A 112,734-nucleotide genomic window follows, 5' to 3' on the forward strand; every position below is an offset into this window, starting at 1 on the left:
GGGTTCTCGACATGAGCGCCGTCACCCGCATCGACCTCGCGTCCGCCTACGCCCTTCTCCGTGCGGCGACGCAACGGCCGAACATCGTGAAGGTCACCATCCGGGGGGCGCCGCGGACCGTGCAGCGGACGCTGCGCCAGGCCGGGCTGGATGCGGTCGCCTCGATCCAGGAGTGACATCCCGGCCGCGCCGGAAGGCGCTCGGTCCAGGTGCATCCGCCGGCACAGCTCAGGTCCTCTCACGCTCACCGGTGCGGTCCCCGGATGCCGGGGGGGCGGCCAGGAAGTGATGGTGACGGGCCGTCACTGCCGTGTGGCGGTCCGGCAGTCCGGCGTACCTGCTGCCCGGGGCGTCCTGTGGGTCCGGTGCCGGGCTGCTGAGCGGAGTCGCCCGGCCGGTGCGGGGCATGCACTATGGAAAGAGACCCGCATGCCACTCCTCGCGGAGGTGAACCGCGATGAACCAGCCTGTACGACACCGGCCAGGCAGCCTATTGGAGAGGGCGTTCCCCGCCGCCGGCCGGGGTGAACCGCTCGCGGCCGAGTTCGACCAGTTGCTGGAGCGCATGAACCGGCTGCTGGAAAGCGCTGCCACCGCTCCGGCCGCACTGGCCTGGTCACCGGCGGCCGACCTGCGGGAGACCGATGACGCCTACGTCGTCGAGGCGGAACTGCCCGGAGTCGAGCGAGACGACGTCGACGTCGAGATCAGCGGGCGGGAAGTGCGCATCACGGGGGACTACAAGGAACGTGAGCGTGCAGGCGTACTGCGCCGCAGCACTCGTCGCACGGGGCACTTCGAGTACCACGCCCTCCTTCCCGCCGATCTCAAGGCCGAGAAGGTCAACGCGACCCTCAGCGAGGGTGTACTGACCGTCACGGTACCCAAGGCACAGGCCGCCAAGCCGCGCCACATCGAGATCACCGGCTCCTGACGTGCGGCGGTGGTGCCGCCCCCGCACGGCAGCGGGGGAGCGACCGTGGGCACCGCTCTCCCGCCGGCCGCCGTTCGACGGCCGCCGCGTGGCAGGCCCTCGGAAGTGACCATGAGACTCTCCTTTCTCGAACCTCTGTACAAGCAGTCCGGTCCCTTCGCGTCGGTGTACCTGGACACCTCCCGCGACAGTGCCGTCGAGGATCCCGACGCCGCCATAGAACTGCGGTGGCGGCATCTGCGGGACGCCCTCAGGTCCGAGGGAGCGGATCAGGGCTCCATCACCGCCGCGGCCGGGATGGTGGGCGGCGACGCGGACGTCCCGGGCGCGCACGGGCAGGCGGTGTTCACCGCCCATGGCCGGCCGGCGCTGCTCGACGAGCTGCCCGCTCCGCCCGCGCGGGACACCGCGCATTTCGGAACGCTGCCGGACACCATGCCGCTGATCGTCCAGCGCGCCCCGGGTATTCCGTACCTGGCCGTGCACGTCCGGTACGGCGGCCGCCACTCCACGGACGCCGTCGGAACCGTCCGCATCGACGCCGAGGCCGGCACATGGCCCCTGACCAGGGTCGCACCGGGGCTCCGTCTGCACGAGGAGGTCCCGGTGGCCGACTGGCCGCACGCCGCCGAAGTGATCGGCCGGGAGCTGGAGGGCTACGCCCGGCGCGTCAGCGGCGAAGCGGTGGTCGTCGCGGGTGACACCTGGGCACGCGGCATCCTGGTCAACCGGCTTCCCGCCGCGCTGCGCGGACAGGTCACCACGGTGGAGGGCGCGGACCAGCCCGTGGCGGGGCGGGCGCTGCTGGAGCGACGGCTCGAAAGCCACTTCAGCGGACGTATGGCCGCGCACGACCGGCAGCTGCTGGATGCCTTCCTGGCGCAGCGGGCACGCGAGGGAGCGTCTGCCGAGGGGCTTGCCGCCGGTGTGTCTGAGCTGCAGCGCGGCCGGGTCAAGGCCCTGTTCCTCAACGACCACCCCGAGTCGGGGCTGCGCCTGTGGGTCGGGCCGGAACCGGGCCAACTCGCCCTCACCGAAGAGGAACTGCGCTCCTACGGCGTACAGGACGTGCGCGAGGAGCGCGCCGACGCGGCGCTGACCCGCGCTCTGGTGGGCACGAGGGCCGAACTGGTCGTGGTGCCCGAGGAGCGGCTGCGGCTGCGCGAGGGGATGGGCGTACTGCTGCGCTACGCCGACCGCGAATCCGGGGCGTGACTCGCTCGCCGAGCCGGCGGGCGGCGGTGTACCAGGACCGGGTCAGCGCTCCGCGGGCCAGGGCCGGGGCCAGGTCCTGCGTCCGATCGCCGTCGAGGAGCAGTGGTGCACCGACGTGCGCGTACAGCCTCGGGCGGCGCAGTGGGGCGGTGAGCAGCCTGGCCACCCGTACCCCCGGGCTGCCCGATGCCAGTACCCGGGCACCTGCCTGCCCGACAGGTACGGCTTCGGCGGCCGGCCGAACACGGGCACCACGACGCCTGCGAGGCGGCTGAGCACGACCTCACTCCCCGTGTGGTGACAACACGACGTCACTCCCCGTGTGGTGACAACCGGTGGTGACCCTTGCCGCCGCGGCCGGGTGATTCCCCGGGGCGACGGGATGTTCACATCGCCGCCTCGTCCGACGTGGCGCAGTGGCCCGCGTCGGGTCGCGCCTTGCGGTGGAGTACCTCCTGGACCACGGAGCCGTCGACGGTCTCGCGGACGCCGAGCAGTTCGGCGAGGGCGTCCAGTTCCTCCCGGTGCTCGCGCAGCAGAGCCACCGCGCGTTCCTCCGCCTGCCGCACCAGGCGGGCCGTCTCCTCGTCGACGATGCGCTGCGTCTGCTCCGAGTAGGGCCGCCGCCCCATGTCTTCGGAGCTCTCGCCGCCGAAGTACTGGAGGGCTCCGGAACCGTATCCGACGGGGCCCAGAGCCGGTGACAGGCCGAATTCACGGACCATGCGGCCGGCGATCTGGGTCGCGCCGGCCAGATCGTCGGCGGCACCGGTCGAGCCCTCGCCGAAGACGACCAGCTCGGCGGCCCGGCCGCCGAGCCGCACGGTGAGCAGGTCGGTCAGGTAGTTCTCGCGGTACAGGTGCCTTTCGGCCTCCGGGAGTTGCTCGGTGGCGCCCAGCGTGGGCCCGGAGGGGAGGATGGTGACCTTGGCGACCGGGTCGGCGTGCTCGCACAGAGCCGCCGTGAGCGCGTGTCCGGATTCGTGCACGGCGACGGAGTGCCGTTCCTCGGGAAGCAGGGCATTGCTGGACTCCCGCCGCCCGAGCAGGAGCCGGTCGCGGGCATCGTCGAGGTCCTCGGCGTCGATGACGGCGCCGCCGCCCCGGACGGCGTTGATGGCCGCCTCGTTGACCAGGTTGGCCAGGTCCGCGCCGGAGAAACCCGGCGTGGCCCGTGCGACGGTGTTCCAGTCGACGTCCGGTGCCAGGGTCTTGCCGCGGGCGTGGACGGCCAGGATCGCCGCCCGCTCGGTCTGGGTGGGCAGCGGCACGGTCACATGCCGGTCGAAGCGGCCCGGGCGCAGCAGGGCCGGGTCGAGGGTCTCGGGCCGGTTGGTCGCGGCCAGCACCACGATGCCGCTGGCCTGATCAAAACCGTCCATTTCGGCAAGGAGCTGGTTGAGGGTCTGCTCGCGCTCGTCGTTGCCGCCCATCCGGGCGGTCCCGCCGCGACGGCTGCCCACGGCGTCGATCTCATCGATGAAGATGATCGAGGGAGCCCGCTTGCGTGCCTCGGCGAACAGGTCGCGTACCCGGGAGGCGCCCACTCCGACGAACATCTCCACGAACGCCGAGCCGGTCACCGACAGGAAGGGCACCTCCGCCTCCCCGGCCACCGCGCGGGCGATGAGGGTCTTGCCGGTGCCCGGCGGCCCCACCATGATCACGCCACGTGGTCCCTTGGCCCCCGCGACCGCGTAGCGCTGCGGGTTGCGCAGGAAATCGACGATCTCGCTGATCTCCTGCTTGACCCCCTCGTAGCCCGCGACGTCCTCGAAGCGAGTGGTCGGGCGCTCGGCCTCGATGATCTTGGCCCGGGACCGCCCGATCGCGCTGAGCCCCCCGGTCAGTGTCCGTGCTGCCTGGCGGCGGGCCCACACGAACAGGGCGACGATGATCAGCAGCGGCAGGAACAGCACCAGCAGTGTCCCGAGCGGGCTGCCGCTGCTGCTCCGGGAGGCGGTGATCTCCACGTTCTTGGCGAGGAGCTGCCGCTCCAGGCCGCTGTTCCCCAGGGCTGTGGGTATCCGCGTGGTGAACTTCGTACCGTTGCTGAGGGTCCCCTTGACGGTGCCCTTGTCGTCGATGTCGACCATCTTGACCTGACCGCCGCCGACTTTGCCGACGAAGTCGCTGTACGACAGCGATGTGCCCTGGTGGGACGGCGTTCGGGTGAGTACCACGAGGAGCAGGGCCAACGTGGCGACGGGCAGCAGCCAGCGCCCCCAGGAGGGCGGCGGTGACGGTTCCGGCGGTTTGGCGGGCTCACGGGGCGGCCCTGACCTGACCGAGCGTGACATGTGCAGAGACGAGCCGCCGTCGCCGGCCCGGCCTCCGCACACCGACATCATCGGCTTCCCTCCGTATTCGCCACCGGCCCGCCTCCGCCCTTCCAGTAGACATCCCGGTCACCGGCTCTGCGCGCCGGCCGGTGCACCACGAAAGGCGGAGCGCGGGAGGGCACGCCTGCGTGCCCGGTCCCGACGGGAGCCGCGATGTCGCGACGCCCGGCTTTCGACGTTGTACTGGAGGCAGGAGCGCTGCCGAGCGATGGGAGCAGCCGTGTCGCCGTCCGACGTTTCCCGCCTGTCCAAGCCCGAGACGGTCTTCGACCGCGACGCCGAGTGGGAAGCGCTCGGCGCGTTCGCGCGTGACACCCGCCCCGGAGCCGGACTCGGTGTCGTGACCGGACGGCTGCGGCAGGGCAAGACGTTCCTCCTCAAGGCCCTCACCGCGGCCCTGGGAGGCTTCTACTTCGGGGCGCAGCAGGCGGCGCAGGCCGAGTCCCTGCGCAGGCTCGCCGACGAGCTCGCCCAGTACACGGGGACAGCGCCGGCGGCTCCCTGGCGGGGTTGGGAGGACGCCGTCGACGCCCTGCTCGCGCTGGGCGACCGGGAGCCCGTGCTGGTCGTCGTCGACGACTTCCCCGACCTCGTACGGCAGAGCCCCGCGTTGCCCTCCCTCATCCACAGCGCCTGCCGGCGCCTGCGCGAGACGGGGCGGGACAACCATCTGCGCCTGCTGCTGAGCGGCAGCTCGCTGCCGGTGATGCACCGGCTGTTCAGCGCCGCCTCACCACTGCACGAACTGGCCGGCCTGGAACTCGATCTCCGCCCCCTGGACTTCCGGCAGGCGGCACGGTTCTGGGGCATCGACGACCCGCACCTCGCCCTGTCGGTGCACGCCGTCGTGGGCGGCACCCCCGCCTACCGGCGCTATGCCGGAGACCACGCCCCGAGCGGGCCGGACGACTTCGACGCCTGGGTGTGCAGGACCGTCCTCAACCCCGGGACCCCGCTGTTCCTGGAGGCACATCAGCTGTTGCAGGAGGAAACCGACCACTGGGACCGCGCCCTGTGCCACTCCGCGCTCGCCGCCATCGCCTCGGGCTGCCCGACACCCGGTGCGATCGCCCAGCGCCTCGGCGCTCCGCTCACCGAAGCCTCGCACTGCCTCGCCCTCCTCCAGGAGAACGGTCTGCTGCACGGTGAGCCCGACGCCTTCCGGCCGAGCGTGACGCGGCTGCGTATCGCCGAGCCGTTGCTGGCCTTCGAACACGCCGCTGTCTGGCCCAGCCGCTCGGCGCTGGAGCAGCAGAACACCTGCGAAGTCTGGCGGCGCGTACGGCCGGTCTTCGACTCCGCCGTGGCAGGCCCTCATTTCGCCCAGGTCTGCCGGGACTGGGTCACGGACTTCGCCGACCCGGACGTCTTCGGTGCACCCCCTGCGACGGCGGCCCATGGCTCGCTTCCCGACCCGGAACACCGTGCCGGTCCGGACACGGAAGCGGAGGTCGTCGTCCGCGGCCGGGCCCGCGCCGGTCCCGGGCCCGTGCTGTCGGTGGGCCTGGCGCGCTGGGAGGAGGTCATGGACCTGCACCACCTGCAACAGCTGCGTCATCTCCTCGCCCTGCTCGCCGCGCGCGGCGAGGACGTCACGGGGGCCCGGCCCGCCTGCTACAGCGGCGGCGGCTTCACGCCCGCGCTCCACGCGGCCGAGGCGGACGGAGACGTGCTGCTCGTCGGCCTCGACCGGCTGTACCGGGGCCGGTAGTCCGCCCGCGCGGCGGCTCGGGGGCGGTGGTGAAAGGGGACGAGGACCGCGGCGTCGTACGGCCCACCCGGCGCGCCCGCGCCGTGGACGGTGCGGGTGCCGGTCGGAGGGCGGACAGTGGAGAGGGGACCTGTGCCGGGGGCGCCCGAGCAAGGAGCGGTGACATGCTGCATCGGATGGTCGGCGACCTCATGACCTCGGCCGTCGTGAGTGTGCGGCGGGACACGGGCTTCAAGGACATCGCCCAGCACCTCACCGAACACGGCATCTCGGCGGTACCGGTCGTCGACGGCCAAGGCCGCCCCGTCGGCGTGGTCTCGGAGGCGGACCTGCTGCGCACCCAGGAGACCCAGTCGGATCCGGGCAGCCACCTCACCGCCACACACCTGCTTCCCGCGGAACGCGCCAAGGCCGGTGCGCCGGCCGCCGAGGGGCTGATGACCAGCCCGGCGGTCACGGCACGGCCGCAGTGGTCGATCGTGGAGGCGGCCCGTGCCATGGCGCACCACCACGTCAAACGGCTCCCCGTGGTGGACGATGCCGGCCGGCTGGTGGGCATCGTCAGTCGTGGCGACCTGCTCGGCGTCTTCCTGCGCCGGGACCCGGAGATCCGTGCGGAGATCACCACGGACGTCCTGAGCCGGACGCTCGGCCTGAGTCCGGGCGCGGTCACCGTCCAGGTCGCCGACGGACGGGTGACCCTCAGCGGCACCGTGCCTCGCGGCAGCCTCATCCCCCTCGCGGTACGCCTGAGCGAGAGCGTCGACGGCGTCGTCGGCGTGACGAATCGCCTGCGTGCCGAGAACGACGCCCCGAACGACGCCCCGAGCGGCGCTCCGCGGCGGTGACGCGCGTCCGTGCCGCGGACGAGGGCACTGCCGCGATTCCCTGATGGAGCCCGCTCCTGATGGGGCCTGGCCGGGGCGCCGCCCTTCCGCGGTGCCCCGACGGGGCGGAAGGCCGGGCGGCGTGCGCGGGAATGGCTTCCGGCCGGGCTACGCGAGGCGCTCCTTGCCCAGGGGGTGCCGGCAGCGGACGGCGAGGGCCGCGATGTCGTCTTCGAGCCTTCCGCCGCTGTAGTGGAGCAGGTCCCGGTGCAGCCGGTCCAGCAGCTCACGGGGCGGCGTCGGGCCGAGTTGCCGCAGCCAGTCCGGCAGTGGGAAGAACTCGCCGGTGCGGTCCCGGGTCTCCGTCACACCGTCGGTGTAGAGCAGCAACTGGTCGCCCGAGGCGAAGTCGATCGTGTCGACGCTGTAGCGGTCTCCGAGGAGCGTCGCGAGGTTGAGGGGCGGCGAGGGGGTGGTGGGCTCCAGGACACGGATCTCCCCGCGCCGGACAAGCAGCGGCGGTGGGTGCCCGCAGTTGAGAATTCTGGCCTGCCCACCGCCGTACGGGATCTCGACGATCAGAGCGGTGGCGAAGTGCTCCGGTTGGTCCGGGGCGGGGGTCGCCAGGCTGTAACGCGCCATGCTCGTCTCCAGGCGCTGAATGATGCCCCTCAGGTCCGGCTGGTCGTACGCGTTCTCCCTGAAGCAGTTGATCACCGCCGAGGCCGCCCCCACCGCCGACAGCCCCTTGCCGCGCACGTCCCCGATGAGCAGCCGAACCCCGTACGGTGTCTCGGCCGCCTCGTAGAAGTCGCCTCCGATCCTGGCCTGCTCCTGGGCCGCCAGGTACATCGACTCGATGTCGACGTCGTGGATGCGGCACGGCAGCGGGCGCAGCAGCACCTTCTGCGCGGCGTCGGCCACGAGCCGGACCTGGTAGAGCATCTCCTCCCGCTCCAGTCGCAGATGGCTCGTATATGCGGCCGCCAGAGTGACGGCGATGATCGCAGCAGCTGTGTACGGCGTCCCCAGATCGGCGTAGACGAGGCTGAGGCCGATCATGACCAGCAGGCAGAACGTCCCGAGCAGGATCGTCGGGACCACGGGCCACATCGCGGCGGCGAGCGCTGGTGCGGCGGGCAGGAGACGGCTGAAGGCGATCTCCCTCGGGGTGGCGAATGCCAGGCTGGTGATGAGGACGGTGAGGATCACCGGGGACAGCAGTACGGTTTCGTGTCGGCCACCGTAGCGGGAGCGGTGGCGCCGAAGCCGTCCTGACCTGATCACGAAAATTATCTTATCGGGGCAAGCCGGACAGCGTACTGGTGATCACTCCCGCTCCGGGGCCGTCCGCGACGATTCCGAGGGCTCACCGCGGTGCTGCCGGCCGGCCTTTTCGACAACCGCGAAGCCGCCGCGCCAGCGGCGCCACAGCACCCCCACGCAGCGGCGCCCCGCCCCGGACCTCTTGCCCGGCGACGGGAAGGCACCGTACTCTCACGATCACGTACCGACTGGACGGTATGTCACTCCGGGCGCGGCAGGCGGCGAGGAGCGGCCAGCCGGCCCGGGCCACCGCGAAAAGGAAGATCGAGTGAAGGCACTGACCTACCACGGCCGTCACGACATCCGCTACGAGGATGTCCCCGACCCGGCCGTCACCAGCCCCACCGACGCGGTCGTCCAGGTCACCACGGCCGGAATCTGCGGCAGCGACCTGCATATCTACCGCGGCAACCCGTTCAGCCCGGAGCTGGGCTACACACCGGGGCACGAGTGCGTCGGTGTGGTCGTCGACACCGGCGACCGGGTCACCCGCTTCAAGCCCGGCGACCGGGTCCTGGTGCCCGCCTCGGTCGGCTGCACCCGGTGCCGGGCCTGCGCGGCGGGGTTCACCGCCCGCTGCGAGAGCGCGAAGGCCATGACGGACCTCTGCTACGGCGTGAGCCCGCGGCTCCCGGGCAGTCAGGCCCAGGCCCTGGCAGTGCCCTGCGCCGACGTGAACCTGGTCCACCTGCCGGAGGGCATCTCCGACGAGGCCGCCGTCGTCCTCACGGACAACGCCCCCACGGCCTGGTACGGCTGCCGCCGTGCCCGCATCCAAGCCGGTGAGACCGTCCTGGTCGTCGGCCTCGGCCCGGTCGGTCTCATGGCCGCCCAGTCCGCCTTCGCGATGGGCGCCGCCCGGGTGCTGGGCACGGACCCGGTCGCGGACCGCCGCGACTTCGCCGCCACCTTGGGTGTCGAGCCGGTCGGTGGCGAGGACGCGCGTACGGCCGTACGCGAGATGACCGGCGGACGCGGACCGGACGCCGTGGTGGAGGCCGTGGGGTCGGACGCGGCCATCGAGCTCGCCCTCAAGGCCGTTCGGCAGGCCGGCCGGGTCAGCGTCATCGGGGTGAGCCAGAGCAAGGCGTTCCCCTTCCACATGGGACTGGCACAGGTCAAGGAGCTCGAGTTCGCCATCGGGCTCTGCTCGGTCCACTACGAACTCCCTCCCCTGATCGCCCTCGCCCAGGCGGGCCGCATCAAACCGGAGGCCGTGGTCTCACACCGCTTCCCCCTCTCCGAGGGCCCCGCGGCCTACACCCTGTTCGCCGGCCGCGCCGACGGCGTCCGCAAGATCCTCCTCGACCCCACCCGCTGACGAACACGGCGCCGCCGTCGGGCCCCTGTCAGCGCAGGACCGGCTCGCTGCCGAACACCACACCGGTGAGGGTCTGGTTCATATGACCCAGCCAGCTCTCACCGTAGGTGTGGAAGCCGGCGGAGGGCATGCCGCCCAGCGCTGCGACGAATGCCGCCGAGGCGTTCCCGGCATCGGTCTCCAGCCGGCGCAGGACACAGTTGAAGAGCACCGCACCGCTACTTCGGCCGCCGAGTTCGGCGCGCGCCCTCCGCAACGCGGTTGCGGTCTCCCCGACGAGATCTCCCGACCGCATGACCTCGACCTCCATGCCCGGCAGGATCTGGGCGTAGAAGCGCAGACCGCCCGCCGGGACCACCTCCAAGGGGCTGCGGATCCACGGTTCCCCGTCGATCATCAGCCCGACCGGATGCCCCACCCATGTCCCCGTTCCCAGCTCTTCGACGGGTACGCCGATGGCCTCGGCGTACGCCTCGGTGGCCGGCCGTCCGTTGAACTCGAGCACGGTCCGTGACGGTACGTCTGCCCTGGTGATCCGCAGGGCCTTGCCGGTCGAGGTGAACGAGCACGTCTTGACCACCCGGAACGGGACAGCGCTCTGGCAGACCATGAGAGCGACACCGTGGTGGCTCACCTTGTCGCCCACGGCCACCCAGGTGCGCTCGAAGGCCAGGTCGTCGCCCGCTGAGCCGCCGACGAAGTCCAGCAGGGGCGCCGCGTTGCCCAGCATCTCGTTGACCTGTTCCTCGGACCCATGCAGGCCGTCGACGAGCATGATCCCCAGGTGACGGTCCGGGTCGAGGTGGCGAAGCTGAACCTGGATGCGCTCCTCCAGCGACTGGACCGCGTCCGCAGTGCCCTCGCCGGCTCCCTTTCCCAGCTCTCCAAGCGCCGCCGCCGCGTTGCTGAGCAAGCCGTCCGGCAGGGCCACGGCCGCAATACCACCGGTTCCGTTGTGCAGGTGGGTGAACTCTCCGGCGGTGGAGCAGCCCACGGTCACGGTTAGGGGGAAGTGCGAGCTGATGACGGGTACGACGTCAGCCGGGTCGTACGCACTGGAGGCGAAGTACAGCAACGCGGCGGCGCGGCGCCCCGCCAGCCCGTCCCGGAGATCGCCGACGAGTTGGGCGACCGCCTCTCCGGCGGTTCCCGTGGCGTATGCCGGAACCGCCCTCGGAACCGTGCGAGCCTGGGACGTCATCTGCCCACCCTGCCGAAGAGCCGGAACACGCCTCGTCGACGGCTTCCGTCCCCGGCGGACGCTCCGGCGGCCTGCGTGGGCCGGTCGCCCGCCGCAGCGTGGGGGAAGGACCAGAGCGAGTACCCCAGGACGAGCAGAGCCCTCAGCACGGCAGAGATCGCTTCCGGATCGGCTTTCTGGTCCTCACGGGGGACGCGCAGGTTCACGCCGGTACGCAGAGCGACCCGGGCGCAGATCGCCGCGAGCCCACGCTCGTCGTCCGGGAAGTACCGGATGCGCAGGGCGATGAAGATCTCGTCGAGCCCCTTGGCCGGCGCTCCTTCGGCCTCACCTCCCCACTCCGCCGGGGCCGGGTCCGACTCCGGTGACGGATCGTACTGCGGCCGCGACCAGGCGGCCGCGGAGCCCCGGCTGAGGTTCTCGCGCAGCCACGTGTAATAGGCCACCCAGTTGGAACTGAGCCGGGAGTCCCAGCCGCCTCGGTGCGTCTGGCGCGCCGCCTGCAGCAGCGCCTGCCCGAAGGACCGGTACCAATCGTCGCGGAAACCCTGATGCCGGTATCCGGCCCCGATCCGATGGAAGGTCGCCTCCACGACCTCCGGGGCATCCTGTGTCAGCGCGGCCCACAGCACCGAGCGCACCAGCGCGTCGCACAGGGGCCTTCCCTCCGGTGGCGTCAACTCCCGGACCTTCTGCACGTGTTCGACCATGCACTGGTAGAAGCACTCGAAGAACTCGTCCTCGTTGCGGGAGAGCAGCTGGCAGGAGAACTGGATGCTGCGGGCCGTATCGGCCGTCGGCCTGGCCGCCACCTGCTGTCCGGCCTCCGCCAGGCGCGCACTCTGCGGACCGTCCATCTCTCTTGTCCCACCGCTCGTCCCACCACCGCTGAGTTTCCGGCCGATGTCCCTCACGCGAGGTCGCTCCGCTCCGGCGCGCAGAACAGGAGGCCGACCGCCGGACACCGCGTCTTGGCCTGCGTAGACGACAGACATCCTCAGCCCTCGGCCACCGGACCACTACTGTCCGAACGGAGGGGGACCGCTCTCCGGACGGAGGGGATTCGCGGGGGACGTGTGTGGAGAAGAACTCCTCGTTTACGACGTGGCGTCGCCGAACGCATCGGTCGCCCAGGCGCTGTTCCCGGTGGCCACGGCGTCCGACGCGCATCGCCGGGGCGCCGATCCGGACGTGTGTGGCCCCGACGCGCGGGCCGCTTCACCGGGCGGGCAGAGGACCGGGCGTCCCCGGACCGTTGTCGTCTGCCCGGTCTTGCCCAGGAGACCGACCGCCTGAGCCGCCGGGAAGGCTGCCGCGTCGACACGGTGGGGTGCGGCAGCGCGTTCACGCCGAGTGCGGACGTGGCCCGTCACCGCCGGCCGCGGTGACGGCCGCGGCGGCACGGGTCTCCGCAGCGGGCTTGTCCCAGGCGCGGCCCTCCATCTCGTGCCGGAACTGCCGCAGTTCCGAGACGTGCGTCCTGCGCTGCCAGGCGCCCTTGCGGCGGAAGCGCAGGTAGCGCCAGTCATGGGTGCGCCACCCTCTCTCCCGCGGCCTGTCCCTACTCCAGCACCGCCGCTCCGAGAGGGTCACGGTCACCCTCGCGCCAGCCGCTTGAAGACGCCTCCGCGGGCCCGGGTATCCCCCCGGAGCACTCATGCCCGAATCCCCGCCCGCCTGTGGATCCCCAAGGGTTACGCCAACAACCCCGGGGCGAGGATCCGCGCGGCCTGCCACTGACACCGCACCAGGTGGGCCCGCTCACCGCATCACATGGTTCGCTCACGGGGCCACACGCCCACACCGTGCCACATGGCCGGATCAGCGCCAGGTTTTTTTCCGTGATGCACGAAAATACCCCCAACGAGTTGCACATGTCTCGACGGAGAGCAGCCAACTCCCGCCGCAAGTAGGCCTCCAGGCGAACCGGGCCCGAGTCACGGTTGCGCAAAGCCCGCTATTTTCATGCTTGACGCATAAAAAAACGCCGAACACACTCCCGTCATCCGCAGGCAACCGGTCGAGCCGCACCGGCCCTGCCCCCACCACGGATGGAGCCACCCCCCATGGCGCTTTCCAGAAGAGTCTTCGTCTCCGGCGCCGCTGCCGGTGCGGGCCTGGCGGCCCTGGCCCCCGCTTCCCCGGGCTTCGCCGACGAACCGGCCGCCTGCGCCCTCCCCACCGACCGCATCGACGGCACCCGCGCCCTGCCGATCGCCAGCCGCAACAGCGTCTTCACCCGCTCTGGCGCTGGTCCACTGAACTGGACCACCTACGGCTACTCGTTCCCGCAACAGGCGCCCATCCCCGAGGACGAATGGAAGGACAACGTCAATTGGCTGGCCCGCGATTTCGCCCCGCACGGTTACCGCATGGCCTGCACCGACGGCTGGATCGAAGGCTCGTCCAAGACCACCGAGCACGGCTACATCACCAGCTACAACGACTCCTGGACTCACGACTGGTCGTACTGGGTGCGCTACCTCCGTGACAACGGCATGCAACTGGGCGTCTACTACAACCCCTTGTGGGTGCACAAAGCCGCCGTCGCCGACACCACCAAGACCGTCGTCGGCCGCCCGGATGTCAAGATCGCCGATCTGGTCGTCGAGGACGACTTCTTCGCCTCCGGTAACCACGGCAACACGCTGTACTGGATCGACGTCACCAAGGACGGCGCCAAGGAGTACGTCCAGGGGTACGTGAAGTACTTCAAGGAGCTCGGCGTCCGCTACCTCCGCATCGACTTCCTGTCTTGGTACGAGGACGGACGCGACGCCGGCATAGGCCGAGCCAACCGTGCCCATGGGCACGACAACTACATCACCGCGCTGGAGTGGATGAGCGAGTCCGCGGGCGAGGACATGGAGCTCTCGCTCGTCATGCCGCACCTGTATCTGCACGCCCAAGCCGAGGTCCTCTCCGGCGACATGATCCGCATCAACGCCGACGCCGACAAGGGCGGCTGGGACCGGCTCAGCGGCGGCCGCCAGGACTGGCAGTACTTGTGGCCGAACTGGTTCAACCCCTTCGCCGGGTTCACCGGTTACGCCGACCGCTCCGGGCGCGGCCAGCTGATCCTGGACGGTGACTTCCTGCGGATCAGCACATTCGCCAACGACGATGAGCGCCGTACTGCCGTCTCGCTGATGACCATCGCCGGATCCCCGATCACGATCGCCGACACCCACGCCGACATCGCCGACCACGGCTGGGCATACACCAACCCCGAGGTCCTCGACCTGCACCGTCAAGGCCTGGTCGGCAAGCCCTACTTCAGCAACGGCACCTCCTACGCCGACGATCCCTCCAGCCGTGACACGGAACGCTGGGCCGGTCAGCTTCCTGACGGCAGCTGGGCCATCGCCCTCTTCAACCGCTCGGACGGCCCCGAGGTCCGCTCCCTGGACCTGTCCGCGCTGGGCATCAAGGGCACCGCGAAAGTGCGGGACGTCTGGAAACACGAAGACCTCGGCGAACTGAGCACCGTGACTGCCGAACTTCCAGCCCACGGCTGTCTCTTGGGCACCGTCATCCCCGCCGACCGTTCCCGCTACCAGGCGGCGTTCGCGGCCTGGGGCGGCGGCGCCGGATTCGCCAACTCGCTGGCCGGGCACGAGGCGATGGGCTACGCCCGGATCAGCAGGAAGAACCAGTCGGTCACCTTCACCGTCAAGGCACCGCGCACGGACTCATACCGTCTCGACCTGTGCTACCAGGCCCCGCAGGCGGCCCGGCTCACCCTCGCTGCCGAGAAGCCCGACCATACCGTGGTCAGCGCGTCCCAGCAGATCGACTTCCCAGCCACGGCCAGGAATTGGGCCACCTACAGCGGCCGTATCAGGCTCGCCGAGGGCGAGAACCTCGTCACCCTCATGTGCACCGACCGCGACACCGATTCGATTGCGCTGAACTACATCGACGTCACAGCCGGCTGACACCACGACACTCACGCTTGGAGGCACCGGGGATGATCCCCTTCTCGGATCTCGTCAGCGAGCAGACCCGCGCGGAGATCTTCGCCACGGTCCTCACCGCAGGTCCACTCTCGCGCACCCAGCTCGCACAGCGGCTGGGCCTGGTGCCCTCCAGCGTCACCCGCATGCTGCCCCCACTCCTCGAACACGACTACCTGCGCGAGACCGACGCCATCCCGAAAGGTCGGGGCCGCCCGCAGAAGCTGCTGCACGTCAACCCGGACAAGCACGTCGTCGTCGGCATGAAGATCGGTCCTGCGCAGGTGTCCGGTGTGCTCACCGACATGGCGGCCAACGTGCTGGCCCGCTCCGAGCAGCCGCTCGCCGACTGCCGCCCCGAGACCGCCCTGTCCGCCGCCGCGGCCCTGACCTCGTGCCTGCTGGACCAGGCCCCGGAGGCAGCGGACAGGATCCTGGGCGTCGGGGTGGGGGTCAGCGGCCACGTCGACTCCAAGTCCGGTGCCTGCCGCTACTCCGCTCTGCTGGACTGGACGCAGGTCGACGTCGCAGGTCCCCTGTCGGAGGCGACGGGTCTGATGGTCACCGTCAACAATGACGTCAACACCCTGGTCATCGCCGAGCGATGGTTCGGCGAGGGTCGGGACGTCGACTCCTTCGCCGTCGTCACGGTCGGGCCCGGTATCGGCTGCGGTCTGCTGCTCGGCGGCACCCTCTACGCGGGCGCCAGCGGCATGGCGGGCGAACTCGGCCACCTGCCGCTCGACCCGGCCGGCCCGATGTGCAGCTGCGGGCGCCGGGGTTGTCTGGAAGCGCTGGCGGGCGACCGCGCCGTACTGCGGCACATCCAGGACGGCGGCATCACCGACTGCACCACCATCGCCGACGCCATCGCACTGGCCCGCGGCGAGCACTCCGCCGCCCGGACCGTGGCCCGCGCCGCCTTCGCCGAGGCCGGCACCGCGCTGGGACGGGGCCTGGCGGGCCTGTGCAACCTGCTCAACCTGCAGAAGATCACCATCGCCGGGGAAGGGGCCGTGGCCCACGACCTGTTCGGGCCGGCCATGCAGCAGGCGCTCGAAGCGCACGCGTTCTCCGACGCCGCGCGCGACTGCCAGATCCACATCGATCCCGTCACCCACGACCTGTGGGCGCGCGGCGCGGCCTGCCTGGTCATCCGCGAGACCGTCTGCGCCGCCATCTCCTGACCGCCCCATCCCCCTACACGCTCGCGAGGTTCTGTCGTGCCCCGGTGGAAGAACACGGTGGTCCACCAGATCCACCCGCGCTCATCCGCCGACTCCAACGCGGACGGCACCGGCGACCTGCACGGGATCACCGGGCGTCTGGACCACCTCAGCGTTGCCGCGACTGCGGAAGTGCCGACCGGCCAGGACGCTCGCCGGCAGGACGAGGCGTCCTGGCGCATGGTGGCCTCCAGGACGCGCCGGTCTGCTGCTCCCGGTGTCCGAGTTCTGTGGGCGGGAAGAGTCCTCACGCCGCTCCGGAGAGGTCCGCGAGAGCCTCCAGTGCCCTGCCCGCGACCTCCTCGACAGTCCCGACGGCCCGCACGGTCAGCACGATGTCCGCGTAATGGGCGAGGAGGGGGGCCGTCTGTCGCCGGTAGACCTGCTGGCGATGCCGGATGAGCTCCTCGGTGTCGTCGGACCGGCCGCGGCCGCGCAGACGTTCCAGCACGACGTGTTCGGGGACGTCGAACTCGAGGACGGCGTCCAGGGCCGTTGCGGTGCGCGCCAGGATGGTGGCGAGAGCGTGCGCCTGCTCGATCGTCCGGGGAAACCCGTCGAGGAGGAAGCCACGACGGGCGTCCACTTGCTCAAGGCGCCGGCCGGCCATGGCGGCGGTGACGCGATCGGGCACGAGCTCGCCCGCGTCCAGGTACCGCCGGGCCTCCTGCCCGAGTGGCGTCCCGCGGGTCACGTTCTCCCGGAACAGGTCCCCGGTGGAGATGTGCGGGATGCCGAGCCGGCGACCGAGAAGGGCGGCCTGGGTGCCCTTGCCCGCTCCGGGAGGGCCGATGAGGACGAGACGCATGAGGGGGTGTGCCTTCCAGTCGTTGCGGTGTGCGGTGAACGGGGCGGGCGATGAGTACGCCGAGGACGGGTGCCGTGTCGGTCGGCATCGCCTGTGGATCAGACGGCACGGCGCGGCCGTCCGGACTGATCGTTCAGTACGAGGACCGGCCCGTGCACGAGGTCCGGGCGTGCCCCCGTTTCGCCGGAGCTCGGGGGCAGGCCAGGAGGTCGGTCAGCGCATCGGTCATAGCCGCGCCGTACGTGCTCGCGCCGAGCGACGGACCGGGTACGACGGTACGGACATCGATGCGGAGCGCCGGTTCGCCGGCAGCCGCCACTCGGTGAGTGCGGCCGGTACGGCACTCTGCGGACTTTCCCGGACCGCATCGACCATCACGTTGACTACCGTTCCGCCGTGCTCGGCCATCCAGCGCCGGCAGCTTCGCTGGATCCGGGGCGGAGGCATGACCAGTGCGACGGTCCTGTGTGCGATGGTCAGAGGTCAGCCGGTCTGCGGAGAACTGCCGGTGAGCCCGGCATTGATGAGGTCCATCACAGAGGCGTCGGCAAGCGTCGTGACATCGCCGATCTCCCGGTTCTCCGCGACATCGCGCAGTAGCCGACGCATGATCTTCCCGGACCGGGTCTTGGGCAGCTCGGGGACCACCGTGACCTGGCGGGGCTTGGCGATGGGGCCGATCTCCTGGGCCACGTGCTCGCGCAGGGCCGCGGTGATGTCACCCGCAGACCAGAGCCCGTCGCCGCGCAGGATCACGAAGGCGACGATCGCCTGCCCGGTCGTCGCGTCCGAGGCCCCCACCACCGCGGCCTCGGCGACCGCTGGGTGGGACACGAGTGCCGACTCGACCTCGGCGGTGGAGATGCGGTGCCCGGAGACGTTCATTACGTCGTCCACGCGCCCCAGCAGCCAGATGTCGCCGTCCTCGTCGTAGCGGGCACCGTCGCCGGCGAAGTAGTAGCCGCGGTGGGCGAAGCGGGCCCAGTAGGTCTCGCGGTACCGCTCGTCGTCGCCCCAGATACCGCGCAGCATGGACGGCCAGGGCTGGTCGAGCACCAGGTAACCGCTCTCGCCCCTGCCGACCTCCTCACCCTGGTCGTCGACCACCTTGGCCGAGATGCCCGGCACCGGCTGCTGCGCCGAGCCCGGCTTGGCGGGGGCCGCTCCGGGCAGGGGCGCGATCATGACCGCGCCGGTCTCGGTCTGCCACCACGTGTCCACGACGGGGGCGCGATCGGCGCCGAGGTGCGTGCGGTACCAGCGCCACGCCTCGGGGTTGATCGGCTCGCCGACGCTGCCCAGCACGCGGATCGACGACAGGTCGTAGCGGGCCGGGAGTTGCTCGCCCCACTTCATGAACGTGCGGACGAGGGTGGGGGCGGTGTAGTAGACCGACACCCCGTACCGCTCGATGATCTCGAAGTGTCGCCCCTCGTGCGGGGTGTTGGGCGTGCCCTCGTACATCACCGACGTGGCGCGGTTGGCGAGCGGCCCGTAGACGATGTAGGAGTGGCCGGTGACCCAGCCGATGTCGGCGGTGCACCAGTAGACGTCGGTGTCCGGGTCGAGGTCGAAGGCGGTGCGGTGGGTGTACGCGGCCTGGGTGAGGTAGCCGCCGGAGGTGTGCAGGATGCCCTTCGGCTTTCCGGTCGTCCCCGAGGTGTAGAGGATGAACAGCGGGTGCTCCGCATCGAAGGACTCCGGCCGGTGCTCGTCCGGCTGGGCGCCGACCAGGTCGTGCCACCACAGGTCGTGGCCCTCGGTCCAGGGCACGTCGGTGCCTGTGCGGCGGACCACCAGGACATGTTCGACGCTCGGGGTGTGCCGGGTCGCCTCATCGGTGTTCGCCTTCATGGGCTCGGCCCGGCCCCGTCGGTACTGGCCGTCCGACGTGATCAGGAGGCGGGCCCCGGCGTCCTCGATACGTGACTGCAGGGCGGCCGGGGAGAACCCGCCGAAAACCACGCTGTGCGGCAGCCCGAGCCGGGCACACGCCAGCATGGCGAACACGGCCTCGGGGATCATCGGCAGCTGGATGGCGACCCGGTCACCGGCCGAAAGCCCCAGCGAGAGCAAGGCGTTGGCAGTCCGGCACACCTCGCGCTTCAGGTCCGCGTAGGTGATGGTCCGGGTGTCCCCCGGCTCGCCCTCCCAGTGGAAGGCGACCTGGTCGCCGTGGCCGCCCTCGACGTGGCGGTCGACGCAGTTGTACGCGACGTTCAGGCGGCCGCCCGTGAACCAGCGGGCGAACGGCGCGCCCGTCCAGTCCAGCACCTCGGACCACTTGGTCTCCCAGTCCAGCCGTTCGGCCTCCTGTGCCCAGAAGGCCAGACGGTCGGCCGCCGTCGACTCGTGTGGACGGGGCGGCGCCCCTCCCACTCCTGCGAGCGGGCTGCCGGGCGCGGGGCGGGGATCGGAGCACGGGCTCATGCTGGTTCCTCCAGGGGTGTGGGTGATGGGTGACGGGGTCTCGGCGAGCGGGGCGACACGCCCGTCACCAGGTCTCCACGGTGGCCGTGGCTGGTTGGTGCGAGGTTGGCGCGAGGGGGCGGGGCTCCCAGGGGCGCTTCGCGGCCCTGCCTCGTGCGGGCAGGGCGAGGCGGGGCAGCAGCGGCGCCGCGGTGCGGCGGCGGAGCGCGCCCTGCCACACGCCCCAGCCGTAGGCCAGGTCGTCCAGGCGGCGGATCGCCGTGTACGTAAGCGGGTCGAGCGAGGTGCGGGAGCGGTAGTGGTCGGCGAGCCCCTCGGCGAGGGCGGCCGCCACAAGGGTGTAGCGGGCCCGGCGGCTGACGGCGGCGGCTGCCACGGCGACCGGCCAGTGGTGCCGGGTGGCACAGCGCAGCAGTTGCTCGGCGGTGCCGCGCAGCGCGGCCAGCGACAGCAGGGTCCCCGCCCGCGCGGGGTGGTCGGCGTCCGGCATGCGCCGGGCCACCTTCACGGCGGTCATGGCCGTCAGGGCCAGCGCCGTGGCCGCTGGTGCCGGCCTGCCGCGCAGGAGCAGGGCGCAGGCGGCGAGCGACCAGGGCGCGGCGTACAGCGGCGGCACCCGGCTTGGGTGGCGCAGGGCCAGGTCGGCCGCGCCGGTGCCGTATGCGGTCCGCTGGGCGAGCCAGCCGCGCAGCTCGGTGCGGTGCCGGTGGCCCACGCGCACGTCGGGGACGTAGCGCAGTCGCCAGCCCGCCTCGTGCAGCCGCATGCACAGGTCCACGTCCTCCCCCACCCGCATGCCGGGTGCGAAGCCGGCGCCGATAGCGGACCGGCGGACCACGATGGTCGCGCTGGGCACGTAGGAGAGCATCGACACCGGTACGACCGGCCCCTCCCGCGGCCCCATGTCCAGCGGCGAGCGGACCTGCTCGTAGCGGTCGAGCAGCCGTGGGACGGCGGGCGGCAGGGCGACGATCCGGGGTGCCACGAGGGCCACCGCGGGGTCACTGAAGTGCGCCAGCATCGGTGCGAGCCACCCCGATCCGGGCACGACGTCGGAGTCGCAGAACGCCATATACGCCGTCTCGGCCGCGCGCAGCGCGGTGTTGCGGGCGGCGGCTGGGCCGAGGTTGCGCGGGTGCACCAGCAGCCGGGCGCCGTGCTGCCGGGCCACGCGGGCGAGGGCTTCCGGGTCCCGGGAGCCGTCGTCCACCACCAGGACCGGCAGGGTGGAGGTGGGCGGGTCGGCACGCAGAGCGGTCAGCAGTGCGTCGAGCTGGTCGGCCCGATCGCGGACCGGAATGGCGACCGTCGTGTCGCGGACCGGGGACAGTGGAGGGCGGGGGTGGGCCACGCCCGCGTCCAGGAGCCGGCGGGCGAGCGCGGCGCTTGCCGCGTCCCGCACCACGAACCCGCCGTCCTCCAGCAGCCGGACGGCGCCGGCCCCGAGGCGAAGCAGCCGCGGAGGGGAACCCCCGAGCATCAGGCGGCCGTCGAGGGAACGGTGGGTGCCGGAGGCGAGTTCGACCGCGAACCCGTCGGGAAGCCGGTCCTGCGGCGGGGACGGCAGCGTGTCGGGCTGCGGTGGCGGCCCCGCGTGCCCGGGGTACCGGAACGTGCGCGCGTGCCCGCCGAACAGGCTTGTGCCCGCATGCGTGACGAGCCGGGAGGTCCTCATGCGCCGTCCGGAACCGGACGTGTCCGCCTCCCGCAGGAACCATGTCATGCCGTGAACCCCCCGTCCGCGTGGAGTACGGAGCCGGTGACGGCGAAGGAGTCGGCCGAGCAGGCCCAGGCCACCACTGCGGCCACCTCCTCGGGCTCCAGAGGGCGCCCGGAGAGTTGCTGCTCGGCGAGTTTGTCGACCTCGGGCAGTTCGTAGAGGTCGGCCGTGGCCCGCAGCATGTCCGTGCGCGTGGAACCGGGCGACACGGCGACCGCGTTCACACCGGTGTCCCGCAGATCACAGGCGAGGCCGCGGACCAGACCGACCACGGCGTGCTTGGCGGCGCAGTAGGCGCCCAGCCCCCACAGCCCGCGGTGCGCGGCGGCCGAGGCGAGGGCGACGAACCGGCCGCTGCGGGGCTGTGGCCTGCGCAACAGGGCGGGTACCGCGGCACGGGCGAGGTTGGCCACGCCCATCACGTCCACGTCGAGCAGCGTCCGCCACTGCGCGTCGGTCTGGTGCCACACCGGGCCGCCGCCGAGCATGACCGCCGCCGCGGCCACGGCGGCGTCGAGCCCCCCGAACTCGTCCTCGGCCAGTTCCACGGCGCTCCCCAGCGCGGCCGTGTCGCGGACGTCCGACCGGACGGTACGCACCAGGGGGAACCGCCGTGCCAGGGCGTCCAGTTGGCCCGGTTCGGCCAGGGGGTAGGGGACGTCGGGGTCGTCGGCGCAGCGGTCCACGGCGACCACCGCCCAACCGGTGCGGGCCAGGCGCTGTACGGTCGCGGCTCCGATGCCCCGGGCGGCGCCGGTGACCACTGCGACCCGGCGGCCGGTCATCGCCCGGCTCCCGCATGGGCGCTGGGTGGCCGCCGCTCGGGCAGGCCCAGCCGGCCCTGCCCGGAGACCCGCCAGGCGCGGATGTCGGCGGCGAGGCTGTCCGCCATGCGGTCGAGGAGCTGCTCGCCCTCGCTCGCGCGGGCTCCGGCGGGGTCGCCGAGGACGCCGGACGGGCTGACCCCGCGGACGGACTCGGCGACCAGGCGGTCCATCAGCAGGTTGACGGGGTCGGTGGGTCCGGCGACGGCCTGCTCGCTGCGGACGGCCCCGCGCCGCAGCCGCAGCATCATGGCGGTCTCGGTGCGGCCGGCGTGGGCGTCGGAGTCCTTCGGGACGCACGGCCACCAGGCCACGTCCCGGCTCTCCCCGCGCAGGCCGGTGACTGCCTCGGAGAGGCTGGTCAGGTTGCCGCCGTGCCCGTTGACCACCAGCAGGCGTCCGGCCCAGCGGAGCATCGAGCGTCCGATCTCCGTGACGAGCAGGCGCAGCGCGGTGTGGCCGACGGACACGGTACCGGGAAACCCCTCGTGCTCGCCGCTGGCCGCGTACGGCTGTGGGGGCGCGACCAGCACGTCCAGGGTGCCGCACAGCCGGGCGGCGACTCGCTCGGTGACGGCGGAGGCCACCGCCGTGTCGGTGTCCAGCGGGAGATGCGGGCCGTGCTGCTCGCAGGAGCCGAGCGGCAGCAGCACCAGAGGGCGACGGTCGTTCAGGTCCTGCCACGTCAGGTCCGCGATCCGGGTCGTCGTCGGGTGCCGCGACCATGCCCTCGCGGCCGGGGCGGGCTGGCTCGCCATGTCAGACCGCGCCCAGGGTGCGGGTGAACCCGGGCGGCACCACCAGGTCGTCCGGGGTCAGTTCGTGGACGGACGAGCGTCCGAGGCCGAGCAGTGCGGAATCGATACCGCTGCTGAGGATGTCCAGGACGTTCTCCACGCCGGCCTGGCCGCCCGCCGCCAGGCCCCACAGGTAGGCACGGCCGATCATCACGGCCCGGGCGCCCAGCGCCAGGGCCTTGACGACATCGCTGCCGCGCCGGACGCCGCCGTCCAGCAGCAGTTCGACCTGGTCGCCCACCGCGTCCGCGATGGCGGGCAGGGCACGGATCGGCGCCGGGGTGGCGTCGAGGTTGTTGCCGCCGTGGTTGGACACCGAGATCGCGGTGACTCCGGCGTCGACCGCGCGCCGGGCGTCGTCCACCCGGCAGATGCCCTTGAGCAGGAACGGACCGTCCCACTGCTCGCGCAGCCAGCGCACGTCGTCCCAGGAGGGCGGCGGAGTCTGCATCCAGGCGCCGTACGCCCCGAAGAACGTGGGCGCGTCGTGGCCGGACTCGGCGAGGTTCGGGGTCGTCAGGTCCGGAAGGCTCCGGGACTTGACGAAGTCCCACAGCCAGCGCGGGCGGCTGAGCGCCTCCGGTGCGAATTGCGCCATGGCCTTCAGGTTCAGCCGCTCGGGGATCTTCGGACTGCCCCAGTCGCGGCCGTAGGAGAAGGACCAGTCGAGGGTGACGACGAGCCCCTTGGCGCCGGCCTCGCGGGCGTACTCGACCCTCCGCCGCATCGCGTCCTTTGAGTCCATCCAGTACATCTGGAAGAACGTTCGCGGATTCGCGGCCACCACCTCGGGCAGCGGCTTGCTGGCGAAGGAGCTGAGCCCGATCGCGGTGCCGCGCGCCGCCGCGGCACGGGCGACGGCCACCTCTCCGTCGGGGTGCACGGCCTGTACGCCCGTCGGGGAGATGATCACCGGCAGGGCGATCTGCTGTCCCATGACGGTCGTCGCCAGGTCGCGCTTGGCCGACAGCCCGGCCACGTGCGGGGCGAAGCCCAGCTCGGCGAAGGCGGCGGTGTTGTCGTCGTAGGAGACGCCCTGCTCGGAGCCGGCGAGCAGCGCGCTGTAGACGGACTTCGGCAGCCTTTTCCTCGCCAGCCGCCGGGCCTCCGCGACCGTCTCGATCCACTTGCTCATGACGTTCCTCTCTCGTCGTGCGGGGCGTGGACACCGCTCAGGTCGGCGCCGGCCAGCGGGCTCTCGTCGCAGAAGCGGTCGGGTCGGAGAGTCCGGACGGCGGGCATGCCCAGGGGCACGGTGCGGTGCGAGTGGTCGTTGCCCTGAGTCGGAAGTGCGGTGCGGTCGACAGCCGCGAGGGCGGTGGCGCCGTGGCCCTTGACGCACTCGGGGTCCGGGCCGTCCAGCGGCAGGCCCGTGAAGAACTTCGCGGCCATGCAGCCGCCCTGGCAGGCGTCGTACGCCGAACAGCCCGAGCAGGCGCCGCCGGAGGCGGGCCGGCGCAGATCGGCGAAGAGCTCGGAGTCGCGCCACACCCGCTCGAAACCACCCGGCGTACGTACGTTGCCCGCCTTGAAGGCGTCGTGGATGGCGAACGGGCAGGCGTACACGTCGCCCACCGGATCGATCAGGCAGACCACGCGCCCGGCTCCGCACAGGTTCAGCCCGGGCAGGGGCTCCGAGCCGAGTGCGTTGAGGTGGAAGAAGGAGTCGCCGGTGAGTACCTTCTCGCCGTGGTCGACGAGCCAGGCGTACAGCTCGCGCTGCTGCCGGGCGGTGGGGTGCAGTTCGTCCCAGACGTCGGCGCCGCGGCCGGAGGGCCGAAGCCGGGTGATGCGCAACTGTGCGCCGTAGCGGTCGGCCAGGGCAGCGAAGTCATCGAGCTGCGAGATGTTCTGACGGGTCATCACGACGGAGATCTTGAAGTCGGTGAAACCCGCGGCGGCGAGATTCTGCATCGCCCGCACCGCCATGTCGTACGATCCCCGGCCGCGCACCGCGTCGTTCACCTCGCGAGTGGCGCCGTCCAGGGAGATCTGGACGTCGACGTAGTCGGTGGCGGCCAGCCGTCGCGCCCGCTCCTCGGTCAGCCGCAGCCCGTTGGTGGAGAACTTCACCCCGACCTGGTGGGCGATCGCGTAGTCCAGCAACTGCCAGAAGTCGGGGCGGACCGTGGGCTCGCCTCCGCCGACGTTGACGTAGAAGACCCGCATGCGCTGCAGTTCGTCGATCACGGACTTGATCTCACCCGTCGACAGCTCCGCCGGGTCGCGCCGCCCGGAGGAGGACAGACAGTGCACACAGGAGAGGTTGCACGCGTACGTCCACTCCCAGGTCAGGCAGATCGGAGCGGACAACCCGCCCTTGAACTGCTCGACGAGGGCGGGTACGGGAGCGGTGGTCGGGGTCTGCCCTGCTCGAACGGAGTTCAGAGCTTGGGGAAGGGTGACGGTCACGGCTGCGGCTCCGCTTCGCTGAAGTCACTGGGGGATGATCACGTCGGCTGCGGCCAGCGCGGCCAGCGCGTGCCGGAAGGCGTTTCGGCGCCGCTCGGGCACGCCGGCCAACGCCTCCCGGACACTGGCGTGCTGGTTCAATCCGCTCACCAGCTCGACCAGTTCGGGCACCTTGAGAAACGACAGCCGGCGGTTGCCGAAGTGGTAGGCCAGTGCCCCGAACGGCTCGGGGCGCAAAGCGACACAGGGGCTCAGCCGGTAGGGCCGGGCCACGTCGAACGGGGTGGGCATGGCGGCCGGCCGGCTCAGTAGACGCCGCACATGCCGTCGATGGAGACCTCCTCGACGAGGACGTCCTCGGTCACGTCGTCCACGGCGCCCTCGGCGGCGGCTTCTTTCTGGTCGGTACGGGTCTCGTCCTGCACTGCGTGCATGGCACTCCTCCTGGAGCAAAGGGCGGGAAGGGTGTGGGGGGGATCCGTGCCACGGCCCCTGGGCCGGACACCACTCGACGCTAGGCCGGGCGGCCCCGCGTCTCGCCCTGCTTTCGGCCGTCCTCGCCCTGCCCGGTCGGACAGGTACGCCGCGTCCAGCGCTGGTCAGCGGCCCTCGCCCCGTCCGATCGGACAGGACACATCCCCTCCGTCCGTGCCCGGCCGCCGTCCGAGCGGCCGGTGTCGCACCGGTGCACGTTCCCGGAGGGTGATGCACGCCGCAATCGTTCGGCGCGTTCGTGCTCCACCCGGACATCTGCGCTGCCGGCAACGGAGCAGTCGACGCAGCAAGCGCGGCCCACCGCGCGGAGAGGAAAGTCACGATCATGCAGGTCGAAGAACTTCTCAAGCCGTTTCCGATCAAGGAATTCCACCCCTTCCCGCGGGCGCTGATGGGCCCGGGAGCCCACGAGCTGATCGGTCCGGAGGCCCAGAAGCTCGGGTTCCGGCGCACGCTGGTGATGACCACGGGTCTGCGGGGCAGTGACACCGTGCACAAGATCGTCGAGTCGATGAGGTACCACGGCCTGGAGGTCGTGGTGTACGACAAGGTCGAGTCGAACCCGAAGGACTACAACGTCATGGACGCCGTGGCCCTGTACCAGGAGAACAAGTGCGACTCCTTCGTCTCCATCGGCGGCGGCTCCTCGCACGACGCGTGCAAGGGCGCCCGCATCTCGGTGGCCCACGACGGCCGCAACGTCAATGACTTCGAGGGCTTCAACAAGTCCGAGAACCCGAAGAACCCGCCGCACATCGCGGTGTCGACGACGGCGGGCACGGGCTCGGAGACATCGTGGGCGTATGTCATCACCGACACCACCACCGACCCCGACAACCCGCACAAGTACGTCGCTTTCGACGACGCCGCGGTGGCCACCCTCGCCATCGACGACCCGACCCTGTACTACGACTGCCCGCTCGACTACACCGCGCAGTGCGGCTTCGACGTGCTGGCGCACGCCTCCGAGCCGTATGTCTCCCGGCTCGACTTCCAACCATCGCTGGGCAACGCGCTGCACGCCATCAGGCTGACGGCCCGCCACCTGCGGCAGGCGGTGTGGAACGGCCAGGACCTGGCCGGGCGGGAGGGCATGATGTACGCGCAGTACATCGCGGCGCAGGCGTTCAACTCCGGTGGCCTGGGCATCATCCATTCCGTCTCGCACGCGATCAGCGCTTTCTACGACACTCACCACGGGCTCAACAACGCCATCGCACTGCCCCGGGTGTGGGCCTTCAACATGCCGGCGCAGTACGAGCGCTTCGCGGACATCGCCGAGGCGATGGGCGTGGACACGCACGGCATGACGAAGGTCCAGGCGGCGGAGGCCGCGCTCGCCGCGGGCATCCGGCTGCTGCGCGACGTCGGCATCCCGGAGAAGTTCACCGACGTCCACCAGGACACGTACTCGAAGAACCGGCTCGGCCAGGGCCCGACCAAGTTCTACGAGCAGGCCAAGGTCATCAAGGGCGACACCGCCGACATCGCCCGCATCACGAACCACGTCCTCGGTGACGCCTGCACTCCGGGCAATGCCAAGGAGTGCACGTTCGACACCGTCCGGCCCGTCGTGGAGCACTGCATGAACGGCGACCTGGACGACCTGCTCGGCTGAGCCGCTTGCGCCGAGCGCTTCCCGACCGGGGCGGGGGAACGGACGACCCTCACCGTCTCCCGCCCCGCCGCCCCTTCCCGTCACGCCATGCCTCTCCTCGCCCCGACGGAGGACCCGTGCCCGCCACACCCGCCCATCCCGCCGAGTTCGCCTCGGTCGAGCACGTCACCGAACGCTTCGCCGCCCACGGCTACATCGCCGACCGCCGGCTCGCCACGACCGTGTTCCTGCTGACCAGACTCGACAAGCCGGTACTCCTGGAGGGCCCGGCCGGTGTCGGCAAGACCGAGCTGGCCAAGACGCTCGCCGCCGCCACCGGGCGCAGGCTGCTGCGCCTGCAGTGCTACGAGGGCCAGGACGAAAGCCGCGCCCTGTACGAGTGGGACTACGGCAAACAGCTGCTGTACACGCAGATGCTGCGGGACAAGATCGGCGAACTGACCGCCGACGCCCCCGACCTGGCCTCGGCCGTCCAGAGCATCGAGGAGCAGGACAGCGTGTTCTTCTCCGACCGGTTCCTCGCCCCGCGCCCTCTGCTGGAGGCGGTCCGCGGCGAGCAGCCCGCGGTGCTGCTGATCGACGAGGTCGACCGGGCCGACGAGGCGCTGGAGGCCGTACTCCTGGAGTGCCTGGCCGAGTTCCAGGTGTCGGTCCCCGAGGTCGGCACGTACACCGCGAAGACTCCGCCGTACGTCGTCCTGACCTCCAACAACACCCGCGACCTGTCGGCCGCGCTCAAGCGCCGGTGCCTGCACCTCTTCCTCGACTACCCCGATGCCGAGCGCGAGCTAGAGATCCTGCGCTCCAAGGACACCGGGCTGTCCGAAGCCACCGCACGCCACCTGGTCGAGGTGGTACGGGGCCTGCGCGAGCTGCAGCTGCGCAAGAACCCGAGCATCTCCGAGACCGTCGACTGGGCCCGCACCCTCGCCGTCCTCGGCGTCGAGGAGCTCGATGCCGAGGTGCTCGCGGACACCGCCAACGTCGCCCTCAAGTACGAGCGTGACCTGGGCCGCGCGCGGGACGTCCTGCCTCGTCTCGTCGATCCCAACCGCACCCTGCCCGAGCCGGGCCACCACCACGACGGGCACGGCCGTCATCACCACCACGACGGGCACCACCACGACCACGACCACCGTCACGAGGTGGACGGCCGGGCGCTCAGGGCGGACATGGACCAGCAGGGCCGTCACGACGAGGGCTACTACGGCGCACCGGGCCCCGGCCCCACGCGCCGGACCGCACCCGGCGCCGGTCAGGGTGCCCGCGCCTTCGCCGCCATCACCCGCCGTCGTGCGGTCTGACACGGGACGGAGGAGGCTGATATGGAAGCCGGTGTGCACCGATTCGTCCGTGTGCTGAGGCTGTTCGGGCTGCGGGTGGGCGTGTCGGAGGCCATGGACGCCATGCGCGCGGCCGCCCAGCCGGGCGTACTCGGCGGGCGCGAGACGCTGCGTGAGGCTCTGCGCATGACGCTGGTGAAGGACCGCCGCGACGACGAGCTGTTCGACGAGCTGTTCGCCGCTTTCTTCTCACTGCGCCCGGTGGCCGGCGAACCCGGCGGACACGGTCACAGCCACGAGCACGACGACCTGACCGACACCGGCGAACTGGAGTCGTACACCGTCTCCGACGAGCCGTCCGAGACCCCACGGCAGGGCCACAGCCACGGCAGGCCGGACGACATCCGCGACTTCTTCGACCAGCAGGACCTGGCCCAGCAGTACAACCTGCACCAGGAGGCCAACAAGCTCGACCTGGCCTCGATGACCGACGAGATCGTGCTGTCCAAGGACGGCGGCACCGACGCAGCCGGCGCCCCGTCCGTACAACTGGAGACGGAGCGGCTGCACGGCGCCGGCGTCCCCGGACAGCTCGCGGCTGCGGCCGGGCACCCGATCGACACGACACTGACCATCGCCCAGCAGGACGCCCTGCTCGGCTGGCTCGCCGAGGATCCCGACGACCCCGACGAACTCGGAAGCGCGTTTCGCCGGCAGTTGGCAGGTGTCATCGACAGTCTGCCCGAGCTGCTGAAGCGCCACCTGGACCGCCTCGCCGAACTCCAGTCCGCGGCCGTGGAGTCCACGCAGATCGCCGAACGCGCCCGCGCGGAACCCGTCGACGAGGACGAACGCGCCCAACTGGAGGAGGCCCTGCGGCGCATCGGCCGTTCCCTGCACGGCGCGCTGACCAGCCGCAGGCGCGACACGCCGCGCGGGCGGGTCCACCCGGGCCGCACCATGCGCCGCAACATGCGCTACGACGGCGTGCCGTTCCGGCCGGTCACCGTCACCCGCGCCGAGGACCGGCCCCGCCTGGTGATCCTGACCGACGTCTCGCTGTCGGTGCGGGCCACCGCCCGCTTCACCCTGCACCTGGTGCACGGACTGCAGTCGCTCTTCGGGCAGGTCCGCTCCTTCGCCTTCGTCGACGAGCCGAACGAGATCACCGAACTGTTCACCGAGCACCCCCTGGAACGGGCACTCGGCCTGGTCTTCGACGGCCTCCCGTCCGGCGGCCTGCTCGACGTGGACGCGAACTCCGACTACGGCCGGACCTTCGAGCTGCTGCTCGCCGGACACGCCACCGCCCTGGGCCGCCGTACCACCCTGCTGGTGCTGGGCGACGGACGCGGCAACGGCAACCCCCCTGGGCTGGCCGCCTTCGAGGAGATCACCCGCAGGGTGCGGGAGACGATTTGGCTGACCCCTGAGCCCCGGTTCTCCTGGGGCCTGGGCGCCTGCGACCTGCCTCTCTACGCCGAATACTGCGACCGCGTCCAGGTGGTCGCCGACCTCGCCGGTCTTGAGCACACCGCTCACCGGATGGCCATGGAGGTGACCGGACGATGAACATGGGTCTGCGCAAGCACCGGGGGCCGTCGTCATGAGCGTCCCCAGCCTCCGGAGCGCGATCGCCGCGCACCGCATCGACCCCCTGGCACCGTGCCCGAGCGGCGCGTACGCCGACCAACTGGTCCGGGTGATACGCGACAGCCCCTTGGCCGGCGCCGCGACACCGCAGCCGATCGTCCGCACCGAGCACTTCACCCTGCGGCGCCGCGGCCGCCGTGTCGAGCTGAGCCACTCGCTGCGTCCCGAGCAGCTGGACAACGACCTGGCCGGTCTGCTCGCCGAGGAGCTGTTCGCTCCCGGCTGGCTGTCGGGCAGCGGCATCTTCGAGCGCGCCTTCACCGGGGTCGTGCGCTCCTGCGTGGACGGAGCGCTCCCCGCCTGGACCACGTTCTACGACAACACGCTGGCCCGCATCCGGGAGTACTGGCAGACACCGACGCCGGCCGGTCACTCGTCGATCGCCGGGTTCGCTCCCGTCTACCGCCGGACGCTGGACCTCATCGCCCCGGGCACGGTGCTGGACATGGGCTCCTGTTTCGGCTTCCTGCCCCTGCTGCTCGCCGAGCGAAGCGAGGAGGGGGCCGCTCCGGACGGAGTCCGGGAACGGCACATGCCCCCGGTGATCGCCTCGGACCTGGCGCAGGGCACCATGCGGTTGCTGGACGCCGTGGCCCGCCCACGGGGTCTGCGGGTGGCCACGCTGGCCTGCGACGCGGCGCGGGTGCCCCTGCCGGACGGCTCGGTGGACACCGTCACCGTCATCCACGTCCTGGAGCACCTCGATCCCGGGCACGGCGACGCCGTCGTGGAGGAGGCGCTGCGTCTGGCCCGGCAGCGGGTCGTGGTGGCCGTGCCGTACGAGAACGAGCCCACGGCGGCGTACGGGCACGTGCGGTGTTTCGACCCCGACCAGCTCGCGGAACTGGGCCGCCGCACCGGCCACCGGTTCTCCGTCGCTGAGTACCACGGCGGCTGGCTGGTCCTCGACGCGGGCTGACCCCGGCCCTGCCCTGCCCGGCCCGAGCCTCGCCCGGCCCGAGCCCCTCTCGTCCCGGTCCGTTCCGCTGTCCGTGACCCATGAGCTGCGCCGCCCGAAAAAGCACAGCAACGCAAAGGAGCGTTTCATGTCCCTTCCGGAAACGAACGAGGCGGGCGCGGCCGCCGCTGCCGCCGCCGCGCACGCCAGCCCCCGGCCGCAGGCCGCGCCGGGACCGCTGGACGGGGATCCGGCGCTGATCGGCGTGCCCACCTTCGTCGTGGGCTCGATCGCGCTCGGGCTGACCCTGGTCGGCTACCTTCCGGCCGGCGCCGCCGGAGCACCGGTCGCGATCATCCTCGCGGCCACGGCGCTCGGCCAGCTGATCGCCGCGGTCTGGGCTGCCGCACTCGGGCAGAGTGCCGTCGCGGCCATCTTCGGTGTCTTCACCGGGTTCTGGCTCAGCTACGCGGTTCTCGTGCTCGGGCTCATCCACGGCTGGTTCGGCGTCACGGCGGCCACCGCGACCAGGACCCAGGCCCTGTTCCTGATCTCCTGGCTGGCCACCATCGTGCTGCTGACCGTGAGCACGCTGCGTCTGCCCAGCGCCTTCACCGTGCTGTTCGTCCTGATCGACGCGGCACTCGCACTGGTCCTGTCCGCCACCCTGAACGGTTCCAGCGCACTGCAGACGGCGGGCGGGTACACCGTCTTCGCCTTCGTCGCGGTCGGGTTCTACCTCTTCGTCCACGTGACGTCGCTGGCCACGGGAGGACGCGGGCTGCCGCTCGGCCGTCCGGCCCTGGGCGGTTGACCTGAGGGAGCGGGCCGGGACGGGTCTCCGCCGGTCCCGGCCCTCTCCTCCTCCGGTCTCAGATCACGCCCATCTTGCTCGCTTCGTACACGACTTCGGCACGGCTGCCCGCCTCCGTCTTACGCATGATGTTGCGGACGTGGAACTTCACCGTGGTCTCCGAGATGTACAGCTTGGCCCCGATCTCCCGGTTGCTCAGCCCGTGGGCGAGCAACCGGACGACCTTGAGCTCCCGTTCGGTGAACTTCGGCCGGTCCGGCTGCACACGCATCGACCGCACCATCGCCGCCGCCGCGTGCGAGTCGAAGGCGCTCTCGTTACGGGCGACCGCGCGGATGGAGCACAGCAGCTCGGTGGTGTCGACGTCCTTGACGACGTATCCGCGTGCGCCGTGCTGGATCGCCTCGACCACCAGGGAGTCGTCGAGGAACGTGGTGAGCACCAGCACCGCCAGGTCCGGGTGCCGCTGGGTCAGCAGGGCGCACAGATCCAGGCCCTCGGTGTCGGCCGCTGTGGACAGCTTCAGGTCGAGCAGCACGACCGACGGGTTGGTCCGCTCGACGACGGCGGCCGCCTCGGTGGCCGAACTCGCCTCCCCGACCACCTCCAAGTCGCTCTCGCGCTCCAGAATCGACCTGAGACCATGCCGGACGATCGCGTGGTCGTCGACCAGGACGATCCGCTGGACCTGCGTCTGCGCCATGGCTCGCTGTTCAGTGGTCATCCAGTGCCTCCTGAGGATTGCTTCACCGGCAGCGGGATGTCGACCCGCAGCAGGACGCCTCCCATGCCCGACCGGCGGATGGACAGTCGGCCGCCGAGCTCCTCCGCCCGGGCGACCATGTTCGCCAGTCCGCGGTGCCGGCCGGCCAGATCGGTGGCCCTGGACAGCCGCAGCGCCCGGCGCAGTTGGGCCGGATCGCCGCAACCGTCGTCGGACACGGTCAGCACGACGGCCTCGGGCAGATACCGCAGCCGCACCTGAGCCCGGCCGGCCTTGCCGTGCGTGGCGGAGTTGAACAGGGCCTCGCCGGTCAGCCGCAGGACCGACTGATCGGTCTCCGGCGGCAAGGGCACCGGGCTGCCCGTCACCTGTACGCGTACGTCGAGGCCGGCCGTGGTCAGGTGCACCGTGGACAGCCGCTCCAGCATCACCGGGAGCGGCCCCGCAGGGTCCTGCGTCGTGTGCTGGAGGGCGTAGATCGCGGCGCGCAACCGCTCCACGGCCTGCCGGTTGAGGTCCTTGGCGCCGGCCAGCCGCTCGGCGATGTCCGCGGCCGATCCGCCCAGCGCCTCCAGCTCCGCCCGGCACACCTCGACGGTCATCCCCGCGCTGAGCACGTACTGGGAGACGCTGTCGTGCAGTTCGCGCGCGATGCGGCGCCGCTCGTCGTCGAGCGCCTGCCGTTGCAGCGCGTCCAGCAGCCGTGCTTGCGTCTCGGCCAGTTCGGCGCTGCGCGCGGCCAGGTCCCGGGCCTGCCTCTCGGCCGCCTCGGCCAGTTCCTCGGTCCGCCCCCGCAGGGTGGTCGCCGCGTGGAACAGGAACGTGTGGTGCAGTGCCACCGCGGCCTGGTTGGCCAGGACCCGCAGGATCGCAAGATCGGTGTCCGCCACCTCGACACCGGGACCCGGCGCCGCCGCGATCCCGCCGACCGGCTCGTCGTCGAGGGTCATCGGCGCACGCACCCAGTCGCGGCCCCGGCCCGGTGTGCCGGCCTCCCAGGGGCGGCTGCGCAGCACAGCCAGATGCTCCCGGACCTCGGCGGGCACCCGGGTCTCGTTGTCGATCAGCACGTCGTCGGCGTACAGCAGGAATCGCGGTCGGGCCGCGCGCAGCGCCCCGTCCGCGACGGCGAGCAGCAGCCAGCGGGCCTGCAGATGCTCGGCCGCCGTCCGTACGACGGCCTCGACCAAGGCACGCGGGCCCTCCGCGGTGCGCACCAGAGCCCGGGAGATCCCGTCGAGCGCCTCCACCGTCCGCTCCAGCCGCTCGGCCGAGCGGACGTACGCCGGGTAGAACGACCGCTTGCCGGACCTCAGCCCGGTGAGCACACCCAGGTCGGCGGCCTGGGAGGACCGTTCGGGGACGCTCACTCGGATCGCCTCACAGGGCTTCGCGGAACAGCTTCTCGACGTCCCGCAGGCCGACGTCGCGGGGGTTGGTGGCCATGCAGGCGTCCTTCAGCGCGGTGCGGGCCAGCACGGGCACGTCACGTTCGGCGACCCCCAGGCTCGCCAGGCTCTTCGGGGCGCCGAGGTCGTCCGCGAGCGCGCGCACCAGGTCCGCGAGCCGGTCGGCCACCTCGTGCGGCGTAACCCCGTCGGTCGGCAGGCCGGCCGCCGCGCCCAGCGCGACGAACCGCTCCGGCCATGTCTCGGCGTTGAACCGGATGACGTGCGGCAGGAGGACCCCGTTGACCACGCCGTGCGGGGCGTCCAGCAGCCCGCCGACCTGGTGGCTCATGGCGTGGGTCGCGCCCAGGATCGCGTTGGTGAAGGCCATCCCGGCCTCCAGGGCGGCCTGGGCCATGGCGAGCCGGGCACCGAAGTTCTTCGGCTGCACCTGGGTCCGTACCAGGTTGCTGGTGATCAGCTCTACCGCGTGGAGCGCATGATTGTCCGTCAGGGGGTTGTGTGCCCGGGACACGAACGCCTCGATGGCGTGGGTCAGAGCGTCCAGACCGGTCGCGGCGTTCAGCCAGTCCGGCATGGTGGTCAGAAGGCGTGGATCGATGACCGAGATGTCCGGAACCAGCGTGCGGCTGACGATACTGATCTTGATGCGCTGCGTGGTGTCGGTGATGATGGCGAACTGCGACACGTCCGCCCCGGTGCCGGATGTGGACGGCACCATCACGGTGGGCGGGATGGGCTGGACGACCTGGTCCACACCCTCGTAGTCGAGAATGCGCCCGCCGTTGCCGGACAGGATCGCCACGCCCTTGGCCGCGTCGATGACCGAGCCGCCGCCCACTCCGACGATCATGTCGCAGCCGCTCTCCGCGTACCTCTCGAAGGCGGTCTGCACCTCGTGATCCTTGGGATTCGGAGTGACGTCGGACCAGACGACGGGCCGCAGGCCCACCCGCCGCAGATGTCCGACCGCCTCGTCCGTCCAGCCCGTCTCCATCAGCCCGGGGTCGGTGACCAGGAACGGGCGGCGGCCGCCGAGGCGCAGCGCACAGTGCCCGAGCTCGGTCAGTGAACCGGGCCCGAAGACGATCTCGGGCACATGGAATTTGGCCAACCGAGCCGTCCGGCGGACAGCATCCACGCCCGTCCCTTGAGGCCCCAGCAGCTCACACTGGCACTCGTCCCGGCCCCAGTCGGCGCTAGGATCGCTGGTACCGGTCATCACGGCACCCGACACGAGCGACATCCGACCTCCAAAGGGCGCAACCCGCAATGCGGCTGCAACCTTGATTTTACCGCCTGATTGGCCGATAACACTGTCGTTGGTCCGAGAGTCCAGGCTAGGCGCGCCTGTCCGGGCAGGTCACCTGTCCGTTCGGGCAGGTGACCTGCCCGAACGAAGAGGGAAACCGGCCCGGCCGGTCAGCTGCGCCGGGCAAGTCCTCGCGGACAATATCCGATAGCCCCCGTTCGACGGCAGGGGAAAGTAGATGTCACAACGCAGTGACCTCCGGCGGCGCAGGGCCACGCTGGAAACCGAGTGGTCCCGCCTGGTGCCGCGGCTGGGGACAGCCGTGCCGACACCGGGCGGCGCCGAGGCGTTGCGCCACGAGGTGACCGAGTCCTGGGCGCGCTCGCTGAGCAGCGTGGACCCGGGCCGGGACAGCGCGCCGGTCGCCGACGACGGCACGGTGCACCACCGCTGGGCGGGCTCGCCGCTGCGCCGGCCGGTCGACGACCTCGCCGACGAGTTGCGCAGCATCGCGGACGACGCCGGGTTCGTCACCGCGATCACCGACGAGTCCGGGACCATCCTGTGGACGTGCGGTGGTCAGACGATGCGACGCCGAGCCGAGAAGGTCAACTTCGCACCGGGCGGACGGTGGGACGAGCAGGCCATGGGCACCAACGCCCTCTCCCTCGCCCTGCGCACCGGCCGTCCCAGCTCCATCTTTTCCGCCGAGCACCTGGTGACGGCGCTGCACGGGTGGGTCTGCTACTGCGCTCCCGTCCACGGCCCGGACGGACGCGTCCTGGGCGTCCTGGACATGTCCACCACCTGGGACCGCTCGAACCCTCTGGCCATGTCCACCGTTCGTTCGCTGGTGTCCGCCGTCGAGGCCCGGCTCCGCACCGAGCAGCCCCGCCGGACCCCCGGCACCCCGGGTCAGGTGCGCCTGACCTGCCTGGGCGCCGACCGGGCCGTACGCGAGGAGCGGCCGCTTGCCCTCCGCCCCCGGCAGCTGGAGATCCTGACTCTGCTCGCCCTCGAACCGGACGGCTTCTCACCGGAGCGACTCCGCGAGGCCCTGTACGGCGACCGGCCCGTCACCGCCTCCACGTTCAAGGCGGAGATCTCCCACCTGCGCCGGGCCCTCGGTGGTGGCATCGCCACCCGCCGCTACGCCCTGACCACACCCGTGTCCTGCGACGCCGTCGACGTGCTGCGCGCCCTGGAGAACGGTGACGCGGAGACCGCCCTGCGTCTCTACCGCGGCCCGCTTCTGCCCCGCTCCGCGGCGCCGGGCATCGAGGAGTGGCGTACGCACCTGGAGGTGGCCGTCCGCGAGGCGGTGCTGGCCAGCACCCGCCCGGAGCACGCCCTGCGTTACGGCGAGCGCGCCCCGTACGACGCGGAGGTGCACGAACACGCGCTGCGCCTGCTCGGTCAGGGCGACACCCGCCGCGCGATCGCGACCGGCCGGCTGAGCACGGCGCTGCGCGACTGACGCCACGGCTGTTCCGGCGCCTCGCGGCCGGCCCGGTCACCGAGATCGCGTGCGGCACATGGGGGCGCGGTCGCCGCGGAGAGCCGCGAAACGAGCGTGGTCGAGGACGGCGCGCACCCGTGCCGTACCAACCTCGCGCCAACCTCGGGGGCCCACAGTGAGCGGCATCGCGGCGGCCCAGGGCCGTCCGTACCACCGCACTCGCCACACCTCCGAGGAGAGCCGCCATGGTGTATGCGCAGCCAGGAACAGAAGGCAGCATCGTCGACTTCGCCCGCCGCTACGACAACTTCATCGGGGGCAACTGGGTGGCCCCGGTACAGGGCCGCTACTTCGACAACCCGTCGCCGGTGGACGGCAAGGTGTTCTGCGAGGTCGCCCGCTCCTCCGCCCCCGACGTCGAGCTCGCGCTGGACGCCGCCCACGCCGCGGCCGACCGCTGGGGCCGCACCTCCGTCACCGAGCGGGCGAACATCCTCAACAAGATCGCGGACCGCATCGAGGAGAACCTCGAGAAGATCGCTGTCGCCGAGACCTGGGAGAACGGCAAGCCCATCCGGGAGACTCTGAACGTCGACATCCCACTCGCCGTCGACCACTTCCGCTACTTCGCGGGCGTGGTGCGCGGCCAGGAGGGCACCGTCGGCGAGATCGACGAGGACACCGTCGCCTACCACTTCCACGAGCCCCTCGGCGTGGTGGGCCAGATCATCCCGTGGAACTTCCCGATCCTGATGGCGACTTGGAAGCTCGCCCCCGCTCTCGCGGCCGGCAACTGCGTGGTCATCAAGCCGGCCGAGCAGACACCGGTCAGCCTGCTGAAGGTCATCGAACTGATCGCCGACCTGCTCCCGCCGGGTGTGGTCAACGTGGTCAACGGTTTCGGTGTCGAGGCCGGCAAGCCGCTCGCCTCCAGCCGGCGCATCGCCAAGATCGCCTTCACCGGTGAGACCACCACCGGCCGGCTGATCATGCAGTACGCGTCCGAGAACATCATCCCGGTCACCCTGGAGCTGGGCGGCAAGAGCCCGAACATCTTCCTGCCCGACGTGCTGGCCGCCGACGACGCCTACCTGGACAAGGCCGTCGAGGGCTTCGTGATGTTCGCGGTGAACCAGGGCGAGGTGTGCACCTGCCCCTCCCGAGCCCTGATCGCCTCCTCCATCTACGACGAGTTCATGTCCCGCGTCCTGGAGCGCACCCGGGCCATCAAGGGCGGGAGCCCGCTCGACCCACAGACCATGATCGGCGCCCAGGCCAGCAACGACCAGTTCGAGAAGATCCTGTCCTACATCGACATCGGCAAGAAGGAAGGCGCCGAACTCCTCACCGGCGGCAACCAGCGCAGAGTGCCCGGTCTGGAGGGCGGCTTCTACATCGAGCCGACCGTCTTCAAGGGCACCAACGACATGCGGATCTTCCAGGAGGAGATCTTCGGCCCGGTCGTCTCGGTCACCACCTTCGACTCCCCCGACGAGGCCATCAAGATCGCCAACGACACCCTCTACGGCCTCGGCGCGGGCGTCTGGTCCCGCAACGGCAACCTCGCCTATCGCCTCGGCCGCGAGATCAAGGCCGGCCGCGTGTGGACCAACTGCTACCACGCCTACCCGGCCCACGCGGCCTTCGGCGGCTACAAGGGCTCCGGCATCGGCCGCGAAACCCACAAAATGATGCTCGACCACTACCAGCAGACCAAGAACCTCCTGGTCAGCTACTCGGAGCAGAAGCTCGGTTTCTTCTGATGGGTACCCGGGTGACGCGAGTCGAACTGACAGATGCCGCGGAGGAGTTGGTACATCGACTCACGGCCCGCCATGGTCCGTTGATGTTCCACCAGTCCGGCGGCTGCTGCGACGGCAGCGCACCCATGTGCTACCCGCGCGGCGAGTTCCGGGTCGGCGGCGCGGACGTCCTGCTGGGCGAGGTCGCCGGGGACACACCGTTCTGGATGAGCGCCGACCAGTACGCGTACTGGCGGCACACCCACCTCACCGTCGACGTGGTGCCCGGCCGGGGCAGCGGCTTCTCCCTCGAAGCGCCCGAGGGCGTGCGCTTCCTGCTCCGGTCCCGGGTCCTCACCGACGAGGAGTGGCAGCGTGTCGCCGCGGAGCCGCCCCTGCCGACCGGGACTGACATGACGGAGTGACCCGGCGGATCGGCGCACCGGGACACACGACGGCCACCGCATCGGCGCAGGCGGTGGTGTCAGCGGGGCCGGGCACCTGGTTTCCGGCCCCGCGCCCGTACTCCGGCAGCACGTGCATCCCCCTCCGAAAGGAGGGGCGGCCATGTCCCGACGCCCAGCTACGAAGCGCCACGGATCCGCTTAGTGTCAGCGGGGTCGCAGTGACCAGGACCGCTAAAGCTATGCCCCTTCCCATCAGCCCCAGAGCCGACCATGCGCATACCCATCCCCCCCATGAGCACTGCCGGTCTCCGCAAGGAGAGACACTGGTCCACCGGGCCTCGCACGGCCGCGTCCCACCGGACGGCCCGGCCCGCTTCCTCACCGGCCGGCTTCCGGGAACAGACACAGCCGCCCTTCGTTCCCCGTGGCTTCCGGCCCACCGCCTCCGGTGGCCGGGCCGTCCTGGCGCTGCCTGCCGAGATCCCCTCGGTGCCGGTGGCGCGCCGCTGCGTCGGGGCAATCCTGGCCCAGTGGCGGTTCCCCTCCGGCGACCGGGAATCCGCCGAACTCATCGTGACCGAACTCGCCGCGAACGCCGCTCAGCACGGCCGCCGCGAGATGACCGTTCACCTGTCGCTGCGCACCGGAGTCCTGCGGATCTCCGTGACGGACTCCGGCTCCCCGGCCCGGTCGCCACGTTCCCAGGACAGCGACCTGGACGAGCACGGCCGCGGGCTGTCCATTGTCGAGTTCCTGGCCCACGAGGTCCGCGTTCACCAATGTCCTCTCGGCCGGCGCGTCGACGTGGTCCTGCGCACGACGACCGCGGAACCGGTTTGCGCCGGCGCTTGATGTGACGCGCCGCCCCGGTCCTGTCCTGGGCAGCGTGCGGCCGTCACGCTGTGCGGGTGGCAGAACGCGTACACGTCCGTGAGATCGACGACGACGAGGGCGATCGGCTGCGGATCACCGCAGGGCACGACCGTGACCATGCCCAGCGGGCCGGCGGACCGCCGCCGCGCGCCCAGGCGGGCCGACAGCCGCCACAGCAACATCATTGCTGGCAGACGAGAAGGAAACCAGTCCAGCCGACTGCGGGCCTGACGGCGGGCGCAGGAGCTCGTCACTCAACGTAGCGCGCCCAGCGGCACAGGGCCTCTCCGACGGGTCACCCGGAGACGCCACCACGACTGGTCACAACGCGCGCCGACGGGCTTCCAGCACCATCGAACCTCCGCCGGCACCCATCCGGTACCCGCTCCCGGAAACAGGCACGCCCCCGCCCCTCTCACACCCGCAGCATCAACTCACCTGCAGTGCAAGTGACTTGATCAGATCACTCGGTCGAGTGAAGCAGCCCGCCGTGAAGAACCTCCAGCCGGAGCCGGTGCGTGACGGTGTAAAGGGTGACCGACCCCGCGATTCACCAGCACGCGGACCCAGCGAGGAGCCGATTTGTCGCCGCAGAGGCCCGAGCAGACCCCCGAGTCCCTGTTCCTGGGCAGGGAGAGGGAACTGAGCAGCCTGAAGGACCGGCTGGACACGGCGGCCCGTGGCGCGCCCCAAGTCGTCCTGGTCGACGGGCCTGCCGGGATCGGAAAGACCACACTTGCCCGGTGCTTCCTGTCCAGCGTCGCCTCGGACTGCTGCGTGGTGAAGGCCAGCGGCGAAGAACTCGAGACGGAGCTGAGCTATGGACTCCTCGCGCAACTGGCACCACAACTGCCCGACGCACCGGCAGCGCTGCGGCAGCCGGCCCTCAGCATGCCGGGCAGCGTCGCGCCCCAGGTCCCGATCGCGGTCGGCGCCCTGTTCCTCGACGCCCTGGGGCAGCTTCAGAACCAGGCCTCGGTGGTGCTACTGATCGACGACGTCCACTGGGCGGACACGCCCTCACTGCACGCACTCACTTTTGTGCTGCGGCGACTGCGCAGGGACCGGGTTCTGGCCGTGCTGATGACACGGGACGTCAATGATCCCCGGTTGCCGCAAGGGCTGCACCGCATCCTCCACGACGACACCACGCTGGCGTTGACACTGGAGGGCCTCAGCCTCGCGGACGTTGTCGCGCTCAACAACGCTCTGGACCATCGGTCCTCCCCCGCTGGGCCATTGCCCGGCTGCGGGAACACACGCGCGGAAACCCGCTGCACACCAAGGCGCTTCTGAGGCAGCATCCCGCGGACGTCCTCGGTGGCGACGCCCTCCTGCCGGCTCCCCGCCGATACGAACAGCTTGTCACCACGCGGCTCGCTCGGTGCAGCGACGCCGCACGCCACCTGGTCGAAGCCGCCAGCGTCCTCGGCATGTCCAGCCCCCTTCACCACGCGGTACAAGTAGGTGCGGTAGCGGACCCGCTGGGCGCGCTGGCGGAGGCGATGGCCCACGAACTCCTGGAAGAGGATCCCTCCGGTGCCATGCCCGGCGTCGCCTTTCCGCATCCGTTGCTGCGGGCGGCTGTCTATCGCGGGCTGGACCCGGCCGAACGCTCGCGCCTGCACCACCTGGCGGCCGCCCGCTCCGACGATCAGCATGTCGCGCTGCAGCATCGAGTACATGCTGCCGTCGCACCGGACGAGGATCTCGCGGAGGCACTCATCGGCTTCGCCGCACAGCAGGCGGAGAAAGGCGCCTGGGCGGCAGCCGCATCCGCTTCCGCGGCCGCCGCGCGGCTGTCCACCCAAGGAAAGGTTCGAGAGCGGTGGTTGATGCGGACCGCCGAATACCGACTGCCGATGCGCTGTGCAACACCGCGCCGTCGAGCCCCTCGTCGCACGGCCCGCGGCCCCAGCCACCCGGGAGGCGGCTTTCCAGGAGCGCGCCCTGACAAGGCGAGGACCGCCGGGTGCTGACTGCGCGCCAAGGAGTCTGCTGGACCCGAATCCCGCCCGCTCGGAATGCCTGTGGACCTTGCCCGTCAGCATCCCCATGAGATCATCGGGGGCTTGCCGATGGGGAGGACGACGAGACGATCACGGATGACGACGTCTTCTACTTCTACCGGAGCCGTCGACGTGCTGATCCGCCCACGCACCCTTGGCGAGGTCGGGGCGAATCTCGGCGACCTCGCCCGCTCCGAGAGGATGCTCCTGCAACGCCACCGGCCTCGTCGACACGCTCGAACGCGAAGGGCTCTTGCGGCGCAACCCCGCCCCAGGCCGATCGCCGATCCGTCCTCACCCGCCTCGCCGCCGCCGGCCTGGCGTGGCTGGACGAGTTCCGGGCGCCGACGCAGCGGGCGATGGCGGCGCTGTTCCGCGGATTCACCAACACCGAACTCCACCAGCTCCGCCACCGAAGACGAGCTGCGCATCGCAGCCGGCGCGCCGGGTGATGCTCCAACCCTGCGGCCATCTCCGGCCCCGACTGGCCCGAGGTCACCGCTCCCCGGCTGGTAATGACGGTGAGAACGAAGCGCCTGACCATCGGCCCGGCCGACCTGGGTAACCCGGCGCTCCGTTGCTGGTGGCGGCGGGGCCGAAAGTCGCCGCGGTGGTGACTCTCAAGGACAGACGTAGGTGAAGCTCGCCTTCGCCTCCATCGGAGCCGACTGATGCGAGATCCTCAGGCGGGCGGTCCCCCGGAAGCGCCCCGAACCGCGCACCGTCCAGCGCAGGTGCACCCTGACCCGGCGCTCACCGCGGTGGGCGGTGCGTACCAGCTCGCCCGAGTCCTGGCCGTCCGCGCGCAGCCACCGGTATGTGACAGGGCCGCCGTGCCCGTCGGTGGTGAGGACACCAATCAGGTCGGCCGTCTGATCGCAGTGCAACGGCCCGGCGGGGGCCTGGACCCGCACGGCGACGACCGCGGGAGCGGGAGCCGGGCGCAGCAGCAGCCAGAGCAGGACGGCGGCGATCGCGACGACGGCGGTGGTGACGATCCAGCCCCGGCGTCTGCGGCGCGAGCGTGGGGAGGCGGCTGCCGATGCCTCGGTCCGCAATCGTGCACGCAGGGCGTCCTGATCCTCCGGGGGAACCCCGGGCCCGAACCGGAGCAGGATCTCGCCGCAGTCCTCCCCTGCCGCCACCGGAGGCAAGGTGGCACGGTTGCGCTTGCCCAGGACGGTCGCCTGGGTGTCCGGGGCGGTGGGACGGCGAGCGCGGCCGACCGTGGTGAGCTGGTCGGCGACGGCTGGTGGGTGAAGTCCGGGGGCGGGTAGGGGAACTCGCGGGTCCGGACCCGCGGCACTGTGGGCGCGGGCCGCCCTGGTGAGCTGGTCGGCGACGGTTGAAGGGTGGGACGCGCGGTCGGGCGCGGTAGCAAGGTGTTCGGGGGCGGCGGGGCGGGGAGCGGGGTCAGCTGTGGTCGGCGCCGGGTGGCGGTCCGTCGGTGGAGTCGGACGATCGGGAGCCACTGCAACGGACGGTACCGGTCCCTTCGGCGGCGCGAACTCCGGGGTCGACGCGGCGGTCGCCGCGCGGAGCGCCGTGCGGCGCAGGAAGTCCGCCGGGAGCGCCGCGCGCCCGGCCACCAGGGCGGCCCGGGCCGACGCCAGCCCCTCCGACTCGGCGGTGGCAGAGCAGCGGGCGACCAGGTCCGCCGCGGGGGTTCCGTGCTGCGTCCAGGCGGCGCCGAGGGTACGCGCCAGGGCGGCCCAGGCAGCGGTGCCGACTGCCTGGCGGCCAGCGGGCGGCGTGTCGCCCGACCCCCGTACTGCCGCCACGTCGCCCAGCACCGTGCCCAGCTCCGCCTCGGCCAGCAGGGCGACCCCGTCCGGGGCCATCACGATGGTGTCGGGGCCGAGTGAGTCGTGGGTCAAGCCTGCTGTGTGCAGGGCGAGCAGGGTCTGGGCGGTCTCGTTGAGGATGCTGGCCACACTGCCCACGTCCGGGCGGGGGCCGTTGGCCGACGACAGAACGTCGGCCAGCGTGGGGGCCGGTGGCCGGGCCGTCAGCAGCCACACCTCACCGGCCTCCTCCACGAGGTCGACCGTACCGAGCAGGCCGGGCAGCCTGAGCTTCGCCGTGGTGAGCACCGCCGCCGCCAGGCGCTCGCGCGTGCCTTCGGGCGCCAGCAGGGCGCGGTCGATGCGCAGCGCGCCGAGGGTGGGCTCACCGGACCGGGCGGGGAGCATGGCATGCCAGGTGCCGTGGCGCGCGTGCCGTGACCAGCCGGACAGGGGGCGGCCGGCCACTGTGGTGGCTGTCGTCATGTCGATCCGTTCGCGTTGCGGCAGCGGGTGGCTCTCGGGCCCCTCGGGAGCATGGTCAGCACGGCGGTGCGTCCAGGGAGGCCGTCTGGGGACCGTTCGCTGCCGCCGGGTCGCTGCTGAGCGTGACGTCCCAGGTGCCCCGGCACGGGTGGTTGGAGAAATCGGCACCGAAGGTCAGGTCGTACCGCGTACTCCCGGACAAGGTCTGGGATTGGGAGCCGTACGGGTCGGCCGATGTGTCGACGTAGTAATTCGCGGTGACGGTCAGCGGACCGGTGCCCGTCGTCTCGACCGACACCGCCGCGATGAGCGTGCCCGGTTTCTGTCCGCGCTGCCAGGAGGCGATCGTGAGGGTGACCGTGCCGGGGGTGGCCACGCTCGGGGACGCGGTGGCCGGTGGCTCGGCTGGTGCGGTCGTCTCCGTGGACAGGGTCGGCGAGGGCGACGGGCTGTCCGAGGGCGTGACGGAGGGCGGTGCGTCGGCCGTGGGCGGGGCGACGGACGGCGAGGTGGATGTGGAAGGTGAAGCGCCCGGCCTGGTAGGCGAGTCGACCGGTGACGCGGATGACGGGGTCGAACTCGCCACCGTCGTCGACGTATCGTGCGGGCGCCCCGTCGCGTACGTCGCTCCGCCCGTGACGACCACCAGCGCGGCCACCCCACCGGTAGCCGCCTTCCATCCCCCTCGTTTCAGTCGGCCCAGCAGGGTCAGCGCACTGGCCGAGCCGTCGAGCGCGGCGGTGGTGGTGAACGGGAACAACAGGGCGAGCAGCGCGGCGAGTTCGGCCAGTCTGCGACGGCCGCGCTCCTCCCAGCCGGCGCCATAGCCTTCGGTGGCGGACCGTTCCAGGTCGGTGAGGAACGTCTCGACGTCGGGCCGGTCCGCCGGGTCCTTCGCCAGGCCCGCGCGCAGCAGCACACGCACCGGCGCGGGCACGTCGTCCAGCGGGACCGGCGCGCGCAGGTGCTGCAGGCGCAGCGCGGTCACGTCGTCGCCGGGGAACGGACGTCGGCCGGTCAGGCACTCGAAGAACACCACGGACGCCGCGTAGACGTCGGCCCCCGGGCCGGCTCGCTCGCCGTTCCACTGTTCCGGCGCCATATAAGCGGGCGTGCCCGCGGCCTCGGTCTCCCGGCCGCTGCGCACCGCGATGCCGAAGTCGGCGAGCGCGCTGGTGCCGTCGGCGCGGACCAGGACATTCTCCGGCTTGTAGTCACGGTGCACCACCCCGGCCATGTGGGCCGCGCCCAGCCCGAGCAGGGAGCCCTTGAGCAGGACGAGCGCGGCCTCGGGGCCGGTCGCCCCGTGCCGGCGCAGCAGGTGGCGCAGGCTGACTCCGTCCACCGCCTCCATCACGATCGCGGCACCGGCGCGTGCCTCGACGTACTCGTACAGCCGCACCACGCACGGGTGCCGCAGCTCGCCGAGCAGCCGGGCCTCGCCCCGGAAACGGGCCAGGAACTCCCGGTCCGCGCACAGGCGCTCGCTCAGGTACTTGATGGCGACGGGCACGCCGGTCGCGGTGTGCCGGGCGAGGACGACCCGGCCGCCTGCTCCCTCGCCGAGCGTGCGAACGGCCTCGTAGTCGGGTACGGCCCAGCCGCCGTCGGCTTGCGTGTCCTGGGTCATGCCGTCCCCTCCACCAACTCGGAGAGCCCGGCGCCCTGCAGTACGCCCTTCGCGTCCCGCCGGCGCCGTACCCGGCGCAGCAGCCAGCGCACGGGCGCGGCCCACACCGGGAAGGCGACCAGGGCGACCACGGCCGCCTCGATCACCGTGGTCCACGGCTCGGCCAGCCGGCCCTCGAGCAGGTCGCCGATCCGGGAGCGCCAGGCCAGCAGGGCGAGGGCGAGGAAGCCGTAGGTGCCCACGACGACCGCGAGGCCGTAGGCGGCCATGCCGGCCTGGCGCGGGCCGGGCCGGTTGCCCGCGCGCAGGTCTCGCCACAGGCCCGTGCGGAAGTAGGCGCTCGCCTCCTCGCGCAGCCGGGGTACCCGTAGGGCGTCGGTCAGCGCCTGGTAGCCGTCCAGCGGCATCAGCGGGTTGAAGTTGTAGAGGGTGTTCAGGTAAAGGCCGAAGGCCAGGTGGTAGAGGATGGCCGAGACGGGTCCCGCGGGCAGCAGGGCCGCGCCCGTGGCACACCAGCCGGCCAGCGCCGCTGTGGACAGCGGCCCGGACAGGGCCACCACGACCCGTGACCAGCGCGAGCCGAACCACATGTCGCTGGTGTCCACGAACGCGAACGGCATGCCCATCATCAGCAGGAACCCGCCGCGCCTGACCTTGCGGCCGTACGACTTCACGGCCAGCGCGTGCGTCAGCTCGTGGATGAGCAGCGCGGTCACGTATCCGGCGGCCAGCAGGACCGGGCCCCACACGCCTGCTCCGCCGAAGTCCATCAGGTGGTGCCGGCCCTGGGCAGCGAAGAACGCGACGAGGCCGCCGGTGACCGACAGCCAGGCGAGCAGCACCCCGGTCCGGGTGAACAGCCGCCAGCCGAAGGCCCGGTAGAGCCGGGTCACCAGTCGGTCGAGGCCTGGGACGGATACCTCCAGCTTGAGCAGCGCCCGGTACACGGCACTCGCCGCGCGCCGCCAGCCCTTCGGCCGCTCCTCCTCCGGCCGGCCGGGCAAGCCACGCAGCAACCCGGCTTCCGCGAACGCGGCCAGCACGGACTCGATGCGGGGCAGAGCGAGTTCGCCGTAGCGGTCGGCGTAGGCGAACAGCAGGTCCCGTACGGTGTTGTCACCGTCGACGGCGTGCCAGAGGAAAACCTGGCGCTCGTCCAGTTCCAGATAGCGGCCGGTGCGGGTGCTGCTGAGCACCCAGCGGGGAGCGCCGCGTTCGGTGGGGACCTGCTTGAGGGCCCAGCCGGAACGCCGTCGGGGGCGCGCGGTGAGTGGGCCGTTCGCCTCCGGGGCCTCCTCCTGTCCGGCGGTGGGCAGATGGGTCAGCTGGGTGCCGACGACCATCGTGCGGGAGCCGATCCGGGCGTCGCGGGGCTGCTCGAACACCAGGCGTACGTCACCGACGGACAGCTCGGTGCCGTCGGCGAGACCGGCCGCGCCGCCGTGCAGCTCGACACCGCCGACCGCGATGCCGTTGAAGGAGTCCAGGTCCTCGATCCGGAAGCCCTCGGCGGTGCGGACGATGCGGGCGTGGCGGCGCGAGACGCTGCCGTCGGACAGGACGACGTCGTTGTCCTCGCCCCGACCCAGCGTGGTGACACGTCCGGTCAACGCGACGAGCAGCGTGGGGTCGTCGAGGCCGCGCAGCTGGGGCGCGGCGTACGACGTCGGTGCGGCACCCCGACGCGGGGTGCCGCAGTGCAGGCAGTACGGGAAGTCGCGCCGCACGTGGACGCGGCAGACATGGCAGAGCATGCGGTGGCTCAGCCTGCGCCGGAACCGCTGGCGAACGTTCCTCCGTCGAAGCCTGCGTCGGCTTCCGCGGCGGGGCCGGAGTCCGGCAGGTGCGTCGCGGCGTTTCCGAAGCTGGAGGCGGGCAGGCCGCCCTGGACGATGATGTGATCACCGCTGCCACCCTCGCCCGAGGTGGGCAGGCCGCCCTGGACGATGATGCGGTTACCACCGCCGGGCTCACCGATACCGCCGGGACGCCGACCGATGTTCTCCTGACTGCCTCCGCCGTTTCCGTCGCCCCCACTGTCACCACCACCATGGCCACCACCACTGGGACGGTTGGTGTTCTCCGGATCACCACCACCCTCACCACCACCGCCACCCTCACCACCACCATGGCCACCACCACTGGGACGGTTGGTGTTCTCCGGATCACCACCACCCTCACCACCACCGCCACCGCCACCACCGCTGTCACCGCCACCATCGCCGCCGTCGCGGTCGTAGATGCCCCCGTGACCGAAGTGACCGGCGTCACCGCCGCCTTCACCGCCTACACCGCCGAACCCGCCGTCGCCCCCGGCACCGCCGAAGCCTCCATGGCCGCCGTCACCGAACCCACCGTCGGCACCGCCGCCGAACCCGCCGAAGCCTCCCTCGGCTCCGCCGAACCCGCCGTTGCCCCCCGCGCCGAAGTCACCGAATCCCCCTTCGGCACCCCCGCCGACCTGCCCACCGAGCCCGCCGAGGTCCGCGCCCGTACCCGCGTTCCCGTGCTCGTCAAAACCGCCGAAGCCGCCGAAGCCGCCGAAGCCGCCGAAATCTCCGAACTGTCCCTGACCACCGGCCGATTCGACGGGCGACCGGTCCAGCAGCGGGCCGCCGAGCAGGCTGTGAGCGCCGGTCGACGCCACGTCGACACCGCCGACGCCCTCCTGACCCGCGGCGGGATCCGGCAGCTCCGACGAGTGGCCGGCGGAGGCCGGGCCCCCGGCGTCGTGGTGGCCGGAGACCTGGTCCGCCGGAACGGCGTGTGTCGTGGAGACGTCATGCGTAGCTGCGGAGACGTGGTCCGCCGGTACGGCGTGGTCGGTCGATACGGCATGGTCGGTCGATACGGCATGGTCGGCCGGGACGTCGTGATGCGCCAGCGCATGCGCCGCGCTTCCGAAGAACAGGGACGACTTGGACAGCCGTGGGTCGAGAGCGGCCGGTCCCCCGTCGGTGCCGGACTCGACGCGGAGGGAGCGGAGTTCGGCGACCTGCGCGGGCGACAGGCTGAGTCTTCGCGCCACCTCGTCGGTGTCGCCGTCGAGTTCGGCACGGAAGGCCGGGTCGACGGCCAGGCGGGTCTGGGCAGCACGATATGCGTCGTCGGTCATGGTTCGGTCTCCGTCGGTCTGCGGGCACTGATGCCGATCGCGGCGGAGCCGAGGATCCCCCCTGGTCGGCGGCAACTGCCATTTCCGGCCATCCCCGCCGATACCTGCAGGACACGTTATAGAGGCTTGGCATGGGCAACGCAAGAGCAGCGAGCAGGGCGGTTGACGGGTGCCGGGCGCCCAGCCGCGCCGCGTACTCACCGATCAGATACGGCCATCGACCCACCAATATGTCGACGAAATATCGAACAGCCGGAGCCTGCCCCCCTGTCAGCCCTTCCTGTCCCGTGACAGCGAATCTCGTTCGATTGCCACTGAACTTTGACCACCGGTACGTTCCTGCCACCGAACTTTGACCGTTGCGGTTGGAGGCGTGGTGGGGGCACTGGCTCATGCGTACGGGGATCCGGCGTTATCTGCCTTTGAACTGGACTTTCTTGAGTCTGGTGAGCGTTGTCGCGGGCCGTTGGGGCAGTTGTGGAGTACGCGGTTTGAGGGCGTTCAGCCGGTACGTGAGTTCCGGTGGGCGAAGGGTGGGGAGAGCTTCCCGGGCTGGTACTTCGCGGCGACGACCGCCGGGCATGTGGGCTACGAGTCGTGGCTGGAGCGGGACTGCCTGATCTTGCTGGACCGTGATCCGGAGGTGGTCGGGATCGCCTCGCAGCCGTTCTGGTTGCACTGGCAGGGCGGTCCGGAACAGCGTCGCCATGCGCCTGACTACTTCGTACGCCTTGCTGACGGGCGGGCGAGGGTGGTCGATGTCCGGTCCGCGGACCGGCTGGACGAGCGGACCGGGGAGGCGTTCGCGGCGACGCGTCGGGCCTGTGAGGCGGTGGGCTGGGAGTTTGCGTGGATGGGCACGCCGGAGCCGGTGTTCATGGCGAACATGCGCTGGCTGGCCCGCGACCGGCGGAGCCGCTCGGGACGCCCGGAGGGGTTGGCGGCCTCGCTGGTGGAGGTCTTCGAGGAGCCGCTGCCGTTGTGGTCGGGAGCCGGGCGGGTGGGCGATCGGCTGCAGGTCCTGCCGGTGCTGTTTCATCTGCTGTGGTCCGGGCGGCTGGGCACGGACCTGGAGTCAGCGGTGCTGGGGGCGGACAGTCTCGTCTGGGCCGAGGGGCGGGCGGCATGGGCAGGATGAGGCGGCCGGGGCGGGTCGCGGTCGGTGACCGGGTGCGGTTCGAGGGTCGGATCCGCGGGGTGCTCGCCGTTGCCGCCCAGGGGGTGACGCTGACGGATGGCGAAGAGCCGTATCGGGTCGTGCCGTTGCTCGAGTTGTTCGCGGCGGCCGATTTCGAGGTCATGACCAGCCCGGTTCGGACGCCGTTGCCGGCGGCCTCGCTGTTGGAGGCGTTTCCCGCCCGGGAGGTGGAGAGGGCTCTGTGGTGGGAGGGCCACATCCTGGAGGTCCTGCACGGGTTGCCGCCCGATGCCGGGCCCGGCACGGCGGTCCGGCCTGAGTACGGGCCGGAGCGGTCCTTGACCGCCCGGCAGCGGGCGAAGGCCGCTGAGCTGGCTGTCGCTGGTCACAAGGTCTCTGCCAGTACGGTCGCCCACCGGCGGCGTCGCTACCAGGAACGCGGGGTGCTGGGTCTGGCCGATCACCGGTCGGTCCGCAGGACGGCCGAGTTCGGGGAGGTCGACGATGCGGTGGTGGCCGCGATGCGGCAGGCGATCAAGGAAGCGGTGGACGCCTCGACCCGCACGGGGACGTTCATTTCGTGGCGGACCGGCGAGATCCTCAAAGAGGCACCTGGCGGGCAGGGGGTTGGACTTCCCTCGCAGCGGACGCTCTACCGGCTGCTGGCGAAGCTGACTTCGGGCACTCACACGTCCGGCTCGGCGGTGACCCGCCGGTCCAGGGCCCACGGGGCCACGACTCCGCACGGGGAACTGGCGGTGTTCGCACCGGGCGAGGTCATGCAGATCGACTCCACCCCGCTGGACGTGCTGGTCCTCCTCGACAACGGCGTCACCGGCAGAGTCGAGCTCACCGCCATGATCGATGTCGCGACCAGGACGCTGACCGCGGCGGTGCTGCGGCCGACCACGAAAGCCGTGGACGCCAGCGTGCTGCTGGCCCGCACCGTCACTCCCGAGCTGATGCGGCCTGGCTGGTCGGACGCGCTCAGGATGTCCCGCTCGGTGCTGCCGCACCGCAGGCTGCTGGCCCTGGACGAGCGGCTGGCCCATGCGGCGGCCCGGCCGGTGATCGTCCCGGAGATCATCGTCTGCGATCACGGCAAGGCATTCCTCTCCCGCAACTTCATCTCCTCCTGCCGGTTCCTGGAGATCGAAGTGCAGCCGGCCCACCAGGGCTCGCCCTTCGAGAAGGGGCACATCGAGAAGATGCTGGGCTCGGTGGCCACGCTGTTCGCACAGTTCCTGCCCACCTACCCCGGCCGCAGCAGCGACCACCGCGGCCGGCACCTGGAACGCGAACGAGTGTGGTCCCTGCTGGAGTTGCAGGAGCTTCTGGATGAGTGGATCGTCGCGAAGTGGCAGAACCGCAAGCACGACGGTCTGCGCGATCCGGTCCACCCAGGCCGGCTGTTCACGCCGAACGAGAAGTACGCCGCGTTGGTGGAGGCCTGCGGCTACGTCCCGGTCGCACTCAGCGGCGACGACTACGTCGAACTCCTGCCCGCGGAATGGCGGGTGGTCAACGACTACGGCATCCGGATCAAGAACCGCACCTACGACAGCCGGGCGTTGGGGCCGATGCGCCGCCAGAACTCCGGCGTCCGGGCGAAAACGCGGCCTCTGGGAGGTCCACCGCGACCCCTACGACGTCTCCCGGATCTGGGTACGCAACCACCGCGGTGACAACGAGTGGGTCCCGGCCACCTGGAAGCACCTGAACCGGGCGCCGGTCCCCTTCGGTGACCTGGCCTGGGACCACGTCAGCCACCAGCTGCCCCGCGCCACCGAGGCGGAGATCGCCGACGCGGTCGCCGCCTGCTCACCCGAGCCCACGGCGGCCCGCAGACCGAGCCCGGTCCGGGGCCCGGCAAGCGCGACCGGCGGGTGGTGGCCCGCACGAAAGCCGCAGGTCCGCTCACTCCGGCGTCCGTTGCCGGTGCTCAGACGGAGCCAGACGACGAAGCGGACGAAGGCGAGGAGTCTGTGGCCGAGGTGATCCCGCTCGGACTGTTCGACCCGCTGGAAGACCCCTGGAAGCGCTCATGACGGCATCGTCCGCTCTGCCCCAGGACTCCCAGCGGCACCTGACCACGATCGACGGCTGGCGCCGCTTCGTCGAAGGGCCACCGGGTCCGCCGCCCCGGCTGACCGACGCTCAGTACGACGCGCTGGGCGAGGCCGGCCAGGCGGCCTTCGACGAAGCGCGTCTTGACCATCACGGCCGTCTGCTGGTGGTCGCCACCTCCGTCGTCCGGCACACCGTCGCCACCGGACGCCGCCTGGTCGTGCTGAACCGGCACGCGATCAGTGCACGCCGGGGCCTGATCGTCTCCGGCCCCGCCGGCACCGGGAAGACCATCGCGATCACCCAGCTCGGGCTGTCCCACGAACTACTGGACCGGGCCCGGCACCCCACCGCCACCGACCGCAAACCGGTCATCTACATCACCGTCCCGCCCGCCGCGACACCCCGCATGATCGCGGCCGAGTTCGCCCGTTTCCTCGGGCTGCCGGTGATGGCCCGCATGAACATCACCGACCTCATCGAGTCCGTCGTCGGTGTCTGCACCGACGCCCGCACCGGCATGATCCTGGTCGACGAACTCCACAACATCTCGCTCACCACCCAGCACGGCGCCGAAGTCTCGGACACCCTCAAGTACTTCTCCGAGCGGATCCCCGCGACGTTCATCTACGCGGGCATCGACATCGAGCACGGCAGTCTGCTGACGGGCACCCGCGGGCCCAGATCGCCGGCCGTTTCACGCTGATCCCCACCCACCCCTTCCCTTACAACAGTGAGTGGCGGGGCCTGGTCGCCACCATGGAGAAGGCCCTCGCCCTGCGGCAGCACCGGCCCGGCACCCTGGCGAGACTGGACCGCTACCTGCACGACCGCACCGGCGGCATGATCGGCGCCCTCTCCCACCAGATCCGCGGAGCCGCGATCGACGCGATCTTCAACGGCACCGAGAAGATCACCAAAGCCGGGCTGAAGGCCGTCCCGCTGGACGTCGCCGCCGAATCGCCTCACTTCCGCGGGCCCAGGTCCTCCCGATGACCCACGAGAACGTCCGCGTCCTGCCCTTCCAGGTCCGGCCCCGGTCCGGCGAAGGCATCCGGTCCTTCATCGTCCGCCTGGCCCACGCCAACCATCTTCCGCCCCGCTACCTGCGGACCTACCTCTGCGAACCGCCCGAACATCTCGGTCTTCCCAGCTGGACACGGCTGGCCGCCGCGACCGGCCGCGCCCCGGAGACGCTGGTGGCCACCCTGGAAACGAGGCGTTGCCTGGAGTGCGACGCGGAGATACCGCCCTCCGACGTCATCGGCCGCCAGGCCCTGCGCTGTTCCCAGGCCTGCCGCGAGAAGGCATACCGGAAACGGCATCCGCGGGCTCCAGTTCAGAAGGCCCCCTGCAGAGAGTGCGGGAAGAGCATGAAGATCCAGCCCGGACAGCGCTATCGCCTGTGTTCATCCGCCTCCCGACGCGCCAACTACCTCAAGCACGAAGAAAAGTGGTTAGCCGAGGCAGCCCCGGCTGATCCATCCGGACCACGAGTCTGCCCGGTCTGCGACGGCCCGATGTTCTCAGCAGCACGCCGGACATGCTCAGACCGATGCCGCCAGCGAGCACGTCGCCAACAGCTCAGGCAGCCTCCCGCGAACCCACCTTCTCCACCGCCGGTGACATCGCCGACGCCACAGCCCGCACCGCCACCCCAGCCACCCGAACCAGCCCCCACGGCATCAACGAGACCCTGTGAGACCTGCGGAGGACCATTACCAGCAGGGCGCTGCCAGCAACAACGCCGGACATGCTCACAGCGCTGCCGCCAGAAGGCATACCGGCAGCGGAAGGCGCAGCTGGCCTCCGCCTAGGCTGGCACGGTGACTGATGAGCAGAAGCGGGTGCAGCCGTCGGGAGTGTGGGCCACGGCGGTGGGGGTGGCCCGGGTGCGGGCGCTGGAGACCGAGCGGGAGAACGCGCTGTTCCGCGACCCATTGGCACAGGCCTTCGCCACCGCCGGCGGCCCATGGCCCTCCTCGCCGCCGCTGCCCGATGACGAGGCCGCGCGCCGCCGCCGACTGGCCGTGTCGTTCTCCATCGTCATCAGGACGAAGTTCCTCGATGACCTGTTGCAGCAGGCCTCCGCGTCCGGGGTCCGGCAGGTCGTGCTGCTCGGCGCCGGAATGGACAGCCGGGCCTTCCGGATCGACTGGCCAGAGGGCACCCGACTGTTCGAGGTCGACACCGCCGCGCCACTGGACTTCAAGGCTTCGGTGCTGCGCCAGGAGCGGGCCGTCCCACACTGCGAGCGGATCACCGTCGCGGTGGATCTGCGTGAGGACTGGCCAGGCGCGCTGGCCGCCGCAGGGCACGACCCGACCGTGCCGACCGCGTGGATCGCCGAAGGACTGCTGATCTATCTGCCCGAGGACGCGGTGGAGCTGCTGCTGGCCCGGATCAGCGCGCAGTCGGCGGCAGGCAGTCGGATGGGGCTGACGTTAGGTTCGCGCGGCGTGATCGAGCGCTTCGGCGCGGACGCCGTGCCGGGATCGGCTGCGTCCATGTGGGTCTCGGAGATGCCCGACGACCCGGTGGGCTGGCTGGCCGGGCACGGCTGGGAGGCCGCCAGCCACACCCTGCGCGAGCGCGCTGCCGCCTACGGCCGCCCGATCAGCACCCCGCCGCAGCGCGAGGAGCGGCCCGGCGGACTGCTCTCGGCGGTCCGCCGGTAGAGCGCCTCCAGGCGGTCAAACTTCAGTGGCAATCGGTCAAGGTTCACTGTCACAGGACACTTCCTTCCCGGCGGAAGCGCTCGACCCACTCCGCGATGACCCGCTGGCCGCCAAAGGTGTACCCGACCAGAGAGCGTCCGGACCGGTGTCCGCGGCGGTGTCCGCCAGCGCCTGCCGCATCACCGCTATGGCCCTGTCGATCCCGTGCAGGCCGTCGTCCTGCTGGACGCCAGGAGCGCCCGGAGCAGCTGGCCAAGCTCGGTGTCATGGTGCGACACCGGTACGAGGTGACCCGGCGGACCGGGGACCTGACCGGGGCTGTCGATCTCAGCAGGCAGGCAGGGGCGGAGGCGCCGCCCGGGCATCTGGGGCGGATGGCCGGGGTACATCTGTATGACAGGGTGGCGGCGCAGCGGCCAATCGGTACGTCCGATTTTGACAGGATCGGCGCGCGCTCTGTCGGCCCGTCGGTGTGCGCCATTCTCGCCGGCAGGCGCCGCGGGTGAATTCGCACGATCCGCGCCGACCCATGCAGGCCGAAGCTCTCAGTCACGCGGACCGTCCTCACCCCCGGGGCAGTATGGGCCGTGGATGCCGGGGGCACGTGAGTCAGTCCATCGAGATCACCCCGCCCCAATCGCCCGTCCCTACAGACCTCCATGACGTCGAGCAGCTGAACGGGATGCAGTCCGTACGTTCGCCAGCCAGCTTCCTACGGCAGGTCGCGCGACGACGATGACTCCGGCCGGCGGGCAGCCGTCTCGGGGGGCAGGTGCCTGTCGAGCGTCACGGTCGGCCAAGAGGCAACCGACCGTCCAGGGGCTGGCCTTGCCGTCGGCCTCGTGCGGCCTACCCGCGGACTGGCGCGCCCGCCACCCGAACCGAGACCAAGGTCCGGACCACATGTGGGCCAACGCCCGTCGATCGCAGGTCCAACCTGCATTTCCCCTGCTCAGAGCACGATGCAGGGTGTACTACCAGCAGACGAAGAAACCTGCTGGCATGCATAGGGGCCTCGCCATGTGCGCGGACGCACGAGCCGAGGCGCATCCCTGGTCGGCAGGTCCTGCTCCCCAGCTCGGCAATACCTGGTCGCCACGATGAAGGCGACCACCTACCGAGGTTCGCCCGATCTGACTCAGGTGCCGGAGTTCAACGCAGCGTAGTCAGCACAAAGTCAGCACGGGAGAGGTGAAGACGGTTGATGACGTGGGCTTTTAGTCAGCATCAAACCAGCACGGGAGTGAGTACGGCACCGCCGAATCGTGCCCAATGATGCATCCCGGACACCACCTGCTCCGCCGCCGATCAGGCCCCTGATACTCGGGCTTCGGGACGGAGGCATAGGGGCCGCACGCGCTCTCCACCGTAGAACTATGGCGTCCCACCACATGTGCCCGTGACCTGCACGTTCTTACGGTGTCCCGACACGTACCCGTCCCCACCGCACACGAGGAAGTGGCGCACATGGCCTCCGCAGCATCCGCTCCCCCGACGTCCGAGCAGCCCGCCAACCTGCCCCGGATCGTCGCCGCCAGCCTCATCGGCACCACCATCGAGTGGTACGACTTCTTCCTGTACGGCTCGGCAGCCGCGCTCGTGTTCAACAAGTTGTTCTTCCCGGACTCCGATCCGCTGGTGGGGACGCTGCTGTCGTTCCTGACGTACGCCGTCGGGTTCGCGGCGCGGCCGCTGGGTGCGCTGGTGTTCGGGCACTACGGCGACCGGCTGGGACGCAAGAAGCTGCTGGTGCTGAGCCTGCTCATGATGGGCGCGGCGACGTTCGCGATCGGGCTGCTGCCCACCCACGCCACTGTCGGGAGCGCGGCTCCGGTGCTGCTCACCACGCTGCGTCTGATCCAGGGCTTCGCGCTCGGTGGCGAGTGGGGCGGAGCGGTGCTGCTGGTGTCCGAGCACGGTGACGCGCGGCGGCGCGGGTTCTGGGCCTCGTGGCCGCAGACCGGGGCGCCCGCGGGGCAGTTGCTCGCCACCGGTGTGCTGTCGCTGCTGACTGCCGTGCTCTCCGACTCCGCCTTCGGCAGCTGGGGGTGGCGGATCCCGTTCCTGCTGTCCGGCGTACTCGTCCTCATCGGTTTGTGGATTCGTCTCTCTGTCGATGAATCGCCCGTGTTCCAGCAGGCATTGGCGCACGCCGAGGCGCGCAAGGCTGCACAGACGGGCGAGGCCGAGAAGCTGCCGCTCGTGTCCGTTCTGCGGCATCACTGGCGCGACGTGCTGGTGGCCATCGGGGCACGGATGGCGGAGAACATCAGCTACTACGTCATCACCGCCTTCATCCTCGTCTACGCCACCACCTCCGCCGGCGTCTCCAAGCAGACCGCGCTCAACGCCGTACTGATCGCCTCCGCCGTGCACTTCGCGGCCATCCCGGCCTGGGGTGCCCTCTCGGACCGGATCGGGCGCCGTCCGGTGTATCTGCTGGGCGCGGCCGGGGTCGGCCTGTGGATGTTCCCGTTCTTCTCCCTCATCGACACCGGCGGCTTCGGCAACCTGATCCTCGCGGTGACCGTGGGTCTGGTGCTGCACGGCGCCATGTACGCCCCGCAGGCAGCCTTCTTCTCCGAGATGTTCTCGACCCGGATGCGCTACTCGGGCGCCTCCATCGGCGCGCAGTTCGCCTCCGTCGCCGCGGGCGCGCCCGCGCCGCTGATCGCCACAGCCCTGCTCTCCGACTACGGCAGCTCCACCCCGATCGCCCTGTATGTGATCGCGGCGGCCGTGCTGACGCTGATCGCGGTGGGCGTGGCCAAGGAGACGCGGCACCGCGACCTCGCCGCCGTGGATGCCTCCGACGCGGCCGAGCCCCGGGCCGCCCGGGCGGCCGGCGCACGCACCGTCTGATCCCCCGCTCCCGCCCGGCCGGTCCGGCCCCCGTGCGCCGATGCGTGCGGGGGCCGGCGCCGTGCCTGGACCGTCTGTCAGCGCCTTGTCGGCGCCGACAGCCGGTGCAGGCGCAGGGCCAGCTGGATTTCCAGGGCTCGGGCCGGGGTCTGCCAGTCGTCGCCCAGCAGCCGCCCGACACGCTCCAGTCGCTGGGCAACGGTGTTCACATGGACGTGCAACTCGTCCTTGGTACGGGCCGGGCTCATGCCGCAGGTGAAGTACGCCTCCAGGGTGCGTATGAGATCCGTGCCGCGGCGCTCGTCGTAGGCGACGACGCGGCCGACGGTGCGGTCGACGAAGCCGGCGATGTCCCGGTCGCCCGCGAGCAGCAGCCCGAGGAAGCCGAAGTCCTCCGCGGCGGCGCCGTCGCCGGCGCGGCCGAGCAGCCGAAGTGCTTCCAGACAGCGGCGTGCCTCCTCGTAGGCGGCCGTGACGGTGTCCGGGCCGGTGGCCAGGTACTCGACGGGGGCGGATGCGCCGACGGTGACCGCCTCGTGCACGGCGGTGCCCAGGTGGCGGGCGGTGCGGCGGGCCAGCTCCGTCGCGCTGTCGCCGTGCTTCAGGGGCAGCAGCAGGACGGTGCCGCCGTCGCGTGCGGCGGCCAGGCCCTGCCGGGTGGCGGCCAGGTGGGAGGCCGCGGACCACAGCCGGCGGCGGGCCTCGGCCTCCTGGTCGGCGTCGGGGGCCGGGGCGTCGAGGCGGGCGGCGAGGACGACGTGTGTGGCGTCGAGGTCGGCGTGCAGCCGGGTGGCGCGCTCGCGCAGCAGGCGCGGGTCACGGTCCCGGGCGTCCAGAAGGTCGTCCAGCAGCTCGCCGCGGACGCGCTGTTCGGCCTCGGCGGCCGAACGCCGGGCGAGCAGCAGCAGCGAGGTGACCATCGCGGCGCGTTCCAGGGTGCGCTGGTCGACCGGGTCGAGGCCGGGGTGGCCACGCAGGACGAGCGCGCCGAGCAGTTCGCCGCCGGCCGCGACCGCGGCGATCCAGTCGTCGCCGTGCCGCACCGCGTGTCCCTCGGCGCGTGAGGCCTCCAGGGCGCCGACGGGTGCGGCGGTGGCCTCGGTGAAGTCGACGGTACCGGCGAGGACCTGGGAGACTGCGGCGGCCACGTCCTGGACTCCACCGCCGCGCAGGACGAGTTCGGCGAGCCGGTCGTGCACGTCCGAGGCGCGTTCGATGACCGCGCTGCGGTCGCGGATGATCTCGTTGGCCCGCTCCAGGCCGGCGAGGGCCGAGCGGGTCTCGGTGAGCAGGTTGGCACTGTCGATGGCGGCCGTGGCGAGGGCCGCGAAGGAGCCGAGCAGGGCGATCTGCTCCCGTTCGAAGACGCGGGCCCGCCGGTCGGCCGCGAACAGGACGCCGATCACGTGCGGCCCCAGCATCAGCGGCACCCCGAGGATGGCGACCAGGCCCTCGTCCTGTACGCCCGCGTCGATGGTGCCGGTGTGCTGGAAGCGGGCGTCCTTGAAGTAGTCGTCGGTGACGTAGGGGCGGGCCGTCTGCGCGACCAGGCCGCCCAGCCCCTCCCCCATCCCCAGCCGCAGCTGCTGGAAGCGCGCCGCCACCGAGCCCTCGGTGACGCGCATGTACGTGTCGCCGCGCGCCGGGTCGTTCAGGGTGAGGTAGGCGACGTCCGTGCCGAGCAGCGAACGGGCGCGCTGCACGATGGCCTGCAGTACCGAGTCCAGGTCTCTGAGGCCCGCCAGGTCGTGGGCGGTCTCGAACAGGGCCGACAGCTCCGCCTCGCGGCGCCGGCGACCCTCCAGCTCCGCACGCACGCGCAGCGCGAGCAGCTTGGCGTGTTCGAGCGCGCCGATCCACTCGGCCGACCGCCCTTCGGCGCGGGCGAGCAGCACCGGCTGCTCGTACGCGGCAGCGGGCGCGCCCCGGGCGAGCAGCTCGAGGAAGGGCACCCCGGCGCCACCGCCCGGCACGCTCCCGGTACCGCCCGGCACATCGGTGGCACCACCGGGCATGTCCGTGCCACCGCCCGGCACGCCCGCGCCACCGCCCGGCACGCCCGCGCCACCGCCCGGCACGTCCGTGGTGCTGCCGGACATGTCCGGGCCGGCGCCCGCTCCGGCGGCCGCGCGGGCCGGCAGGGCAGGGCTGCCGCCCGGCAGGCCGGCGCCGCGCTCGGGCCGGACACCGGCGCCGGCCGTTGTCCCCGTGCCGGTGGCGGGTCGGTCGGCGGACTGCAGGTGATCGCTGGACATGCTCACAGGATTCCCCATCGCCCCCTCGTCCGGTGAGCCCTGTGGAAAACCCGGGAGCGGGCCGGATCGAGGCGGTCGGTCAGTGCGCGCTCCAGCCGCCGTCGAGGACCAGCGAGGTGCCGGTGACGAAGGACGCCTGCGGGCCGCACAGATACGCCATGGCCTCCGCGACCTCCTCCGGTTCGATCAGCCGCTTGACCGCGCTGTCCTGCAGGAGCACCTCGGACAGCACGCGCTCCTCGGGGATGCCGTGCGCCTGTGCCTGGTCGGCGAGCTGCTTCTCGACCAGGGGGGTGCGCACATAGGCGGGGTTCACGCAGTTCGAGGTGACGCCGTGCGGAGCGCCTTCCAGGGCGGTCGTCTTGGACAGTCCCTCCAGGCCGTGCTTGGCCGCCACGTACGCCGACTTGTAGGCGGAGGCACGCAGGCCGTGCACGGAGGAGATGTTGACGATCCGGCCCCACTTCTGCCCGTACATGTGCGGCAGGGCGCCGCGGATGAGCCGGAACGGCGCCTCCAGCATCACGGTCAGCACGGTGTGGAAGACCTCGGGCGGGAACTCCTCGATGGGGCGCACCAGTTGCAGCCCGGCGTTGTTGACCAGCACGTCGGTGCCGGCGGCCGCCTGCTCGGCGGCGTCCAGGTCGGTGAGGTCGAGGACGTGCGGCTCGAGGCTGCCGGCGAGACCGCCGGACTCACCGGCCAGCGCCTCCAGGCCGGCCGCGTCCCGGTCGACGGCCCTGACCTTGGCCCCCGCGGCGGCCAGCCGCAGCGCGCAGGCGCGGCCGATGCCGCTCGCGGCGCCGGTGACGAGCGCGGTGCGGCCGCCGAGGTCGAGCGAGGGGGCGTGGGGGCCCGGGAGAGCGCTGGACGAGGTCATGTCTTGAGCCTAGGTAGCGCTCCTACCGGACTACATGTGGTGCCACCCCATACTTCATTCAAAAGTCGTGGGCTGGAACCATGTGGGTTCATCGGAAAGGGCCTGCTTGATCCGAACGTAGTGCCGCTCGTCCATCTTCGGCAGCGCGTCCACCTCGAACCAGCCGACCTGCAGGGACTCGTCGTCGTTGACGCACGCCTCGCCGCCGACGGCCCGGCAGCGGAAGGTGATGTCCATGAACTGGCAGATGTCGCCGTTGCCGAAGGTGACCGGCTTCCCGGACTTCACCATCACGATCCGCTCGGGCACGCACCGTACGGCGGTCTCCTCGTACACCTCCCGCACGGCGCAGGTCGCGGGCTGCTCGCCGGGCTCCGGGATGCCGGAGATCAGTGCCCACTCGTGGTTGTCCGCGCGCTGGCCCAGCAGGACCCTGCCCCGGTCGTCGAAGACGACGGCGCTGACCCCGGGCAGCCACAGCAACTGGTGGCCGGCGGTGGCGCGGATGGTGCGGATGAAGTCAGGAGTGCCCATGGACCGACCCTAACCGGCCATGTCCCCTCACCATGGCGCACTCCCCGCGGCGCGGGCCCGGCGTACGGCTACGCGTTCCGGGCGCGCCGCCCGCGCACACCGGCCCCGATCGCCCAGCCCAGGCCGCCCGCGGCGACCAGCACCAGGGCGATCTCCGGCAGGATGCCCAGCTCGGTCGCGGGTGTCTTCGAGGAGCGCAGCGGCACCTTCTGGACGAGGTAGGCGGGCACGAACATGCCGGTCTTCTGGGTGATCCGCCCATCGGGCATGATGATCGCGCTGACCCCGCTGGTCACCGGCACGGTGACAGTCCGGCTGTGCTCGACCGCGCGGATACGGGACATGGCGAGCTGCTGGTAGGTCATCTCGCTGCGGTCGAAGGTCGCGTTGTTGCTCGGCACGGAGATCATCTGGGCGCCGTGGGTGACCGTGTCCCGCACGGCCCAGTCGAAGGCGGCCTCGTAGCAGGTGGCCAGGCCGATCCTGGTGCCGTGCACGTCGAACACGCCCGGCTTGCTTCCCCGGCTGAAGTCCTGCCGGACCATCGAGGTCCAGTTCTTGTTGATCGACCCGAGCAGCGAGCGCAGCGGCAGGTACTCGCCGAAGGGCTGGACCTGCCGTTTGTCGTAGGTCTGCTCGGGTCCCTTGACCGGGTCCCACAGGATCTGCTCGTTGAGCAGTTCACCGTCCCGCTCCACGACCCCGCCGACGGAGACGGGCGCCCCGACCGCCTTGGCGGCCCGGTCTATGACGAAGCGCGCGTCGGCGTTGGCGAACGGGTCGATGTCGGAGGAGTTCTCCGGCCAGAGCACGAAGTCGGGCCGGGCGGCCTTGCCCGCCTTCACCGCCTCGGCCAGCCGCTGCGTCTCACGCGCGTGGTAGTCGAGCACGGCCCGTCGCTGGGCGTTGAACTCCAGGCCCGAGCGGGGCACGTTGCCCTGGATGAGCGCCACGGTCGCGGTGCCGTTCTCCGCCTTGTCGCTCACCAGGGGCCGGGCGGCCACCGCGCCCGCCACCGGAACGGCGACACTCAGCAGGGCCACGGTCGCGGCCGGCCGCCGTGGCGCGCTGGTGCGCCGCCCCTCCACCGCCAGGCGGACGGCCTCGCACAGGCCGAAGCCGCACAGCACGACCGCGAAGCCCAGCACCGGCGTACCGCCCACCGCGGCCAGCGGCAGGAACACGCCGTCCGCCTGGCCGAAGGCGATCTTGCCCCAGGGGAAGCCGCGGAACGGCACGCGTGCGCGTACCGCCTCACCGGCGATCCACACGGCGGCCGCCCAGACCGGCCAGGCGGGCAGCTTCGACACCGCGGCGATGCCCGCGGCCACCAGTGCGACGAAGACCGCCTCCACCGCGACGAGCGCCAGCCACGGGCCGGCACCGACCTCGACCCCGGTCCACACCAGCAGCGGCAGCAGGAACCCCAGGCCGAAGAGGTAGCCGAGGCCGAGAGCCGCCTTCCAGCCACGGCCGCGCAGCACCCGGCCGAGGACGGCGAAGGCCGGCAGGGCCAGCCACCACAGGGTGCGCGGCGGGAAGCTGACGTAGAGGAGCACGCCGGAGAGCGCAGCGGCGGCGGCAGGTACGAGCCGTACGAGGCGCCCGCTCCAGGGAGCAGGCTCGGTCTGCGGCCGCAGCCGGTCCGACTCGTCGACGGAAGTTGCGGTGACGGTCACCCCGGGAGTGTACGGCGGGTGACCTTGACACGGACAGCACGGGCCGTGGGCGCACGAGGCGACGGGCCCCACCGGCCCTGCCGCCGCCGGCCGCCGCCCCGCGGACGCGCGCGTTGTTCGGTGCGGGGCGTCCACAATCCGGTCATCAGCCGTTACGGTGTGCCGGAGCCCCCGGTCCGCGGCAGCTCGCGGCCGGCGGGACGGGTGTCGGGCAGGGGTCGGGGGCGACCGGGGTTGCGGGGGGCGATGGGTGCGGTCCACGGAGATGACGTCCGTCGGCGGGGCGGACGACGGAAGACAGCCGGACGAAGACAGACGAAACGTTTCTGACGCGGTCGGCGTGGTGGTGCTCGGCGCCTGCGCCGTCTGGTCTCTGATCAGCGGTGCACTGCACGAGGGCCGCCCCGAGGGCGTGCTGCTCGCGGTCCTGGCCGTGGCCGCCGGCTACGCCACGGGCCGGATCTGCGGGGCGCTGCTGCCGGTCGCCGCGCCCTGCGCCGGGGCGCTGGCCGGCCTGGGGCTCGCGGTGGCGGTTCCGGGACTGGCCCCGGGGCCGCGGTTCGCCGCGCCGCTGGGACACGCCGGCGCCACCGCCGGCGTGCTGACCCTGTCGGCGGGCGCCGCCTGCTGCGCCGCCTGGGCCGCGTCCGCTCCGGTTCTTCGCCTCGCGCTGCGCGCGCTGACGGTCGCGATCGCCGCGACCGCGGCCGTGCTCGGCTCCGGCACCGGGGTCGTCTCCTGTGTCGCGGTACTGCTCTGCTCGCTCGCCGCCGGCCGGGTGCGCCGCCGTGGCCCCGGCATCGCGGGCCTCGCCCTGGTGGCCGCCGCAGTGACCGGGGCGAGCTGGGCGGTCGCCGCCCGTGTGCTGCCCGGCGGGCTCGCCGAGTCCCTGGACGGCCAGCTCACGCAGCACCGTGTGGAGCTGTGGCGGGACGCACTGCACCTGGTCCACCGGAACGCCGGCCTGGGCGTGGGGCCGGGCCGTTTCGGGGAGTTCGGCCCGACGGCCGCGCAGTCGCTGCAGCCCGACGGCAAGCCGCACTCGGCGCTGTGGCAGCAGGCGGCCGAGCAGGGGGTGGTCGGCATGGTGCTGCTGGCGGCGGCGTACGGCTGGGTGCTGTTCGCACTGTGGCGCACGGCGCGGCCCACGCCGGTCGCGCTCACCGCGGGCTCGGCGCTGACGGCCCTGGCGGTGATCGCCGCGGTCGGTGACGCGCTGAGCTTCACCGCGGTGTCGGTGGGGGCGGGTCTGCTGGCGGGGTTGGCCACGGCGCGCCCGCTGGCCGAGGAGGCCGGGACACCGCCGGCCGGGGCACGGCCACGACGGGACCGGCTGACGCCGTGAGGGCGGGGCCGGGGGTTTCGGGGGTGGTGCGGGCCCCGGGTCCGCCACGGTGGGCGTGACGTCCGGAAGGTCCGGACGTTCAGACGCGGCCGGGGGCCGGCGGTCGCAGCCGGTCCCTGATCACGCGGACCGCCGACTCGGCATTGTCGATCGTGATCGTGAACGTGTGACCGTCCCACAGCCGCAGCACGATGCCCTCACCGCGCCGTACGACGACCGCGGTGCCCTTCTCGGGCCGCCAGCGGTAGCCCCAGCCACCCCACTGCCGCGGGGTGACGTGGGGCGCGAACTCGGCACCCGCGACGTGCGTCAGAGGAATGCGCCGGCGGGGCAGGCCGATGTGGCCGCAGCGCACCTCCAGGGACTCCTTGTCCACCTTCAGCGCGACGTGGACGAAGGCGAGGGTGCCGAAGAGGACCAACAGCCCGGCCGCGATGCAGCCCACGACGGACATCACCAGCGGAGCGATGCCGGAGGTCCAGGCGGAGTCGACGGCCAGCTCGATGCCCAGTGCCAGGCAGGCGGCGCCGACGAGCGCCAGCAGCCACTGGATCCGGTTGGTGGCCCGTCCGGTCCAGACATCGGGGTGCGTGCCGCTGTCGCTGCGGCGGTGGTCCCTCATGTCAACGAGGTTACTCAGGTTTCCCCGCGCGGGTAGCGCGTCACACACGGTGCGTGTCCCGGCGGGCGCTTCAGCGCGGGCCCGGGGCGGGCGCGGGTCAGCGGGCGGGGGTGACCGCCTTCAGGAGACGGCCCTCGTGGTAGGTCAGGGCGGTCCCGGGCAGCTCGGCCTCCCGTCCGCTGAGCAGCACCGTGAGGGTGCTGCTGCCGACGGCTTCCGGGGCGGGGTCCGCGCCGATCCTGCGCAACGCCTGGGCCGCGACCGCCCCGGCGGAGCCGTGCAGGATCAGCGGAGCACGACCGGGCTTCTGAACGGCGGCCCGGATTCGCTCGGCCACCAGCTCGTAGTTGGTGCACCCCAGAACGACGGTGGTCACGTCGTCGGGCGTGCGTGCCGCGGCCGCGGCGACCGCCGCCTCGACGGCCGCCTCGTCCGCGTGGTGCACGGCGTCGGCGAGCCCGGGGCACGGCACCTCGGTGACGGTCACGCCGTCGGCGAACTGCTCGATCAGGTTGCGCTGGTAGGGGCTCCCGGTGGTGGCGGGAGTCGCCCAGATGGCGACAGGTCCGCCCCCCGCGGCGGCCGGCTTGATCGCCGGGACGGTGCCGATGATCGGCAGGACCGGTTCGAAACGGGCGCGCATCACCGGCAGTGAGTGCACGGAGGCCGTGTTGCAGGCGACGATCAGAACGTCGGGGTCGTGCGCGGCAGCCGCCTCGGCCACGGCCAGCGCCCGCTCGGTGATGTCCTCCGGAGTGCGCGGGCCCCAGGGCATCCCGTCGGGGTCCCAGGAGAGGACCAGATCCGCGTCCGGCCGCAGACGGTGCACCGCGGCGGCGGCAGGGAGCAGCCCGATTCCGGAGTCCATGAGCGCGATCTTCACCCGGCCACGATAGACGATGCCCTCCGGTGCACGACCCCGGTGGGGCAGACTGCGTGGGTGAGCGTGATCGTGTGGACCGCCGTCGGATCACTCGCCGCATGGCTGTGGTTGCTGCTCGGCCAGGGCTTCTTCTGGCGTACGGATGTCAGGCTGCCGTTGGGTTCGGAGCCGGCCCCGGGCGACTGGCCGCCGGTGTGCGTCGTGGTCCCCGCGCGGGACGAGGCCGCCGTCCTGCCCAGGAGCCTCCCCTCCCTCCTCGCCCAGGACTATCCCGGGCGGGCGGAGGTCTTCCTGATCGACGACGGCAGCGGCGACGGCACCGGGGAACTGGCCCGGGAACTGGCGCAGGGCGGCGGTGGACTGCCGCTGACCGTGGACTCGCCGGGCGAGCCGCCCGCGGGCTGGACGGGCAAACTGTGGGCCGTACGGCACGGCATCGCGCTGGCACGCGCGCGTGCCCCCGAGTACCTGCTCCTGACGGACGCGGACATCGCCCATGCCCCGGGCAGCCTGCGCCACCTGGTGGCGGCGGCGCGCACCGGGGGCTACGACGTCGTCTCGCAGATGGCCCGGCTGCGGGTGGAGAGCCTGTGGGAACGACTCGTCGTACCGGCGTTCGTCTACTTCTTCGCTCAGTTGTATCCCTTCCGCCGGATCGGCCGCAGGGACGCGCGAACGGCGGCGGCCGCGGGCGGTTGCGTGCTGCTGCGCACCGAGGCGGCCGAGCGGGCGCGGATCCCGGAGGCGATCCGGCACGCCGTGATCGACGACGTGGCCCTCGCGCGGGCGGTCAAGGGCGGCGGTGGCCACATCTGGCTGGGGCTCGCCGAGCGGGTGGACAGCGTGCGCCCCTACCCGCGGCTCGGCGACCTGTGGCGGATGGTCTCACGCAGCGCCTACGCGCAGTTGCGCCACAACCCGCTGCTGCTGCTCGGCACGGTCGCCGGACTGGCGCTCGTCTATCTGGTGCCGCCGGTGGCGCTGGTCGCGGGGCTGGCGGCGGGCAGCGCGTGGGCGGCGGCCGCCGGTGGCCTGGCCTGGCTCGTGATGACGGCGACGTACGTTCCGATGCTCCGCTACTACCGCCAGCCGCTGTGGCTCGCTCCGCTGCTGCCGTTCACCGCGTTCCTCTATCTGCTGATGACCGCCGACTCGGCGGTGCAGCACTACCGGGGCCGGGGTGCGGCCTGGAAGGGTCGCACCTACGCGCGCCCGGACGCCCTGCCCGACGAGGGCTGACCGCTCCGGGCCGCCGGCTCACTTGCGGCCGGGGGTCCAGTTCATGCCCCAGCCATAGGCGTGGTCGATGGTGCGCTGAGGACTCACCCCGCGCTCGGGCACCAGGTAGCGCGCCTCCCGCTGGACGACGAGGTCGCCCCCGGTGTGGGTGATCAGGGCCAGCGCGCACACCGTGGAGGGGACCGTGCACTCGTCGAGGGAGAAGTCGATCGGGGCGCCGTGCTGGGGCTGGAGGGTGACCGTGGCATGCAGGTCGGCGAAGGAGCGGGCTCCTTCGTAGATGGTCACGAAGACGAGGATGCGACGGAAGTCGTCCCGGTGGTCGAGGTTGATGGTGAGGTTCTCGCCGGTGGCCACGGCGCCGGTGCGGTCGTCGCCGTCGAGGTGGATGTACGGGGGCCGGTGCAGTGAGCCGAAGGCGTTGCCCAGGGCCTGGACGACGCCTTTGCGGCCGTCCGACAGCTCGTAGAGGGCGCACAGGTCGAGGTCGAGGTCCGCGTGCATCGCGACCGCCCGGCCGCGCTTGCTGCCCCAGCCGGAGAACTGTTTGCGCACCTCCCAGTTGAGGTTCACGCGCATGGCACCGGAGGTGCCGCCCTGCTTGGCCAGCGACACGGACGGAGCCGCCTTGGTGAGCGTCACCTTGGTCAGCCGGACCGGAGAGGCGACGGGCGCCGACGGCGCGGGCACAGCGGGCGGAGACACGGCGGGCGGAGACACGGCGGGCGGGGACACGGCGGGCGGGTGTGCCACCGGCGGCGGCAGGGGCACGGGCGGTCCGGCGGGGGGCGCCGTCGCGGCAGGGGCCTGAGCCGCCGGCGGGTGCGGCGGCGTGTGCCGGGGCGACGGGGACGGGGCGGAAGGCGGCGCGGGGTGCTGGGGCTCGTCCACGGTGATGCCGAAGTCGGTGGCCAGGCCCTCCAGCCCGCTGCTGTAGCCCTGGCCCACGGCGCGGAACTTCCAGGCGCCCTGGCGGCGGTAGAACTCGCCCAGCAGGAACGCCGTCTCGACACTGGCACCGGCGCTGTCGAAGCGGGCGACCACCGTGTCCAGGGCCGCGTCCCGTACCTCGATGTACAGGTCGGGCACCTGGCCGAACGTCCCGCCGTCCGCCGAGGCGGCGAGCACCACCCGTTCGATCGCACCCTCCACGCGCGCGAGGTCGACGAGGAGCGTGTCGGTCACCCGGCCGCCCGCATTCCGCTTGCCCTCGTGGCGGACCGTGCCGGAGGGGTGCGCCGGCTGGTTGTAGAAGACGAAGTCCGCGTCGGAGCGCACCTTTCCGTTCACCAGCATCAGCGCCGAGGCGTCGGCGTCGGGGACGCCCGGCCCGGATCGCCAGCCCAGCTCGACGCGCAGGGCCGTGGCCGGCACCGGCGTGTTCGATCCCTTCGGCATTGACATGTTCGCCCCCATCACGTGTCGGCCGGGCGGTGCCCCGGCAGTCCGTCGGCTCGCTGCCCGTCCCGGCGTCGGCTCGCCATCCGTCCCAACCTATTCCCGGGAGAGCCGAACTCCCACGAGAAGCTCCGGAACACGGCCGTCCAACCGCCGGTAACCCGCCGGGAGCTCGGGCTTTACACGATCTCGAGGCCGATTGACGCCCTTTTTTGCCAACTTCGCTCGCATTGGGGATCCCGCGTCACCGCCGACACGGAAAACAACCCTCTTATCGGTCTCCCCAACCAGCACATCGTGGGCTTAACTTATGTGCCATGACCTCCCCCCGCTCCACTTATGGCGGCGGCTACTACTCCGCCTCCTTCCCGGACACTCCGATCTACGACTCGCTCGTGGCCGAGCGGGGCACCCCGCAGATCGCCCCGATCCGGGTCCCCGCGCCGTACGACACGGGAATGGGCGGTTACCTGCCCGCGCTCCCCTCGGCGCTGCCCGCCCTCCCGGCGGCACCGTCCCAGCCCTCCTACGGCTACCCGCAGGCGCCGCAGCCCGCCCCGCTGCAGCAGGCGCCCGCGGCGTACATCCCGCAGCAGGCCACCGCACCGCGCGGGTACCCCGGCCCGCAGCAGCCGCAGCCGCCGCGCCCGATGATGAACGGCACCGGCTACGAGGCGATGCGTCCCGCGGCTCCCCGTCCCGCCGCGGCGCCTTACCAGGACCCGTACAACAACCAGCAGTACCGCGGTTACTGATCCGTCCCCCCGCTCTCCGTGTCACCTGGCAGGATGAGGTCATGGGGCATGCGGAGCTGCGGTCGATACATCTCTACCCGGTCAAGGCGTTCCGGGGCAGCGCGCCCCGGGAGGCCGTCGTGGAGCCCTGGGGGCTGTCCGGGGACCGGCGCTGGGTGCTGATCGACGACGGGGGAAAGGTCCTCACCCAACGCCGGCACCCTCACCTCGCGTTGGCCGCCGCCGAGCTCGAGCCCGGCGGCGGCGTTCGCCTGTCCGCGCCCGGACACGAGCCGATCACGGTGCCCGTTCCGGGGCCGGGCGCCACGGTGACGGTCGACATCTTCGGCGACAAGGTCGAGGCCGTCCCTGCCGGCGCCGCCGCGCACGCCTGGTGCAGCCGTTGGGCAGGAGCGGACGTCCGCCTCGTGCACATGGACGACCCCGCCACGCGCCGGCCCGTCGACCCGGACCACGCGCTGCCGGGCGAGACGGTGAGCTTCGCCGACGGCTTCCCGCTGCTGCTCACGGCCCTGTCCTCGCTCGACTCGCTCAACTCGCTGATCGCCGAGGGCGACCACGCCGAGGAGGGCCCACTGCCCATGAACCGGTTCCGGCCGAGCATCGTCGTGGCCGGCACCCCCGCCTGGGCCGAGGACGACTGGTCGCGCATCGCCATCGGCGAGGTCGCCTTCCGGGTGGCCAAGCCGTGCGGCCGGTGCGTGGTGACCACCACCGACCAGGCCACCGCGAAGCGCGGCAAGGAACCCCTGCGCACGCTCGGCCGCCACCGCCGCTTCGGCGGCGAACTGGTCTTCGGGCAGAACCTGGTGCCCGAGTCGACCGGCACCATCCGGCTCGGTGACCCGGTCACGATCCTCGAGTGATCCCCCTCCCCGCTCGGGAACCCCGCGCCGGAGCCCGGTCGTTGGGATTGCGTGAGGCGTGTCCGAGAGTCCGCGGGCAGAGGTGATTTCGCTCTCTCTTCGACCGGGTTCACGGATGAACGGCTCCGCCGGGGGTTATCACGGTTCGGGGAAGGGGGTGCGGGACCGTGCGTGCAATCTGCGGGCTCTGGCGCTGGCGGCGCAATCCGCTGCGGCGCACGACCGACCTGGTCGAGTCCTGGGTGGCCCTGGTGGCCCTGCTCCTGATCCTTCTGGCCGCCCCCACGATCGGCTCACTTACCGGTTCCCTCGCCCAGGGCGCCCTGCAGCAGTCCGTGCGCGACCAGCGCCAGGCCCGGCATCCGGTGACGGCCACCGTGGTCCGGAGGCTGGAGCGGGACGTGCCGGAGCCCGACCCGGAGATCTCCACGGGCCGGGACGTCCTCAGCCGTGTCGTCGCCGACTGGACGGCCCCGGACGGAACCCGGTGGCGCGGCCCGGTCACGACGGGCCTCAGAACCCCGCATCCCGGCGACCACTTCACCCTGTGGACGGACGACCACGGCGTCACGGTGACCCGCCCGCTGGACTCCGCCACCGCCACCACCCATGCGGTGCTGGCCGGACTCGGCGCGGCCGTCGGGGCAGCGGGCCTGGTGGAGGGCATACGCAGACTGATCGTCCGGCGCCTGGTTCGCCGGCGGTACGCGCGCTGGGACCAGGCCTGGGACCGCGCGGGTCCCGACTGGGGCCGCACCGGCACCGGCAGCTGACGGCCTTCCGGCTCTGGTCAACCGACCGCCTGCGCGCACGCTACGGTGGACCGGCCGACGCATCGGCATCAACCCGCGCGAGCGAGCCGTCAGTACGACGAGGTGGGGGCACAGCAACGCCATGGCACAGGGCACGGTCCAGGTGACGCACACCGGCACATCGCGGTGGCGGCGCCGCACGGGGGAGTACGCATCGCTCGCCGCCGCCCTGGAGGCCGCGGCGGACGGCGACGTACTCACCGTCGCCCCGGGCACCTACCGCGAGAACCTCGTCGTCCAGCGGGCGGTGACCCTGCGCGGCCCCGAGGGCTCCCCCGGTTCGGTGCGCATCGCCCCCGTGGACGGGGTGCCGCTGACCGTGCGCGCCTCGGCGGTGGTGCAGGACCTGCACGTGGAGGGCCAGGACGCCGCCGCGCCCGCCCTGTTGGTGGAGGAGGGCGCGCCCGAGCTCAAGGACGTGCGGATCGTGACCCGGTCCGCTGCGGGCATCGAGGTGCGCGCAGGCGCCCGCCCGACCGTGCGCCGCTGCACGGTGGACAATCCGGCCGGCATCGGCATCGCCGTACTCGACGGCGGTGGCGGGGTGTTCGAGGAGTGCGAGGTCGTCGCGGCCGGGCAGTCGGGCGTGGTGGTCCGCGGCGGTGCCCATCCCCGGCTGGAGCGCTGCCGCATCCACCACACCTCGGGCGCGGGCCTGTCGGTGACGGGCGACAACTCCGCGCTGGAAGGCGTGGGTTGCGAGGTCTACGAGGTCCGGGGCAGCGGTGTCCAGGTCACCGGCCTGGCCACCGCTCATCTCACCGACTGCGATGTGCACCGCACCACCGCGGACGGCGTCACCCTCGACACGGACGCCGTGCTCACGCTCGCCGACTGCCGCATCCACGACATCCCGGAGAACGCGGTGGACCTGCGGTCGCGTTCCGTGTTGACCCTGACCCGGACGACGGTGCGTCAGTTCGGGCGCAACGGCCTGTCGGTGTGGGACCCGGGCACACGCGTGGACGCCAACCAGTGCGAGATCTTCGACAGCACCGGCGACTACCCGGCCGTCTGGGTCAGCGACGGCGCGACCGTGGTCCTCGACTCCTGCCGGGTGCACGACGTGCCGGACGCGCTGTTCGTGCTGGACCGCGGCTCCCGCGCGGACGTCGTCGACAGCGACCTGTTCCAGGTGCGCAACACGGCCGTGTCGGTGAGCGACGGGGCCACCGCCCAGCTCGACGACTGCCGGATCAAGGAGGCGGCCACGGGTGCGTGGTTCCGTGACCACGGCAGCGGCGGCACGCTCAGCAACTGCACACTGGACCGCACCCAGACGGGCGTGATCGTCACCAAGGGCGCCGATCCCACCATCGAACGCTGCACGGTCTCCTCCCCCGCCGAGGCCGGCTTCTACGTCTCCGCCGGGGGCCGCGGCGCTTTCCTGGGCTGCCGCGTGACGGACAGCGGCGGGTACGGCTTCCACGTGATCGACGGCTGCCGTACGACGCTGAAGAAGTGCCGTACGGAGCGGTGCACGCGCGGCGGATACGAGTTCGCGGACGGCGGGCCGGACGCCGGATCAGGGTCCGGCCCCGTGGTCGAGGACTGCACCAGCGACGAGAGCGGGGGCCTGCGTCCGCCGGCGGCGCGGGAGACGGCGGTGCAGACGGCGAGCCCGTCCCCCGGTCTGCTGGGCGCGATCCCCGGACAGCGCAGCACCGAGCAGGAACCGCTGGTCACCGCCCTGGAGCCGGAGCAGCCCGTCCGGAGTGCGACGGACGTGCTCGGCGAACTCGACACGCTGGTGGGCCTGGACAGCGTGAAGCGTGAGGTGCGGGCCCTGACCGACATGATCGAAGTGGGCCGGCGCCGGCAGGAGGCCGGGCTGAAGGCTGCCTCGGTCAAGCGCCATCTGGTCTTCACCGGCTCCCCCGGCACCGGCAAGACCACGGTCGCCCGCCTGTACGGCGAGATCCTCGCCTCCCTCGGCGTGCTGGACAAGGGGCATCTCGTCGAGGTCTCCCGCGTAGACCTGGTCGGTGAGCACATCGGCTCCACCGCGATCCGCACCCAGGAGGCCTTCGAGCGGGCGCGCGGCGGTGTGCTGTTCATCGACGAGGCCTACGCGCTCTCCCCGGAGGACGCCGGACGCGACTTCGGCAAGGAGGCAATCGACACGCTGGTGAAGCTGATGGAGGACCACCGCGACGCGGTCGTGGTGATCGTCGCCGGCTACACGGCCGAGATGGAGCGCTTCCTTTCCGTCAACCCCGGTGTCGCCTCCCGTTTCTCACGCACCATCACCTTCAGCGACTACGGCCCCGACGAGCTGCTGCGGATCGTGGAGCAGCAGGCCGACGAGCACGAGTACCGGCTGGCGCCGGGCGCGGCCGAGGCCCTGCTGAAGTACTTCACGGCGATCCCGAAGGGTGCCGCGTTCGGCAACGGGCGTACCGCGCGCCAGACCTTCGAGGCCATGGTGGAGCGCCACGCGGGCCGGGTGGCGCAGCTCGCCGACCCGAGCACGGACGATCTCACGCTGCTCTACGCCGAGGATCTGCCCACGCTGCCCTAGGTGTCGTCCCCGCCACGCGGCTCCGGGGCGGCTCGGGGTGCGCCGCTTTCGGCGTCGGGCTGTCCGGGCCCGTGGCGCGGTGCCGGAACATCGGGTCGCAGCCGGGCCAGGAGGCGCCGGCGTTCCTCGGCGAAGGCCGGGTCCGCCTGGTAGTCGGAGTGGCCCAGGACCGGGGCCGGCAGCGGATGCCGCGGGGTGCGGCCGTAGACGAGCGGGTCCTTCAGCGGGGGGCGGTCGACGTCGGCTCCGCAGTCGCCGGACAGCCCCACCGGACCGCCGATGGGGTCGGTGCGCCGGTACAGGTTCCGCCAGCAGTCCACGTCCCGGTGCAGGGCACCGAGGGCTTCCGGCCCGAAGTGGGCGGGGAACCAGCGGCCGTAGAGCCGGGTCAGTGGAGAGCCGTACGTCAGCAGGGCGATCCGCCCGCGCACCGAAGGGGTGAGCTGCCAGGCCGCGGCGGCGGCCAGCACACTGCCCTGGGAGTGCCCGGAGAGGACCAGCCGTCCGCCCGTGGCCCGGGTCCAGGTCGCCATCCGCCAGGTGAGGTCGGGCACCGCGCGTTCGGCGTAGCAGGGCGGGGCGAAGGGGTGGGCGGCGCGCGGCCAGAAGGTGCCGACGTCCCAGAGGATGCCGATGGTGCGCCGGGCGGAGGCGTCCTTGTAGGCGCGCCGGCCCCAGGTGACGAAGAGTATGAACCCGAGACCGATCAGCCAGGAGCCGAGTGCCTGCGCGGTCTCGGCCGCCCCCTGGACGACGGGCTGGGTGCCCTCGGCGGCGCGGGCGGGGGTCCGGTCGGTGCCGAGGGCGCCCACGAGGGCGGCGGCACCCAGCAGGAGGGTGGTGGCGGAGGTGACGCCGACCACGAGGGGACCGGCGTCGGTGAGGGTGGCCATCGCGCGGGTGCGGGCGATGCGGCGGGTGCGCGCGGGGTCCTTCGGCTCTGCGGGATAGTCCCGCTCCACCGTGGCGCGCTCGGCGCGGGCCAGCCGCCAGGCGCGTCCGGCGAGCCGCCCGCACAGCGCCAGCAGCACGACGATCAGCGGCGGGATGACGGACGCCTGCCAGGTGAGCAGGACCGGCGGCCCGGGGATCGACGCCCCGGTGCCGTCCAGCCAGTCGGCCACGCGCTGGGCGACCCCGCCGGACATCACCCCGCCGAGGGCGCAGGCCAGCATCGCGACCGCCGGTCCGCCCAGGCCACGCAGCGCGGCGCGGTGGTCGGTGGGGTCGTCCGCCGTCGGGGCGGAGCCGAGCGCTCCGCGGCGGGTGCGGTGGAGGGTGTGGGCGGTGACACCGAGGGCGACGACCAGCAGGCCCTGCACCAGGGCGAGGCCGCCGAAGGTCGCGTCGCCCGCCAGCCGGCCCGTCGAGTGCCACTTTGGGCGCGACCATCCCGAGTACAGGACGGCGAGCAGGAGCACCAGGAGGGCGCCGAGCGGCAGCCGCCGTACGAGGTGGCGGTCCAGCCGCCGGTCGAGCCGGTGCTCACTGCGGCCCCGGCGGCAGACCACGGCCGCCACGACGGCCGCCCCCGCGACGAGGGCGGCGTGCAGCAGCCATCCGAGGACGTCGAGGGCCGCGGGACCACCGGGGCGGCGGTCGAAGTGGGCGGCCGGGGCGGCGACCGCCGCGGCGACGGTCAGCAGGCCGGCGGCGGTGTGGGCCGCGCGCAGCCGGGCCACCAGGCGGCGCCCGTACCAGAAGCCGGGCCTGCCCAGCGCGCCGCCGCCGGTCTCCTCCTCGCGTTCGGGACCGTGGGTCATGGGCTGCTGCGACTCGTAGGCGCTCCAGGTGCGGTGGGAGAGGTACCACAGCAGGCCGGTGAGCGCGGCGGGCATCAGGGCGGCGAGGGCGAGCCGGCGGCCGGGCGTGCTCCACCAGCCGCCGGCCGCGGGTGACAGGAAGCCGAGCCAGGAGTGCCGAACGGCGCACGCGCGCGTGCCCGCGCACTGCCAGGCGGCGAGGTCGAGGGCGACCTCGCAGGCGGCTGCGACCAGCAGCACGGTCAGGGTCAGTCCTGCCAGCCGCACGAGCAGACCGTACAGGCGTACGGTGCGGGGGCGTCCGTGGGCCGTGGGGCGCATCCAGTGGGCGAGGTTGACCACCATGAACGGAAGCAGCAGCAGCCACAGGGCCCGGGTGCCGTTGCCGGAGGTGAGGTTGCACCAGACGTACGCCTCGGGAACCGGTCCGCCGCGATGGCCCTCGGGGCGGGTCTCGGCGTCGGCGTCGGCGGCGCGCCGGAAGACGGCCGCGGTGTCGTCGCCGGTGATCCGCACCGTGTGCGGATCGTCGAGCATCCGCTCGGGCGTGGTGCCGCCGACTCCGTGGACCAGGAGTTCCAGAGCCGTTCCGGCCGGTTCGGGCGGCGGGACGGGGCCGTCCACCCCGCTCGTCGCCGGACGCTGCTGCGCACGTTCCACTGTTCGCACTTCCCCCGTGACGCGCTGTCCGCCTGTGCGTGCGGACACCAGGATGTCCGTCTGTGGTGCCCTGCACACCCCCTGTCACCGAATCTCCCCGGACCGGGTGACGGCCGCCGCGCGCAGGAGGCGTCCGGGTGGCAGCGCGCGTCGGGGCGGGCGATGGCGCGATGGGCGGCGTCCCGTGAAAGGATGGGACGCCCGCGCACCGGGAATGTACCGAAGCTCCTCGTCGGAGCGGGTGCGCCGGGCGTGTCGGACGGCTTGAGGCGAAAGGAACCGGAGCCACGTGAGTGAGAATCAGAACCTCCTCGCGGAGCAGCGGCGCGCCCTGATCCTGGACGAGGTCCGGCGCCGCGGCGGCGTCCGGGTCAACGAGCTGACCCGGAAGCTGGGCGTGTCGGACATGACGGTCCGCCGCGACCTGGACGCGCTGGCCCGCCAGGGCATGCTGGAGAAGGTGCACGGCGGCGCGGTCCCGGTCGTGGAGGCGAGCACCCACGAGCCGGGCTTCGAGGCCAAGTCGGGACTGGAGCTGAGCGCCAAGGAGGACATCGCGCGCGCGGCTGCCCAGCTGGTCGCGCCCGGCACGGCGATCGCGCTGTCGGGTGGTACGACGACGTACGCGCTGGCCCATCACCTGCTGGACGTGCCGGAGCTGACGGTGGTCACCAACTCGGTCCGGGTGGCGGACGTCTTCCACTCTGCGCAGCGCACCTCCGGACCGCGGCAGGGGGCGGCGACGGTGGTGCTGACCGGCGGGGTGCGCACCCCGTCCGACTCACTGGTGGGGCCGGTGGCCGACCAGGCGATCGCCGCGCTCCACTTCGACCTGCTGTTCCTCGGCGTGCACGGGATATCGGCCGAGGCCGGCCTGTCGACGCCGAACCTGGCGGAGGCCGAGACCAACCGGCGGCTGGTGCAGTCCGCGCGGCGGGTCGTGGTGGTCGCGGACCACACCAAGTGGGGCGTGGTGGGCCTGAGTTCCTTCGCGGCGCTGGACCGGGTGGACACGCTGGTGACGGACGCCGGACTGCCGGCCGATGCCCGCGCCGAGGTGTCCGAGCACCTGCGGCTGGTGGTGGCGGGCGAGCCCGTGGACGGGGCAGACATCTGAAGGACCGTCAGCTAAGGTGACCGTGCTCGGCCGACCGCCCTGCCGGTATGCCACAAGGGGGTTGTGTCCATGGCTCGCCGAATGCGCCCGGTGGGGATCGACTTCGTCGAGACCGCGCCCGTGCGCCTGGTCTTCGCCCGGGAGGTCGCGGCCCCTCCCCAGCGGGTCTTCCATGCTCTCGCCGAGGACGTGCCGGGCTGGGCGCAGTGGTTCTCGGCGGTGACGTCCGCGCGGCCGACCGACCGGGGGCGCGAGGTGCGGCTCAGGGGCGGGACGCGGTTCGAGGAGACCGTCCTCGTCGCGAAGGACCCCGAGGTCTACGCCTACCGCGTCGACGCCACCAACGCGCCCGGCCTGCGGGCGCTGGCCGAGGAATGGCGGCTCACCCCGGCCGGCACCGGCACCCGGGTGCAGTGGACCTTCGCGGTCGACGGGACGGCGCCGGTGCGGCTTGTGCTCGCCATGGCCCGCGCGGGCCTCGGACGCGCCTTCCGGGACGCCGTGACGGCCCTGGACCGGCGCCTGGCGGCGGGATGACAGGGTCCGGCCGGCGCGGTGGTGCGGACCGGACGGGCCGTGGTGCGGACCTCAGGCGCCGTGGTGCGGACCGGAGGTGCCGTGGTGCGGACCGGAGGTGACCGGTCGTAAGGTGACCCGGGTCGGTCGGCGGTGACGAGGTCCGGCCCCGTGGCTCGCCGCGTGGTCGTCCGCTTCGCCGCGTGGTCCGCCCGTCTCAGTGCGCCGGCCACCTGCCCGTCGCCAGGAAGGACTCGATCGCCGCCGCGTACGGGGCGCTGTCCAGGCCTTGCGCGGCCAGCCACGCGTCCGAGTAGTACTTGTCGAGGTAACGGTCCCCCGGGTCGCACAGCAGCGTCACCACGCTCCCCCGGCGTCCCTCGGCCACCATCTCGGCGACGATCTTCAGGGCACTCCACAGGCCGGTGCCGGTGGAGCCGCCCGCCTTGCGGCCGATGGCCCGCTCCAGGGCCCGTACGGCGGCGACGGCGGCCGCGTCCGGCACCTTCATCATCCGGTCGATGGCGCCGGGCACGAAGCTCGGTTCCATGCGCGGCCGGCCGATGCCCTCGATGCGCGAGCCGCAGTCGCAGGTGACGTCCGGATCGCCGGTGGTCCAGCCCTCGAAGAAGCAGGAGTTGTCCGGGTCGGCCACACAGATGCGGGTGTCGTACTGCATGTAGTGGACGTAGCGTGCGATGGTCGCGGAGGTGCCGCCGGTGCCCGCGGTGGCGACGATCCAGGCCGGCTCCGGGAAGCGCTCCAACTCCAGCTGGCGGAAGATGGATTCGGCGATGTTGTTGTTACCGCGCCAGTCCGTGGCCCGCTCGGCGTAGGTGAACTGGTCCATGTAGTGGCCGCCGGTCTCGGTCGCCAGGGCGGCGGAAGCCTCGTACATCGTGCGTGGGTCGTCCACGAAGTGGCACTGCCCGCCGTGGAACTCGATGAGGCGGCACTTCTCGGCGCTCGTCGTGCGCGGCATGACCGCGATGAAGGGCACGCCGATGAGCTTCGCGAAGTAGGCCTCGGAGACGGCCGTCGAGCCACTGGATGCCTCGATGACCGGACGGTCCGGCCGGATCCAGCCGTTGCACAGCCCGTACAGGAACAGCGAGCGCGCCAGGCGGTGCTTGAGGCTTCCGGTCGGGTGGGTCGACTCGTCCTTCAGGTACAGGTCGATGCCCCACGCCTCGGGCAGCGGGAAGCGCAGCAGATGGGTGTCCGCCGAACGGTTGGCATCGGCCTGGACCTTTCGTACGGCCTCTTTCAGCCAGTCCCGGTATCCGGTGTCGCTGCGGTCGACGTCGAGGGTTTCGCCGGTCCGGCGCTGCTCGGTGGTGCTCACGGCGGGACTCCTTACGCTGGGCGCCGACAGCTTGTCGCGCGGCCGGACGCCACCGATGATAGACACCTTCCTCACGCTTCTCACCTGCATAAACGCTCCTTTGAGCGACTCAAAGAGACCACTGGAGCCAGGCACGCCAGGGCCGTGGCCGCGCCGGCCGCGCGCGAAGATGGGGGCGCATTCACGCGAGTGCTCCGGGCGCCGGTGCAGAGCGCGCCGCGTGCACTGGTGCTCGGTGGCGAAGGGGGGCAGACTGCACCGCGCGGGACGAAGGACCCGCACCGGAGGTCCACTGGATCTCCAGCGAACCGGGCCGGCTCGTGGACCGGGCGGAAGCCGGAGCCGGCCACGCGCACGAGGGGGCGGGAAGGATGGCGGAACCGGAGTTCACGGCCACGGGTGTGCGGATCGGCAGAGGACTGCGCTCACTCACCCGGGCCGGGCAGGTCCGGATCAGCGACGGCAGGCTGGAGTTGCTCACCAGCTACGGCAGCGAGATCGACAGCGCGCCGCTGCGGACGGTGCGCGCCTCCAAGCCCTGGTTCGCCCCGGACGACCGGGCACTCGCCGACCTCGACGGCACCCGGTACGTGCTGACCCTGGGCGACCACGACCCCGCCCCGGGAGAGCCGGGGCCGCCCGCGGCGCGCCGCTTCATCGAGGCCGTCCACAGGGCGGCGGGACGCGGCGGCTGAGCGGTCGCGAAGGTGGCTCGAAGTTGCGGTGCCGAACCCCTTGCGTCACGCTGGTCTCACGTCACTCTGGGTTTACCGGCGATAACGCTGCGAACCAGCCCGCCGGCCACGACAGCAGGCGGCAGTGTCACGCAGGCGTCCTGCTGCATCCGAACGTCGTGTTCTTCCGGACCTCAACGTCGGGGAGTCGCAGCCGTGATCAGTCACCCAAGCAGGCACTGCACGGTGGAGCTCCAAGCCCTGCCGTCGCGGATCGGCCAGGTCCGCAGAATCGTATCGGCGCACTTGCGCTACTGGCATCTCGATCCTCTGATAGACCGGGCCGCGCTCGGTGTGACGGAGCTGTTGACCAACGTCCACCAGCACGCCGAGCCCGACAAGTTGTGCACCGTCGAACTCGAGTTGCTGCTCGACCGGCTCACGGTCTCCGTGCGCGACCACGATCCGCGTCTTCCCGTGGTGGAGGACATGGGCGACATCGCGCCACTGGCCACCGAGGGCCGCGGGCTGGCCATGGTGGCCGCGATGAGCGAGAGCTGGGGCGCGCGCCCGGACGGCGAGCAGGGCAAGGTGGTCTGGTTCACCCTGCCGACCTGCGCCGGTCCGGTCGCCGTCACGGTGCCGGCGCGGTTGCCCCGGCTGGTGGCCGCGGAGCAGCCCGCGCGCCGGTTCACCGAGGTCGTCGAGCCCGCACTCGAGGGCGCCCGGCCCGCCGCTCCCGCCCGGTCCGCCGTTGTCGGCTGACCGGGCGGTGACCCGGCCGCACACGAGTGGCATCCAGGTCCCGCGCGCGGGCCGCATTCGGGTCCCGCGCGCGACTCGCATCCCGGTCCCGCGCGCAAGCGGCACCGGGCCGCACTCGGGTGGCGCACCGCGACACGCGGCCGCCACCCCGCCGCACGCGAGCTGCACCCCGCCGCACGCGGACCGCACCCGGCCAAACGCCGGCCGCACCCCGCCGGCACCCGAGCCGTACGGCGGCCGCACACGGGTCCCTTCGCGACCGCCGGGTCCAGCGGCAGCGTGATGTGCTGGGCGACAGGGTCGGCACCGGGCTGAAGTCCGGATGACGATGCCGATCCGGCCGCGTGGTGCGCCAGGAGGGACCTTGCGGCTTCCGGCCAAGGAGCAGCACCCCGCCCCCGTCAGCGCGGTGAAGCGGCCGCCAGGAGCGCCGAGGCTCACGCCCTCCAGGGTCGGTCGGCGACGTCGGCGGCGAGGGCGACGAGGACCTTGACTGCTCCGGCGGACCGCGCGGCCGGGCGCGTGGCGGACCCGGCCGTTGTCGCGGCCGTCGTCGCGGCCGCCCTCGCGGTCGCCCTCGCGGTCGCCCTCGCGGCCGTCGTCGCGGTCGCCCTCGCGGCCGCCCTCGCGGTCGCCCTCGCGGCCGTCGTCGCGGTCGCCCTCGCGGCCGTCGTCGCGGTCGCCCTCGCGGCCGTCGTCGCGGTCGCCCTCGCGGTCGTCGTGGCGGTGGCCGTGTCCGGCGTGCCGGTCACCGGGCACCGTCCTTGCCCGTACGGCCGAACTGTTCCTCCAGCACCGACAGCCGGCGCCAGTACTCGTCCTCGTCGATCTCGCCGGAGGCGAAGCGGCGGCCGAGGACGGCGAGCGGCGAGTCGGCGGCGGGGCGCCCGTCCGCGCCGCGCCAGGGACCGGCGCCCATGCCGCGCCAGGGTCCGCCGCGGGCGCGCCAGGCGGTGCGGCGCAGGAGCGTGACGGCGCCGACGATCACGGCCGCCCAGATCAACGGGAAGAAGAGGATCCACGGCCCGGGGCCGCCGTCCCAGTTCGCCAGGGTCTGCATCTTGGTTCATCTCCCTCAAGAGAGCCTCGAAGGGCTGCGGAGTGGTTTTCCGGTGATGTCCCGAGAGTGGCTCCCCAGTGGTGTCCGGGTCGTCGTACGGCCGGCGGCAGTGCGGCTACCTCCCGGGGAGCACGGAGCCGTGTCGCTGCTGCTCCCCATGGAGTCGACTTCTGTACCTACTAGTATGTACAGTGGCATCATGAGCACTCCGGAGCGACTGATCGAGTCCACCCGCGAACTGCTGTGGGAGCGCGGCTACGTGGGCACCAGCCCGAAGGCGATCCTGGAACGGGCGGGCGCCGGACAGGGCAGCATGTACCACCACTTCAAGGGCAAGCCGGATCTCGCGCTGGCGGCGATCAGGCGCACGGCCGAGGAACTGCGCGCTGCCGCCGAGGGTGTACTCGGCGGCCCGGGCACGCCCTACGAGCGCATCGAGGCGTATCTGCGGCGCGAGCGTGATGTGCTGCGCGGGTGCCCGATCGGCCGGCTGACGATGGACCCGGACGTCATCGCCAGTGCCGAGTTGCGCGCACCGGTCGACGAGACGCTCGACCGGATCCGCGAGCGCCTCGCCCGACTCGTCGAAGAGGGCAAGGAGCAGGGCCAGTTCGCGCCCTCGCTCGACGGCGAGGAGATCGCGGCGACCATTCTCGCGACCGTCCAGGGCGGCTACGTCCTGGCGCGCGCCTCCGGCTCCCCCGCCGCCTTCGACACCGGCGTCCGGGGACTGCTCTCGCTGCTCGCACCGAACACCCACTGAAGACCGAGGAGCCGACCTTGCACATCACCCGGCAGCGACCCGGCACCCAGCAGGGCCCGGCGGAGAACTTCACCGGCACGGTGTGGCTCGACGAGGTCGCCGTGCCCCCGGCCCCGTCCCGGCTGCGGATGTTCCACGTCCACTTCGCGCCCGGCGCCCACACCGCCTGGCACCGGCATCCGCACGGGCAGGTTCTGCACGTGCTGCAGGGCGAGGGGCTGGTGCAGCGCAGGGGCGGTGCGGTGGAGCCGGTCCGGGCCGGCGACACGGTGTGGATCGAGCCCGACGAGTGGCACTGGCACGGCGCGGCGCCACGCACCTTCATGACACACCTCGCGGTCGTGGAGGCCGCCGAGGACGGCACGACCGCCGAGTGGGACACGCACCCGGACGGCGACTACCCCACCTGAGGACCGAGGAAGGACCCGCAGCATGCACGCCATGCAGTACGAGCTGACCCTGCCGGCCGACTACGACATGGGCATCGTCCGCGACCGCGTCGCCCGGCTCGGGCACCTGCTCGACGACTGGGACGGCCTCGGCTCCAAGACGTACCTGATGCGCGAGCGCGGGGTGCACGGCTCACCGGTCAACCAGTACGCGCCGTTCTACCTGTGGAACACCGTGGAGGGCATGAACTCCTTCCTCTGGGGAGGTGCCTTCCAGGGACTCGCCGACAGCTTCGGGCGGCCCGAGGTGCGGCAGTGGACGGGAGTGGCGTACGAGGAGAGCGACACCGCCGACTCCGGCACGGTCGCCGTCGCCGTACGACGTCGGCGGCCCGTCCCGGACGGGGCGGTACTGGCCGAGGTCATGGAGGACGCGGTACACGAGACCCGGCGGCTGGCCGCTCAGGACGGTGCGGTGCTGGCGGCGGCCGCCGTGGACACCGGGCGCTGGGAACTGGTGCACTTCTCGCTCTGGTCGCACTGGGAACACGACGCGCCCCGGGCCGACGGCGAGGTGTTCCAGGTCCTGCACGTGTCCGCGCCCGGACGGAAGGCGCTGCCGCACGGGCGGCAGTGGTGAGTGCGGTCCGTACGGTCCTCGGCGACATCCGCCCCGGGGAGCTCGGCGTGACCGACGCCCACGACCACCTCTTCTTCCGCAGCCCACTGCTTCCCGGCCGGGAACTGGCCGACGCCTCGGCCGCGCAGGCCGAACTGGCGGCGTTCCGCGCAGCGGGCGGGAGGAGCATCGTGCAGTGGACGCCGTACGGGCTCGGGCGGCGGGCCGCCGGCCTGCCACGGCTCTCCCGGGCTGCCGGGGTGCATGTGGTGTGCGCGACGGGGCTGCACCAGGCCGCCCACTACGACGAGGAGTCGCTCGCCGGCCTGCGCGGCGGGCTCGCCGACGTCTTCGTCCGCGAACTGACCAAGGGCATCGGCCCGTCGGGCGTCCGGGCCGGGCTCGTCAAGGTCGCCGGCGGCTTCCACGCCCTGGACGCGCACGCCCGCTGGACGATGGGCGCCGCGGCCGAGGCCCACCATGCCACCGGCGCGCCCGTCGCCGTGCACCTGGAGATGGGCACGGGCGCCCTGGACGTACTGGACCTGCTGTGCGGCGAGTTGGAGGTGCCGCCGCACCGGGTCATCCTCGGTCACCTCAACCGCTCCCCCGACTCCGTGGTGCAGCGCCAGGTCGCAGAGAGCGGCTGCTACCTGGCCTTCGACGGCCCGTCCCGCGCCCACCACGCCACCGACTGGCGGATGCCGGATGCCGTGCGGGCCCTGGCCGAGGGCGGTTTCGGGCATCGGCTGCTGCTCGGCGGAGACACCGTGGTATCGGGGGCGCGGTCGGTCGACGGCGGCCCGGGGATGCCGTATCTGCTGCGCCGCGTACGCCTGCGGCTGGAGGCAGAACTGGGCACGGACCTGGTGCACCGCATCCTCACGGAGAATCCCGGACGCGCTTTCGCCGTCGACTGGACATGAGCGCCGGTCCGGGAGCGTGGCCCGATCGCATCGATCGTTGTCCCTGCCGGTCCTTTCCGCTGCCACGCCGGTTCGGAGGATGGGAGGAAACGGACCGCGAACGGAAGGCGGGGCGACTGCCATGGCCCTGGAGATGCGTGACCACTGCGAACGCTGCGAGACCGTCGCGCTGCCGCCCGGGGCGCCGGCCCGCATCTGCTCCTACGAGTGCACCTTCTGCGTGGCCTGCGCCGAGGCCGTGCGGCACCTCTGCCCCAACTGCGGCGGAGAACTCGTCCCAAGACCCCGCCGCACGGCGGCCGCCTGAAGGGGAACCGCACCGCCATGCCCTTCGTCCGTGTCGACGCCCCGGGAACCGGCGCCGGGCGGCTCGACGCGCTCGGCCGTGCCGTGCACGACGCACTGGTCGAGGCGCTCGGCATCCCCCCGACGACCGCTTCCAGGTGCTGACCCGGCCACGACGGCGTCCGCGGCACCCCGCGCCACGACGACTACCCGGGTGTGCACCGGGACGAGGGCATCGTCCACGTCGCGATCACGATGCGCTCCGGCCGTGCGCCCGCCCAGAAGGCGGCGATGTACCGGCGCACCGCCGAGCTCGCCCAGGCGTACGCCGGGACCGAGCCGCGCAACGTCTTCGTCACCGTCACCGAGAACGGGCCGGCCGACCGGTCGCTCGGCGACGGCCTTCCCGTCGCCGACCGGTCGCTCGGCGACGGGAAGGCGCCGTATCCCGGTCCCCCTCCCCCAGGGCCTGTCTCCGGCCCGCGCGACCGTCCGGCGGGAGGCGGAACTCCTCGCCGGGGTGAGGGGTTCACCCCGGTGTGCGTCTGCCTGCCCGGCCTCGACCGCGAGGAGCGGGACGGCGGAGGGCAGGACCGCGGAAGGCAGGACCGCGGAAGGCAGGACCGCGGAAGGCAGGACCGCGGAAGGCAGGACCGCGGAAGGCAGGACGGCGGAAGGCAGGACCGCGGACGCCGCCGGGCTCAGGTCAGCGCCGTCAGCGGGTCGTCCAGCACCGGCTGCCAGGCCAACTCGGCAGCGCCGACGAGGCTGTTGTGGTCGAGGGTGCAGGCCAGGATGGGGACGCCGCCGCTCTGGCCCCACAGGCTCCGGTCGGCGACGACGGCGCGCAGCCGGCCCGGGTCGGCGTCGAGCAGGGTGCGGTGCAGCCCGCCGAGGATGATCCGGTCCGGGTTGAGGATATTGACCAGGCCCGCGAGGCCCAGCCCGAGGCGCTCGATGAGGGCCTCGACGGCGGCGCGGACGGCCGGGTCGTCGCCGTGGTGGTGGATCAGGTCGTTGGCCTGCTGGAGCAGCGAGACCTCGGGCCCCGGCTCGCGGCCCGCGGCGGTGAGGAGGGCCAGCGGGTCGGCCTCCACGTCCAGGCAGCCCCGGCTGCCGCAGTGACAGGGGCGGCCCTCGGGGCTGACGGTGAGGTGGCCGACCTCGAGGGCCAGCCCCGAGCTGCCGGTGTGCAGCCGTCCGTCCAGGACCAGCGCGCCGCCGACCCCCCGGTGCCCGGTGGCCACGCACAGCAGGTCGCGGGCGCCTCGTCCGGCCCCGTGCCGGTGCTCGGCGAGCGCGGCGAGGTTGACGTCGTTCGCCGCGAACGCCGGTCCGGTGATCCCGGCCGCGCGCACGCACTCAGCGAAGATCCGCCGGACCGGCGCGCCCGCGGGCCAGGCCAGGTGGAGGGGGTTGAGGGCCAGGCCGTCCGGTTCGGCGACCGCGGACGGCACGGCGAGTCCGGCGCCCACGCAGCGCCGCCCGGTGGTGCGCAGCAGCTCCGCGCCGGCCTCGACGACGGAGCCGAGCACCTTGGCCGGGTCCGCGTCGACGGTCTCGCAGCCGGGTGCGGTCGCGACGATCCGGCCACCGAGGCCCACCAGGGCCGCGCGAAAGCCGTCGGCGTGCACCTGCGCGGCGAGGGCGACGGGCCCCTCCTCGGCGACCGCGAGCCGGTGCGAGGGCCGCCCCTGTGAACCGGCCGGCGCCCCCGGCCGTGCGTCCACCCGGATCAGGCCCAGTGCCTCCAGTTCGGCGGCCACCGCGCCGGCCGTCGCCCGGGTCACGCCCAGCTCGGCGGTGAGCACGGCACGGGTCGGGGCGCGCCCGGTGTGCACGAGCTCCAACGCGGGCCCGAGCGCACCGCGCCCCCGGTCCAGCCGCGTCCTCGAGGTGGTCCCTTCCCCCGCCGTACGGGGGTCCGCCTTGCCGCTCATGAGGGCGAGTCTCCCATGATCCGCACCTGTCGCGACCAGCGCCGCGAGCTAGAGGCCGCTCACCCGGAGGGTGATGTTCAGGCGCCCGGTCAGCCCCAACTCGGGCGGCGCGGTGCCCGCGTGGACGCGTGGCACGCCGTGGTACGCGAGCCGGGACGGCCCGCCGAACACGAACAGGTCACCGCTGCGCAGCTCGACGTCCGTGTACGGCCGGGCACGGGAGTCGGTGTTGCCGAAGCGGAACACGCAGGTGTCGCCGAGGCTCAGCGACACCACCGGCGCGCGGGACTTCTCGTCGCCGTCGCGGTGCATGCCCATGCGTGCGTCGGCGTCGTAGAAGTTGATCAGTGCGATGTCGTACGCCGCCGCCTTTGCCGCCCCCGGGCCCAGCGCGTCGGTCACCGCACGCCGTCCCAGCTCGCCCAGCCAGCCGGGGAACGGCTTCACCGGGGCGCCGTCGCCGTCGACGACCGTGCGGGCGTAGGCGTACGGGTACCAGTGCCACCCGAGGCACACCTGCCGTGCGGTCATCGTCCCGCCGCCGGGGGTGCGCACGGTGCGCAGGCCGGCGGGCGGGCGGGCCCAGTCCCGGCAGGCCACCAGCAGCTCGCGCTGCCGCTGCGGGTCCACCCAGTCCGGCACGTGCATCGCGCCCGGCGCGACCAGTTTGCGGGTCCGGGGGAACAGCCCGGCGTCCATGCCTCCCGCACCTCCTTCGCCTCCCGTGTCTCCCATCCTGCCGGAGAAGCCCTGAGCTGCGGCTCCGCTAGCCTTGACGGACGATGAACGACCGACTGACGACTCCCTGGGGCGCGCCGGAGCTCGCCCGGTACCCCGAGGACCCTCGTGACCGGCTGCGCGCCTGGGACGCCGCCGACGAGTACCTCCTGCGGCACCTCGCCGAGCAGGAAACCGACCTGTCCAGGGCCGTCGTGGTCGTCGGGGACCGCTGGGGCGCACTGGCCACGGCCCTGGCGGCGCACCGGCCGACACAGATCACCGACTCGTTCCTCGCGCAGGAGGCGACCCGCGCCAACCTCGCCCGCAACGGCGTCGAGCCCGGCGCGGTGCGTCTGCTCACCACCCAGGATCCGCCGCCCGGCCGTATCGACGTCCTGCTGGTGCGGGTGCCCAAGAGCCTCGCCCTGCTCGAGGACCAGCTGCTGCGCCTGGCGCCGGCGGTGCACGAGGGCACGGTCGTCGTCGGTACCGGCATGGTCAAGGAGATCCACACCTCCACGCTCACCTTGTTCGAACGCGTCCTCGGCCCGACCCGGACCTCGCTCGCACAACGCAAGGCGCGGCTGATCCACTGCACCCCGGACCCGTCACTGGAGCGGCCCGCCAACCCCTGGCCGCACAGCTACGCGCTGCCGGACGGCATCGGCGCCGTCTCCGGCCGGACGGTCGTCAACCACGCGGGTGTCTTCTGCGCCGACCGGCTCGACATCGGCACCCGCTTCTTCCTCCAGCACCTGCCGGACGGCCGCGGCGCCGGGCGGGTGGTGGACCTGGGCTGCGGCAACGGTGTCGTCGGTACGGCGATGGCGCTGGCGAGGCCCGAGGCGGAGGTGCTGTTCATCGACGAGTCGTTCCAGGCGGTGGCCTCGGCGGAGGCGACGTACAAGGCGAGTGGGGTGCCGGGCCACGCCGAGTTCCGCGTCGGCGACGGGCTGGCCGGGGTGCCCGCGGCCAGCGTGGACCTGGTCCTCAACAACCCGCCGTTCCACTCGCACCAGGCGACGACGGACGCGACGGCGTGGCGCATGTTCACCGGGGCGCGGCGCGCGCTGCGCCCCGGCGGCGAGCTGTGGGTGATCGGCAACCGGCACCTGGGCTACCACGTCAAGCTGCGCCGGCTGTTCGGCAACAGCCAACTGGTGGCCGGTGACCCCAAGTTCGTCGTGCTGCGGGCCGTCAAGGGATAGCCGGTGCACCGCCCGTGCGGTCCGCCTCCGCGCGGGGCGGACCGATCACCCCGATGAGCCGCTGCACCTCTCCCACCATCGCCTCCCGGCCCACGCCGAGGTACTTGCGGGAGTCGACGGCCTCGGGGTGGGCGGCGAGGAACTCGCGGATCGCGCCGGTCATCGCGATGTTGAGGGCGGTGCCGACGTTGACCTTGGCGATGCCGGCCGCGACGGCCGCGGTCAGTTCGCCGTCGGGCACGCCGGAGGAGCCGTGCAGCACGAGCGGGACGTCCAGCGCGCCGGCCAGGCGCTTGAGCAGGTCGTGGTCCAGGGCGGCGGTGCGTTCGGTCATGGCGTGCGTGTTGCCGACGGCCACGGCCAGGGCGTCCACGCCGGAGTCGGTGACGAAGGCGTGCGCCTCGCCGGGGTCGGTGCGGGCACCGGGTGCGTGGGCGTCGAGCGGCGGCCGGCCGTCCTTGCCGCCGACCTCGCCCAACTCGGCCTCGATCCAGAGGCCTCGGGCGTGTGCCCATTCGGCGGCGGCCCTGGTCGCGGCGAGGTTCTCCGCATACGGCAGCCGGGAGGCGTCGTACATCACGGAGCTGAAACCGGCGTCGGACGCCTGCCGCAGCAGGTCGTCGCTCTGCACATGGTCGAGGTGCAGAGCGACGGGCACCGTGGCGCGTTCGGCGACCGCGGCGGCCGCCCGGGCGAGCGGCAGCAGCCGTCCGTAGCGGAACCTGACCGCGTTCTCGCTGACCTGGAGGACGACGGGCGCACCGGCCGCCTCGGCGCCGGCGACGACGGCCTCGACGTGTTCCAGCGTGATGATGTTGAAGGAGACGACGGCGGAGCGGGCTGCGGCGGCGCGGATGACCAGCTCGCCGGTGGTTGCAAGCGGCACGGCCTGTCCTTTCCGGTGCGGTGCCGGGTGGGTGGAGATGACGGGCGTCAGGGGGTGAGGATCACCGAGCGGGTGAGGTGGCGCGGCCGGTCCGGGTCGAGGCCGCGGGCGGCCGCGACGGCGACGGCGAGCCGCTGTGCGCGGACGAGCTCGGCCAGCGGGTCGAGTCGGCCCTCGATCCACAACCCGCCGGTGGCACGCACCTGTTCGGCGAGCCCTTCGGGCGCCCGGCCGAGCATCCAGGTCGCGGTGCCGTGGGTGGTGATGCTGATGGGACCGTGCCGGTACTCCATCGCCGGGTAGGCCTCGGTCCAGGACAGCGAGGCCTCGCGCATCTTCAGCCCGGCCTCGTTGGCCAGGCCCACGGTCCAGCCCCGCCCCAGGAAGGTGAACTGCGTGCAGTCGACGAGCCCTTCGGGCAGCGGCCCGGACACCGCGGTACGTGCGTCGGCGACCACGGAGTCGGTGTGCAGGCCGAGGTGGGCGCGCAGCAGGGTGAGCGCGGTGGTGGCGAACCGGGTCTGCACCACGGAGCGTTCGTCGGCGAAGTCCAGCACGACGACGTCGTCGGCGGCTTCCATGACGGGCGTGCCGGGGTCCGCGGTGACGGCCGTCGTGCGGGTGCGCCCCTTCGCCTTCCCCAGCAGCTCCAGCACTTCGGTGGTGGTGCCGGAGCGGGTGAGGGCCAGGACCCGGTCGTACGCCCGGCCGTGGGGGAACTCGGAGGCGGCGAAGGCGTCGGTCTCGCCCTGCCCGGCGCCCTCGCGCAGCGCGGCGGCCGCCTGTGCCATGAAGTACGAGGTCCCGCAGCCGACGATCGCGACCCGCTCCCCCGGCGCGGGCAGCGCCCGGCCGTGTCCGGCGGCCTCGGCCGCGGCGCGGGCCCAGCACTCGGGCTGGCTGGTCAGCTCGTCCTCGACATGAGTCATGGCACGCCCTTCCGCTGCACTTGCTGTGAGTGCTGCTGTGCTGCTGTGCTGCTGCGTCGCTGTGCTTGTTCTTGCAAGATAACGGCGCTCTTCGAGCATAATCAAGCATTTCAGCGTGGAACGGGTGCGCTAGGGTCACGGAAGATCGACGATCGGAGGGTGCGGATGTCGCGCGACGCCCGGTGGAAGGCGCTGCTGGAGCTGCTCGTGGAGCGCGGCCGGCTGGAGGTCGAGGAGGCGGCGGCCGAGCTTCAGGTGTCGGCCGCGACGATCCGGCGGGACTTCGACCAGCTCGCCGAGCAGCAGATGCTCGTGCGCACCCGGGGCGGCGCGGTCGTGCACGGCGTCTCGTACGAACTGCCGCTGCGCTACAAGACGGCCCGCCGCGCCTCCGAGAAGCAGCGGATCGCCAAGGCGGTCGCGGACCTCGTCGCGCCCGGCGAGGCGGTGGGCCTGACCGGCGGCACGACCACCACGGAGGTGGCCCGCGCGCTCGCCGTGCGCGGCGACCTCACCTCCGGCTCACCCGCCCTGACCGTGGTCACCAACGCGCTGAACATCGCCAACGAGCTCGCCGTACGGCCCCAGTTCAAGATCGTGGTGACCGGCGGGGTCGCGCGCCCGCAGTCGTACGAGCTCATCGGCCCTCTGGCGGACGGGGTATTGAGCCAGATCACCATCGACATGGCGGTGCTCGGGGTGGTCGCCTTCGACGTGACGCACGGCGCCGCGGCGCACGACGAGGCGGAGGCCGCCATCAACCGGCTGCTGTGCGAGCGCGCCGAGCGCGTCGTGGTCGCCGCCGACTCCAGCAAGCTGGGACGGCGCGCCTTCGCCCGGATCTGCCCGGCCGAATCGGTGGACACACTGGTCACGGACTCCGCGGCCGGGCCGGACACGGTCGCCCGGTTCGAGGAGGCGGGCGTGCGGGTCGTCATCGTCTGAGGACGGGCGGACGGCGGACGGCGGACGGCGGACGGCGGACGGCGGACGGCGGACGGCGGACGGCGGACGGCGGACGGCGGACGTTAGCGCCTTCGCCGGCCACGCGCGAGTACGGCGGGGAGCCGGCCCTCAGGTGCGCAGAAAGCCCACGCCGCGGCCGTCGTTGCAGCCTACCGAGGGACCGTGGTCCTCACCGGACGGGCCCTGGTGCGCCTGGAGCGCGACGCTCACCAGAGTCATGAGCAGATCCACGTCCGCCGACGCGTCGAGGCGGAGCGTCACCCACTGCGAGCCGGGCACGACACGGACCGCGGCGAAGCGCCTGAGGTCGCCCGCCAGACGCCGGATGGCCCGGTCGGTGAGGTGGAGGTCGACATCCCGTTCGGAGTGGAAGTGCGCTATCTCGCCATGGACGGAACTGAGCGCCTGCCCGGTGCCGCAACTCGGCACCGCCTCCATCAGATCGGGCCAGGTGGCCAGTTGAGCCAGGGCGCGCGCGGCGAGCGTCATGGTGCCATCATGGCGCGCTCACCGTACGGCAACCGATGCGTGAGCAAGCCTTAACCAATCCGTGTCCAAAACCAGCCATGCGCCGTCGCAGCCCGTGCGCGGCGGGTTCACCAAGTGGGAGATCTCTGTTCCGTTTTACGTTCAACCCCTGGACGTCCAGCGCCACATCAGTACGCTCGCGGCCAAAGCACCCAGCCTCGTCACTAGTGGAAGGCGGTGCCCCATGGCAGACGGGACGTCCGGACGAGGACTGATCGCGGAACTCACGGCGGAGTTCCTGGGCACCATGGTCCTCATCCTGTTCGGTGTCGGTGTGGTCGCGCAGGTCGTGGCCGCGGGGATCGGGGATCACGACAGCATCACCTGGGCCTGGGGCCTCGGCGTCACGCTCGGCGTCTATGTGGCCGCCCGCATCAGCGGCGCACACCTCAATCCGGCGGTGACCCTGGCGCTGGCCTGTTTCAAGGGGTTCTCCTGGCGCAAGGTCCTCCCCTACTCCCTGGCACAGACCTTCGGAGCGTTCGTGGCCGCCCTGCTGGTGCGCTGGAACTACACGGAGGTCCTCGCCAAGGCCGACCCCGGCCACACCATCAAGACCCAGGGTGTCTTCTCGACCCTGCCCGGCAACGGGGCGCTCCCGGTCAGCGAGTGGGGCGCACTGCGGGACCAGATCATCGGCACCGCCATCCTGGTGCTGCTGATCTTCGCCATCACCGACCTGCTCAACACCCCGCCCGGCGCCAATCTCGCCCCGCTGATCATCGGTTTCCTGGTCGTGGCGATCGGCATGGCCTGGGGTGCGGACGCGGGCTACGCGATCAACCCGGCCCGCGACTTCGGCCCCCGCCTCGCCAGCTTCGTCACGGGGTACGGAACCGCCTGGCGTGATCAGTACGGCAACCTGTACTTCTGGGTGCCCATCGTCGGACCGCTGCTCGGCGGTGTGATCGGTGCCCTGGTGTACCGAGCGATGATCACTCCGCACCTGCCCGTGACCCCGGCGGAACAGGAACCCGGCCGCATTCCCGCACCCGCCGCCGGGCCCGAGTGACGGCAGTCCCCGCGTCCTGGGTGGGGCTCCCCCGAGGCGGGCGAGCCCCACCCGGCGCCTCCCGCACACGCCACCCACGCCCTCCCGGCGCCTCCCGCACACGCCACCCACGCCTTCCCGGCGCCTCCCGCACACGCCACCCATGCCCTCCCGGCACCCTCGTATCCGCGACCGGGGCCGCCGCCCGACCCGTCTCCCCGGCAGCTGCCGCCATCGGGCTCCGGCACCCAGGGAGCCTCCGATCGGCTCCGGGGGCACACTTGCACTAAGGGCCGTCGGTGCTCACGAGGGGGTGTCGAAAGTGACACGTCGTGCGGGAGTGTGGCTGTGGCGGTGGCGGCGCAATCCGCTGAGGCGGACCAGCGACGTCGTGGAGGCGTGGATTCTGCTGGTCGCCTGGACCCTCGCGGTGGCGTGCGGTCTGCTGGCGGGTCTGCTGACGGGGAGCGCGATGCAGCAGGGCGCGGAACGGGTCCGCGCGCAGAGCCGCCCGGTGTCGGCCGCGCTCACCCAGGAGGCAACCCAGGGCGCCGCCGGGCCGTCGAGCAGCGCCCTGGTATGGGGGACGGTGCGCTGGACCGATCCGGACGGCTCGGCACACACGGGCCGCACCAGGGTCCCGACCACCGCGCGCTCCGGCGCACAGGTCACGGTGTGGACGAACGGGCACGGCACCTTGACGTCGCCGCCCGTCTCCCCGGCAGACACCGCCTTCCAGTCGGTCCTGGGCGGCCTCTGGGCCGGCAGCGCCACCATGGGCCTCGTGATCGGCGGCGCCAAGCTGGTCCGGGCGCGACTCGACCATCGCCGCTTCGACCAGTGGGCCGACGAGTGGGCCCGGGTGGACACCCGGTGGGGGCGGAAGACGGGATGACCGGGTGACACGGAGCGGGCAGGTCTGCGGGGCCTGGACCGATTTCACCGGGCGCGGCGATCACCATCACCCACTCGGTGCCGGCCTCTTCCGGCAACCGTGACGCGCAGGTCTTCGGCAACCCCTACGATTTCGACGTCACCCGGCAGAACAACGACCACGTCGCCTTCGGCCAAGGGCAGCCCCCACCTGTGCCTGGGTCAACGGCATCGAGCGGCAGCCGGTGGAGGTGACGCTCGCCTGACAGACACCGGCGGCCACCGCTGTCGGTCCCCGTGCCCCCGGGTCGGGGGAAACGTGCGTGCCGCGTTGCGTAGATCTACCGATGCGGAGAGGTCAACGCTCGTGCGACCGTGCTGTTCGGACCGGGGTTTTCCGGGCCGGAGCGAAAGGCACACGCACACATGGTCTCCTGGGTCTTCTGGTTCGCCGTCATCCTGGCTCCGTCCTTGATCGGGCTCACCTTCGCGGTCCGCGCGGCCCGCCGGGTGACCAGGGCCGAGCGGGCCTTGCGGGCCCTGGCCGCCCGCCCCGGCTGGCGGCTGCTGGAACGCGGAGACGACGGGGCGGAGTGGGCCGGTTACGCGGGCCACTTCCCCTGGCTGCTGAGCGCCCGTCCGAGGACGACGGTGACGGGCCCGGTGGGCGAGCGGCAGGTCACGATCGGCAGGCTCGTCAAGAGCGTCTCGCGGAGGGTGGACGCGCACTGGCTGGTCCTCTGTTTCGACCTGCCCGCCGCGGGCCCGGGTGTACGCCTGGAACGCCACTGGAGCGCGGCCCACCTGAACCTCCGCTTCCCCGAGGATCTCCCCTATCTGCCCGTCAGCGACCACGTGGCGCAGACGGCCGCCCGGCTGGAGGCCACGGACCTGACGGACCGCCTGCTGCGGCTCGCCGCCCCGGCGGTCTCTCTCGCGGGCGATCAGGCGTGCTTCGTCTACTTCCCGTTGCCGGAGGTGCTGGACATGGACGCGCTGCTGGCAGGGCTGGCCGGACTGCTGCCGGACCTGGTCGCGCTGGCCCGGGACACCGCGCCGGAGGACGCTCCGGGGAACGGAACGGGGCGCCCCTGACCGTCGCATCACCCCCCTTGCCCCGGTGTGGCCGGGGCGGTCGCGGCCCGGCTCGGGCGGTCGCGGCCCCCGGCTCAGGCGAACGCGGCCCCCGGCTCAGGCCGTCGGGGCCGGCCTCTCACCGCCACCGGTCGCCCCGGAGGCCGCGGAAGCCGCGGGCTCCCCGGTGTTCCCTGAGCTCGCCGGCCGTTCGACCCGGCAGACCAGGGCGTCGTTGACGATGTCGGCCACGATGGTGTCGCCCGGGTCGGCAGAGTCGCTCAGCAGCAGGGAGGCGATGCGGTTGTCCAGCTCCGCCTGGATGGTGCGGCGCAGCGGGCGGGCGCCGAACTCGGGCTGGTGGCCGTGGGCGACGAGCAGCTTCTTCGCGGCGTCGGTGACCTTCAGCTCCAGGCCCTGGGCGCGGACCCGCCGGCGGCTGTTGTCCAGCAGCAGGTCCACGATCCGGTCGAGGTCCCGCTCGCTCAGACCGTGGAAGACGATGATGTCGTCGATGCGGTTGAGGAACTCGGGCAGGAACCTCCCGCGCAGGTCCTCCATCAACTGGTCCTTGACGGCGCCGACGTCGCCCCGGTGGGCGAGGATCCGCTGGGCGCCGATGTTGGAGGTCATGATGACCACGGTGTTGCGGAAGTCGACGGTGCGGCCCTGGGCGTCGGTGAGCCTACCGTCGTCGAGCACCTGGAGCAGGGTGTTGAAGACGTCCGTGTGGGCCTTCTCCACCTCGTCGAACAGCAGCACGCTGTAGGGCTGACGGCGGACCTTCTCGGTGAGCTGGCCGGCCTCCTCGTGGCCGACATAGCCGGGCGGGGCCCCGACGAGCCGGGAGACGGTGTGCTTCTCCTGGAACTCGCTCATGTCGAAGCGGACCATGCGGCTCTCGTCACCGAAGAGCAACTCTGCGAGCGCCTTGGCCAGTTCGGTCTTGCCGACGCCGGTGGGGCCGAGGAAGAGGAAGGAACCGACGGGCCGGTTCGGGTCACCCATGCCGGCGCGGCTGCGGCGCACCGCCTGGGCGATCGCGGTGACGGCCTCGTCCTGTCCGACGATCCGGTCGTGCAGGGCCTCCTCCAGTTTCAGCAGCCGTTCCTTCTCGCTCTCGGTCAGCTGGGCGACGGGGATCCCGGTGCGCCGGGACAGCACGTCGGCGATGTCGTCCACGGTCACCTCGAGCACGCCCTCGCGGCGCTCGGCCAGGCCGGCCAGTTCCGTCTCCACCTCGGCGATACGGTCCTTGAGGTCGGCGGCCCGCTCGAAGTCCTCGGCGGCGACGGCCTCGTCCTTCTCGCGGCGCAGCTTGGCCAGCTGGTCCTCGCGCTCGACGACCTCGGTGGACCTGCCCAGCGAGCGCAGCCGCACCCGGGCCCCGGCCTGGTCGATCAGGTCGATGGCCTTGTCCGGCAGGAACCGGTCCGTGACGTAGCGGTCGGACAGCTCTGCCGCGGCCAGCAGCGCCTCGTCGCTGTAGCGGACCTGGTGGTGGGCCTCGTAGGAGTCGCGCAGGCCCTCCAGGATCTGCACCGTCTCCTCGATGCCGGGCTCGGGCACCATGACCGGCTGGAAGCGTCGCTCCAGGGCGGCGTCCTTCTCCACGTAGCGGCGGTACTCGTCGAGGGTGGTGGCGCCCACCACGTGCAGCTCGCCGCGGGCCAGGGCCGGTTTGAGGATGTTGCCCGCGTCCATGGAGCCCTCGCCGGTGGCGCCGGCGCCGACGACGGTGTGCAGCTCGTCCAGGAACAGGATCGTCGACTCGGAGGCCGCCTTGACCTCGTCGATGACGTTCTTCAGCCGTTCCTCGAACTGGCCCCGGTACTGGGCGCCCGCGACCAGTCCCGTCAGATCGAGGGCGATCACACGCTTGTTGCCCAGTGTCTTCGGTACGTCCCCGGCGACGATCCGCTGGGCGAGCCCCTCCACGATGGCGGTCTTGCCGACGCCCGGCTCGCCGATCAGGACGGGGTTGTTCTTCGAACGGCGGGAGAGGATCTCCACGGTCTGCTCGATCTCCACCGCCCGCCCCACCACCGGGTCCAGCTTTCCGGCCCGGGCCTCCTCTGTGAGGTCGCGCCCGTAGTGGTCAAGGGTGGGGGTGTCGCTCGGGGTCTCGCCGCCGCCCGGCGCGGCCTCCGTGCGGGCGGCGGTGTCGGCGGCGCGGCGCAACTGGTCGGCCTCGATTCCGTGCGCGGTCAGGACCCGCCCCGTCGCTGCCCCGGGCGTGTCGAGCAGCGCGCCGAGGATGTGCTCGGGGCCGATGTACGACACCCCGGCCGCCCGGGAGTGTTCGTAGGCGCGCAGCAGCACCCGCTTGGCCGCCGGGGTCAGACCCGGCTGTGCGGAGGGGGTGCCGCTCTCGCCGGGCAGCGCCTCGGCGAGGTCCGAGGCGAGCCGGGCCGGATCGGCACCGGCCTGGGTGAGCAGGCTCCGGGCGGGCTCCACCTGGGTGCAGGCCCACAGCAGGTGCTCGGTGTCCAGGTCGGAGCTGCCGTCCCCGGCGGCGCGGCTGGTGGCGCGGTTGATCAGCTCGCGCGCGGACTCGGTCAGCAGCCGTCCGATCGGTACCCGCTGGACCTGCGGGGGTGAGGCGCCGGGCGTCATGCCGAAGAAACGGTTGAGGATCTCGGAGAACGGGTCCGGGCCGCCGAAGGAGGCACCGAAGGAGGACATCGTCATGATCGCCGTCCGGAGCAATGGGAAGTGAGGCCCTTCCAGACCAACCCACCGAATGGAGCACCGCAACGCGGCACGCTCCGGCCCTGGGCCGTACGGGCACCTGCTTGCCCCGGCCCGCGCTCCGTCCGGCAGACTCCCTGTATGGAGACTGCCGAGTTCCTTCGCACACTGGACCGGGAGGGCCTCCTGCTGGCCGCGGCCGCCGAGGAGGCGGGGACCGGCGCCGAGGTGCCGTGCTGCCCGGGCTGGCAGGTGCGGGACCTGCTGCGGCACACCGGGGCTGTGCACCGGTGGGCCGCCGCATTCGTCGCCGACGGGCATCGGTCGCCACGCCCCATCGGCGATCCGCCGGACCTCGACGGAGCCGAGCTGGTGGCCTGGTACCGGGACAGCCACCGCCTGCTGGTCGAGACCCTGACCCGGGCCCCGTCCGGTGTCGAGTGCTGGACGTTCCACCCGGCGCCCTCACCCGATCCGTCGCCGCTTGCCTTCTGGACCCGTCGGCAGGCGCACGAGACGGCGGTCCACCGCTTCGACGCCGAGTCGGCCCGCGGCGGCACCCCGACCGCGATCGGCACCGGGTTCGCCGTCGACGGCATCGACGAGTTGCTGCGCGGCTTCCACGCCCGCTCCAGGAGCCGGGTCCGCACTCCTGAGCCGCGGGTGCTGCGGGTGCGCGCCACGGACGCGGAGGCCGGCCCGGAGGCCGACGCGGTGTGGACCGTACGGCTCTCCGACGGGCCGCCGGTCACGGTCCGGGACGCCTCCGCAGACGCCTCCGAAGCGGCCGACGCCGAACTCGCCGGGCCCGCCGGCCAGTTGTACCTGGCGCTGTGGAACCGGTTGCCGGTGCCACAGGTGCGCGGCGACCGTTCGCTCGCCGCGCTGTGGCGGGAGACCTCGGCGATCGGCTGAGCACGGGGGCGGTCGGCCGGGCGGTGCGCGCCGTGGAATCAGCCCAGCCAGCCCGGCCGTACCAGCCCCGACTCGTAGGCCAGGACGACCAGTTGGGCGCGGTCTCGGGCGCCGAGCTTCACCATGGTGCGGCTGACATGGGTCTTGGCGGTGAGGGGGCTGACGACGAGGCGGCGGGCGATCTCCTCGTTGGACAGGCCGATGCCGACCAGGGCCATCACCTCGCGTTCGCGTTCGGTGAGCCGGGCGAGGACGCCGGCGGCCGCGGGTTCCCTGGAGCGGGCGGCGAACTCGGCGATCAGGCGGCGGGTCACCCCGGGGGAGAGCAGGGCGTCGCCCCCGACCACGGCCCGGACCGCGCGCAGGAGTTCGTCGGGTTCGGTGTCCTTGACCAGGAAGCCGGAGGCGCCCGAGCGGATCGCCTCGAAGACGTACTCGTCGAGTTCGAAGGTGGTGAGCATGACCACCTTGACGTCCTTCAGGTCCGCGTCGCCGGTGATGCGGCGGGTGGCGGCGAGGCCGTCGAGGGCCGGCATCCGGATGTCCATCAGGACGACGTCGGGGCGCAGTTCGGCCACCTGCCGCAGGGCTTCCGCACCGTCGGCCGCCTCCCCCGCGACCTCGATGTCCGGCTGTGCGTCCAGCAGTGCCCTGAACCCGGCCCGCACCAGCGACTGGTCGTCGGCGAGCAGTACACGGATCACCGGTCCTCCTCCTTCGTCGTCAGGGGCAGTACGGCGAGCACCCGCCAGCCACCTTCCGGGCGCGCTGCGGCCTCGACGGTGCCGCCGCAAGCGGCGGCCCGCTCCCGCATCCCGGCCAGCCCGTTGCCGCTCCCACCCGCGTCCGCGCCGGTCGCGGGCCCGTCGTCGTCGATGCGCAGCCGCAGCGCTCGGCCGTCGTGGCTCAGGCGCACGCGCGCGTGCCGGGAGCCCGAGTGGCGTACGACGTTGGTGAGGGCCTCCTGGACGATGCGGAAGGCGGCGAGGTCCGTGCCGGGCGGCAGCCGGGGCGCGGTGCCCTCGATCTCGACCGTGAGACCGGCGCTCGCCGCCTGGTCCACCAGCTCGGGCAGCCGGCCGAGGCCGGGCGCGGGGGCCCGCGGGGCGTCGCCGGGGGCGCGCAGGGTGCCGAGCACTTGGCGCACCTCCCCCAGTGCCTCCTTGCTGGCGGCCTTGATCGTGGTGAGCGCGGTGCGCGCCTGCTCGGGATCGGTGTCCAGGAGCGCGAGGCCGACCCCCGCCTGCACGTTGATCACGGAGATGCTGTGGGCGAGGACGTCGTGCAGCTCGCGGGCGATCCGCAGCCGTTCCTCGTCGGCGCGCCGCCGGGCCGCCTGGGCCCGTTCGGCGCGCTCCTTGGCCCACTGCTCGCGGCGGACACGGGCCAGCTCCGACACGGCGACGATCGCCACCACCCAGGTCGCGATGACGAGCTGCTGCCCCCAGGAGGAGGCGGTGTCGCCGGGCGGGGGCAGCCGGCGGTAGAGCCAGAGCGCGATGAGTGCGTGCCCGGCCCACAGCAGTCCGACGGACGCCCAGGCGGCCCGGCGGTGCCCGGTGACGACGGCACTGAAGCAGCTGACGGCGACGGTCAGGAACACCGGTCCGTACGGGTATCCGGCGGCGAAGTAGGCCAGCGTGGCCGTCGCCGTGCCGAAGGCCACGAACACCGGATACCGCTTGCGCCACAGCAGCAGCCCCGAGGCCACGAGCAGCAGCGCGACCCCGAACGCGTCCAGCGGCTCCCGGCCGCCGTGCTGGCCGCGGGCCGAGAAGTGGGAGCCGATCAGCACGAAGGCGGTGAACACCGCGGTGGACCGCCAGGGCAGGCGGGCACCCGGCGCCTGCCCGGCGCCGGCGCGGTCCCACCACGGGGGCCCGTGCCGCCTCCACTGCGGCGGGCCGCCCCCGCCTGCGCGCTGCTCTCCCATGACCGCAACGCTAGACGGCCGGTGCCCCGGGGCACGTCGGCCGGGCGAGGTGATCACCTGTACTCCCGGGGAAGTACGTCCCTGTCCCGGCACCTCGGCGCGAGGGGCACGGTCATGCCACCAGGCCCACCCCGTGGGCGAGCCGGACCACCGCGTGCCGGAAGAACGGTTCGCGGTCCTCCACCACTCGGTTGAACTGCCCGAACAGCTCGAACCCGACCAGTCCGTACAGCTGCGCCCAGGCGGCGACGAGCGCGGCCACCGCCTCCGGCGGCAGGCCGGGAGCGAGGTCGGCGGCCATCCGCTCGGCCTCGTCCCGCAGTTCGGCGGGCAGCGGCGGTCCGGTCGGCCCGCCCCGCTCGTGGGCGTCGCGCACGATGCCGATGAGGACGACGCCGACGCGGGCCGCGGCCGGGACGGTGGTCTCGGGCGCGGTGTAGCCGGGCACGGGCGAGCCGTAGATGAGGGCGTACTCGTGCGGGTGGGCGAGCGCCCAGCCGCGTACCGCCTCGCACACGGCGGTCCAGCGGTGCAGGGGGTCCGCCCCGGTGACCGCGTGGTGCGCGGCTTCCGCGGCCTCGCCCAGGGAGTCGTAGGCGTCGATGATGAGCGCGGTCAGCAGGTCGTCGCGGCTGGGGAAGTACCGGTACAGCGCGGAGGAGACCATGCCGAGGGCGCGGGCCACGGCGCGCAGCGAGAGCTTCGCGGCCCCGTCGGCGGCGAGCTGTCTGCGCGCCTCGTCCTTGATAGCGGCGGTGATCTCCGTCCTGGCCCGGGCACGGGCGCCTTTCGCGGTGCTCATGGAGAAGAGTGTTCCACGTTTTTGGAGCACTGCACACAAAGGAGAGCAGTGCTCTTGCAATGGATCACCGGTCTGCCCCACACTGATGGAGCGAGAGCACCGCTCACAGTTCCCGCTTCGGCGGAAGTCATGGAGGAAGTCATGTCCGCACACGTCCAGAAGCCCGGCTGGTTCACCGTCAACGTCTTCAACCGGGCCGTGGCCTGGACGGCCCGCCGAGGTATCAGCATCTGGGGCTCGAGGGTCCTGGCGGTCCGCGGCCGCAAGAGCGGCGAGTGGCGGACGACGCCGGTCAACCTGCTGACGGTGGACGGGCAGCAGTATCTGATCGCCCCGCGCGGTCACGTGCAGTGGACGCACAACATGCGCGCGGCCGGCGGTGGTGAACTGCGCCTGGGCAAGCGGGCGGACGTCTTCACGGCGACCGAGGTCGCCGACGACGACAAGGCGCCGCTGCTGCGCGCCTACCTCAAGCGCTGGAAGGCGGAGGTGGGCGTGTTCTTCAACGGCGTCGGTCCCGACTCCTCGGACGACGAGCTGCGCCGGATCGCCCCCGACCACCCGGTCTTCCGGATCAAGGTCACGAACTGACCGGGTCCCCGGTGGCGGGCTCTGCAGGCGTGGCGGACGGGACGGGCCGGCGGTCCATCGCGGCCAGGGCGCGCTGGGCCATGGGGTGGGTGCGCACCAGTTCACCCAGCGAGGTGGAACCCTGCGTGATGTCCTTGAACGCCCGCCAGGCGGGACGGAAGCCGGTGAGTACGGCGTGGAAGAGGCCGGGGCGGCGCTCGAACACCGCGAGCATCCGCTTGCCCACCGCCATCTCGACACCGAGCCCGGCCTTGATCGCGAACGCGTAGTTCAGGGCCTGGCGCCGGGTGTCCACCGCGTCGTGCGCCTCGGCGATCCGCACCGCCCACTCCCCCGCCAGCCGCCCGGACCTGAGCGCGAAGGAGATGCCCTCGCGCGTCCACGGCTCCAGCAGGCCGGCGGCGTCCCCGCACACCAGCACCCGCCCGCGCGACAGCGGCGAGTCGTCGGCGCGGCAGCGCGTCAGGTGGCCGGAGGAGATGCTCGGCTCGAAACCGGCCAGGCCCAGCCGGGCGATGAAGTCCTCCAGGTACCGCTTGGTGGCCGCGCCTTCGCCGCGGGCCGAGATCACCCCCACGGTGAGTGTGTCCCCCTTGGGGAACACCCAGCCGTAACTGCCGGGCATCGGCCCCCAGTCGATCAGGACCCGCCCCTGCCAGTCCTCGGCGACGGTCTCCGGCACCGGGATCTCCGCCTCCAGGCCGAGGTCCACCTGGTCGAGCTTGACCCCGACGTGCGCCCCTATGCGGCTGGCGCTGCCGTCGGCGCCGACCACCGCACGCGCCAGCACGGTCTCGCCGCCCTGGAGCACCACGGCGACCGTACGCCGGCCGGGCACCGCCGGCCCGTGCTGCTCGACCCGGGACACGGTGACGCCGGTGCGCAGCTCGGCACCCGCCTTCTGGGCGTGCTCGACGAGCTGCTGGTCGAACTCGGGCCGGTTGATCAGCCCGAACAGCATCCTCCTGGAGCGGCGGGTGCGCGTGAAGCGGCCGTTGCTGGAGAAGGTCACCGCGTGCACCCGGTCCTTCAGCGGCAGCTCGAAGCCGGGCGGCAGCGAGTCGCGCGAGGGACCGATGATCCCGCCTCCGCACGTCTTGTACCGGGGCAGCTCCGCCTTCTCCAGCAGCAGCACGCGCCGCCCCGCGACCGCTGCCGCGTAGGCGGCCGAGGCCCCTGCGGGTCCCGCGCCCACCACGACGACGTCCCACACCTGCCGCACGTCGCCCGCCGAAGAGTTCTCGCTGCTCACGATGGTCTACCGCTCCCGATCAAGCCGCCTGCCTCCCCCAGGCTCTCGGCTTCGCTCGAGCAGGGGGTACACCCGTCTGTCTCCCGCATCCTACGGCGGCCTTGGTCGCGGGCCGCTGTGGGAGGATCGGCAGCGTATGCGCACCACACAACGGGACGCGCCTACCCTGACACGATCATCCGGAACATAGAAGTACTCGGAAGTACCACCTCCGGTACTCACCGGTACTCACCGGTACAACGTCGCACCCACAAGGAGCGTGCCCATGTCGCCGAATCCGGTCGCCGAGACCGTCGCCTCCCTGATGCCCAGGGCGCGGGCGGAACTCGCCGAGCTGGTGGCCTTCAGATCGGTGGCGGACTTCGACCAGTATCCGAAGAGCGAGAGCGAGGGCGCCGCCGCCTGGGTCGCCGGAGCGCTGCGCGCCGAGGGCTTCACGGACGTGGCACTGCTGGACACCCCGGACGGCACGCAGTCGGTGTACGGCCACCTGCCCGGTCCCGAAGGGGCGAAGACGGTCCTGCTCTACGCCCACTACGACGTGCAGCCGCCACTGGGCGAGGCCGGCTGGAGCACGCCGCCCTTCGAGCTGACCGAGCGGAACGGCCGCTGGTACGGGCGCGGGGCCGCCGACTGCAAGGGCGGGGTCATCATGCACCTGCTCGCGTTGCGCGCCCTGAAGGCGAACGGCGGCATACCGGTGCACGTCAAGGTGATCGCCGAGGGCTCGGAGGAGCAGGGCACCGGGGGCCTCGAGCGATACGCCGAGCAGCACCCCGAACTCCTCGAGGCCGACACCATCGTGATCGGGGACGCCGGCAACTTCCGCGTCGGCCTGCCCACCGTCACCACCACGCTGCGTGGCATGACCCTGGTCCGCGTCCAGGTCGACACCCTCGAAGGCAACCTGCACTCGGGCCAGTTCGGCGGCGCCGCCCCGGACGCGCTCGCCGCGCTGATCCGCGCTCTCGACTCGCTGCGCGCCGAGGACGGCTCGACGACCGTCGACGGCCTCGCCGGCGACTCGGCCTGGGAGGGCCTGACCTACGACGAGGGCCAGTTCCGCAAGGACGCCAAGGTGCTCGACGGCGTGGGCCTGATCGGCTCGGGCTCGGTCGCCGACCGCATCTGGGCCCGCCCGGCCGTCACCGTGCTCGGCATCGACTGCCCGCCGGTCGTCGGCGCCACCCCGTCCGTGCAGGCCGGTGCCCGCGCCCTGATCAGCCTGCGGGTGCCGCCGGGTGTCGACGCGGCTGAGGCGACCAAGCTGCTCCAGGCCCACCTGGAGGCCCACACGCCGTGGGGTGCCCGGGTGCGCACCGAGCAGATCGGCCAGGGCCAGCCCTTCCGCGCCGACACCACCAGCCCCGCCTACCAGGCGATGGCCGACGCGATGGCGGTCGCCTACCCCGGCGAGGAGATGCAGTACGCGGGCCAGGGCGGCTCCATCCCGCTGTGCAACACCCTCGCCGCCCTCTACCCGCACGCCGAGATCCTCCTCATCGGCCTGAGCGAGCCCGAGGCGCGGATTCACGCCGTCAACGAGAGCGTCTCCCCCGAGGAACTGGAGCGTCTGTCGGTCACGGAGGCGCTGTTCCTGCGCAACTACGCGGCGGGCTGAGCGACTCCCCTGCTGTGCCGACCGCCCTGAGGGCTACCGCAGCAGGCGGGTGCCCTCAGGCCGGCTCGCCGGACGCCTCAGCCGACCGGGGCGCCCGCCTCCAGGTACAGTGCCGCCCCGCGCTCACGGGCGCGCAGGGCCCAGCGCAGCCGTTCGTAGCGGACGGGTGGGAGCAGGTCGGCGGCCTCGTGTTCGGTGACGAAGCGGCAGTCGCGCAGCTCGGGTCCGGGCAGCAGCAGGCCGCCGACGGCCGCGGAGTCCAGCCGGCCGCCGTCGAAGATCAGGCGCAGACCGCCGTATCCGGGAGGCGCGGGCGGCTCCCAGTCGACGACGAGCAGCCGGGGTACGTCCGCCAGGCGTATCCCGGTCTCCTCGGCGACCTCGCGCATGCCCGCCCGGGCGGGGGCCTCGCCGGGTTCCACGACGCCGCCGGGGAACTCCCAGCCGGCCTTGTAGGTGGGGTCGACCAGCAGCACCCGGTCCCGCTCGTCGAAGAGAAGGACCCCCGAGGCGACGGTCTCCGCGGTCGGCTCCGGCGTCTGCACTATGTCGCAGGCCGGGACGGCGCCGCTGCCGACGGCCTCGGCGATGCGGGCGGCCGCCTGGTACGGGGTGAGGGCGCCGCTGTCGACGAGGTGGGCGTCGGCGGTGAGCCAGGCGGCGAGGGCGGCGCGGTAGGGCTCGATGTGGTCGTGGGACCACTGGCGCACCCGTATCTCACCGTCGGGGAGGCCGGGCGGGACCTCGCGGCCGGCCATCCGCTCGCGCAGGATCGTTTCAGCCGGAGCGAGGAGGACGTGCCGGACGCTGATGCGGCGTGCGGCGAGGCCGCCGAAGATCTCATCGCGGTACTCCTGGCGGAGCAGCGTCATGGGGACCACGAGCGTGCCGCCCAGCTCGGCGAGCATCGCGGCCGCCGTGTCGATCACGAGCCGCCGCCAGATCGGCAGGTCCTGGTAGCCGCCGACCTCGGCGAGGTGTTTGGGCGGCAGCAGGTGAGTGAGTGCTCCGCCGATGACTTCGGGGTCGAAGAGCGTGCTGTTCGGGATCAGTTCGATCAGCTCCCGTGCGGTGGTGGTCTTTCCCGCACCGAACGCGCCGTTGATCCAGACGATCATTCATACTCCAGGACAGGAAGGCCACTGAACAGCGGCGGAGCCTCGGACAGTAGATCATCTGGGAGAGACGTGGGAAATGGTGCCACCCAGAGGCCAGCCCCCACTACCTCCTTCTCCCAGACGCCCTGCAGATACTCCACAATCCGCTCTTCCATCGCGACCGTCACCTCGCTGTACACCCCCTCCACACCCGGCAGCTCGTGCCCCATCCGGCCCTCGATCGCCACTCGCGGGATGTCCCCCGCCTCATCGAGCTTCGCCTTGTGCCAGTGCCGCAGCCGATAGAGGTCCTCACCGGCCATCTCCTCGACCTTCGGAATGGCCGGCCGCACCCATCGCCCATAGCGCGGCCGCGGCTTCCGTTCCGGCGCGCCGTCCCGGATCGGGTACCAGTAGTAGGGCTTGAAGTTCGCCGCCCACAGCGGCCTACCAGTCATGGACAGGAACAGCCACGGCTTGTCGTGCGAGGACAGCAGCGCCTGATGCATCTGATGCAAGAAGGGCGGGATCACGATCGTTCTCCAACTGTCGTACTTCGGTGCCGCAAGGACCGATGCCCCGTCGGCCGAGTACGTCTGATATTGCACGCGCAGGGCGGGCATCTTCTGATACCGCTGAAGCGCCTCCTGGCGTACCTCCCGGTCGGGCTCCGCCTCGGGCCAGTACGGCGAGCAGAACCCCCGCTGCAGCCCGCACGTCTCGCCTGGCGGCCGCATCCCTGTGAAAACCACCGTCCAGATGTAGGACCAACCTGGATATCCCCACAGAGTGTGCGCGTTCACCGCTAGTTGGTGGATCGCCCGGATCGGCAGCTCCCGCTTGACGCGCCGCACTTGCTTCTTCTGATACCTGCCTCGCCGACGCTGTTCAACGATTGGTGTCTCGACGCGCAGGCGGTACTTCACGACGGCATCATCCATCATCATCCGGAAGACGGTGAGGACGGCCTTGGTGTAGTTGGCGGAGTACCTGCCGGTGACGTACTTCTCGAACGCGGCGTAGTCGAGCGGGGTGATCTGGTCGACAGTCCACGTTCGCCAGTAGGGCTTGATGACCGCGTTCAGCCGGGACTTGTAGGTGCGGTTGGACCGCACACGCAGGTCGATGCCCTCGAACCAGATGTCGCAGTACTCAGCCATCTCCATGCGGCTGGAGGTCCTGGGCCGGTGCCGGTTGTTGCGGACATCGGATTCGCGGTCGAGGCCGTAGGCGTAGGCCTCGTCTTCGTCTTTGAACGGCACGCCGGGTTCGGGTCCGGAGGCGCTCTCGTAGCGCTTCTTTTTGGTCGGGTTGCCGTCGGCGTCGAGGTGGTACTCGCCGCCCCACCACTTGACGCGGATGGAGTTCCCGCGCACTTCGACAGATGGCATTCGTCATCCCCCCGGTGACGTTGGTGAGTTGTGCGGGAAGCGTGGCGGGTACCCCTGCCGCCGACGCTTCTCCTTGGGTTGCGTCTTCTACAGTGCCTGTCCGATTGCGCAGCCGCCGCAGGTTCTGCAATCCCGGCCCTGTGCCGCCATGAACCGCCTCACGCGCTCCTGAATTGCGCGGTCTCCAGCGATCCTGGAGGACAGGACACACACCATCTGGCCTGAGATCTGGGTCGGGTAGCCGAGGAACTCACTATCTGGCCCGAGATCAAGCTCGATGACACTACTCACCGGTCCCCCTGTGTGCCGTGCGGAGACCTCCCCGGGTGGTTCAGAGAGCGTTACATGGTCAGAGCGTTACTGCCAGTGGTGTTTGAGTATTCATCAACCCAATGAGGTAACAGTTCCATAACGCAAGAACTGCGGTTCGTGAAATGCGTGCAGCTCAGGGAGCCTCGGCCACAAACCCGCGCCGTTTCAACTCCTCCACAAGCTCTTCGCTGAACGCATCAATGTCGCCAATCGGAGCCCCGGGCAGCTTCGCCCTGGCGGCGTCGAACGCCATACTCCGGACCTCCTCGGCAGTGAGGCGACGACGCACTTCCTCGGCCGGCGCCTCGCTGCGCCCAGTCACGAGCATGGGCTCGCCGCCCTCGGCGACTGTTACGCAGCTACCCGAGGCCCATCCGAGAGCTTTGTCGATCTTCGCGTAGGTCGACTCACGGACAGACTCCCCTTCTTCGACTCTCTGCCAGGTGTCTTTGGAGATGGTGGCCGCCTCGGCCGCAGCGAGGCGCGACGAGTACAGCTCCATGCGGTGAGCCTTCACGTGCTTCGCGAGTCGTTCGAGATCCCGAGTAGCCATGTCGACATCGTGCCAGTTCCCCTCAGTTCCATCTAGCTCCACCCGGCTAATCGGCCGGTTTTTGCCCAGGTCAGGCTAGGTAAGGCGAACTTCCAGCCCACACCTCGGACGATTTTCGGCTATTTCCAGCTAACTAGTGCTGGACATCGAGGCTAACTAAGGCTAACTTCGAGGCATGCACCAACCGCCGACCTTCGAGGTCGTCGGGGACGCGATCCGCGAGGAGCGCATGCAAGCGGGGCTCACACAGCAGGAGTTGGCGCAGCGGGTGGGAATCAGCCGCCGCTACGTCGGCCTCCTCGAAGACGGGACCCGCAGACACATGCGGCCCAAGACGTACAAGCGCCTCCGCGAAGCCCTCAACGCGACAGATCAACGCCTCCGGCGCACGCCTCCTCGCCCCACTGAGGACGACCCCCCAGAAAGGGAATGACCCGTGGCCACCATCAAGTACGAGCGGTACGGGGTCCCTGTCCCGCCCGAGGACCCGGACCAGGACGTCATGACCGTCCAGGAGACGGCCTACGTCCTGAAGTGCTCCGTGTCCTGGCTGCGCCGCTTCCTCAGGGACAAGCCGCACCTGCACGGCCGCAACGGCATGCGCGGCCGCATCACCACCAACCGCGAGCAGCGCATCGCCATCCATGCGGCTCGCTCGCTCGGCGACCCGCGCACCGGTCGCACCATGCCCCGCCAGCGCCGCCGGGCCGCGAAGCCGGCACTCGCCGGTCGCTGAGCCCCTGAACGCGCCGAAGGGCCGCCACAGCTTCCCGGCCCGGCGACCCCACGACTCGGCGCCCCTACGAATCACAGAAGGAGAGGCCACCGATGGCCAGTAACTCTACCCAGATCAGCGCGGCGACCGTGCTGGTGCAGCTCCTGCAGGAGCACCCCGACTTGCCGGAGGCCGGCTGGTCGATCGGCACGATCTTCCCCGAGCTGCATGGCCACGTGCACGGCGGTGGCATGGCGGAGCTGTCCGCGTATGCCGAGGTGCTGGGCGGCAGTGTCCGGGCGGACGAGGTCACCTACGAGCTGCAGGGGCAGCGGGTGCGGGCGCACCGGCTGAACTCGGTGTGGCGTGACGTGCAGGTGCAGGTGGTCGTGTCGCTGCCGGTGGCCGCTGAGGCGGTGGCCGCGTGAACACGAGGCTTGTGAGTCAGGCGGCGGGTGTGATCACTCGCTCGATGGAGACCGGTAGGCAGACGCCGGCGGCTTGGGCGATCGCGTTGGAGTCGGCGCAGTTGCTGCAGTCCCCGGAGACGGCCGTCGAGCACGAGCAGGTGCGGGCCCAGTTCGCCAAGGCTGCAGCCACGGTTGCCCAGCTGGTGCTGGAGCGCGGCGAGCGAATGAAGGTCGAGAACGCCGTGCGCGACGAGCTGCGCGAGGCGCAGGCCAGGATCGCCGAGTTGGAGGCGGAGCGGCACTCGACGAACGAGGCCCTGTCGGACGCGGCGGAGGCACTGCGCGAGCAGCAGAACCGGATCGCTGAGCTGGAGGCCGCGGCTGAGAAGATCCGCTTCCTGCACAAGGACTCGCCCATGGGCCCGTGCCCGGTGTGCGTGGACGGGGATGCGTTGGCGCGCGGCGACGACCCGACCGTGCCGTACCCGTGCCCGACGGCGCGGCTCGCGGGTGCGAAGGACTGTGACCCGGCGTTGGCGGATGGGATCACGCGGCGGATCGCGCCGACGCAAGCCCTCCGCGAGCCAGGCTCCTGCACCGAGTGCGGGCAGACCCCGGAGCAGTGGTGCAAGGGCTGCGCGAAGTGCGCGTGCGTTGACAGGCACGACGCCGGGTGCCCCGAGGACGTCACACCGCAGGTGACGAAGCTGCGGGCGCTGCTCGCCGGGCAGCACGCCGCCGTTGAGGACCCGCACGACGGGCCGCTGCACCATGACTACCGGGTCGGCCGCGACCTCCCCGAGTTGGGCGGTGCGCGATGACGCACGCCGCCTCCCTCACCGACTGGGCCGCCTACCTGTCCCTCGGCACCAGCATCAGCGCCGCCGTGAGCATCCCGGTCCACCTGTTCGTCGACGCCGAGCGGTCCGACTTCAACCCGCGCCCGATGCTGCTCCGTGCGCTGGAGTCCGGCCGGCTGGACCCGCTGCTGAACGTGGCCTGCAACGCGAAGGCCGACACCCGGGCGGCCGTGGCGTGGGCCTGCTCTCTCCCGCGTGATGCCGCGATCTCGCTGGCCGCGCTCCTGATGCTCCTCTCTCCGAACCCGGAGGCCACCCGATGAACCGCATCCGCCTCATCCTCCACCGGCTGTTCCGCCGCCCGGCCATCACCGGCCCGATGCCCTTCTACACCCGCCGTTTGCCGGACGGTGTGCTGCTCGACCTGGAGGAGTACTTCACCTACGTCATCGAGACGCTCGCCGACGACCCCGACGCGCATGCCCTCTTCCAGGAGATCGTCGACGACCGGGCCATGTCCCGTGAGCACGACGGGTGGGAGCCCGAGCGGCTGCTGATGGAGCGACTGGCCGGGGCCGTCGGGCACGAGGTGCCGGTGCGGGGGAAGGCGCTGGCCCAGCTGACTGCTCGGTTCCAGGCTGCGGCCCCGAAGTCGGCGGTTGCGGTCCCGGCGCAGCGCGAGGCAGGTGTCGCATGAACGCACGCGAGCGACTCGAAGCCATGATCCGCACCGACCGGGGCAACATGACGGTCTGGTCTGCGGCTGAGGTTCGCAACGCGCTGCGCGGCTACCGCGCTGAGGTGCTGTATGAGGCCGCCGAGTTCGTCGGGAACGACGACTCCTGCGACTGCGGCGGCTGCGACACCTGCCTCCCCCGGAAGCTGGCGGACGAGCTCCGCGCCATGGCTGACCAGAACGGCCGCCCGGCGGGGCTCACCGCAGGCGGTGAAGGCCAGTGAGCGCACGCCGAACCTGCCTCCACGCCGTCTACTGGGCCGCCCTCGCCCTCACCGCCGCTGTGGTCAGCCTCGTCGCCGCGATTCCGTTCACCGGCCCGGCCGCCAGCGCAGCCGGAATCCTCGCCGCGGCCGCCGTGAGCCTGATCGGCCTGGCCTGCGCACCCACCCTCAAGACCCGGAAGGACGGCCGCTCGTGAGCGCCCGACACACCACCCCACACCCGCTCGCCGGCCAGACCATCACCATCACGGCCAACCTGCACGGCTCGGGCCCCGGCGAGCATGAGTTCACCATCGAGGACTGGAACGACCGTCTCTTCGGCCGGTCGTGGATGGACATGCAGGGCCACCCGGCCTCCATGATCTACGCGGTGCGGTCCGCCGTCGACGGCCTGCCCCTGGACAACGAGGTCGTGTACGGCACGACCGGTGGCGGCCTGGGCCACCTGGTGCACGTCAGCGAGATCCAAGGCGGCGCCCGATGAGCCCCGACACCGAGCGCGTGCTGGGCCAAATCGACCGCGGGGAGATGTGGTGCGGCCCTGACGCCGCCCGAGCGATCGCCGCCCGCCACGAGAAGGCCTACGGCGCCGTGTTCGGCCGTCCAGCCGCCGAGGACATCGACGCCGCGAGGGCCGACGCTCTCGCCCCGATCACGGGCGACGGTGTCGAGTGACCGACCCGAAGTACGCCAAGCAGACCGAGCGGGGCCGCTACTACAGCGACCCCGCCGGGGGCCCGGACCTCGTCTCCGTCACCAACGTCCTCTCCGTCGGAGTGGCCAAGCACGCCATCCCGCCGTGGGCCGTGAAGCTCACCGCGGAATGGGTGCTCGAGCACCGCATCGAGGTCGCACGCCGCGCGGTCAACGACCGCGAGCAGCTACTGAAGGACATCAAGGCCGTCCACCGGAACGCCTCCGAGAGAGCCATGGACCTCGGTAGCCGCATCCACCACCGCGCGCACATGATGGCCCTCGGCGCCCCGTACCCGGCCGACCCGGAAGTCGACCCGTACGCCCGCCAGTTGGTGCTGTTCTGGCAGCGGTGGGACGTCGACCTCGACGAGGACATCCTCGCGGCGGAGATGACGTTCCTGCACCGGCGCCTGGGCTATGCCGGCACCGGTGACGTTGTGGTGCTGCTGCGGACTGGCCGCCGATGGGTCCGGGGCCGTCGGGCGAAGCAAGCCTGGTTGATCGACTACAAGTCCTCGGCGACTCGACCGGCGTCGTCGGTGTATCCGGAGTACACGCTGCAGCTGGCGGCGCTCCGGTACGCGGAGACGGTCCTGCTGCCCGACGATAGCGAGATGCCCGTTCCGCCGGTGAACCGGACCGGGATCCTCAACCTTCGTTCCCGCTCGCACGCCCTCGTCCCGATGCCCGGTAACCGGGCCGCGCACCGCGCTTTCCGCGGCGCGCTGGAGACCACGAAGTGGCTGCACGCAGCGGAATCCACGTACCCCGCGCTCCTGCCCCCTGCGGCGGACGAAGCGCGCTCGCACCGAAAGGCAGCCTGATCATGGGTGGCCGCATCATCACCAATCAGCGCCAGGCCCGGGAGCTGGGCCGCCTGCGCACCGGGTGGAGCGTCCCGAACGACGACCCCAAGAAGCGTCCGCGTCCGGTGAAGTCGAAGACCTGGGTCATCTCCAGCCACGCCGAGCACTACGTCGAGAAGGCCGCCGAGCTCTACGGCGGCACGGTTGAGCAGTGGCAGCCTCAGGGCAATGGGGCCCCGCAGTTCCGGGTGATTACCGAGGCGCAGCAGCTCGACGCCGTTCTGCCGGGCGGCGACCCGCTGTCCCAGTACAACGAGATGTGGAGCAAGGGCGGCTGCAAGCGCCGCTGCGACGGCGAGACGGAGCAGCTCTCGCGCCGCCCGTGCCTGTGCATCGCCGAGTACGGCGAGGACTGGTACCTGCTGCGGCAGAACGTCTACAAGAAGGACAAGGTCTGCGCGGCCACGTCCCGACTGAACGTCGTGCTCCTCGACATGCCCGACATGGGCGTGTGGCGGGCTGAGACCCACAGCTTCTACGCCTCCAACGAGCTGGCCGGCACCGTCGACATGGTCTTGTCCGGGACGGGCGGCAAGGGCTTGGTCCCGGTGACCCTGCGGATCGAGCCGCGCACCCGCGTGGCCGGTGGCCAGACGAAGCACTTCCCCGTCGTGGTCGTCGAGGTCCGCGGCGTGACGCCGCGGCAGGCTCTGTCCGGGCCGCTGCCAACCGCGGTCGCTCTGGACCCGGCTGCGGCGGCTGAGGGCCGTCTCGCGATTGAGGCGCCGCGCCCTGACTACCTCGCCGATGCCGAGGGCGCGCTGACGTCGGACGACGTCCGCGACGTGTGGCGGAAGGCGCGTCAGGCGGGCCACGTCACCAAGGACGGTGACGACGAACTGTCGCAGAAGCTGTTGGCCATCGCCGCGCGGAAGGACGCCGAGGCGAAGGACGACG

At 72.0% G+C, this 112,734-nt stretch carries 103 protein-coding genes and 3 pseudogenes (2 of these 106 running past the window's edge); 61 read left to right on the forward strand and 45 right to left on the reverse strand.

Annotated features, from left to right (window positions below; genetic code table 11):
* From ACH4UM_RS18115 to ACH4UM_RS18125, 3 genes are all read left to right on the forward strand, one after another.
* Positions 1–176, forward strand: partial view of an STAS domain-containing protein gene (locus tag ACH4UM_RS18115; protein WP_398179737.1) — the 3' portion only. It extends 163 nt beyond the left edge of the window; only the last 176 of its 339 coding nucleotides appear in the window; the start codon falls outside the window, past its left edge; its stop codon occupies positions 174–176.
* 281 nt (positions 177–457) lie between these two features.
* Entirely contained in the window at positions 458–934 is a 477-nt protein-coding gene (locus tag ACH4UM_RS18120; protein WP_398179740.1) for an Hsp20/alpha crystallin family protein, read from the forward strand.
* Between the two features lie 111 nt (positions 935–1,045).
* A complete protein-coding gene (locus tag ACH4UM_RS18125; RefSeq protein WP_398179743.1) occupies positions 1,046–2,149 on the forward strand; it encodes a hypothetical protein in 1,104 nt (367 codons plus the stop codon).
* A gap of 386 nt (positions 2,150–2,535) precedes the next feature.
* Here the strand turns inward: ACH4UM_RS18125 and ftsH are convergent, their stop codons facing one another.
* Positions 2,536–4,449: an ATP-dependent zinc metalloprotease FtsH gene (gene ftsH / locus ACH4UM_RS18130; RefSeq protein ID WP_398179746.1), complete on the reverse strand. Its 1,914-nt coding sequence runs from the start codon at positions 4,447–4,449 to the stop codon at positions 2,536–2,538.
* A gap of 250 nt (positions 4,450–4,699) precedes the next feature.
* On the opposite strand from ftsH, the gene ACH4UM_RS18135 reads away from it, so the two are divergent.
* Both ACH4UM_RS18135 and ACH4UM_RS18140 read left to right on the forward strand, forming a co-directional pair.
* Positions 4,700–6,202 carry an ATP-binding protein gene (locus ACH4UM_RS18135; RefSeq protein WP_398179749.1) on the forward strand — a complete coding sequence of 501 codons (1,503 nt, stop codon included), beginning with the start codon at positions 4,700–4,702 and terminating at the stop codon, positions 6,200–6,202.
* A gap of 164 nt (positions 6,203–6,366) precedes the next feature.
* Positions 6,367–7,050 (forward strand): CBS domain-containing protein, encoded by a 684-nt coding sequence (locus tag ACH4UM_RS18140; protein WP_398179752.1) that lies wholly within the window; start codon positions 6,367–6,369, stop codon positions 7,048–7,050.
* A gap of 147 nt (positions 7,051–7,197) precedes the next feature.
* Here ACH4UM_RS18140 and ACH4UM_RS18145 read toward each other — a convergent pair whose 3' ends face one another.
* On the reverse strand, positions 7,198–8,316 hold the full coding sequence (locus tag ACH4UM_RS18145; protein WP_398179754.1) for a PP2C family protein-serine/threonine phosphatase: 1,119 nt from the start codon (positions 8,314–8,316) through the stop codon (positions 7,198–7,200).
* A gap of 307 nt (positions 8,317–8,623) precedes the next feature.
* Between ACH4UM_RS18145 and ACH4UM_RS18150 the strand changes: the two genes are divergently transcribed.
* On the forward strand, positions 8,624–9,676 hold the full coding sequence (locus tag ACH4UM_RS18150; protein ID WP_398179757.1) for an alcohol dehydrogenase catalytic domain-containing protein: 1,053 nt from the start codon (positions 8,624–8,626) through the stop codon (positions 9,674–9,676).
* Between the two features lie 28 nt (positions 9,677–9,704).
* On the opposite strand, the gene ACH4UM_RS18155 is transcribed toward ACH4UM_RS18150, so the two are convergent.
* From ACH4UM_RS18155 to ACH4UM_RS18165, 3 genes are all read right to left on the reverse strand, one after another.
* Positions 9,705–10,877 carry an FIST signal transduction protein gene (locus ACH4UM_RS18155; RefSeq protein ID WP_398179760.1) on the reverse strand — a complete coding sequence of 391 codons (1,173 nt, stop codon included), beginning with the start codon at positions 10,875–10,877 and terminating at the stop codon, positions 9,705–9,707.
* The gene (locus tag ACH4UM_RS18160; RefSeq protein WP_398179763.1) at positions 10,874–11,734 is read right to left on the reverse strand and encodes a hypothetical protein; all 861 of its coding nucleotides are present in this window, start codon (positions 11,732–11,734) and stop codon (positions 10,874–10,876) included. The genes ACH4UM_RS18155 and ACH4UM_RS18160 overlap by 4 nt, the downstream gene beginning before the upstream one ends.
* A gap of 487 nt (positions 11,735–12,221) precedes the next feature.
* Complete coding sequence (locus ACH4UM_RS18165) at positions 12,222–12,470, reverse strand: hypothetical protein (RefSeq protein ID WP_398179766.1); 249 nt, start codon at positions 12,468–12,470, stop codon at positions 12,222–12,224.
* Positions 12,471–12,943: 473 nt separating this feature from the next.
* On the opposite strand from ACH4UM_RS18165, the gene ACH4UM_RS18170 reads away from it, so the two are divergent.
* The gene (locus ACH4UM_RS18170; protein WP_398179769.1) at positions 12,944–14,815 is read left to right on the forward strand and encodes a hypothetical protein; all 1,872 of its coding nucleotides are present in this window, start codon (positions 12,944–12,946) and stop codon (positions 14,813–14,815) included.
* A gap of 32 nt (positions 14,816–14,847) precedes the next feature.
* Positions 14,848–16,020: an ROK family protein gene (locus ACH4UM_RS18175; protein WP_398179771.1), complete on the forward strand. Its 1,173-nt coding sequence runs from the start codon at positions 14,848–14,850 to the stop codon at positions 16,018–16,020.
* 286 nt (positions 16,021–16,306) lie between these two features.
* Here ACH4UM_RS18175 and ACH4UM_RS18180 read toward each other — a convergent pair whose 3' ends face one another.
* The 9 genes from ACH4UM_RS18180 to mftA all read right to left on the reverse strand — a co-directional run bounded on the left by ACH4UM_RS18180 (position 16,307) and on the right by mftA (position 25,484).
* Positions 16,307–16,867: an adenylate kinase gene (locus tag ACH4UM_RS18180; protein ID WP_398179774.1), complete on the reverse strand. Its 561-nt coding sequence runs from the start codon at positions 16,865–16,867 to the stop codon at positions 16,307–16,309.
* Between the two features lie 483 nt (positions 16,868–17,350).
* On the reverse strand, positions 17,351–19,297 hold the full coding sequence (gene acs / locus ACH4UM_RS18185) for an acetate--CoA ligase (protein ID WP_398179777.1): 1,947 nt from the start codon (positions 19,295–19,297) through the stop codon (positions 17,351–17,353).
* 64 nt (positions 19,298–19,361) lie between these two features.
* Positions 19,362–21,020 (reverse strand): mycofactocin biosynthesis glycosyltransferase MftF, encoded by a 1,659-nt coding sequence (mftF, locus tag ACH4UM_RS18190; protein ID WP_398179780.1) that lies wholly within the window; start codon positions 21,018–21,020, stop codon positions 19,362–19,364.
* Positions 21,017–21,802 (reverse strand): mycofactocin-coupled SDR family oxidoreductase, encoded by a 786-nt coding sequence (locus ACH4UM_RS18195; protein WP_398179783.1) that lies wholly within the window; start codon positions 21,800–21,802, stop codon positions 21,017–21,019. The genes mftF and ACH4UM_RS18195 overlap by 4 nt, the downstream gene beginning before the upstream one ends.
* Positions 21,799–22,599, reverse strand: a complete 801-nt coding sequence (gene mftE / locus ACH4UM_RS18200) for a mycofactocin biosynthesis peptidyl-dipeptidase MftE (RefSeq protein WP_398179786.1) — start codon at positions 22,597–22,599, stop codon at positions 21,799–21,801. The genes ACH4UM_RS18195 and mftE overlap by 4 nt, the downstream gene beginning before the upstream one ends.
* Before the next feature lies 1 nt (position 22,600).
* A complete protein-coding gene (mftD, locus tag ACH4UM_RS18205; protein WP_398179789.1) occupies positions 22,601–23,773 on the reverse strand; it encodes a pre-mycofactocin synthase MftD in 1,173 nt (390 codons plus the stop codon).
* On the reverse strand, positions 23,770–25,050 hold the full coding sequence (gene mftC, locus ACH4UM_RS18210) for a mycofactocin radical SAM maturase (RefSeq protein WP_398179792.1): 1,281 nt from the start codon (positions 25,048–25,050) through the stop codon (positions 23,770–23,772). Before mftC ends, mftD begins: the two co-directional genes overlap by 4 nt.
* A gap of 24 nt (positions 25,051–25,074) precedes the next feature.
* Positions 25,075–25,341: a mycofactocin biosynthesis chaperone MftB gene (gene mftB / locus ACH4UM_RS18215; RefSeq protein ID WP_398179795.1), complete on the reverse strand. Its 267-nt coding sequence runs from the start codon at positions 25,339–25,341 to the stop codon at positions 25,075–25,077.
* Between the two features lie 14 nt (positions 25,342–25,355).
* A complete protein-coding gene (gene mftA, locus ACH4UM_RS18220) occupies positions 25,356–25,484 on the reverse strand; it encodes a mycofactocin precursor MftA (RefSeq protein WP_398179798.1) in 129 nt (42 codons plus the stop codon).
* Between the two features lie 386 nt (positions 25,485–25,870).
* Here mftA and mdo point away from each other — a divergent pair, with 386 nt between their 5' ends.
* The 5 genes from mdo (at position 25,871) to ACH4UM_RS18245 (ending at position 31,811) form a co-directional block, all read left to right on the forward strand.
* Positions 25,871–27,163: an NDMA-dependent methanol dehydrogenase gene (gene mdo / locus ACH4UM_RS18225; protein ID WP_398179801.1), complete on the forward strand. Its 1,293-nt coding sequence runs from the start codon at positions 25,871–25,873 to the stop codon at positions 27,161–27,163.
* A 116-nt stretch (positions 27,164–27,279) separates the two neighbouring features.
* Positions 27,280–28,467: an AAA family ATPase gene (locus tag ACH4UM_RS18230; RefSeq protein ID WP_398179804.1), complete on the forward strand. Its 1,188-nt coding sequence runs from the start codon at positions 27,280–27,282 to the stop codon at positions 28,465–28,467.
* Positions 28,468–28,488: 21 nt separating this feature from the next.
* Positions 28,489–30,018, forward strand: a complete 1,530-nt coding sequence (locus ACH4UM_RS18235) for a VWA domain-containing protein (RefSeq protein ID WP_398179807.1) — start codon at positions 28,489–28,491, stop codon at positions 30,016–30,018.
* Between the two features lie 34 nt (positions 30,019–30,052).
* The gene (mftM, locus tag ACH4UM_RS18240) at positions 30,053–31,018 is read left to right on the forward strand and encodes a mycofactocin oligosaccharide methyltransferase MftM (protein ID WP_398179810.1); all 966 of its coding nucleotides are present in this window, start codon (positions 30,053–30,055) and stop codon (positions 31,016–31,018) included.
* Positions 31,019–31,145: 127 nt separating this feature from the next.
* Positions 31,146–31,811 (forward strand): GPR1/FUN34/YaaH family transporter, encoded by a 666-nt coding sequence (locus ACH4UM_RS18245; protein ID WP_398179813.1) that lies wholly within the window; start codon positions 31,146–31,148, stop codon positions 31,809–31,811.
* Positions 31,812–31,869: 58 nt separating this feature from the next.
* Here ACH4UM_RS18245 and ACH4UM_RS18250 read toward each other — a convergent pair whose 3' ends face one another.
* Genes ACH4UM_RS18250 through ACH4UM_RS18260 form a run of 3 tightly spaced genes read right to left on the reverse strand, consistent with a single transcriptional unit; the run spans position 31,870 to position 35,058 of the window.
* Positions 31,870–32,535: a response regulator gene (locus tag ACH4UM_RS18250; RefSeq protein ID WP_398179815.1), complete on the reverse strand. Its 666-nt coding sequence runs from the start codon at positions 32,533–32,535 to the stop codon at positions 31,870–31,872.
* Positions 32,532–33,905 (reverse strand): histidine kinase, encoded by a 1,374-nt coding sequence (locus tag ACH4UM_RS18255; RefSeq protein WP_398179818.1) that lies wholly within the window; start codon positions 33,903–33,905, stop codon positions 32,532–32,534. Before ACH4UM_RS18255 ends, ACH4UM_RS18250 begins: the two co-directional genes overlap by 4 nt.
* Before the next feature lie 10 nt (positions 33,906–33,915).
* Entirely contained in the window at positions 33,916–35,058 is a 1,143-nt protein-coding gene (locus ACH4UM_RS18260) for an iron-containing alcohol dehydrogenase (protein WP_398179821.1), read from the reverse strand.
* A gap of 376 nt (positions 35,059–35,434) precedes the next feature.
* On the opposite strand from ACH4UM_RS18260, the gene ACH4UM_RS18265 reads away from it, so the two are divergent.
* The 6 genes from ACH4UM_RS18265 to ACH4UM_RS18290 all read left to right on the forward strand — a co-directional run bounded on the left by ACH4UM_RS18265 (position 35,435) and on the right by ACH4UM_RS18290 (position 41,656).
* Positions 35,435–36,673 (forward strand): transcriptional regulator, encoded by a 1,239-nt coding sequence (locus ACH4UM_RS18265; RefSeq protein WP_398179824.1) that lies wholly within the window; start codon positions 35,435–35,437, stop codon positions 36,671–36,673.
* Positions 36,674–36,900: 227 nt separating this feature from the next.
* Positions 36,901–38,418, forward strand: coding sequence for an aldehyde dehydrogenase (gene adh / locus ACH4UM_RS18270; protein WP_398179827.1), 1,518 nt, complete (start codon positions 36,901–36,903; stop codon positions 38,416–38,418).
* Positions 38,418–38,822: a DUF779 domain-containing protein gene (locus ACH4UM_RS18275; protein WP_398179830.1), complete on the forward strand. Its 405-nt coding sequence runs from the start codon at positions 38,418–38,420 to the stop codon at positions 38,820–38,822. Before adh ends, ACH4UM_RS18275 begins: the two co-directional genes overlap by 1 nt.
* Before the next feature lie 273 nt (positions 38,823–39,095).
* Positions 39,096–39,656, forward strand: a complete 561-nt coding sequence (locus tag ACH4UM_RS18280; protein WP_398179833.1) for an ATP-binding protein — start codon at positions 39,096–39,098, stop codon at positions 39,654–39,656.
* Between the two features lie 603 nt (positions 39,657–40,259).
* Positions 40,260–40,973, forward strand: coding sequence for an ATP-binding protein (locus ACH4UM_RS18285; protein WP_398179836.1), 714 nt, complete (start codon positions 40,260–40,262; stop codon positions 40,971–40,973).
* A 137-nt stretch (positions 40,974–41,110) separates the two neighbouring features.
* Positions 41,111–41,656, forward strand: a complete 546-nt coding sequence (locus tag ACH4UM_RS18290) for a hypothetical protein (RefSeq protein ID WP_398179839.1) — start codon at positions 41,111–41,113, stop codon at positions 41,654–41,656.
* Between the two features lie 650 nt (positions 41,657–42,306).
* On the opposite strand, the gene ACH4UM_RS18295 is transcribed toward ACH4UM_RS18290, so the two are convergent.
* The 4 genes from ACH4UM_RS18295 to ACH4UM_RS18310 are packed head-to-tail and all read right to left on the reverse strand — an operon-like array spanning position 42,307 to position 48,701.
* Positions 42,307–43,956, reverse strand: coding sequence for a hypothetical protein (locus ACH4UM_RS18295; protein ID WP_398179842.1), 1,650 nt, complete (start codon positions 43,954–43,956; stop codon positions 42,307–42,309).
* Positions 43,957–44,011: 55 nt separating this feature from the next.
* A complete protein-coding gene (locus ACH4UM_RS18300; protein WP_398179844.1) occupies positions 44,012–45,586 on the reverse strand; it encodes a serine/threonine-protein kinase in 1,575 nt (524 codons plus the stop codon).
* Positions 45,583–47,340: an FHA domain-containing protein gene (locus ACH4UM_RS18305; protein ID WP_398179847.1), complete on the reverse strand. Its 1,758-nt coding sequence runs from the start codon at positions 47,338–47,340 to the stop codon at positions 45,583–45,585. Before ACH4UM_RS18305 ends, ACH4UM_RS18300 begins: the two co-directional genes overlap by 4 nt.
* Positions 47,341–47,348: 8 nt before the next feature.
* The gene (locus ACH4UM_RS18310; protein ID WP_398179849.1) at positions 47,349–48,701 is read right to left on the reverse strand and encodes a hypothetical protein; all 1,353 of its coding nucleotides are present in this window, start codon (positions 48,699–48,701) and stop codon (positions 47,349–47,351) included.
* Positions 48,702–49,074: 373 nt separating this feature from the next.
* On the opposite strand from ACH4UM_RS18310, the gene ACH4UM_RS18315 reads away from it, so the two are divergent.
* From ACH4UM_RS18315 to ACH4UM_RS18340, 6 genes and pseudogenes are all read left to right on the forward strand, one after another.
* A complete protein-coding gene (locus ACH4UM_RS18315) occupies positions 49,075–49,839 on the forward strand; it encodes a TnsA-like heteromeric transposase endonuclease subunit (RefSeq protein WP_398179851.1) in 765 nt (254 codons plus the stop codon).
* A pseudogene (locus ACH4UM_RS18320) lies at positions 49,827–51,887 on the forward strand (Mu transposase C-terminal domain-containing protein). Before ACH4UM_RS18315 ends, ACH4UM_RS18320 begins: the two are co-directional and overlap by 13 nt.
* Positions 51,884–52,902: pseudogene (locus ACH4UM_RS18325) on the forward strand (AAA family ATPase). The pseudogenes ACH4UM_RS18320 and ACH4UM_RS18325 overlap by 4 nt, the downstream one beginning before the upstream one ends.
* 559 nt (positions 52,903–53,461) lie before the next feature.
* A complete protein-coding gene (locus tag ACH4UM_RS18330) occupies positions 53,462–53,608 on the forward strand; it encodes a hypothetical protein (RefSeq protein ID WP_398179854.1) in 147 nt (48 codons plus the stop codon).
* A 160-nt stretch (positions 53,609–53,768) separates the two neighbouring features.
* Positions 53,769–54,584: a class I SAM-dependent methyltransferase gene (locus ACH4UM_RS18335; protein ID WP_398180598.1), complete on the forward strand. Its 816-nt coding sequence runs from the start codon at positions 53,769–53,771 to the stop codon at positions 54,582–54,584.
* A gap of 1,467 nt (positions 54,585–56,051) precedes the next feature.
* The gene (locus tag ACH4UM_RS18340; RefSeq protein WP_398179857.1) at positions 56,052–57,446 is read left to right on the forward strand and encodes an MFS transporter; all 1,395 of its coding nucleotides are present in this window, start codon (positions 56,052–56,054) and stop codon (positions 57,444–57,446) included.
* A 77-nt stretch (positions 57,447–57,523) separates the two neighbouring features.
* On the opposite strand, the gene ACH4UM_RS18345 is transcribed toward ACH4UM_RS18340, so the two are convergent.
* From ACH4UM_RS18345 to lnt, 4 genes are all read right to left on the reverse strand, one after another.
* A complete protein-coding gene (locus ACH4UM_RS18345; protein WP_398180601.1) occupies positions 57,524–59,461 on the reverse strand; it encodes a helix-turn-helix domain-containing protein in 1,938 nt (645 codons plus the stop codon).
* 319 nt (positions 59,462–59,780) lie between these two features.
* Positions 59,781–60,581, reverse strand: coding sequence for a 3-hydroxybutyrate dehydrogenase (locus tag ACH4UM_RS18350; protein ID WP_398179860.1), 801 nt, complete (start codon positions 60,579–60,581; stop codon positions 59,781–59,783).
* Positions 60,582–60,635: 54 nt separating this feature from the next.
* Positions 60,636–61,115 (reverse strand): NUDIX hydrolase, encoded by a 480-nt coding sequence (locus ACH4UM_RS18355; protein WP_398179863.1) that lies wholly within the window; start codon positions 61,113–61,115, stop codon positions 60,636–60,638.
* Positions 61,116–61,183: 68 nt separating this feature from the next.
* Positions 61,184–62,794, reverse strand: a complete 1,611-nt coding sequence (gene lnt / locus ACH4UM_RS18360; protein WP_398179866.1) for an apolipoprotein N-acyltransferase — start codon at positions 62,792–62,794, stop codon at positions 61,184–61,186.
* A 265-nt stretch (positions 62,795–63,059) separates the two neighbouring features.
* On the opposite strand from lnt, the gene ACH4UM_RS18365 reads away from it, so the two are divergent.
* Positions 63,060–64,139 (forward strand): O-antigen ligase family protein, encoded by a 1,080-nt coding sequence (locus ACH4UM_RS18365; RefSeq protein ID WP_398180604.1) that lies wholly within the window; start codon positions 63,060–63,062, stop codon positions 64,137–64,139.
* Between the two features lie 79 nt (positions 64,140–64,218).
* Here the strand turns inward: ACH4UM_RS18365 and ACH4UM_RS18370 are convergent, their stop codons facing one another.
* Positions 64,219–64,761 carry a hypothetical protein gene (locus tag ACH4UM_RS18370; RefSeq protein ID WP_398179869.1) on the reverse strand — a complete coding sequence of 181 codons (543 nt, stop codon included), beginning with the start codon at positions 64,759–64,761 and terminating at the stop codon, positions 64,219–64,221.
* 97 nt (positions 64,762–64,858) lie between these two features.
* Entirely contained in the window at positions 64,859–65,644 is a 786-nt protein-coding gene (locus tag ACH4UM_RS18375; protein WP_398179872.1) for a glutamate racemase, read from the reverse strand.
* Between the two features lie 57 nt (positions 65,645–65,701).
* Between ACH4UM_RS18375 and ACH4UM_RS18380 the strand changes: the two genes are divergently transcribed.
* Positions 65,702–66,883, forward strand: coding sequence for a glycosyltransferase (locus ACH4UM_RS18380; protein WP_398179875.1), 1,182 nt, complete (start codon positions 65,702–65,704; stop codon positions 66,881–66,883).
* A gap of 18 nt (positions 66,884–66,901) precedes the next feature.
* Here the strand turns inward: ACH4UM_RS18380 and ACH4UM_RS18385 are convergent, their stop codons facing one another.
* Positions 66,902–68,281 carry a TerD family protein gene (locus ACH4UM_RS18385; protein WP_398180607.1) on the reverse strand — a complete coding sequence of 460 codons (1,380 nt, stop codon included), beginning with the start codon at positions 68,279–68,281 and terminating at the stop codon, positions 66,902–66,904.
* A gap of 317 nt (positions 68,282–68,598) precedes the next feature.
* Between ACH4UM_RS18385 and ACH4UM_RS18390 the strand changes: the two genes are divergently transcribed.
* From ACH4UM_RS18390 to ACH4UM_RS18405, 4 genes are all read left to right on the forward strand, one after another.
* On the forward strand, positions 68,599–69,036 hold the full coding sequence (locus ACH4UM_RS18390) for a DUF6643 family protein (protein ID WP_398179878.1): 438 nt from the start codon (positions 68,599–68,601) through the stop codon (positions 69,034–69,036).
* 41 nt (positions 69,037–69,077) lie between these two features.
* Complete coding sequence (locus ACH4UM_RS18395) at positions 69,078–69,902, forward strand: MOSC domain-containing protein (protein WP_398179881.1); 825 nt, start codon at positions 69,078–69,080, stop codon at positions 69,900–69,902.
* Between the two features lie 167 nt (positions 69,903–70,069).
* Complete coding sequence (locus tag ACH4UM_RS18400; protein WP_398179883.1) at positions 70,070–70,675, forward strand: hypothetical protein; 606 nt, start codon at positions 70,070–70,072, stop codon at positions 70,673–70,675.
* Positions 70,676–70,796: 121 nt separating this feature from the next.
* Complete coding sequence (locus ACH4UM_RS18405) at positions 70,797–73,235, forward strand: right-handed parallel beta-helix repeat-containing protein (RefSeq protein ID WP_398179886.1); 2,439 nt, start codon at positions 70,797–70,799, stop codon at positions 73,233–73,235.
* Here ACH4UM_RS18405 and ACH4UM_RS18410 read toward each other — a convergent pair.
* A complete protein-coding gene (locus ACH4UM_RS18410) occupies positions 73,232–75,658 on the reverse strand; it encodes a hypothetical protein (RefSeq protein ID WP_398179889.1) in 2,427 nt (808 codons plus the stop codon). The two genes, ACH4UM_RS18405 and ACH4UM_RS18410, sit on opposite strands and share 4 nt — an antisense overlap.
* 289 nt (positions 75,659–75,947) lie before the next feature.
* Between ACH4UM_RS18410 and ACH4UM_RS18415 the strand changes: the two genes are divergently transcribed.
* Positions 75,948–76,775, forward strand: a complete 828-nt coding sequence (locus ACH4UM_RS18415) for a DeoR/GlpR family DNA-binding transcription regulator (protein ID WP_398179891.1) — start codon at positions 75,948–75,950, stop codon at positions 76,773–76,775.
* Positions 76,776–76,844: 69 nt separating this feature from the next.
* Entirely contained in the window at positions 76,845–77,312 is a 468-nt protein-coding gene (locus ACH4UM_RS18420) for an SRPBCC family protein (RefSeq protein WP_398179894.1), read from the forward strand.
* Positions 77,313–77,508: 196 nt separating this feature from the next.
* Here the strand turns inward: ACH4UM_RS18420 and ACH4UM_RS18425 are convergent, their stop codons facing one another.
* The gene (locus ACH4UM_RS18425) at positions 77,509–78,636 is read right to left on the reverse strand and encodes a PLP-dependent cysteine synthase family protein (RefSeq protein ID WP_398179897.1); all 1,128 of its coding nucleotides are present in this window, start codon (positions 78,634–78,636) and stop codon (positions 77,509–77,511) included.
* 371 nt (positions 78,637–79,007) lie between these two features.
* On the opposite strand from ACH4UM_RS18425, the gene ACH4UM_RS18430 reads away from it, so the two are divergent.
* Positions 79,008–79,331 carry a hypothetical protein gene (locus tag ACH4UM_RS18430; protein ID WP_398179900.1) on the forward strand — a complete coding sequence of 108 codons (324 nt, stop codon included), beginning with the start codon at positions 79,008–79,010 and terminating at the stop codon, positions 79,329–79,331.
* Positions 79,332–79,526: 195 nt separating this feature from the next.
* Positions 79,527–80,075: an ATP-binding protein gene (locus ACH4UM_RS18435; RefSeq protein WP_398179903.1), complete on the forward strand. Its 549-nt coding sequence runs from the start codon at positions 79,527–79,529 to the stop codon at positions 80,073–80,075.
* Between the two features lie 437 nt (positions 80,076–80,512).
* Here the strand turns inward: ACH4UM_RS18435 and ACH4UM_RS18440 are convergent, their stop codons facing one another.
* Both ACH4UM_RS18440 and ACH4UM_RS18445 read right to left on the reverse strand, forming a co-directional pair.
* Positions 80,513–80,827 carry a hypothetical protein gene (locus ACH4UM_RS18440; RefSeq protein WP_398179905.1) on the reverse strand — a complete coding sequence of 105 codons (315 nt, stop codon included), beginning with the start codon at positions 80,825–80,827 and terminating at the stop codon, positions 80,513–80,515.
* Positions 80,824–81,135: an SHOCT domain-containing protein gene (locus ACH4UM_RS18445; RefSeq protein WP_398179908.1), complete on the reverse strand. Its 312-nt coding sequence runs from the start codon at positions 81,133–81,135 to the stop codon at positions 80,824–80,826. Before ACH4UM_RS18445 ends, ACH4UM_RS18440 begins: the two co-directional genes overlap by 4 nt.
* A gap of 199 nt (positions 81,136–81,334) precedes the next feature.
* On the opposite strand from ACH4UM_RS18445, the gene ACH4UM_RS18450 reads away from it, so the two are divergent.
* The 6 genes and pseudogenes from ACH4UM_RS18450 to ACH4UM_RS18475 form a co-directional block, all read left to right on the forward strand.
* Positions 81,335–81,898, forward strand: a complete 564-nt coding sequence (locus ACH4UM_RS18450) for a TetR/AcrR family transcriptional regulator (RefSeq protein ID WP_398179910.1) — start codon at positions 81,335–81,337, stop codon at positions 81,896–81,898.
* A gap of 17 nt (positions 81,899–81,915) precedes the next feature.
* Positions 81,916–82,308 carry a cupin domain-containing protein gene (locus ACH4UM_RS18455; RefSeq protein ID WP_398179912.1) on the forward strand — a complete coding sequence of 131 codons (393 nt, stop codon included), beginning with the start codon at positions 81,916–81,918 and terminating at the stop codon, positions 82,306–82,308.
* Positions 82,309–82,330: 22 nt separating this feature from the next.
* The gene (locus ACH4UM_RS18460) at positions 82,331–82,927 is read left to right on the forward strand and encodes a DUF4865 family protein (RefSeq protein ID WP_398179915.1); all 597 of its coding nucleotides are present in this window, start codon (positions 82,331–82,333) and stop codon (positions 82,925–82,927) included.
* Positions 82,924–83,832, forward strand: a complete 909-nt coding sequence (locus tag ACH4UM_RS18465; protein WP_398179918.1) for a phosphotriesterase — start codon at positions 82,924–82,926, stop codon at positions 83,830–83,832. The genes ACH4UM_RS18460 and ACH4UM_RS18465 overlap by 4 nt, the downstream gene beginning before the upstream one ends.
* 121 nt (positions 83,833–83,953) lie before the next feature.
* Positions 83,954–84,139: a DUF1272 domain-containing protein gene (locus ACH4UM_RS18470; protein WP_398179921.1), complete on the forward strand. Its 186-nt coding sequence runs from the start codon at positions 83,954–83,956 to the stop codon at positions 84,137–84,139.
* 17 nt (positions 84,140–84,156) lie between these two features.
* Positions 84,157–84,522: pseudogene (locus ACH4UM_RS18475) on the forward strand (tautomerase family protein); the annotation flags it as partial.
* Between the two features lie 296 nt (positions 84,523–84,818).
* On the opposite strand, the gene ACH4UM_RS18480 reads toward ACH4UM_RS18475, so the two are convergent.
* Positions 84,819–86,057, reverse strand: a complete 1,239-nt coding sequence (locus ACH4UM_RS18480; RefSeq protein ID WP_398179924.1) for an ROK family protein — start codon at positions 86,055–86,057, stop codon at positions 84,819–84,821.
* A 48-nt stretch (positions 86,058–86,105) separates the two neighbouring features.
* Complete coding sequence (locus tag ACH4UM_RS18485) at positions 86,106–86,756, reverse strand: alpha-ketoglutarate-dependent dioxygenase AlkB family protein (protein WP_398179927.1); 651 nt, start codon at positions 86,754–86,756, stop codon at positions 86,106–86,108.
* Between the two features lie 95 nt (positions 86,757–86,851).
* Here ACH4UM_RS18485 and ACH4UM_RS18490 point away from each other — a divergent pair, with 95 nt between their 5' ends.
* Positions 86,852–87,985, forward strand: a complete 1,134-nt coding sequence (locus ACH4UM_RS18490; RefSeq protein WP_398180610.1) for a methyltransferase — start codon at positions 86,852–86,854, stop codon at positions 87,983–87,985.
* Here the strand turns inward: ACH4UM_RS18490 and ACH4UM_RS18495 are convergent.
* Both ACH4UM_RS18495 and ACH4UM_RS18500 read right to left on the reverse strand, forming a co-directional pair.
* A complete protein-coding gene (locus ACH4UM_RS18495; RefSeq protein WP_398179930.1) occupies positions 87,975–88,871 on the reverse strand; it encodes a ketose-bisphosphate aldolase in 897 nt (298 codons plus the stop codon). The genes ACH4UM_RS18490 and ACH4UM_RS18495 overlap by 11 nt on opposite strands.
* A 47-nt stretch (positions 88,872–88,918) precedes the next feature.
* Positions 88,919–89,800 carry an SIS domain-containing protein gene (locus ACH4UM_RS18500; RefSeq protein ID WP_398179932.1) on the reverse strand — a complete coding sequence of 294 codons (882 nt, stop codon included), beginning with the start codon at positions 89,798–89,800 and terminating at the stop codon, positions 88,919–88,921.
* 165 nt (positions 89,801–89,965) lie between these two features.
* Between ACH4UM_RS18500 and ACH4UM_RS18505 the strand changes: the two genes are divergently transcribed.
* The gene (locus ACH4UM_RS18505; protein WP_398179935.1) at positions 89,966–90,745 is read left to right on the forward strand and encodes a DeoR/GlpR family DNA-binding transcription regulator; all 780 of its coding nucleotides are present in this window, start codon (positions 89,966–89,968) and stop codon (positions 90,743–90,745) included.
* Between the two features lie 129 nt (positions 90,746–90,874).
* Here the strand turns inward: ACH4UM_RS18505 and ACH4UM_RS18510 are convergent, their stop codons facing one another.
* Positions 90,875–91,255: a luciferase family protein gene (locus ACH4UM_RS18510; RefSeq protein WP_398179938.1), complete on the reverse strand. Its 381-nt coding sequence runs from the start codon at positions 91,253–91,255 to the stop codon at positions 90,875–90,877.
* Positions 91,256–91,478: 223 nt separating this feature from the next.
* Between ACH4UM_RS18510 and ACH4UM_RS18515 the strand changes: the two genes are divergently transcribed.
* From ACH4UM_RS18515 to ACH4UM_RS18525, 3 genes are all read left to right on the forward strand, one after another.
* Positions 91,479–92,306: an MIP/aquaporin family protein gene (locus ACH4UM_RS18515; RefSeq protein ID WP_398179940.1), complete on the forward strand. Its 828-nt coding sequence runs from the start codon at positions 91,479–91,481 to the stop codon at positions 92,304–92,306.
* Positions 92,307–92,607: 301 nt separating this feature from the next.
* Positions 92,608–93,180, forward strand: a complete 573-nt coding sequence (locus tag ACH4UM_RS18520) for a hypothetical protein (protein WP_398179943.1) — start codon at positions 92,608–92,610, stop codon at positions 93,178–93,180.
* Between the two features lie 404 nt (positions 93,181–93,584).
* Positions 93,585–94,253, forward strand: coding sequence for a hypothetical protein (locus ACH4UM_RS18525; RefSeq protein ID WP_398179946.1), 669 nt, complete (start codon positions 93,585–93,587; stop codon positions 94,251–94,253).
* 96 nt (positions 94,254–94,349) lie between these two features.
* Here the strand turns inward: ACH4UM_RS18525 and ACH4UM_RS18530 are convergent, their stop codons facing one another.
* A complete protein-coding gene (locus ACH4UM_RS18530) occupies positions 94,350–96,923 on the reverse strand; it encodes an ATP-dependent Clp protease ATP-binding subunit (RefSeq protein WP_398179949.1) in 2,574 nt (857 codons plus the stop codon).
* Positions 96,924–97,064: 141 nt separating this feature from the next.
* On the opposite strand from ACH4UM_RS18530, the gene ACH4UM_RS18535 reads away from it, so the two are divergent.
* A complete protein-coding gene (locus ACH4UM_RS18535; RefSeq protein WP_398179952.1) occupies positions 97,065–97,838 on the forward strand; it encodes a maleylpyruvate isomerase family mycothiol-dependent enzyme in 774 nt (257 codons plus the stop codon).
* Between the two features lie 38 nt (positions 97,839–97,876).
* Here the strand turns inward: ACH4UM_RS18535 and ACH4UM_RS18540 are convergent, their stop codons facing one another.
* The 3 genes from ACH4UM_RS18540 to ACH4UM_RS18550 form a co-directional block, all read right to left on the reverse strand.
* Positions 97,877–98,542, reverse strand: a complete 666-nt coding sequence (locus ACH4UM_RS18540; RefSeq protein WP_398179955.1) for a response regulator — start codon at positions 98,540–98,542, stop codon at positions 97,877–97,879.
* Positions 98,539–99,771: a sensor histidine kinase gene (locus ACH4UM_RS18545; protein ID WP_398179958.1), complete on the reverse strand. Its 1,233-nt coding sequence runs from the start codon at positions 99,769–99,771 to the stop codon at positions 98,539–98,541. Before ACH4UM_RS18545 ends, ACH4UM_RS18540 begins: the two co-directional genes overlap by 4 nt.
* 112 nt (positions 99,772–99,883) lie before the next feature.
* Positions 99,884–100,573: a TetR/AcrR family transcriptional regulator gene (locus ACH4UM_RS18550; protein ID WP_398179961.1), complete on the reverse strand. Its 690-nt coding sequence runs from the start codon at positions 100,571–100,573 to the stop codon at positions 99,884–99,886.
* 141 nt (positions 100,574–100,714) lie between these two features.
* Between ACH4UM_RS18550 and ACH4UM_RS18555 the strand changes: the two genes are divergently transcribed.
* A complete protein-coding gene (locus tag ACH4UM_RS18555) occupies positions 100,715–101,164 on the forward strand; it encodes a nitroreductase family deazaflavin-dependent oxidoreductase (protein WP_398179964.1) in 450 nt (149 codons plus the stop codon).
* Here ACH4UM_RS18555 and ACH4UM_RS18560 read toward each other — a convergent pair.
* Complete coding sequence (locus ACH4UM_RS18560; protein ID WP_398179967.1) at positions 101,154–102,416, reverse strand: geranylgeranyl reductase family protein; 1,263 nt, start codon at positions 102,414–102,416, stop codon at positions 101,154–101,156. The two genes, ACH4UM_RS18555 and ACH4UM_RS18560, sit on opposite strands and share 11 nt — an antisense overlap.
* 265 nt (positions 102,417–102,681) lie before the next feature.
* On the opposite strand from ACH4UM_RS18560, the gene ACH4UM_RS18565 reads away from it, so the two are divergent.
* A complete protein-coding gene (locus ACH4UM_RS18565; protein ID WP_398179970.1) occupies positions 102,682–104,037 on the forward strand; it encodes a dipeptidase in 1,356 nt (451 codons plus the stop codon).
* Positions 104,038–104,114: 77 nt separating this feature from the next.
* Here ACH4UM_RS18565 and ACH4UM_RS18570 read toward each other — a convergent pair whose 3' ends face one another.
* From ACH4UM_RS18570 to ACH4UM_RS18580, 3 genes are all read right to left on the reverse strand, one after another.
* Positions 104,115–105,155, reverse strand: a complete 1,041-nt coding sequence (locus tag ACH4UM_RS18570) for an NUDIX domain-containing protein (protein WP_398179973.1) — start codon at positions 105,153–105,155, stop codon at positions 104,115–104,117.
* Positions 105,152–106,525 (reverse strand): integrase, encoded by a 1,374-nt coding sequence (locus tag ACH4UM_RS18575; RefSeq protein ID WP_398179976.1) that lies wholly within the window; start codon positions 106,523–106,525, stop codon positions 105,152–105,154. Before ACH4UM_RS18575 ends, ACH4UM_RS18570 begins: the two co-directional genes overlap by 4 nt.
* A 445-nt stretch (positions 106,526–106,970) precedes the next feature.
* Positions 106,971–107,390, reverse strand: a complete 420-nt coding sequence (locus ACH4UM_RS18580) for a hypothetical protein (RefSeq protein ID WP_398179979.1) — start codon at positions 107,388–107,390, stop codon at positions 106,971–106,973.
* A 175-nt stretch (positions 107,391–107,565) separates the two neighbouring features.
* On the opposite strand from ACH4UM_RS18580, the gene ACH4UM_RS18585 reads away from it, so the two are divergent.
* The 12 genes from ACH4UM_RS18585 to ACH4UM_RS18640 all read left to right on the forward strand — a co-directional run.
* Positions 107,566–107,823, forward strand: coding sequence for a helix-turn-helix domain-containing protein (locus ACH4UM_RS18585; protein ID WP_398179981.1), 258 nt, complete (start codon positions 107,566–107,568; stop codon positions 107,821–107,823).
* A gap of 3 nt (positions 107,824–107,826) precedes the next feature.
* A complete protein-coding gene (locus tag ACH4UM_RS18590; protein WP_398179984.1) occupies positions 107,827–108,126 on the forward strand; it encodes a DNA-binding protein in 300 nt (99 codons plus the stop codon).
* 92 nt (positions 108,127–108,218) lie between these two features.
* Positions 108,219–108,533, forward strand: a complete 315-nt coding sequence (locus tag ACH4UM_RS18595) for a hypothetical protein (RefSeq protein ID WP_398179987.1) — start codon at positions 108,219–108,221, stop codon at positions 108,531–108,533.
* A 44-nt stretch (positions 108,534–108,577) separates the two neighbouring features.
* A complete protein-coding gene (locus ACH4UM_RS18600; RefSeq protein WP_398179988.1) occupies positions 108,578–109,336 on the forward strand; it encodes a hypothetical protein in 759 nt (252 codons plus the stop codon).
* On the forward strand, positions 109,333–109,638 hold the full coding sequence (locus ACH4UM_RS18605; RefSeq protein WP_398179991.1) for a hypothetical protein: 306 nt from the start codon (positions 109,333–109,335) through the stop codon (positions 109,636–109,638). Before ACH4UM_RS18600 ends, ACH4UM_RS18605 begins: the two co-directional genes overlap by 4 nt.
* Positions 109,635–110,012 carry a hypothetical protein gene (locus ACH4UM_RS18610; protein WP_398179994.1) on the forward strand — a complete coding sequence of 126 codons (378 nt, stop codon included), beginning with the start codon at positions 109,635–109,637 and terminating at the stop codon, positions 110,010–110,012. The genes ACH4UM_RS18605 and ACH4UM_RS18610 overlap by 4 nt, the downstream gene beginning before the upstream one ends.
* Complete coding sequence (locus tag ACH4UM_RS18615) at positions 110,009–110,275, forward strand: hypothetical protein (protein WP_398179995.1); 267 nt, start codon at positions 110,009–110,011, stop codon at positions 110,273–110,275. The genes ACH4UM_RS18610 and ACH4UM_RS18615 overlap by 4 nt, the downstream gene beginning before the upstream one ends.
* Complete coding sequence (locus tag ACH4UM_RS18620; RefSeq protein WP_398179998.1) at positions 110,272–110,472, forward strand: hypothetical protein; 201 nt, start codon at positions 110,272–110,274, stop codon at positions 110,470–110,472. Before ACH4UM_RS18615 ends, ACH4UM_RS18620 begins: the two co-directional genes overlap by 4 nt.
* Complete coding sequence (locus tag ACH4UM_RS18625; protein ID WP_398180001.1) at positions 110,469–110,759, forward strand: hypothetical protein; 291 nt, start codon at positions 110,469–110,471, stop codon at positions 110,757–110,759. Before ACH4UM_RS18620 ends, ACH4UM_RS18625 begins: the two co-directional genes overlap by 4 nt.
* A complete protein-coding gene (locus ACH4UM_RS18630) occupies positions 110,756–110,950 on the forward strand; it encodes a hypothetical protein (RefSeq protein WP_398180004.1) in 195 nt (64 codons plus the stop codon). The genes ACH4UM_RS18625 and ACH4UM_RS18630 overlap by 4 nt, the downstream gene beginning before the upstream one ends.
* Positions 110,947–111,795 (forward strand): hypothetical protein, encoded by an 849-nt coding sequence (locus ACH4UM_RS18635; RefSeq protein ID WP_398180006.1) that lies wholly within the window; start codon positions 110,947–110,949, stop codon positions 111,793–111,795. The genes ACH4UM_RS18630 and ACH4UM_RS18635 overlap by 4 nt, the downstream gene beginning before the upstream one ends.
* Before the next feature lie 2 nt (positions 111,796–111,797).
* On the forward strand, positions 111,798–112,734 hold the 5' portion of the coding sequence (locus ACH4UM_RS18640) for a hypothetical protein (RefSeq protein ID WP_398180009.1). The gene runs 137 nt beyond the window's last position; the window shows 937 of its 1,074 coding nt (coding positions 1–937); it begins with the start codon at positions 111,798–111,800; its stop codon lies beyond the right edge, outside the window.

This window comes from Streptomyces sp. NPDC020801 (assembly GCF_044334385.1).
Classification (GTDB): domain Bacteria; phylum Actinomycetota; class Actinomycetes; order Streptomycetales; family Streptomycetaceae; genus Streptomyces.

Coding starts and splice junctions, on each gene's coding strand:
- ACH4UM_RS18120 (WP_398179740.1), top strand. CDS start 458: ATGAACCAGCCTGTACGACACCGGCCAGGCAGCCTATTGGAGAGGGCG.
- ACH4UM_RS18125 (WP_398179743.1), top strand. CDS start 1,046: ATGAGACTCTCCTTTCTCGAACCTCTGTACAAGCAGTCCGGTCCCTTC.
- ftsH (WP_398179746.1), bottom strand. CDS start 4,449: ATGTCACGCTCGGTCAGGTCAGGGCCGCCCCGTGAGCCCGCCAAACCG.
- ACH4UM_RS18135 (WP_398179749.1), top strand. CDS start 4,700: ATGGGAGCAGCCGTGTCGCCGTCCGACGTTTCCCGCCTGTCCAAGCCC.
- ACH4UM_RS18140 (WP_398179752.1), top strand. CDS start 6,367: ATGCTGCATCGGATGGTCGGCGACCTCATGACCTCGGCCGTCGTGAGT.
- ACH4UM_RS18155 (WP_398179760.1), bottom strand. CDS start 10,877: ATGACGTCCCAGGCTCGCACGGTTCCGAGGGCGGTTCCGGCATACGCC.
- ACH4UM_RS18160 (WP_398179763.1), bottom strand. CDS start 11,734: ATGGACGGTCCGCAGAGTGCGCGCCTGGCGGAGGCCGGACAGCAGGTG.
- ACH4UM_RS18170 (WP_398179769.1), top strand. CDS start 12,944: ATGGCGCTTTCCAGAAGAGTCTTCGTCTCCGGCGCCGCTGCCGGTGCG.
- ACH4UM_RS18175 (WP_398179771.1), top strand. CDS start 14,848: ATGATCCCCTTCTCGGATCTCGTCAGCGAGCAGACCCGCGCGGAGATC.
- ACH4UM_RS18180 (WP_398179774.1), bottom strand. CDS start 16,867: ATGCGTCTCGTCCTCATCGGCCCTCCCGGAGCGGGCAAGGGCACCCAG.
- acs (WP_398179777.1), bottom strand. CDS start 19,297: ATGAGCCCGTGCTCCGATCCCCGCCCCGCGCCCGGCAGCCCGCTCGCA.
- mftF (WP_398179780.1), bottom strand. CDS start 21,020: ATGACATGGTTCCTGCGGGAGGCGGACACGTCCGGTTCCGGACGGCGC.
- ACH4UM_RS18195 (WP_398179783.1), bottom strand. CDS start 21,802: ATGACCGGCCGCCGGGTCGCAGTGGTCACCGGCGCCGCCCGGGGCATC.
- mftE (WP_398179786.1), bottom strand. CDS start 22,599: ATGGCGAGCCAGCCCGCCCCGGCCGCGAGGGCATGGTCGCGGCACCCG.
- mftD (WP_398179789.1), bottom strand. CDS start 23,773: ATGAGCAAGTGGATCGAGACGGTCGCGGAGGCCCGGCGGCTGGCGAGG.
- mftB (WP_398179795.1), bottom strand. CDS start 25,341: ATGCCCACCCCGTTCGACGTGGCCCGGCCCTACCGGCTGAGCCCCTGT.
- mftA (WP_398179798.1), bottom strand. CDS start 25,484: ATGCACGCAGTGCAGGACGAGACCCGTACCGACCAGAAAGAAGCCGCC.
- mdo (WP_398179801.1), top strand. CDS start 25,871: ATGCAGGTCGAAGAACTTCTCAAGCCGTTTCCGATCAAGGAATTCCAC.
- ACH4UM_RS18235 (WP_398179807.1), top strand. CDS start 28,489: ATGGAAGCCGGTGTGCACCGATTCGTCCGTGTGCTGAGGCTGTTCGGG.
- mftM (WP_398179810.1), top strand. CDS start 30,053: ATGAGCGTCCCCAGCCTCCGGAGCGCGATCGCCGCGCACCGCATCGAC.
- ACH4UM_RS18245 (WP_398179813.1), top strand. CDS start 31,146: ATGTCCCTTCCGGAAACGAACGAGGCGGGCGCGGCCGCCGCTGCCGCC.
- ACH4UM_RS18250 (WP_398179815.1), bottom strand. CDS start 32,535: ATGACCACTGAACAGCGAGCCATGGCGCAGACGCAGGTCCAGCGGATC.
- ACH4UM_RS18265 (WP_398179824.1), top strand. CDS start 35,435: ATGTCACAACGCAGTGACCTCCGGCGGCGCAGGGCCACGCTGGAAACC.
- adh (WP_398179827.1), top strand. CDS start 36,901: ATGGTGTATGCGCAGCCAGGAACAGAAGGCAGCATCGTCGACTTCGCC.
- ACH4UM_RS18275 (WP_398179830.1), top strand. CDS start 38,418: ATGGGTACCCGGGTGACGCGAGTCGAACTGACAGATGCCGCGGAGGAG.
- ACH4UM_RS18280 (WP_398179833.1), top strand. CDS start 39,096: ATGAGCACTGCCGGTCTCCGCAAGGAGAGACACTGGTCCACCGGGCCT.
- ACH4UM_RS18290 (WP_398179839.1), top strand. CDS start 41,111: ATGTCCAGCCCCCTTCACCACGCGGTACAAGTAGGTGCGGTAGCGGAC.
- ACH4UM_RS18295 (WP_398179842.1), bottom strand. CDS start 43,956: ATGACGACAGCCACCACAGTGGCCGGCCGCCCCCTGTCCGGCTGGTCA.
- ACH4UM_RS18300 (WP_398179844.1), bottom strand. CDS start 45,586: ATGACCCAGGACACGCAAGCCGACGGCGGCTGGGCCGTACCCGACTAC.
- ACH4UM_RS18305 (WP_398179847.1), bottom strand. CDS start 47,340: ATGCTCTGCCATGTCTGCCGCGTCCACGTGCGGCGCGACTTCCCGTAC.
- ACH4UM_RS18310 (WP_398179849.1), bottom strand. CDS start 48,701: ATGACCGACGACGCATATCGTGCTGCCCAGACCCGCCTGGCCGTCGAC.
- ACH4UM_RS18330 (WP_398179854.1), top strand. CDS start 53,462: ATGCCGCCAGCGAGCACGTCGCCAACAGCTCAGGCAGCCTCCCGCGAA.
- ACH4UM_RS18340 (WP_398179857.1), top strand. CDS start 56,052: ATGGCCTCCGCAGCATCCGCTCCCCCGACGTCCGAGCAGCCCGCCAAC.
- ACH4UM_RS18345 (WP_398180601.1), bottom strand. CDS start 59,461: ATGCCCGGTGGTGCCACCGATGTGCCGGGCGGTACCGGGAGCGTGCCG.
- ACH4UM_RS18350 (WP_398179860.1), bottom strand. CDS start 60,581: ATGACCTCGTCCAGCGCTCTCCCGGGCCCCCACGCCCCCTCGCTCGAC.
- ACH4UM_RS18355 (WP_398179863.1), bottom strand. CDS start 61,115: ATGGGCACTCCTGACTTCATCCGCACCATCCGCGCCACCGCCGGCCAC.
- ACH4UM_RS18365 (WP_398180604.1), top strand. CDS start 63,060: ATGACGTCCGTCGGCGGGGCGGACGACGGAAGACAGCCGGACGAAGAC.
- ACH4UM_RS18370 (WP_398179869.1), bottom strand. CDS start 64,761: ATGAGGGACCACCGCCGCAGCGACAGCGGCACGCACCCCGATGTCTGG.
- ACH4UM_RS18385 (WP_398180607.1), bottom strand. CDS start 68,281: ATGCCGAAGGGATCGAACACGCCGGTGCCGGCCACGGCCCTGCGCGTC.
- ACH4UM_RS18390 (WP_398179878.1), top strand. CDS start 68,599: ATGACCTCCCCCCGCTCCACTTATGGCGGCGGCTACTACTCCGCCTCC.
- ACH4UM_RS18395 (WP_398179881.1), top strand. CDS start 69,078: ATGGGGCATGCGGAGCTGCGGTCGATACATCTCTACCCGGTCAAGGCG.
- ACH4UM_RS18405 (WP_398179886.1), top strand. CDS start 70,797: ATGGCACAGGGCACGGTCCAGGTGACGCACACCGGCACATCGCGGTGG.
- ACH4UM_RS18420 (WP_398179894.1), top strand. CDS start 76,845: ATGGCTCGCCGAATGCGCCCGGTGGGGATCGACTTCGTCGAGACCGCG.
- ACH4UM_RS18430 (WP_398179900.1), top strand. CDS start 79,008: ATGGCGGAACCGGAGTTCACGGCCACGGGTGTGCGGATCGGCAGAGGA.
- ACH4UM_RS18445 (WP_398179908.1), bottom strand. CDS start 81,135: ATGCAGACCCTGGCGAACTGGGACGGCGGCCCCGGGCCGTGGATCCTC.
- ACH4UM_RS18450 (WP_398179910.1), top strand. CDS start 81,335: ATGAGCACTCCGGAGCGACTGATCGAGTCCACCCGCGAACTGCTGTGG.
- ACH4UM_RS18460 (WP_398179915.1), top strand. CDS start 82,331: ATGCACGCCATGCAGTACGAGCTGACCCTGCCGGCCGACTACGACATG.
- ACH4UM_RS18470 (WP_398179921.1), top strand. CDS start 83,954: ATGGCCCTGGAGATGCGTGACCACTGCGAACGCTGCGAGACCGTCGCG.
- ACH4UM_RS18480 (WP_398179924.1), bottom strand. CDS start 86,057: ATGAGCGGCAAGGCGGACCCCCGTACGGCGGGGGAAGGGACCACCTCG.
- ACH4UM_RS18485 (WP_398179927.1), bottom strand. CDS start 86,756: ATGGACGCCGGGCTGTTCCCCCGGACCCGCAAACTGGTCGCGCCGGGC.
- ACH4UM_RS18500 (WP_398179932.1), bottom strand. CDS start 89,800: ATGACTCATGTCGAGGACGAGCTGACCAGCCAGCCCGAGTGCTGGGCC.
- ACH4UM_RS18505 (WP_398179935.1), top strand. CDS start 89,966: ATGTCGCGCGACGCCCGGTGGAAGGCGCTGCTGGAGCTGCTCGTGGAG.
- ACH4UM_RS18510 (WP_398179938.1), bottom strand. CDS start 91,255: ATGACGCTCGCCGCGCGCGCCCTGGCTCAACTGGCCACCTGGCCCGAT.
- ACH4UM_RS18515 (WP_398179940.1), top strand. CDS start 91,479: ATGGCAGACGGGACGTCCGGACGAGGACTGATCGCGGAACTCACGGCG.
- ACH4UM_RS18525 (WP_398179946.1), top strand. CDS start 93,585: ATGGTCTCCTGGGTCTTCTGGTTCGCCGTCATCCTGGCTCCGTCCTTG.
- ACH4UM_RS18530 (WP_398179949.1), bottom strand. CDS start 96,923: ATGACGATGTCCTCCTTCGGTGCCTCCTTCGGCGGCCCGGACCCGTTC.
- ACH4UM_RS18535 (WP_398179952.1), top strand. CDS start 97,065: ATGGAGACTGCCGAGTTCCTTCGCACACTGGACCGGGAGGGCCTCCTG.
- ACH4UM_RS18545 (WP_398179958.1), bottom strand. CDS start 99,771: ATGGGAGAGCAGCGCGCAGGCGGGGGCGGCCCGCCGCAGTGGAGGCGG.
- ACH4UM_RS18550 (WP_398179961.1), bottom strand. CDS start 100,573: ATGAGCACCGCGAAAGGCGCCCGTGCCCGGGCCAGGACGGAGATCACC.
- ACH4UM_RS18555 (WP_398179964.1), top strand. CDS start 100,715: ATGTCCGCACACGTCCAGAAGCCCGGCTGGTTCACCGTCAACGTCTTC.
- ACH4UM_RS18565 (WP_398179970.1), top strand. CDS start 102,682: ATGTCGCCGAATCCGGTCGCCGAGACCGTCGCCTCCCTGATGCCCAGG.
- ACH4UM_RS18570 (WP_398179973.1), bottom strand. CDS start 105,155: ATGATCGTCTGGATCAACGGCGCGTTCGGTGCGGGAAAGACCACCACC.
- ACH4UM_RS18575 (WP_398179976.1), bottom strand. CDS start 106,525: ATGCCATCTGTCGAAGTGCGCGGGAACTCCATCCGCGTCAAGTGGTGG.
- ACH4UM_RS18580 (WP_398179979.1), bottom strand. CDS start 107,390: ATGGCTACTCGGGATCTCGAACGACTCGCGAAGCACGTGAAGGCTCAC.
- ACH4UM_RS18585 (WP_398179981.1), top strand. CDS start 107,566: ATGCACCAACCGCCGACCTTCGAGGTCGTCGGGGACGCGATCCGCGAG.
- ACH4UM_RS18595 (WP_398179987.1), top strand. CDS start 108,219: ATGGCCAGTAACTCTACCCAGATCAGCGCGGCGACCGTGCTGGTGCAG.
- ACH4UM_RS18600 (WP_398179988.1), top strand. CDS start 108,578: ATGGAGACCGGTAGGCAGACGCCGGCGGCTTGGGCGATCGCGTTGGAG.
- ACH4UM_RS18605 (WP_398179991.1), top strand. CDS start 109,333: ATGACGCACGCCGCCTCCCTCACCGACTGGGCCGCCTACCTGTCCCTC.
- ACH4UM_RS18610 (WP_398179994.1), top strand. CDS start 109,635: ATGAACCGCATCCGCCTCATCCTCCACCGGCTGTTCCGCCGCCCGGCC.
- ACH4UM_RS18615 (WP_398179995.1), top strand. CDS start 110,009: ATGAACGCACGCGAGCGACTCGAAGCCATGATCCGCACCGACCGGGGC.
- ACH4UM_RS18630 (WP_398180004.1), top strand. CDS start 110,756: ATGAGCCCCGACACCGAGCGCGTGCTGGGCCAAATCGACCGCGGGGAG.